Source organism: Pseudomonas sp. Pseusp11 (assembly GCF_047304405.1).
Lineage (GTDB): Bacteria > Pseudomonadota > Gammaproteobacteria > Pseudomonadales > Pseudomonadaceae > Aquipseudomonas.
On the sequence record NZ_JBGLZF010000014.1, the window covers coordinates 1 to 114,863 of the forward strand.

At 58.8% G+C, this 114,863-nt stretch carries 104 protein-coding genes, 1 tRNA gene and 3 pseudogenes (1 of these 108 running past the window's edge); 55 read left to right on the forward strand and 53 right to left on the reverse strand.

Annotated features, from left to right (window positions below):
- Positions 1-137 precede the first annotated feature (137 nt).
- From ACCC96_RS13400 to ACCC96_RS13415, 4 genes are all read right to left on the reverse strand, one after another.
- On the reverse strand, positions 138-350 hold the full coding sequence (locus ACCC96_RS13400; RefSeq protein ID WP_018929289.1) for a hypothetical protein: 213 nt from the start codon (positions 348-350) through the stop codon (positions 138-140).
- A 246-nt stretch (positions 351-596) separates the two neighbouring features.
- Complete coding sequence (aguA, locus tag ACCC96_RS13405; protein WP_258671993.1) at positions 597-1,703, reverse strand: agmatine deiminase; 1,107 nt, start codon at positions 1,701-1,703, stop codon at positions 597-599.
- A gap of 4 nt (positions 1,704-1,707) precedes the next feature.
- Positions 1,708-2,586: an N-carbamoylputrescine amidase gene (gene aguB / locus ACCC96_RS13410; RefSeq protein ID WP_019581765.1), complete on the reverse strand. Its 879-nt coding sequence runs from the start codon at positions 2,584-2,586 to the stop codon at positions 1,708-1,710.
- A gap of 208 nt (positions 2,587-2,794) precedes the next feature.
- Positions 2,795-5,707, reverse strand: coding sequence for an aminotransferase (locus tag ACCC96_RS13415; protein WP_413696062.1), 2,913 nt, complete (start codon positions 5,705-5,707; stop codon positions 2,795-2,797).
- A 181-nt stretch (positions 5,708-5,888) separates the two neighbouring features.
- Between ACCC96_RS13415 and rfbC the strand changes: the two genes are divergently transcribed.
- The 4 genes from rfbC (at position 5,889) to ACCC96_RS13435 (ending at position 10,236) form a co-directional block, all read left to right on the forward strand.
- Complete coding sequence (gene rfbC, locus ACCC96_RS13420) at positions 5,889-6,434, forward strand: dTDP-4-dehydrorhamnose 3,5-epimerase (protein ID WP_413696063.1); 546 nt, start codon at positions 5,889-5,891, stop codon at positions 6,432-6,434.
- Between the two features lie 106 nt (positions 6,435-6,540).
- On the forward strand, positions 6,541-8,349 hold the full coding sequence (locus ACCC96_RS13425) for a sensor histidine kinase (RefSeq protein WP_258671988.1): 1,809 nt from the start codon (positions 6,541-6,543) through the stop codon (positions 8,347-8,349).
- Positions 8,346-9,740, forward strand: a complete 1,395-nt coding sequence (locus ACCC96_RS13430; protein WP_018929295.1) for a sigma-54-dependent transcriptional regulator — start codon at positions 8,346-8,348, stop codon at positions 9,738-9,740. The genes ACCC96_RS13425 and ACCC96_RS13430 overlap by 4 nt, the downstream gene beginning before the upstream one ends.
- A 40-nt stretch (positions 9,741-9,780) precedes the next feature.
- Positions 9,781-10,236: a thioesterase domain-containing protein gene (locus tag ACCC96_RS13435; RefSeq protein WP_413696064.1), complete on the forward strand. Its 456-nt coding sequence runs from the start codon at positions 9,781-9,783 to the stop codon at positions 10,234-10,236.
- Positions 10,237-10,345: 109 nt separating this feature from the next.
- Here the strand turns inward: ACCC96_RS13435 and cysQ are convergent, their stop codons facing one another.
- Both cysQ and nudE read right to left on the reverse strand, forming a co-directional pair.
- Positions 10,346-11,179: a 3'(2'),5'-bisphosphate nucleotidase CysQ gene (cysQ, locus tag ACCC96_RS13440; protein WP_019651490.1), complete on the reverse strand. Its 834-nt coding sequence runs from the start codon at positions 11,177-11,179 to the stop codon at positions 10,346-10,348.
- The gene (nudE, locus tag ACCC96_RS13445) at positions 11,176-11,742 is read right to left on the reverse strand and encodes an ADP compounds hydrolase NudE (RefSeq protein ID WP_018929298.1); all 567 of its coding nucleotides are present in this window, start codon (positions 11,740-11,742) and stop codon (positions 11,176-11,178) included. Before nudE ends, cysQ begins: the two co-directional genes overlap by 4 nt.
- A gap of 90 nt (positions 11,743-11,832) precedes the next feature.
- Between nudE and yrfG the strand changes: the two genes are divergently transcribed.
- Complete coding sequence (gene yrfG / locus ACCC96_RS13450) at positions 11,833-12,495, forward strand: GMP/IMP nucleotidase (protein WP_007939517.1); 663 nt, start codon at positions 11,833-11,835, stop codon at positions 12,493-12,495.
- A gap of 167 nt (positions 12,496-12,662) precedes the next feature.
- On the opposite strand, the gene lysM is transcribed toward yrfG, so the two are convergent.
- Positions 12,663-13,103: a peptidoglycan-binding protein LysM gene (gene lysM, locus ACCC96_RS13455; RefSeq protein ID WP_413696065.1), complete on the reverse strand. Its 441-nt coding sequence runs from the start codon at positions 13,101-13,103 to the stop codon at positions 12,663-12,665.
- A 137-nt stretch (positions 13,104-13,240) separates the two neighbouring features.
- Here lysM and ACCC96_RS13460 point away from each other — a divergent pair, with 137 nt between their 5' ends.
- The 4 genes from ACCC96_RS13460 to ACCC96_RS13475 all read left to right on the forward strand — a co-directional run bounded on the left by ACCC96_RS13460 (position 13,241) and on the right by ACCC96_RS13475 (position 18,211).
- Positions 13,241-14,128, forward strand: a complete 888-nt coding sequence (locus tag ACCC96_RS13460) for a LysR family transcriptional regulator (protein ID WP_019581758.1) — start codon at positions 13,241-13,243, stop codon at positions 14,126-14,128.
- Positions 14,129-14,222: 94 nt separating this feature from the next.
- The gene (fdhD, locus tag ACCC96_RS13465; RefSeq protein ID WP_413696066.1) at positions 14,223-15,062 is read left to right on the forward strand and encodes a formate dehydrogenase accessory sulfurtransferase FdhD; all 840 of its coding nucleotides are present in this window, start codon (positions 14,223-14,225) and stop codon (positions 15,060-15,062) included.
- Positions 15,059-17,407, forward strand: a complete 2,349-nt coding sequence (locus ACCC96_RS13470; protein ID WP_019651494.1) for an FdhF/YdeP family oxidoreductase — start codon at positions 15,059-15,061, stop codon at positions 17,405-17,407. Before fdhD ends, ACCC96_RS13470 begins: the two co-directional genes overlap by 4 nt.
- A gap of 312 nt (positions 17,408-17,719) precedes the next feature.
- Positions 17,720-18,211 (forward strand): glycine zipper domain-containing protein, encoded by a 492-nt coding sequence (locus ACCC96_RS13475; protein WP_413696067.1) that lies wholly within the window; start codon positions 17,720-17,722, stop codon positions 18,209-18,211.
- Positions 18,212-18,279: 68 nt separating this feature from the next.
- Here ACCC96_RS13475 and ACCC96_RS13480 read toward each other — a convergent pair whose 3' ends face one another.
- From ACCC96_RS13480 to ACCC96_RS13495, 4 genes are all read right to left on the reverse strand, one after another.
- A complete protein-coding gene (locus ACCC96_RS13480) occupies positions 18,280-18,711 on the reverse strand; it encodes an acyl-CoA thioesterase (RefSeq protein WP_413696068.1) in 432 nt (143 codons plus the stop codon).
- A gap of 78 nt (positions 18,712-18,789) precedes the next feature.
- Positions 18,790-20,016: a 3-hydroxyacyl-CoA dehydrogenase NAD-binding domain-containing protein gene (locus ACCC96_RS13485; RefSeq protein WP_413696069.1), complete on the reverse strand. Its 1,227-nt coding sequence runs from the start codon at positions 20,014-20,016 to the stop codon at positions 18,790-18,792.
- A gap of 123 nt (positions 20,017-20,139) precedes the next feature.
- The gene (locus ACCC96_RS13490; protein ID WP_413696070.1) at positions 20,140-22,068 is read right to left on the reverse strand and encodes an ATP-dependent DNA helicase RecQ; all 1,929 of its coding nucleotides are present in this window, start codon (positions 22,066-22,068) and stop codon (positions 20,140-20,142) included.
- 420 nt (positions 22,069-22,488) lie between these two features.
- Positions 22,489-22,992 carry a polysaccharide deacetylase gene (locus ACCC96_RS13495; RefSeq protein WP_413696071.1) on the reverse strand — a complete coding sequence of 168 codons (504 nt, stop codon included), beginning with the start codon at positions 22,990-22,992 and terminating at the stop codon, positions 22,489-22,491.
- A gap of 305 nt (positions 22,993-23,297) precedes the next feature.
- Here ACCC96_RS13495 and ACCC96_RS13500 point away from each other — a divergent pair, with 305 nt between their 5' ends.
- The 5 genes and pseudogenes from ACCC96_RS13500 to ACCC96_RS13520 all read left to right on the forward strand — a co-directional run bounded on the left by ACCC96_RS13500 (position 23,298) and on the right by ACCC96_RS13520 (position 26,165).
- Complete coding sequence (locus ACCC96_RS13500) at positions 23,298-23,585, forward strand: hypothetical protein (protein ID WP_413696072.1); 288 nt, start codon at positions 23,298-23,300, stop codon at positions 23,583-23,585.
- A gap of 96 nt (positions 23,586-23,681) precedes the next feature.
- Positions 23,682-24,824 (forward strand): hypothetical protein, encoded by a 1,143-nt coding sequence (locus ACCC96_RS13505; protein ID WP_019651502.1) that lies wholly within the window; start codon positions 23,682-23,684, stop codon positions 24,822-24,824.
- A 350-nt stretch (positions 24,825-25,174) separates the two neighbouring features.
- The gene (locus ACCC96_RS13510) at positions 25,175-25,468 is read left to right on the forward strand and encodes a hypothetical protein (protein ID WP_019651503.1); all 294 of its coding nucleotides are present in this window, start codon (positions 25,175-25,177) and stop codon (positions 25,466-25,468) included.
- Between the two features lie 120 nt (positions 25,469-25,588).
- Positions 25,589-25,723 (forward strand): annotated as a pseudogene (locus ACCC96_RS13515) (YhfG family protein); the annotation flags it as partial.
- A gap of 88 nt (positions 25,724-25,811) precedes the next feature.
- Positions 25,812-26,165, forward strand: a complete 354-nt coding sequence (locus ACCC96_RS13520; RefSeq protein ID WP_019651504.1) for a DUF1493 family protein — start codon at positions 25,812-25,814, stop codon at positions 26,163-26,165.
- 152 nt (positions 26,166-26,317) lie between these two features.
- Here ACCC96_RS13520 and ACCC96_RS13525 read toward each other — a convergent pair whose 3' ends face one another.
- The 3 genes from ACCC96_RS13525 to ACCC96_RS13535 form a co-directional block, all read right to left on the reverse strand.
- Positions 26,318-27,859, reverse strand: a complete 1,542-nt coding sequence (locus tag ACCC96_RS13525; RefSeq protein WP_413696073.1) for a phosphoenolpyruvate carboxykinase — start codon at positions 27,857-27,859, stop codon at positions 26,318-26,320.
- A gap of 179 nt (positions 27,860-28,038) precedes the next feature.
- Positions 28,039-28,941, reverse strand: coding sequence for an Hsp33 family molecular chaperone HslO (gene hslO / locus ACCC96_RS13530; RefSeq protein ID WP_019651505.1), 903 nt, complete (start codon positions 28,939-28,941; stop codon positions 28,039-28,041).
- A 241-nt stretch (positions 28,942-29,182) separates the two neighbouring features.
- Positions 29,183-29,590, reverse strand: coding sequence for an RNA-binding S4 domain-containing protein (locus ACCC96_RS13535; RefSeq protein ID WP_018929316.1), 408 nt, complete (start codon positions 29,588-29,590; stop codon positions 29,183-29,185).
- Positions 29,591-29,821: 231 nt separating this feature from the next.
- Between ACCC96_RS13535 and ACCC96_RS13540 the strand changes: the two genes are divergently transcribed.
- Together ACCC96_RS13540 and rimK are read left to right on the forward strand one after the other, a co-directional pair.
- On the forward strand, positions 29,822-30,283 hold the full coding sequence (locus ACCC96_RS13540) for an ATP-dependent zinc protease (protein WP_172901254.1): 462 nt from the start codon (positions 29,822-29,824) through the stop codon (positions 30,281-30,283).
- Entirely contained in the window at positions 30,280-31,185 is a 906-nt protein-coding gene (rimK, locus tag ACCC96_RS13545; protein ID WP_007903081.1) for a 30S ribosomal protein S6--L-glutamate ligase, read from the forward strand. Before ACCC96_RS13540 ends, rimK begins: the two co-directional genes overlap by 4 nt.
- Before the next feature lie 178 nt (positions 31,186-31,363).
- Here the strand turns inward: rimK and ACCC96_RS13550 are convergent.
- Both ACCC96_RS13550 and ompR read right to left on the reverse strand, forming a co-directional pair.
- Positions 31,364-32,636: pseudogene (locus ACCC96_RS13550) on the reverse strand (ATP-binding protein).
- Between the two features lie 115 nt (positions 32,637-32,751).
- A complete protein-coding gene (ompR, locus tag ACCC96_RS13555; RefSeq protein WP_007939544.1) occupies positions 32,752-33,492 on the reverse strand; it encodes a two-component system response regulator OmpR in 741 nt (246 codons plus the stop codon).
- A 361-nt stretch (positions 33,493-33,853) separates the two neighbouring features.
- On the opposite strand from ompR, the gene ACCC96_RS13560 reads away from it, so the two are divergent.
- The 7 genes from ACCC96_RS13560 to tauD all read left to right on the forward strand — a co-directional run bounded on the left by ACCC96_RS13560 (position 33,854) and on the right by tauD (position 42,415).
- Entirely contained in the window at positions 33,854-36,178 is a 2,325-nt protein-coding gene (locus tag ACCC96_RS13560) for a Tex family protein (protein ID WP_019651506.1), read from the forward strand.
- Complete coding sequence (locus tag ACCC96_RS13565) at positions 36,178-36,561, forward strand: PaaI family thioesterase (RefSeq protein ID WP_018929320.1); 384 nt, start codon at positions 36,178-36,180, stop codon at positions 36,559-36,561. The genes ACCC96_RS13560 and ACCC96_RS13565 overlap by 1 nt, the downstream gene beginning before the upstream one ends.
- A gap of 327 nt (positions 36,562-36,888) precedes the next feature.
- Positions 36,889-38,472: a glutamate--cysteine ligase gene (gshA, locus tag ACCC96_RS13570; protein WP_413696074.1), complete on the forward strand. Its 1,584-nt coding sequence runs from the start codon at positions 36,889-36,891 to the stop codon at positions 38,470-38,472.
- Between the two features lie 296 nt (positions 38,473-38,768).
- Positions 38,769-39,746 (forward strand): taurine ABC transporter substrate-binding protein, encoded by a 978-nt coding sequence (gene tauA / locus ACCC96_RS13575; protein ID WP_019651508.1) that lies wholly within the window; start codon positions 38,769-38,771, stop codon positions 39,744-39,746.
- Between the two features lie 16 nt (positions 39,747-39,762).
- Entirely contained in the window at positions 39,763-40,557 is a 795-nt protein-coding gene (gene tauB / locus ACCC96_RS13580; protein WP_258671955.1) for a taurine ABC transporter ATP-binding subunit, read from the forward strand.
- Positions 40,554-41,402, forward strand: a complete 849-nt coding sequence (tauC, locus tag ACCC96_RS13585) for a taurine ABC transporter permease TauC (protein ID WP_413696075.1) — start codon at positions 40,554-40,556, stop codon at positions 41,400-41,402. Before tauB ends, tauC begins: the two co-directional genes overlap by 4 nt.
- A 176-nt stretch (positions 41,403-41,578) precedes the next feature.
- The gene (gene tauD, locus ACCC96_RS13590; RefSeq protein ID WP_413696076.1) at positions 41,579-42,415 is read left to right on the forward strand and encodes a taurine dioxygenase; all 837 of its coding nucleotides are present in this window, start codon (positions 41,579-41,581) and stop codon (positions 42,413-42,415) included.
- Positions 42,416-42,532: 117 nt separating this feature from the next.
- On the opposite strand, the gene mgrA is transcribed toward tauD, so the two are convergent.
- The 3 genes from mgrA to ACCC96_RS13605 all read right to left on the reverse strand — a co-directional run bounded on the left by mgrA (position 42,533) and on the right by ACCC96_RS13605 (position 45,116).
- On the reverse strand, positions 42,533-43,570 hold the full coding sequence (mgrA, locus tag ACCC96_RS13595) for an L-glyceraldehyde 3-phosphate reductase (protein WP_413696077.1): 1,038 nt from the start codon (positions 43,568-43,570) through the stop codon (positions 42,533-42,535).
- A gap of 166 nt (positions 43,571-43,736) precedes the next feature.
- The gene (locus ACCC96_RS13600) at positions 43,737-44,138 is read right to left on the reverse strand and encodes a type II toxin-antitoxin system HicB family antitoxin (RefSeq protein WP_007903104.1); all 402 of its coding nucleotides are present in this window, start codon (positions 44,136-44,138) and stop codon (positions 43,737-43,739) included.
- Between the two features lie 87 nt (positions 44,139-44,225).
- On the reverse strand, positions 44,226-45,116 hold the full coding sequence (locus tag ACCC96_RS13605; protein ID WP_413696078.1) for a LysR family transcriptional regulator: 891 nt from the start codon (positions 45,114-45,116) through the stop codon (positions 44,226-44,228).
- Between the two features lie 125 nt (positions 45,117-45,241).
- Here ACCC96_RS13605 and ACCC96_RS13610 point away from each other — a divergent pair, with 125 nt between their 5' ends.
- Together ACCC96_RS13610 and ACCC96_RS13615 are read left to right on the forward strand one after the other, a co-directional pair.
- Entirely contained in the window at positions 45,242-45,982 is a 741-nt protein-coding gene (locus ACCC96_RS13610) for an SDR family oxidoreductase (protein WP_413696079.1), read from the forward strand.
- 62 nt (positions 45,983-46,044) lie between these two features.
- Positions 46,045-46,305, forward strand: a complete 261-nt coding sequence (locus tag ACCC96_RS13615) for a hypothetical protein (RefSeq protein ID WP_018929330.1) — start codon at positions 46,045-46,047, stop codon at positions 46,303-46,305.
- Between the two features lie 14 nt (positions 46,306-46,319).
- Here ACCC96_RS13615 and betT read toward each other — a convergent pair whose 3' ends face one another.
- Positions 46,320-48,275 carry a choline transporter BetT gene (betT, locus tag ACCC96_RS13620; protein ID WP_019651516.1) on the reverse strand — a complete coding sequence of 652 codons (1,956 nt, stop codon included), beginning with the start codon at positions 48,273-48,275 and terminating at the stop codon, positions 46,320-46,322.
- Positions 48,276-48,660: 385 nt separating this feature from the next.
- Entirely contained in the window at positions 48,661-49,587 is a 927-nt protein-coding gene (gene epsC / locus ACCC96_RS13625) for a serine O-acetyltransferase EpsC (protein ID WP_007939563.1), read from the reverse strand.
- Between the two features lie 190 nt (positions 49,588-49,777).
- Here epsC and ACCC96_RS13630 point away from each other — a divergent pair, with 190 nt between their 5' ends.
- From ACCC96_RS13630 to ACCC96_RS13690, 13 genes are all read left to right on the forward strand, one after another.
- Complete coding sequence (locus ACCC96_RS13630) at positions 49,778-50,770, forward strand: D-cysteine desulfhydrase (RefSeq protein ID WP_258671943.1); 993 nt, start codon at positions 49,778-49,780, stop codon at positions 50,768-50,770.
- A gap of 339 nt (positions 50,771-51,109) precedes the next feature.
- On the forward strand, positions 51,110-51,904 hold the full coding sequence (gene tcyJ, locus ACCC96_RS13635) for a cystine ABC transporter substrate-binding protein (RefSeq protein WP_019581730.1): 795 nt from the start codon (positions 51,110-51,112) through the stop codon (positions 51,902-51,904).
- A complete protein-coding gene (gene tcyL / locus ACCC96_RS13640; RefSeq protein ID WP_007939566.1) occupies positions 51,904-52,569 on the forward strand; it encodes a cystine ABC transporter permease in 666 nt (221 codons plus the stop codon). The genes tcyJ and tcyL overlap by 1 nt, the downstream gene beginning before the upstream one ends.
- A gap of 4 nt (positions 52,570-52,573) precedes the next feature.
- The gene (gene tcyN, locus ACCC96_RS13645; RefSeq protein WP_007939567.1) at positions 52,574-53,323 is read left to right on the forward strand and encodes an L-cystine ABC transporter ATP-binding protein TcyN; all 750 of its coding nucleotides are present in this window, start codon (positions 52,574-52,576) and stop codon (positions 53,321-53,323) included.
- 505 nt (positions 53,324-53,828) lie between these two features.
- Complete coding sequence (locus tag ACCC96_RS13650; protein ID WP_413696080.1) at positions 53,829-54,593, forward strand: hypothetical protein; 765 nt, start codon at positions 53,829-53,831, stop codon at positions 54,591-54,593.
- A gap of 290 nt (positions 54,594-54,883) precedes the next feature.
- Positions 54,884-56,125: an SfnB family sulfur acquisition oxidoreductase gene (locus ACCC96_RS13655; protein WP_413696081.1), complete on the forward strand. Its 1,242-nt coding sequence runs from the start codon at positions 54,884-54,886 to the stop codon at positions 56,123-56,125.
- A gap of 23 nt (positions 56,126-56,148) precedes the next feature.
- A complete protein-coding gene (locus ACCC96_RS13660) occupies positions 56,149-57,342 on the forward strand; it encodes an SfnB family sulfur acquisition oxidoreductase (RefSeq protein WP_413696082.1) in 1,194 nt (397 codons plus the stop codon).
- Positions 57,342-58,700: an LLM class flavin-dependent oxidoreductase gene (locus tag ACCC96_RS13665; RefSeq protein ID WP_413696083.1), complete on the forward strand. Its 1,359-nt coding sequence runs from the start codon at positions 57,342-57,344 to the stop codon at positions 58,698-58,700. Before ACCC96_RS13660 ends, ACCC96_RS13665 begins: the two co-directional genes overlap by 1 nt.
- A 189-nt stretch (positions 58,701-58,889) precedes the next feature.
- Positions 58,890-59,699 carry a MetQ/NlpA family ABC transporter substrate-binding protein gene (locus ACCC96_RS13670; RefSeq protein ID WP_413696084.1) on the forward strand — a complete coding sequence of 270 codons (810 nt, stop codon included), beginning with the start codon at positions 58,890-58,892 and terminating at the stop codon, positions 59,697-59,699.
- 2 nt (positions 59,700-59,701) lie between these two features.
- Positions 59,702-60,823 carry a methionine ABC transporter ATP-binding protein gene (locus ACCC96_RS13675; RefSeq protein ID WP_413696085.1) on the forward strand — a complete coding sequence of 374 codons (1,122 nt, stop codon included), beginning with the start codon at positions 59,702-59,704 and terminating at the stop codon, positions 60,821-60,823.
- Positions 60,813-61,457, forward strand: a complete 645-nt coding sequence (locus ACCC96_RS13680; RefSeq protein WP_413696086.1) for a methionine ABC transporter permease — start codon at positions 60,813-60,815, stop codon at positions 61,455-61,457. The genes ACCC96_RS13675 and ACCC96_RS13680 overlap by 11 nt, the downstream gene beginning before the upstream one ends.
- A gap of 543 nt (positions 61,458-62,000) precedes the next feature.
- A complete protein-coding gene (locus tag ACCC96_RS13685; RefSeq protein WP_413696087.1) occupies positions 62,001-62,357 on the forward strand; it encodes a DUF6124 family protein in 357 nt (118 codons plus the stop codon).
- Between the two features lie 145 nt (positions 62,358-62,502).
- Positions 62,503-63,132, forward strand: a complete 630-nt coding sequence (locus tag ACCC96_RS13690; protein ID WP_413696088.1) for a class I SAM-dependent methyltransferase — start codon at positions 62,503-62,505, stop codon at positions 63,130-63,132.
- Between the two features lie 37 nt (positions 63,133-63,169).
- On the opposite strand, the gene ACCC96_RS13695 is transcribed toward ACCC96_RS13690, so the two are convergent.
- The 11 genes from ACCC96_RS13695 to ACCC96_RS13745 form a co-directional block, all read right to left on the reverse strand.
- Positions 63,170-66,223, reverse strand: a complete 3,054-nt coding sequence (locus tag ACCC96_RS13695) for an efflux RND transporter permease subunit (protein WP_413696089.1) — start codon at positions 66,221-66,223, stop codon at positions 63,170-63,172.
- Positions 66,220-67,287 carry an efflux RND transporter periplasmic adaptor subunit gene (locus ACCC96_RS13700; RefSeq protein WP_019651526.1) on the reverse strand — a complete coding sequence of 356 codons (1,068 nt, stop codon included), beginning with the start codon at positions 67,285-67,287 and terminating at the stop codon, positions 66,220-66,222. Before ACCC96_RS13700 ends, ACCC96_RS13695 begins: the two co-directional genes overlap by 4 nt.
- Positions 67,284-68,387: an efflux RND transporter periplasmic adaptor subunit gene (locus tag ACCC96_RS13705; RefSeq protein ID WP_413696090.1), complete on the reverse strand. Its 1,104-nt coding sequence runs from the start codon at positions 68,385-68,387 to the stop codon at positions 67,284-67,286. The genes ACCC96_RS13700 and ACCC96_RS13705 overlap by 4 nt, the downstream gene beginning before the upstream one ends.
- Positions 68,388-68,824: 437 nt before the next feature.
- On the reverse strand, positions 68,825-69,706 hold the full coding sequence (locus ACCC96_RS13710; protein ID WP_413696091.1) for a transporter substrate-binding domain-containing protein: 882 nt from the start codon (positions 69,704-69,706) through the stop codon (positions 68,825-68,827).
- Positions 69,703-70,485 (reverse strand): amino acid ABC transporter ATP-binding protein, encoded by a 783-nt coding sequence (locus tag ACCC96_RS13715; protein ID WP_413696092.1) that lies wholly within the window; start codon positions 70,483-70,485, stop codon positions 69,703-69,705. The genes ACCC96_RS13710 and ACCC96_RS13715 overlap by 4 nt, the downstream gene beginning before the upstream one ends.
- Positions 70,482-71,141 (reverse strand): amino acid ABC transporter permease, encoded by a 660-nt coding sequence (locus ACCC96_RS13720; protein WP_413696093.1) that lies wholly within the window; start codon positions 71,139-71,141, stop codon positions 70,482-70,484. Before ACCC96_RS13720 ends, ACCC96_RS13715 begins: the two co-directional genes overlap by 4 nt.
- Positions 71,122-71,787 carry an amino acid ABC transporter permease gene (locus tag ACCC96_RS13725; RefSeq protein ID WP_018929351.1) on the reverse strand — a complete coding sequence of 222 codons (666 nt, stop codon included), beginning with the start codon at positions 71,785-71,787 and terminating at the stop codon, positions 71,122-71,124. Before ACCC96_RS13725 ends, ACCC96_RS13720 begins: the two co-directional genes overlap by 20 nt.
- Positions 71,788-72,398: 611 nt before the next feature.
- Complete coding sequence (locus ACCC96_RS13730; protein ID WP_007941045.1) at positions 72,399-73,181, reverse strand: MetQ/NlpA family ABC transporter substrate-binding protein; 783 nt, start codon at positions 73,179-73,181, stop codon at positions 72,399-72,401.
- 262 nt (positions 73,182-73,443) lie between these two features.
- Positions 73,444-74,376, reverse strand: coding sequence for a sigma 54-interacting transcriptional regulator (locus tag ACCC96_RS13735; RefSeq protein ID WP_413696094.1), 933 nt, complete (start codon positions 74,374-74,376; stop codon positions 73,444-73,446).
- Positions 74,377-74,438: 62 nt separating this feature from the next.
- A complete protein-coding gene (locus tag ACCC96_RS13740; protein ID WP_064615794.1) occupies positions 74,439-75,020 on the reverse strand; it encodes an alpha/beta hydrolase in 582 nt (193 codons plus the stop codon).
- Between the two features lie 378 nt (positions 75,021-75,398).
- Positions 75,399-76,472 (reverse strand): fatty acid desaturase, encoded by a 1,074-nt coding sequence (locus ACCC96_RS13745; RefSeq protein WP_413696095.1) that lies wholly within the window; start codon positions 76,470-76,472, stop codon positions 75,399-75,401.
- A gap of 100 nt (positions 76,473-76,572) precedes the next feature.
- Between ACCC96_RS13745 and ACCC96_RS13750 the strand changes: the two genes are divergently transcribed.
- Positions 76,573-77,577 carry an AraC family transcriptional regulator gene (locus tag ACCC96_RS13750; RefSeq protein ID WP_413696096.1) on the forward strand — a complete coding sequence of 335 codons (1,005 nt, stop codon included), beginning with the start codon at positions 76,573-76,575 and terminating at the stop codon, positions 77,575-77,577.
- A gap of 67 nt (positions 77,578-77,644) precedes the next feature.
- Here the strand turns inward: ACCC96_RS13750 and ACCC96_RS13755 are convergent, their stop codons facing one another.
- The 3 genes from ACCC96_RS13755 to ACCC96_RS13765 all read right to left on the reverse strand — a co-directional run bounded on the left by ACCC96_RS13755 (position 77,645) and on the right by ACCC96_RS13765 (position 79,291).
- A complete protein-coding gene (locus tag ACCC96_RS13755) occupies positions 77,645-78,010 on the reverse strand; it encodes a response regulator (protein WP_019581708.1) in 366 nt (121 codons plus the stop codon).
- A 175-nt stretch (positions 78,011-78,185) separates the two neighbouring features.
- Positions 78,186-78,533: a hypothetical protein gene (locus tag ACCC96_RS13760; RefSeq protein WP_258671915.1), complete on the reverse strand. Its 348-nt coding sequence runs from the start codon at positions 78,531-78,533 to the stop codon at positions 78,186-78,188.
- A gap of 71 nt (positions 78,534-78,604) precedes the next feature.
- Positions 78,605-79,291: a Crp/Fnr family transcriptional regulator gene (locus ACCC96_RS13765; RefSeq protein ID WP_413696097.1), complete on the reverse strand. Its 687-nt coding sequence runs from the start codon at positions 79,289-79,291 to the stop codon at positions 78,605-78,607.
- 84 nt (positions 79,292-79,375) lie between these two features.
- Between ACCC96_RS13765 and ACCC96_RS13770 the strand changes: the two genes are divergently transcribed.
- Positions 79,376-79,894, forward strand: coding sequence for a DUF962 domain-containing protein (locus tag ACCC96_RS13770; protein ID WP_258671911.1), 519 nt, complete (start codon positions 79,376-79,378; stop codon positions 79,892-79,894).
- A 43-nt stretch (positions 79,895-79,937) separates the two neighbouring features.
- Here ACCC96_RS13770 and ACCC96_RS13775 read toward each other — a convergent pair whose 3' ends face one another.
- From ACCC96_RS13775 to dibA, 9 genes are all read right to left on the reverse strand, one after another.
- Positions 79,938-82,148, reverse strand: a complete 2,211-nt coding sequence (locus tag ACCC96_RS13775) for a GMC family oxidoreductase (RefSeq protein WP_413696098.1) — start codon at positions 82,146-82,148, stop codon at positions 79,938-79,940.
- Positions 82,145-82,657, reverse strand: a complete 513-nt coding sequence (locus ACCC96_RS13780; RefSeq protein ID WP_413696099.1) for a sorbitol dehydrogenase — start codon at positions 82,655-82,657, stop codon at positions 82,145-82,147. Before ACCC96_RS13780 ends, ACCC96_RS13775 begins: the two co-directional genes overlap by 4 nt.
- Positions 82,647-84,017 (reverse strand): cytochrome C, encoded by a 1,371-nt coding sequence (locus ACCC96_RS13785; protein WP_413696100.1) that lies wholly within the window; start codon positions 84,015-84,017, stop codon positions 82,647-82,649. The genes ACCC96_RS13780 and ACCC96_RS13785 overlap by 11 nt, the downstream gene beginning before the upstream one ends.
- Positions 84,018-84,286: 269 nt before the next feature.
- Positions 84,287-85,276: a sulfate/molybdate ABC transporter ATP-binding protein gene (locus tag ACCC96_RS13790; protein WP_007899637.1), complete on the reverse strand. Its 990-nt coding sequence runs from the start codon at positions 85,274-85,276 to the stop codon at positions 84,287-84,289.
- Positions 85,277-85,279: 3 nt separating this feature from the next.
- A complete protein-coding gene (cysW, locus tag ACCC96_RS13795; protein WP_007941037.1) occupies positions 85,280-86,149 on the reverse strand; it encodes a sulfate ABC transporter permease subunit CysW in 870 nt (289 codons plus the stop codon).
- Positions 86,150-86,162: 13 nt separating this feature from the next.
- A complete protein-coding gene (gene cysT, locus ACCC96_RS13800) occupies positions 86,163-86,981 on the reverse strand; it encodes a sulfate ABC transporter permease subunit CysT (RefSeq protein WP_018929362.1) in 819 nt (272 codons plus the stop codon).
- A 71-nt stretch (positions 86,982-87,052) separates the two neighbouring features.
- On the reverse strand, positions 87,053-88,066 hold the full coding sequence (locus ACCC96_RS13805) for a sulfate ABC transporter substrate-binding protein (protein WP_413696101.1): 1,014 nt from the start codon (positions 88,064-88,066) through the stop codon (positions 87,053-87,055).
- Positions 88,067-88,197: 131 nt separating this feature from the next.
- Positions 88,198-88,380: a sulfur starvation response protein OscA gene (oscA, locus tag ACCC96_RS13810; protein WP_413696102.1), complete on the reverse strand. Its 183-nt coding sequence runs from the start codon at positions 88,378-88,380 to the stop codon at positions 88,198-88,200.
- 211 nt (positions 88,381-88,591) lie between these two features.
- Entirely contained in the window at positions 88,592-90,511 is a 1,920-nt protein-coding gene (gene dibA / locus ACCC96_RS13815; RefSeq protein WP_413696103.1) for a phosphodiesterase DibA, read from the reverse strand.
- A gap of 148 nt (positions 90,512-90,659) precedes the next feature.
- On the opposite strand from dibA, the gene desA reads away from it, so the two are divergent.
- Complete coding sequence (gene desA / locus ACCC96_RS13820) at positions 90,660-91,844, forward strand: delta-9 fatty acid desaturase DesA (RefSeq protein WP_019651546.1); 1,185 nt, start codon at positions 90,660-90,662, stop codon at positions 91,842-91,844.
- A 249-nt stretch (positions 91,845-92,093) separates the two neighbouring features.
- Positions 92,094-93,083 carry a GGDEF domain-containing protein gene (locus ACCC96_RS13825; protein WP_019651547.1) on the forward strand — a complete coding sequence of 330 codons (990 nt, stop codon included), beginning with the start codon at positions 92,094-92,096 and terminating at the stop codon, positions 93,081-93,083.
- 55 nt (positions 93,084-93,138) lie between these two features.
- Here the strand turns inward: ACCC96_RS13825 and ACCC96_RS13830 are convergent, their stop codons facing one another.
- The 3 genes from ACCC96_RS13830 to gabD all read right to left on the reverse strand — a co-directional run bounded on the left by ACCC96_RS13830 (position 93,139) and on the right by gabD (position 97,385).
- Positions 93,139-94,353, reverse strand: coding sequence for an HDOD domain-containing protein (locus ACCC96_RS13830; protein WP_413696104.1), 1,215 nt, complete (start codon positions 94,351-94,353; stop codon positions 93,139-93,141).
- Between the two features lie 136 nt (positions 94,354-94,489).
- Positions 94,490-95,767, reverse strand: a complete 1,278-nt coding sequence (gabT, locus tag ACCC96_RS13835; RefSeq protein WP_019651549.1) for a 4-aminobutyrate--2-oxoglutarate transaminase — start codon at positions 95,765-95,767, stop codon at positions 94,490-94,492.
- Between the two features lie 175 nt (positions 95,768-95,942).
- Positions 95,943-97,385 carry an NADP-dependent succinate-semialdehyde dehydrogenase gene (gene gabD, locus ACCC96_RS13840; protein ID WP_019581696.1) on the reverse strand — a complete coding sequence of 481 codons (1,443 nt, stop codon included), beginning with the start codon at positions 97,383-97,385 and terminating at the stop codon, positions 95,943-95,945.
- Between the two features lie 349 nt (positions 97,386-97,734).
- Here gabD and ACCC96_RS13845 point away from each other — a divergent pair.
- From ACCC96_RS13845 to ACCC96_RS13900, 12 genes are all read left to right on the forward strand, one after another.
- Positions 97,735-97,811 (forward strand) — tRNA-Arg (locus ACCC96_RS13845).
- Positions 97,812-97,978: 167 nt separating this feature from the next.
- Positions 97,979-99,214, forward strand: a complete 1,236-nt coding sequence (locus tag ACCC96_RS13850) for a tyrosine-type recombinase/integrase (protein ID WP_413696105.1) — start codon at positions 97,979-97,981, stop codon at positions 99,212-99,214.
- A gap of 282 nt (positions 99,215-99,496) precedes the next feature.
- Entirely contained in the window at positions 99,497-100,336 is an 840-nt protein-coding gene (locus tag ACCC96_RS13855) for a hypothetical protein (protein WP_413696106.1), read from the forward strand.
- A 92-nt stretch (positions 100,337-100,428) separates the two neighbouring features.
- A complete protein-coding gene (locus ACCC96_RS13860; RefSeq protein ID WP_413696107.1) occupies positions 100,429-100,749 on the forward strand; it encodes a helix-turn-helix transcriptional regulator in 321 nt (106 codons plus the stop codon).
- Positions 100,746-101,351 (forward strand): hypothetical protein, encoded by a 606-nt coding sequence (locus ACCC96_RS13865; RefSeq protein WP_413696108.1) that lies wholly within the window; start codon positions 100,746-100,748, stop codon positions 101,349-101,351. Before ACCC96_RS13860 ends, ACCC96_RS13865 begins: the two co-directional genes overlap by 4 nt.
- The gene (locus ACCC96_RS13870; protein WP_413696109.1) at positions 101,348-101,653 is read left to right on the forward strand and encodes a hypothetical protein; all 306 of its coding nucleotides are present in this window, start codon (positions 101,348-101,350) and stop codon (positions 101,651-101,653) included. Before ACCC96_RS13865 ends, ACCC96_RS13870 begins: the two co-directional genes overlap by 4 nt.
- Positions 101,654-102,026: 373 nt before the next feature.
- A complete protein-coding gene (locus ACCC96_RS13875) occupies positions 102,027-102,185 on the forward strand; it encodes a hypothetical protein (RefSeq protein ID WP_413696110.1) in 159 nt (52 codons plus the stop codon).
- Positions 102,182-102,466, forward strand: coding sequence for a hypothetical protein (locus ACCC96_RS13880; RefSeq protein WP_413696111.1), 285 nt, complete (start codon positions 102,182-102,184; stop codon positions 102,464-102,466). The genes ACCC96_RS13875 and ACCC96_RS13880 overlap by 4 nt, the downstream gene beginning before the upstream one ends.
- Entirely contained in the window at positions 102,463-102,735 is a 273-nt protein-coding gene (locus ACCC96_RS13885; RefSeq protein ID WP_413696112.1) for a DUF3077 domain-containing protein, read from the forward strand. The genes ACCC96_RS13880 and ACCC96_RS13885 overlap by 4 nt, the downstream gene beginning before the upstream one ends.
- Positions 102,732-105,638, forward strand: a complete 2,907-nt coding sequence (locus ACCC96_RS13890; RefSeq protein WP_413696113.1) for a DUF927 domain-containing protein — start codon at positions 102,732-102,734, stop codon at positions 105,636-105,638. Before ACCC96_RS13885 ends, ACCC96_RS13890 begins: the two co-directional genes overlap by 4 nt.
- Positions 105,639-105,731: 93 nt before the next feature.
- Entirely contained in the window at positions 105,732-106,676 is a 945-nt protein-coding gene (locus ACCC96_RS13895; protein WP_413696114.1) for a chromosome segregation protein SMC, read from the forward strand.
- Positions 106,639-106,851: a hypothetical protein gene (locus ACCC96_RS13900; RefSeq protein ID WP_413696115.1), complete on the forward strand. Its 213-nt coding sequence runs from the start codon at positions 106,639-106,641 to the stop codon at positions 106,849-106,851. Before ACCC96_RS13895 ends, ACCC96_RS13900 begins: the two co-directional genes overlap by 38 nt.
- 197 nt (positions 106,852-107,048) lie before the next feature.
- Here ACCC96_RS13900 and ACCC96_RS13905 read toward each other — a convergent pair whose 3' ends face one another.
- The 5 genes and pseudogenes from ACCC96_RS13905 to ACCC96_RS13925 all read right to left on the reverse strand — a co-directional run.
- A complete protein-coding gene (locus ACCC96_RS13905) occupies positions 107,049-108,176 on the reverse strand; it encodes a PIN domain-containing protein (protein WP_413696116.1) in 1,128 nt (375 codons plus the stop codon).
- 69 nt (positions 108,177-108,245) lie between these two features.
- Positions 108,246-109,349 (reverse strand): HEPN domain-containing protein, encoded by a 1,104-nt coding sequence (locus ACCC96_RS13910; protein WP_413696117.1) that lies wholly within the window; start codon positions 109,347-109,349, stop codon positions 108,246-108,248.
- An 18-nt stretch (positions 109,350-109,367) separates the two neighbouring features.
- Positions 109,368-110,684, reverse strand: a complete 1,317-nt coding sequence (locus ACCC96_RS13915) for a DUF262 domain-containing protein (protein WP_413696118.1) — start codon at positions 110,682-110,684, stop codon at positions 109,368-109,370.
- Positions 110,685-110,747: 63 nt separating this feature from the next.
- Positions 110,748-111,305 (reverse strand): hypothetical protein, encoded by a 558-nt coding sequence (locus tag ACCC96_RS13920; RefSeq protein ID WP_413696148.1) that lies wholly within the window; start codon positions 111,303-111,305, stop codon positions 110,748-110,750.
- Between the two features lie 351 nt (positions 111,306-111,656).
- Positions 111,657-111,791, reverse strand: a pseudogene (locus ACCC96_RS13925) (DNA methyltransferase); the annotation flags it as partial.
- 1,310 nt (positions 111,792-113,101) lie between these two features.
- Here ACCC96_RS13925 and ACCC96_RS13930 point away from each other — a divergent pair.
- A complete protein-coding gene (locus tag ACCC96_RS13930; protein ID WP_413696119.1) occupies positions 113,102-114,055 on the forward strand; it encodes an HNH endonuclease in 954 nt (317 codons plus the stop codon).
- Between the two features lie 262 nt (positions 114,056-114,317).
- On the opposite strand, the gene ACCC96_RS13935 is transcribed toward ACCC96_RS13930, so the two are convergent.
- Positions 114,318-114,863, reverse strand: the 3' portion of a protein-coding gene (locus ACCC96_RS13935) for a LysR substrate-binding domain-containing protein (RefSeq protein ID WP_413696120.1). It continues 339 nt past the right edge of the window; 546 of the gene's 885 nt are visible here — the last part of the coding sequence; the start codon falls outside the window, past its right edge — the gene reads right to left on this strand; it ends in the stop codon at positions 114,318-114,320.

The following is a 114,863-nucleotide window of genomic DNA, read 5'->3' on the forward strand; positions in this document are numbered from 1 at the left end:
ACTGCGTTTTGTGCCCGTATCCATTGCACCTTCCTGATAAGAAGCCAGAAGGTGTAAACCTTATTCAGGACGAAGCAACGGGCATAAAAAAGCGCCGCCTTCCCGGCAGCGCCTTTATCAATCCGTTGTTTTTCTTCTTATCCTTCCATCACATCCCACAATGCTTCCAGTTCCGCCTCGCTGAATAAACCAGCGGGATAGCGCTCGATCATCATCCGGCGCGGATCAGGTTCTCTGATCTGACGCGTTCCATTGGACTTCAACCACTGTGCCAGGACTTGAAGCGATTCGCTGTTAACTGCCAGGGGATGCAGTGCCCGCTCGCCCACTACGTTCATTTCGGCGTTCATCTCAGCGCTCTCTCCTGGTTTGTGAGCGGCTAACTTATCCAAGGTTTATGACAGAACATCGAAGTTCTCTCCCTCCCCGTGTTGCGCCTTCGAAGATACAAGAGCTATGCCAATGTTTTCGAAGTGTCGATAAGTGGATACAAAAAAAGCCCGCAGTCCTGATGGGCTGCGGGCTTTGTGCAAAACGAAGAGGCTAAACCGTTGCTCAATCGATTTTTCAATCAACTCAAGCTGTTACGACCTCACTCACTCTTTGTGCGGAGCGGGCTGTTGTTGGGTAAGGCAATGAATGTTACCGCCCCCAAGTAACAGTTCGCGCCCCGGCACCATGACGACTTCGTGCTGCGGGAACAGGTTCTGCAAAATCTCTTTGGCCGGCCCGTCCAGTGGGTCATCGAAGCTTGGCGCGATGATCCCGCCGTTGACGATCAGGAAGTTCACATAAGAGCCGGCCAGACGCACGGTCGGATTGCGCTCCTGAGTGCCGTCCACCGGGTCCACACCTGCGCACTCTTCTTCGGTCGCATACAGCGGCCCCGGAATCGGCATTTTGTGCACCGTGAACGAGCGCCCCTTGGCATCGGTGCTGTTTTGCAGCACGTTCATGGCCGCCTGGCAGCGCGGGAAGTTCGGGTCCTGCGGGTCGTCGGTCCAGGCCAGCAACACTTCACCTGGACGCACGTAGCAGCAGAAGTTATCCACATGGCCGTCGGTTTCGTCGTTGAACAAACCGTCCGGCAGCCAGATGATCTTATCCACAGCCAGATTTGCGCTGAGCACCGCTTCGATTTGCTCACGGCTCATGTGCGGATTGCGATTGCGGTTGAGCAGGCACTCTTCGGTGGTGATCAGGGTGCCTTCGCCATCGACATGAATCGAGCCGCCTTCGAGCACAAAACCCTCGGTGCGGTAGCGTGGGCTGCGCTCGATTTCGAGGATCTTGCCCGCCACCTGCGAGTCACGGTTCCACGGCGAATACAAACCACCGTCGAAACCGCCCCACGCATTGAAGTCCCAATCCACGCCACGGACTTCGCCGCTGTTATTGATGACGAACGTCGGGCCGGTATCCCGAACCCAGGCGTCGTCGCTGGACATCTCCACCACACGAATATTCGGCACGTCGAGACGGGCGCGGGCATTTTCGTACTGGCCAGCGGAGACCGCTACGGTCACCGGTTCGAAACGCGCGATGGCCTTGGCCACTGCGACATGCGCGGCTTGCGCCGGTTTGCCACCCAGGCGCCAGTTGTCCGGACGCTCGGGCCAGACCATCCAGGTCTGGGTTTGGGGCGCCCACTCGGCAGGCATGTAAAAGCCGTCGGCGCGAGGGGTGCTGTTCAAAGTGGTCATGGCTTCAGGACTCCAGGGAACCGTCGAGGGTTTTGATCGCGCCGTACAGGTTCGGACGACGGTCGCGGAACGAACCCCAGGCGCTGCGAATGTGCTCCAGCTCATCGAGGTCGAAGCTGTGAACCAGAATGCCTTCTTCGGTTTTGTTCAGCTCTTGGACCTTCTCGCCAAACTGGTTGGCGATGAACGACGAGCCGTAGAAGGTAATGTCGTAGCCGTCCTGCTCTTCATTGCCGATGCGGTTGCTGGCGATCAGCGGCATCAGGTTGGCACCGGCATGGCCCTGTTGCACGCGCTGCCAGTGGTCACGGGACGAAATGGTCTTGTCGTGCGGCTCACTGCCAATGGCAGTCGGGTAGAACAGAATTTCCGCGCCTTGCAGCGCCATGCTGCGGGCGCACTCAGGGAACCACTGATCCCAGCAGATGCCCACGCCGATTTTCGCGTAACGGGTGTTCCACACTTTGAAACCGGTATCGCCCGGGTTGAAGTAGTACTTTTCGTGGTAGCCAGGGCCATCCGGGATGTGGCTTTTACGATAAATCCCGAGGTTGCTGCCGTCGGCATCGATGATCGCGATGCTGTTGAAGCGCGCGCGACCGGCCAATTCGTAGAAGCTGATCGGCAGCACCACTTGCAGTTCCTTGGCGACTTTCTGGAAGTGCTTGATGGCAACGTTGTCTTCTACCGTCGTGGCCAGTTGCAGGTAGTCCGGGTTCGGCTTCTGGCAGAAGTACGGAGCCTCGAACAGTTCCTGGATCAGGATGATTTGCGCACCTTTGGCCGCTGCCTCACGGACCAGCTTTTCAGCGGTCTCGATGTTGGCTTCAAGGTCCCAGGAACAAGCCATCTGGGTGGCGGCGACGGTAACGATACGACTCATGAATCATCTCCTGGGCAAGTGCTTGAGGGTCAGTGTGGCATCGACCGATGACAGAACGGGAATCACCGGGCGTGGTTCGTCCACACCGTGGGCAGTGGTGACTTTATAGTCGATAAAAATCGGCTTTAAAAGCAATAAATATCCACCACCTCTAAATAACCTCAAAAATTCCCGATAACAATCGACATTTACAACCTCTACGAGCTGCCTACAAACCTTCGCCCAGCACCTTCGACAGCATGTCCACAAAGAAGTCCACACTCTGCCGCGACGTGACCATCGGCGGCTTGATCTTGAGGATGTTCAGGTAATCACCCGTCGGCTGCATGAAAATTCCCAACTCACGAAGGCGATCGCACAACGCCGTGGTCTCTTCGGGCGCCGGTTCAAGGGTTTCGCGATTGCGGACCAACTCCACGCCCAGATAGAAGCCGGAACCATGCACTGCCCCCACCAACGGATGCCGGTCGATCAAGGCTTCAAGACGTTCCTTGAAGTACCCGCCCACGACCTGGGCGTTTTCCCAAAGTTTTTCTTCTTCCATCACATCCAGCACCGCCATGCCGATCCGGCAACTGACCGGGCTGCCACCCGCCGACGAGAAGAAGTAGCCCTCGGCCTCCAGCGCTTCGGCAATCTCCCGACGGGTAATGACGGCGCCCAACGGCTGGCCGTTACCCATGCCTTTGGCCATGGTGATGATGTCGGGCACCACGCCCTGCTCTTCAAAACCCCAGAAAAATTTACCCATGCGGCCGTAACCGACCTGCACCTCATCGGCGATGCACACCCCGCCCTGAGCACGGACCAGCGCATAGACCTGCTTCAAATAGCCCGGCGGTAGCGAGATGCCACCGGCATTGCCGTACACGGGCTCGCAGATGAAACCGGCGAGTTGGCGTTTCTGCCCGGCGATTTTCGCCAGGTTGTGTTCGACGCTGCGCACGTAGTCCGGCGCGCTGTCCGGGCCACGGAATTCGCCGCGATAGGTGTTCGGCGCGGTCACCGGGTGCACCCAATCGGGACGACTGCTCAAGGCCTTGGGGTTGTCGGCAATCGAGGTCGAGACCGCATCCGCCGCCACCGACCAGCCGTGATACGCCTCCAGCACACTGAGCATGTCGCGGCCGCCGCTGTAGGCCCAGGCCAGGCGAATCGCCAGGTCATTGGCCTCGGTGCCGCTGTTGACCAGGAATACCCGGTCCATGTTGTCCGGTGCCAGCTTCAGCAAGCGCTCGGAAAACTCGGCAATCGCTGCGTAGTGAAAACGCGAGTTGGTGTTGAGCAACGACCATTGACGGCCGGCGACGGCGGCCATGCGCGGATGACCGTGACCCAACACCGCAACGTTATTGAGCATGTCGAGGTAGGAGCGGCCCTGCATGTCGATCAGGTGATTGCGCCAGCCACGCTCGATGCGCGGCGGGTCGACGTAATAATGCTTCTGGGATCGGGCGAAACTGGCATCGCGGCGGGCCAGCAAGGTTTGCGGGTCGAGCTCCTCTTCGGCATCGCAAGCCAGGCCCAGCAACGCAGCCGGCGAGGGGCACAACGCCTGCCAGGCGGCAGCGCGCGAAGGTGTGCAAAACAACGGTGCGTCGAGCTGAGCACTGCGGCACAACTGTACGATCAACGCTCCGCTGACAGAGCCCAGCACCTGGCCTTTGACCAATGCCGCGCCACTACGCACCGATGGGGTCACACCCCACAACCGGACGCTGAGCTCTGGGCCGTCCAGTTGCAGCAGGCTCTCCCCTTCGATATGGATGACCCCGGCAAAGGGTGCTTCGACCGCCGTGCCGTCAGGCACTTGCAACGCCACATGCAATGGGAAAGTGTCTGGTTCGCTGGCACTGTCCGGTCGGGTTTGGGACAGACGATATTGGCCATATCGACTGGCCGCCAGTCCATGAGTTACGGCGGCTTCCGTCAACAGACGCAGATCGATCCCCTGCTGCTCCCAGTTACCCGCTTCGAAATGCGGGCTGAGGACACCCAGATCGATCAAGGCAAACTCACGCCCCACCAGACTCGGCAACAAGGGCGCAAAGCCTTCGCTGCCAATGCTCGGCAGGCCTTGACCAACCGCGGCAAGAATCGCCGCCTCCATCAACGCCAGCGGCACCGATGTGGCCACGCGGAAAATCTCCCGTTCATGGGTCAGGTTGTCGCGACTGTACTCGTTGCCCGGATCAATGCTGACCTGCTGTTCGCCACTCAGCACCAACACCGCCGAGCGCGCAACGATCAGCGGCCAGAGCGCCAGCAGTTCTTCATGTTGCAGCGGATTGATCGCGTGATAGGCCCGAACCGCCGGCAAAATGTAGAACGGATCGCCATCGGCATGGTGCAGCAGCGCGGCACAGGTCACCGACAGATCGGTGATCCGCCAGGTTCGGACCAGGTCGCCGAAATCGATGACACCCTGCAACTGCCATTGGCGCTGCGCATCTCGCTGCCAGACCACGTTGTCGTCGGTGATGTCCATGTGAATCGCCTGCACCGGCAGCTTATCCACCAAGGGCTGCAAATGGCGCTCGGCCTGCTCGGCCGCTTCAGCAATCAGCTTGCGTTGCTGATCATCCTTGATCACCGGCAGCAAATGCGCGATCAACGCGTTGGCGTGGCGGGCGTCCCATTGAAGGGTGCGCTCAAGGCCAGGATGGTCGAAGCCGGCCAGCGCCAGGTCCATCTCGCCGCAGAGCCGACCGAAACCGGCGACCACTGCCTGGCTCAGATGGTCGAGGTGCGTCAGGGACTGGCCGTCGATGTAATCGAGCAGACGTAAATGCACCGCTTGACCACCGACCTCCAGGGAGAGCAGGTCTGTACCATTTTTGGCCGGGATCACTCGCGGCACCTGCACGCCGGGATGTTCGGCCAAGTGCTTGAGCCCTGCGTGCTGGGCTTGCAGCTCCAGCACCGAGTAATCGCCACGGCAGATTTTCAGGACGAAACGCCCCTGCTCGCTGTCGACGCGGTAGTTGAGATCCTGCTGGCTTCCAAGAGCCTGCAACCGTCCGCTCAGCCCGTAATGTTCTTCCAGTAACTCAAGCGCTTGCGCCGCGGACACTTGCGGGCTGGGCAGACTGGCGCGGTGAATCAACGTGGCGAGCGGCATACAACAACCCCTGAAATTTTATTAGGCGCTTATATCGCCACTGCCAGGGGCGATACGCAACCCCCCTTCCCTGGTTGGCCTGAATCAAATGCGTGAGCAACTCTCTTCACCGCCCCACTCGCGCCTGCCGGCACTTTGCGTAAGAATGTCGGCCATCAACGCCTATTGCTGGAGAAACACCATGAATGTGGTCACCACCAACCTGCCCGGTGTTCTGATCATCGAGCCCAAGGTATTTGGTGATGAGCGCGGCTTCTTCTATGAAAGCTTCAACGCCAAGGCTTTCGAAGAAGCAACCGGCCTGAACACCCGATTCGTGCAGGACAACCATTCCCGCTCGCAAAAAGGCGTACTGCGCGGCTTGCACTACCAGCTGCAAAACACTCAGGGCAAACTGGTCCGCGTCACCGTCGGTGAAGTGCTGGACGTGGCCGTGGACATTCGCCGCAGCTCACCGCATTTCGGCAAATGGGTCGCGGTGCGCCTGTCCGCCAACAACCATCGCCAGCTCTGGGTACCGGAAGGTTTTGCCCATGGTTTCGTGGTGCTGAGCGATTTCGCCGAGTTCCTGTACAAAACCACCGACTACTACACACCGTCGGCCGAGCGCAGCATTCGCTGGGACGACCCGGATCTGGGCATCGACTGGCAGTTGGACGAAGCACCGCAGCTGTCGGCCAAGGATCAGTCCGCCGCGTTCTTCAAGGACGCTGAAGTCTTTTCCTGAATTGCTGTCTGAATTTTCAGCGCCAGTGCGCACTTGATCCAGGGTGCGCAGACTGCGCCCGCAAGCCTAGGCATAATGCGTCTGTACCCACAGGCGCTTGATGCTCATGACACCGACCCTCCCCCGCAGACCCCGCTGGCGCAGCCTGGCACTGCTTGCGTTGTGCCTGGCACCCTTGCTGTGGCCGCTGGAGCATCTGGCCGAGCGTTATTACCGCAGCGAGCTGGCAGGGCAGAACCGTCAGACCCTCGACCTCTACGTCGCCAACCTGCTGGGTACCCTGCACCGCTATGAAGTGCTGCCGCAGATTCTCGGCGACCTGCCCGCCCTGCGTGCGACGTTGGGCGCCCCCGACGAGGGCGTGATTCAAGGCAATGCCAATCGTCTGTTGAAACACATCAGTGCCCAGACCGGCGCCGAAGTCATGTACCTGATGGACACCACCGGCAAGACACTGGCGGCCTCCAACTGGGACAAGCACGACAGCTTCGTCGGCCGCAATTTTTCTTTCCGTCCTTATTTCAGTGAAGCCATGGCCGGGCGCCTGGGGCGCTTCTTTGGCCTGGGCACCACCTCGGCCAAGCGCGGTTACTTCTTCGCCGCGGCGATACACGATCGTGAAAAAATCATCGGCGTGTTGGTGGTCAAGGTTGACCTCGATCACACCGAAAGCCTCTGGGGCAAAACCCCGGAACAACTGCTGGTCACCGATCACAACGGTGTGGTCATCCTCACGTCGCGGCCAGAATGGCGTTTCCGCTCGACCCGTCCATTGAGTGATGAGGAGAACAAGGCTGTCGCCGCGATTCAACCCTATCCGACCCGCGATCCAAAGCCGTTGAGTCTCGACCCCAATGCCTGGCTGACCCAAACCCGGCAGATCGAAGAAACCGGCTGGAGTGTCAGTATCCTTGCTCCACGCACCCTGATCGACCGCCCCGTGCGCACAGTCGTGGCCATCGGCGGCGCAACGCTGCTGGTATTGATGCTGCTGCTTGGCCTGATGATGCAACGCCGACGCCATTACCTGGAGCGGATCGCCTTCGAAGCCAAGGCCCGCCAGGAACTGGAAGGCCGGGTCGCCGAACGGACCAGCGACCTCGAGGGCCTCAACCGTCGACTGAAACAGGAAGTGCTGGAGCGCGAACACGCCCAGCAAGAACTGGTACGCGCTCAGGATGATCTGGTACAGGCCGGCAAGCTCTCGGCGTTGGGGACAATGTCGGCGAGTATCAGCCATGAACTCAACCAACCGCTGGCGGCAATCCGCAGCTACGCGGAAAACGCCGAAGTGCTGCTCGATCATCAGCGCACCGAGGATGCTCGCGGCAACCTCAAGCTGATCAGCGAACTGACCGGGCGCATGGCGTCGATCATCGCCCACCTGCGCGCCTTCGCCCGGCGCGACCGCCACGCCCCGGAAAGCGTGGCCCTGCAACCGGCGCTGGACGATGCCCTGGCGTTACTGGCCAAGCGCCGGCGCAGCATGGAAGTCGAGCTGATCCGTGACCTGCCGGCCGCCACCCTGTGGGTCGAGGCCGGGGAGACCCGTCTGCGCCAGGTACTCGGCAATCTGCTGGCCAATGCGCTCGATGCGCTGACGGAAAAAGGCCCGCCGCGTAAACTCTGGTTGAGCGCCCAATCCACCACCGACGGCGTCACTCTGTACATTCGCGACAACGGCCCCGGGTTCTGCCTGGAAGCGCTGGGTCGTGCCGGCGAGCCCTTCTACACCACCAAGACCCGCACTCAGGGACTTGGTCTGGGGCTGGCGATCTGCGACACCCTGATGCGTGCCTTCGGTGGTGAACTGTCGTTCTCCAACCACAAGGAAGGCGGCGCCCTGATTACCCTGAAGCTGCGCGCAGGCGCGCCGGGTGTGAGCCTGCAACCGTCCGAGGACCGAAGTGCATGACCATCGACAACCGCATCCAGGTCGTGTTGATCGACGACGATCCCCACCTGCGCCAGGCCCTGAGCCAGACCCTGGACCTGGCCGGCCTGAAGATCCTGCCGCTCGCTGAAGCCAAGGGCCTGGCCGGGCAACTGGAACGCGACTGGCCGGGCGTGGTGGTCAGTGACATCCGCATGCCGGGCATGGACGGCCTCGAACTGCTGACCGAACTCCACGCCCAGGACCCGGAACTGCCCGTGCTGTTGATCACCGGCCACGGCGATGTCCCCCTGGCGGTGCAAGCCATGCGCGCCGGGGCTTATGACTTTCTGGAAAAACCTTTCGCCAGCGACGCCCTGCTCGACAGCGTACGTCGCGCCCTGGCCCTGCGCCGTCTGGTGCTGGACAACCGCAGCCTGCGTCTGGCCCTCAGTGATCGCAACGAACTGAGCGCTCGACTGGTCGGGCAATCGGCGCCGATGCTGCGCCTGCGCGAGCAGATCGGGGCACTGGCGGCGACCAAGGCCGACGTGCTGATCCTCGGTGAAACCGGTGCGGGCAAAGAAGTGGTGGCCCGCGCGCTGCACGACTTGTCGAGTCGGCGTAACGGCCCGTTCGTGGCAATCAACGCCGGGGCCCTGGCCGAGTCGGTGGTAGAAAGCGAGCTGTTCGGTCATGAACCGGGCGCGTTTACCGGCGCGCAGAAGCGCCGCATCGGCAAGTTCGAATTCGCCAACGGCGGCACGTTGTTCCTCGATGAAATCGAAAGCATGAGCCTGGACGTGCAGGTGAAATTACTGCGTTTGCTGCAAGAGCGGGTCGTCGAACGCCTGGGCGGCAATCAGTTGATCCCGCTGGACATCCGCATCATCGCCGCGACCAAGGAAGACCTGCGGCAATCCGCCGATCAGGGGCGCTTCCGTGCCGACCTGTATTACCGCCTGAACGTTGCGCCGTTGCGCATTCCGCCACTGCGCGAACGGGGCGAAGATGCGCTGGTGCTGTTCCAGCATTTCGCTGACGAAGCCAGCGCCCGCCACGGCTTGCCGCCCCACGAACTGCAACCGGGGCAACGGGCGCTGCTGCTGCGTCACAGCTGGCCAGGTAACGTGCGAGAACTGCAGAACGCCGCCGAGCGCTTTGCCCTGGGCCTGGAGCTGGCACTGGACAACAGTGCGCCGGATGGCGGTGTCGGCACCACGGTTGAAGTGGTCAGCGGCGGCTTGAGCGAGCAAGTCGAGAACTTCGAGAAAAGCCTGATTGCCGCCGAACTGGCGCGCTCGCACAGCTCCGTGCGCAGCCTCGCCGAAGCCCTCGGCATTCCGCGCAAAACCCTGCACGACAAGCTGCGCAAGCATGGCCTGAACTTCGCCGATGGCGGCACCAGCAGCCATACCGACGACCTCGATTGAGCTACCGTAAAATCATCCTCATCAAACAAAAGGCCCGCGAATGAACCGCGACAGTCGTCACCTGGAATCGATCCTCTATCGCGACATCCCCCTCACGCGGGACATGGGCCTCAAAGTGCTCGACTGGCACGACCAACAACTGCGCCTGCATCTGCCGCTTGCGCCCAACGTCAATCACAAGAGCACCATGTTCGGTGGCAGCCTGTATTGCGGCGCGGTGCTGGCCGGCTGGGGCTGGCTGCATTTGCGTTTGCGTGAAGAAGGCATCGAAGACGGGCACATCGTGATTCAGGAAGGGCAGATCAACTACCCGCTGCCGGTCACCATGGACGCGACAGCGATTTGCCAGACACCGAGTGCGACGGTGTGGAGGAAGTTCCTGGCGATGTATCGACGCTATGGGCGAGCGCGGTTGACGCTGCATTCGCGGATCGTGAATACCGGGAGTGATGAGGATGCGGTGAGGTTTACCGGGCAATACGTCCTTCACCGGTAAAGCAAACGATCTTAAAAGATCGCAGCCTCGTTGCACTCGACAGCTCCTACAGAGAAGCGCGCCCCCTGTAGGATCTGTCGAGTGAAACGAGGCTGCGATCTCTTGATCTTTACGCCCGAGCGAGCGCCAATAGTTTCTCCCGCCATGCCGCTTTAGCCGGCAGCGCCAGGAAGAACTCATTCAGCAACGATTCCCGCGCCGGATAACAGAACGGCGCGCCGCTCAAATCCAGCACCTCACCGCCGGCGCCTTCCAGCACACCTTGAGCCGCGGCCGTGTCCCACTGCGAAGTCGGCGCCAATCGCGGATAACAATCCGCAGCCCCTTCCGCCAGCAGGCAAAACTTCAGCGAGCTGCCGATATTCGCCAGTTGCAGCTCGCCCAGACTGTCACTCAACCCCGCCAGTAAGCGCTCCTGCTCAGGGCTCGAATGACGACGACTGGCGACCACCGTGAAGGCTTCACCCGCAGCCGGCACCTCGCGAACCTGAATTGGCAACGGCTCGGCGCCTTTATCGCCGCGCCAGGCACCCAGCCCGGCACCGCCTACATAAAAACGCCCGCTGGTCGGCATCGACACCACGCCGAACACCACACGCCCCTGCTCGATCAGCGCAATGTTCACGGTGAACTCTTCGCTGCCGGAGATGAACTCCTTAGTGCCGTCCAGTGGGTCGACCAACCACCAACGCTGCCAGCCGGCACGCACGCTCTGGGGGATGTTGGCATCCTCTTCGGACAGCACCGGAATAGTCGGGTCCAGCGCCGTCAACCCGGCAAGAATCACATGGTGAGCGGCCATGTCGGCAGCTGTGACCGGGGAATCATCGGACTTTGCCGTCACGGCAACGTTGACGCGCCAGAACGGCAGGATCGCCTCGCCAGCCTTCAATGCCAGTTCTACCACCGGTGCCATCAACGGATGGGGAAAATTCAACTTCATGGCAGGAACACCCCACGCTGAGTCAACAGATCACGGGCCAGATACAGCGCCGCCAAGGCACGGCCCTCGGTGAATCGCGGGTTCTGCGCCAACGCCGACAATTCCCGCAGGTTGATCTTGTCCATCCCCATCGGCTCGGGCTCGTCACCCTCCAGGCGTTCTTCGTACAAATCGGTGGCCAGCACCACCTGGATTTTCTGGCTCATGTAGCCAGGTGACAACGACAACTCGGTCAGGTGCTCCAGTTGCCGCGCGCCATACCCGGCCTCTTCCTTGAGCTCCCGCTCGGCCGCCGCCAGCACGTCTTCGCCCGGCTCGATCAAGCCTTTGGGGAGGGACAATTCGTAGGCATCGGTGCCACCGCAGTATTCCTCCACCAACACGGCGTGGTCCGCGTCGAGCATCGCCACGATCATCACCGCACCATAACCAGCGCCTTTGCCGACCAATCGCTCGTAAGTGCGCTCCACGCCATTGGAAAAGCGCAATTTCAGCTCTTCGACACAGAATAATCGGCTGGTGGCGACGATTTCGCGGGCGAGTATGGTGGGTTTCTGGCGCATGGGAAGCTCCTTGGCGTGAACGCGTTACTATACCCGGCCTATCCTGATTGTTTACCTCGGATATCTTTTTTACCGCTGGAGAAGTTTTTTATGTCCCTGCTGCCCTGGCGCGACATCGATACCGTTCTGCTGGACATGGACGGCACGCTGCTGGACCTGCACTACGACAACCATTTCTGGCTGGAACACCTGCCAAAGCGTTATGCCGAGTTGCACGGGGTGAGCCTGGCCATGGCGGAGCTGGAATTGCAGCCACTGTTCGAGCGCCATGCCGGTCAGTTGCAGTGGTATTGCCTGGACTTCTGGAGCGCCGAACTGAAGTTGTCGGTACGCGAACTGAAACTGGAAACCGCGCACCTGATCGCCTTGCGTCCGGATGCGGACACTTTTCTGGCAGCGATAAAACAGGCCGGCAAGCGCGTGGTACTGATCACCAACGCCCACCGCGATTCGTTGTCATTGAAACTGGAAAGAATTGAACTGGCGCCTTATTTCGAGCGCTTGATCAGCTCTCACGATTACGGTTTCGCCAAAGAAGACCCGCAGTTCTGGGATGCCTTGCAGGCCGATATCGGCTTCGACCCGGCACGCTGTCTGTTCATCGACGACACCTTGCCGATCCTGCGCAGCGCACGCAACTTTGGTGTGGCGCATCTGCTGGCCGTGAGCGAGCCGGACAGCCGCAAAGGGCCGAAGGACACGGCAGAGTTTGCGGCGGTGGGGGATTATCGGGAGCTCATCGCAGGGCTTTAGAGTCTGACGCGGTCGTTGTGGCGAGGGAGTTTGCTCCCGCTGGAGTGCGAAGCGCTCCCAATCTGGCTGAGTTCCCTCAGAAAGGTGCATTGGCCAGATTGCGACTGCTGCGCAGCCGAGCGGGACGGTGCGGCGATCCGACAAGCTCCCTCGCCACAGGTTCTGTGTTATTCAGGAATCCGCAACACCTGCCCCGGATAGATCTTGTCCGGGTGCGAAAGCATTGGTTTGTTGGCTTCAAAGATTTTGTTGTACTTGTTCGCGTCGCCGTATGCCGCCTTGGAAATCGCGCTGAGGGTGTCGCCCTTTTTAACGGTGACGAACTGCGCTGCCTTGGCAACCGGCCCCGTTACGGTGATCTGGTCATCGACACTACCGACACCGGCAATATTGCCCACGGCCAACAGAATCTTTTCCTTCTCTTCCTGACTTGCCACTTCACCGGTGACGGTGACTTTGTCGCCATCGATGGTCGCCTGAACATTCGGGTTACCCAAGCCGACCTTGCTGATGTGTGCCTTCAGCTGCTCGCTGGCGTTGGCATTGCCAGGTGTCAGCAGATCAATAAGTTTTTCACCTGCTTCTTTCACAAAGCTCAAAATACTCATGGTGCACGCTCCTTGGGATTTGGGTTCCAGACGCCCAAGACTAGACCAGTCGTTTGAAGACCGGTTCCCAGCCGACCAATGACCCAACCCCGCGCAGGCGGTAGAATCGCAAACCTTGCCGGCGCCCTGGAGCGAAGATGGACATCAAGCAGCTGAAATTCCTCATCGCTCTCGACGAAACCCGACACTTCGGCCAGGCCGCCGCGCGCTGTCACATCACCCAGCCGACCTTGTCCATGCGCCTGCGCAGCCTTGAGGAAGAACTCGAGCTGCCGCTGGTCAATCGCGGCCAACGCTTCGAAGGTTTCACTGCACCGGGTGAGCGCGTGCTGGCATGGGCACGTACGGTGCTGGCGGCCTACGACGGTTTGCAGGCCGAAGCGGCGGCCTGTCGCGGCAACCTCGTGGGCACGTTGCGTCTGGGGGTGGTGCCGCTGTCGAGTTTCGACCCGGTGCCGCTGATGCAACGCCTGCACGCCGCACACCCGAACCTGCGGTTCGAACTCTCGGCCCTGAGTTCCGAACAGATCCTTGAACAACTGGCGAATAACCGTCTCGACCTCGGCGTATCGTACCTGGAGCATCTGGACGGCGAGCGCTTCGACTCCCTGGCGTTCAGCGAAACCCACATGGGCCTGCTCTACGATCAACGCTTCTTCAGTTTCGGCGAGACGCCACTGAGCTGGGAGTCGCTGATCGAACTGCCCATGGGCATGCTCACCAGCGGCATGCATTTTCGCCAGTCCATCGACCATAACTTCCACAGCCGTGGCCTGACCCCACAGCCGTTGCTGCAAACCGATGCAGTCCACCAATTGTTACAAGCGGTACACGGTGGCCTGTGCTGCGCGGTGATGCCGCTGAACAGCGGCCTCGAAAACCTCACTGATCACTTGCGCCTGCAACCCATCGAAAGCGCCCAGACCCTCGCCCGGCTGGGGCTGATCATGCGTCGCAGTGCTCCGCGTTCGGCCTTGGCAGAAGCCTGTTTTGCGATCTATCAGAAATCACTGACAGACTCTTGATCGACGCCATCTATCGGTAGATCAGTAATAGCGATTAGACGTGACATGTTGACACGCCTAGGCTTAAAGCTGACCAAACCGTCGGTGATGCCTAATGAACGCCAAGCGCCCCGGCTGCGCGGCGCCCGCTCTCGAAACGCCCGCGCCCGCCGCAAGCCAGACATACAGTTACTGCAACCTTGGATACTCCGAATCATCCAGCACCGCGCTGGCTGAAGAAGTCGCGTTGGCGATCGCCTACAACGGCATCAGCCAGGCCGTCATGTTGGTGACGCCGACGGACCTTGAAGACTTCATCGTCGGCTTCAGCCTCGGCAGCGGCATCATCGAAGACGCTTCAGACATCTATGACCTGCAACTCAGCGGCTCGGGTTCGGCGCAATACGCGCAAGTGACCATCGCCAACCGCGCCTTCTGGAACCTCAAGCAGCAGCGCCGGCAACTGGCCGGCACCAGCGGTTGCGGGCTCTGTGGCGTGGAAGCGGTGGAGCAAGCGCTGCCCGATCTCAAGGTGCTGCCCGGCGCCCCGCTGCCCCCGGCCGAATGGCTGGACGGCCTGCGCCATCGCATCGGCGAATTCCAGCCTTTGGGCCAGCATTGCGGCGCGGTGCATGCGGCGGTGTTCATGAATGGCAGAGGCGAATTGCTGCTGGGCCGTGAAGACATCGGTCGACACAACGCCCTCGATAAGCTGATCGGTGGGTTGATCCGCCAGAAGATTCCGACCACCGATGGTCTGGCGATTGTCACCAGCCGTTGCAGCCTCGAATTGATCCAGAAAGTTCTACGCGCCGGCATCCAGACCCTGGTCAGCCTGTCGTCGCCCACGGGCCTGGCCGTGCAATGGGCCCGTCGACACAACCTCAATCTCATCCACCTGCCGCAAAAAAGTGCGCCGCGGGTCTACAGCCCCGCGACGGAGAATCAAGCGTGAGCCAACACCAACAAGCCGACCAGAAACCCGTTCCACGTTACAAGCCTTATAAAGGACCGGCCGGTGGCTGGGGCGCGCTGGCCAGCGTCGCCCGGGCCTGGTTGACCAGCGACAACGCGTTGAAAAATCTGCGCATGATGCTCAAGACCAACAAGAACGGCGGGTTCGACTGCCCCGGTTGCGCCTGGGGCGATTCTAAGGAAGCCGGCATGGTGGCGTTCTGCGAGAACGGCGCCAAAGCAGTGAACTGGGAAGCGACCAAACGGCGTGTCGATGGCGCGTTTTTCGCCAAGCACAGCGTTAGCTCGTTGCTGGAACAAAGTGATTATTGGCTCGAGTACCAGGGCCGTCTGACCGAGCCGCTGAGCTACGACGCTGAAACCGATCGTTACAAACCAATCAGCTGGGAAGCCGCCTTCGCCCTGATCGGCAAACACCTGCAAGGGCTGTCGAGCCCGAATCAGGCCGAGTTCTACACCTCGGGCCGTGCCAGCAACGAAGCGGCGTTCCTCTATCAATTGTTCGTGCGCGCCTATGGCACCAACAATTTCCCCGACTGCTCGAACATGTGCCACGAAGCCAGCGGTGTGGCATTGGCCCAAAGCGTCGGAGTCGGCAAAGGCACCGTGACCTTCGACGATTTCGAACATGCAGATGCAATTTTTGTCTGGGGCCAAAACCCTGGCACCAACCACCCGCGGATGCTCGAGCCACTGCGCGAAGCGGTGAAACGCGGTGCGCAGGTGGTGTGCATCAACCCGCTGAAAGAGCGTGGCCTGGAACGCTTCCAGCACCCGCAACACCCGATCGAAATGCTCACCAACGGCGACAAGCCGACCAACACCGCGTACTTCCGTCCGGCATTGGGCGGCGACATGGCGATCATGCGCGGCATGGCCAAGTTCCTGCTGCAATGGGAGCGCGATGCGCAGAAGGCGGGTGAGCCTGCGGTGTTCGACCACGACTTCCTCAATGAACACAGCGCCAACGTCTTGGAATACCTCGGCATCGTCGACGACACCTCGTGGGAGCAGATCGTTGAGCAGTCCGGCCTGTCCCTGGTGGAAGTCGAGCAAGCGGCGCGCATGTACGCCAAAGGCAAGAACGTGATCATGTGCTGGGCGATGGGCATCACTCAGCATCGCCATTCGGTGGCGACCATCCAGGAAATCGCCAACCTGATGCTGCTGCGCGGCAACATCGGCCGGCCGGGTGCAGGTCTATGCCCGGTGCGTGGCCACAGTAACGTGCAGGGCGACCGGACAATGGGCATCAACGAACGTCCGCCGGCGGCGTTCCTCGACTCCCTGGAGCGGCGCTTCCAGTTCAAGGTGCCGCGCGAAAACGGCCACAACGTGATCGAGGCGATTCACGCCATGGCCGAAGGCCGTTCGAAAGTCTTCATCGGCCTGGGCGGCAACTTCGCCCAAGCCACCCCGGACAGCTCGCGGACTTTCCAGGCCCTGAGCAACTGCGACCTGACCGTGCAGATCAGCACCAAGCTCAACCGCAGCCATTTGATCCACGGTAAAGACGCGCTGATCCTGCCGTGCCTGGGCCGCACCGATATCGATATCCAGACCGAAGGCGCCCAAGCGGTGACCGTGGAAGACTCCTTCAGTATGGTCCACGCCTCCAACGGTCAGTTGCAGCCGTTGTCAAACCTGATGCGCTCGGAGCCTGCAATCATCGCCGGTATCGCCGCCGCGACCCTGGGCAGCAAACCGGTGGACTGGAACTGGCTGGTAGCGGATTACAGCCGTATCCGCGACCTGATTGCCGACACCATCCCGGGCTTTCGGGACTTCAACGAGAAAGTCCAGAACCCAGGCGGTTTCTATCTGGGCAGCAGTGCCGGCGCACGTCGCTGGAATACCCCATCGGGTCGGGCCAATTTCCGTCCGAACATCCTGCCCAAAGACCTGGTGCACGAACGCACCCGCGCCACCGGCGTACTGCCGGACCTGATCATGCAGTCGATGCGCTCCCATGATCAGTACAACACCACCATTTATGGTCTTGATGATCGTTATCGCGGGGTGAAAGGTCAGCGGGATGTGTTGTTCGTCAATGAAGCCGACATCATTCGCCTGGGCTTCAAACCGGGGCAGAAGGCTGACATCGTGTCGATCTGGGATGATGGCCGAGAGCGGCGGGTGAAAGGCTTTACTCTTCTGGCGTTTGATATTCCTGCCGGGCAAGCGGCCGCTTACTATCCGGAAGTGAACCCGCTGGTGCCGCTGGAAAGCACCGGGGATGGCAGCCATACGCCGACGTCGAAGTTTGTGGCGATCAGGCTGGAAGCGGCGAGTGAGACGGGGCTGATCATGGCCAAGTCAGCTTAACGCAAAATCAAAAGATCGCAGCCTTCGGCAGCTCCTACAGAGGAAACGCATATCCCGCGTAGGAGCTGCCGAAGGCTGCGATCTTTTAACAAAATCATTGACACAACAACTATCAAACGCCCACAAAAAAGGCCGCTTTTATATAAAAACGGCCTTTGATAAGTAGCTAAAGACCGGCGAAAAACACTTAAGTTCCGCCCAAAAAACAGCAACTTATAGAAATGTGCTCAAGTCGTGTTACTCGTCGGATTTCTATTGTCACAATCACGACGCAGCCTCAGGATCGCGCCGTCATCCCCTTGAGGTTCCTCTATGAAGTTCTCCTCGATTCTCTTGTTGTCCCTTGGCCTGGTCAGTGGCTTCGCGTCTGCTGGCGGCACCACCGAAGCAGGTGTGGGCGGCGCATTGGGCGGGGTTCTGGGCTCGGTCGTCGGCCAATCGCTAGGCGGCAGTACAGGTTCAACCATTGGCGCGGCCCTGGGCGGCGCGGGTGGTAGCGCAGTTGGCGCAGACAGACACAGCCGTGGCCAAGCCGCCATTGGTGGTGCGTTGGGCGCAGCTGGCGGTAACGTGGTCGGCCGCAGCATGGGCGGCACCACCGGTAGCCTCATCGGCTCCGCAGCAGGCGGCGGCCTCGGTGGCGCGCTGGGTAACCATATGGGCAACAATAGCTATGACGATGATCGTCGTTCCTCTCGTCGTGGTTATGACGATGATGATCGTCGCTACTACCGTGGTCACCCGGGTCGCGGCCATGCCTACGGGCATCGCAAGCATCACCATCGCTATCACGATGACGACTGAGGCTTGAATCGCCTCGTCGACCGGTAGATCCAAAAATCGCAGCCCTCGGGCTGCGATTTTTTTTGCCCTCAGATCGCCAGTCGCTCTAACGCCCCGCGCACCTCGGCAGGAATCACCACCGGCTGATTCGACAGCCGATCCACGAATACATGCACGAAGCGCCCTGCCGCGCAGGCCTCATCTTCTCCAGCCTTGAACACCGCCAGCTCGTACTGCACCGAACTGTTGCCCAACTTGCCGACCCGCAGGCCAATCTCGATCCGATCCGGGAAAGCGATAGACGCAAAGTAATCACAGGCCGAACTCACCACAAAACCCACCACCTCACCGTCATGGATATTCAGACCGCCGACTTCAATCAGGTAGGTGTTCACCGCCGTGTCGAAAAAACTGTAGTAGGTGACGTTGTTGACGTGACCGTAGGTGTCATTGTCATGCCAGCGGGTGGTGATGGGCTGGAAATGGGGGTAGTCGGTGCGTTGGGGCATCGGGTTGGACATCAGCGTCGGTTCCTGGAGTTGGATGGCTAGTTTAAGGTGAAACCGCGTCGTACCCCTCGCGAGCAGGCGCCAAATAAATCACATGTCGGCAAACCCTCTGCCTTGCGCCGCCAACTCCCCAATCAACCGCGCCGGCGCCCAGTGATCGCCCTGTTTGGTCTCAAGCTGCAACAACCGCAGATGAATATCGTCCAGCCCTTGCTGATCCGCCCAGGCCATCGGCCCGCCCTTGTCCGCCGGGAAACCATAACCGTTGAGGTACACCAGATCGATGTCGTGCGCCGACGCCGCAATGCCTTCCTGAAGGATCTTCGCCCCTTCATTGACCAGTGCCAGCAAGCTGCGCTCAAGAATCTCCTCCGGCCCTATCTTACGCCGCTGAAACCCCAGCCCTTCGCTGACTTCCAGTACCAGCGCATCGACTTCCACATCGTGTTCAGCCTGACGACTGCCCGGTTCGTAATGGTAATACCCATCACCGCTCTTTTGACCGAAACGCCCCAACTCGCACAAGCGGTTGTCCACCTGAACCTCCGGCGCATCCTGGCCCTTGCCAGCCAGCTCCCGCGCGCGCCACTCCAGGTCAATGCCGACCACGTCATACATGCGAAACGGCCCCATGGCGAAACCAAAACCTTGCAGCGCCGCATCCACCTGATAAGGCAACGCCCCCTCCAGCAGCATCTTGCGCGCTTCGAGCACGTACGGATGCAGCATGCGGTTGCCGATGAAACCGTGGCAGTTGCCCGAGACCACGCTGATCTTGCCCATGCGCCGGCCCAGCGTCAGGGCTGCATCAAGCACCGCCGGCGCGGTCTGGGCGCCGCGTACGATCTCCAGCAACTTCATGATGTGCGCCGGACTGAAGAAGTGCAGGCCCAGGACCTGCTGCGGGCGGCGAGTGGCAGCGGCGATGGCGTCGATATCCAGCGCCGAGGTATTACTGGCCAGAATCGCTTCAGGTTTGAGCAAACCGTCGAGTTCGCGGAAGATTTTCTGCTTCAGCTCGAGGTTTTCGTAGACCGCTTCGATAACCAGATCAACATCGCGGATCGCCGCGTAATCGGCAGCCGCCGTTACCCGTGCAATGCGCGCATCCGCCTCGGTCTGATCGATCCGCCCCTGACGCACGTTGTGGGCGTAAGTGTCAGCCACGCTGGTCAGCGCCTGCTCAAGCATCTGCGGATTGTTATCGACCCACTGCACCGGCACCCCGGTGTTGGCCAGGCACATGACGATGCCACGGCCCATGGTGCCCGCGCCAATCACGGCGGCGCGCTGAATATCGAACGATGTCTGGCTCATGGTTGTTGTTCTCTTATTGGCGATCCAAAGACAGTCCTCACCATAGTCAGCCGATGCGTGTTTTTGAAGTTTATTCCTGTGATGGGCGACATTCAGCGGATGGATGCGTCCCGATCCCGCAGGTTAGAGGTTCGCCTCAGCCCACGTCCGGACCTCGGCATACGGATAATCTTCCAGCAGCGCAAACCCAGGAATCGACCGTGCCTTGAGCTTGGTAAACAATGGAACGCTGATCCCGCACAAAAACCGCGTCACGCGCTCCGCCGATGGAGCACTTCCCGTGTGCTGCTGGTGCCTATGGATAAAATCACCGCACAGCGCCTCGAAATTTTTATCCACAAGCGCCGGCAATACCGGTGGTTCGGGTAACCGCGCTACGTGGCCGTGACACACCGAACAATGCCCGCATCGCCGTGGCGCGTTTTCGTCGCCGAAGTACTCGGCCAGGCGATAGCCCAGGCAGTGGTCGGTGGCGAACAGATCCAGCATGGCGTGAATCCGCGAAATCTCGGTGCGTTCGTGCTGGGTGAAGTAGGTGTGCAATTCGGCGCTCAAGGCCTGGGAATCGAAGTCGGCTTGCAGCAGGCTATAGACCTCCGTCATCTGCTTGCTTTCAAGCTCCACCCAGCCCTTTTCCTGGAAGTAATCCAGCGCCTTGACCACTCGACTGCGCTCGGCGGAATGCTGCTGATACAGTGCGTCGAAATTCACCGTGGCCCAGGTCCGTGCGCGACTGGAAGTCTGGATGATCGCCGAGACGAAGTCCCTGCGCTCACCCTCGAAACGGGCCAGCAACGCTTCCGGCTCCTGCAAATACTTGAAGCGGTATTCCGCGTAATAGGCATAGCGCGGAGCGATCAGCCCACGCAACTCCAGCTGTACCAGCAAGGTCTTGAGCGGTAACTGACGGATGTTGCTCTGATCGGCCAAAGGCCCCAGCAGAAACTCCCACTGCCCCTCGGGCGCTGCGGCTTGCAACTCGTCGAGCACACAACGAATGCCGTCCCGCTCCGGTGTGTCGCCGTAGACGAAATTCTCCAGCACGTTGAGGCTGTCGCGGTTGGCCAGCACCAGGCAATCGGACGGCTGCCCGTCACGCCCGGCACGGCCGATTTCCTGGCTGTAGTTTTCGATGGATTTGGGCAGGTCGAAATGCACCACGTTGCGGATATCGCTTTTGTCGATGCCCATGCCGAAGGCAATGGTGGCGACGATGCAATTGGACTGCCCACCCATGAACCGGCGCTGAATCGTTTCCCGTTGCTCGTGGGGTAAACCGGCGTGATAGGCCTCGGCCTGTATGCCGTTGCGCGCCAGATGTTCGGCGATGTGCTCAGCGGTTTTTTGCAGGGTGACGTAGACGATGCTTGGCTGGCCGGGACGCTGGCTCATCCACTCGACCAGGCGGCGGCGCTTGTCCTGCCCACGCACCGGTTCCACCAATAGATTGAGGTTGGGCCGGTAGAAACCGGTGGTCACCACATCCTCAGGCGCAATGGCGAACCGGGCCTGCATGTCGGCGATCACCTTGGGTGTCGCGGTGGCCGTCAGCAGCAGCGCCTGAGGGATGTTGAACTGGCGTTGATAGTCCGGCAGCTTGAGGTAGTCGGGGCGGAAGTTGTGACCCCACTCGGAGATGCAGTGGGCCTCGTCCACCACCAACAGCGAGATCGGCACCTGCTGCAGAAAATGGCGGAAACGCTCGTTCTTCAGGCGCTCCACGGAAATCATCAGAATCTTCAATTCGCCGGACTTTGCCCGGGCCATCACATCGCTGGCGTCATCGCGACTCTGGGCCGAATCGATACTGCCCGCCGCAATGCCGTGGCGCTGCAAGAACGCCAACTGATCCTGCATCAACGCCAGCAGAGGCGAGACCACCAGCGTCAGGTGCGGCAGCAGGATGGCCGGTAACTGATAGCACAGGGATTTGCCCGATCCGGTAGGGAAAATCGCCGCCGCCGAGCGCCCGGCCAACACCGCGCTGACCGCCGCCTCCTGGCCGGGCCGAAACTGTGGATAACCGAAAACCTGTTCCAGGGTGTTGTGCATAAGCTGTCACTCCGTTGACCGCTGCGAAGCCCAAAGCCTAGCCGGCGAACGCAGCGAGTCGAGAAAAGGTCGGGGGCAAAAACGATACGGGATGATACAGCGTCAACCCATCGATTCCTTCGCCACAGATTGAAACAAACGAGGCACTTTGCCCCCTGACATCAGCCCCCTGTCAGCCGGTAAGGTTCGCCCCGAGAAAAACCATTATCCGCGAAGTTTTCATCAAGGCAGGACGCCTGCACGCGGATCCTCACAAAGGAACAATCATGTCTAACACTCTGCTTTTTCCAATCGCCCTTGTCTTTGCATCCCTGCTGCTGAGCGGATGCATGAAACTCCCTGACGACCCCCTCTACGCTGCGCCCACAACTCTGGACAGCGCCTCACAAACTTAGTCATCGATCGACTGACGTCGGGTGGCTATGGCACCAACACCGCCACCCGCAACTGCTCATCCAGCGCCTGCTCATGAAACACCCGGCTCTTGTTCGCCCACGCCGCATAAGCCGGGCTTATTTCGCCCGTAAACGCCGCCGCCAGCTGACGCAAATCGGCGACCCTGTGCACACGAGGACAGAAGAGTTGGTCCTCGCAGTTCTGACTGGCACTGCGATAGGTGATCAGCAACCGATCCCACAACCCGTCACGCACTTGCCTGATCGACTTGAGCTTCACAGCCCGCACGCCCAGTCGCTGTTTCAGCCCCCGCTCATCCAGCGCTTCGCTGGCCAACAACACCTTGCCCACCATCAACACCTCGGCGCGAGATGCGGTGTCGATGTCCGCTTGGGTGGCCAGCGCATCCGGCCAACCAGTTCGCTCCATGTTGGCGAGGACCAGTGAATGACCGACGTCAGCAGCGCCCGCCATCCGACAAACACCGGCCCACAACAATAAAATCGAGGCCACACGTAGCCACTGCATACCTAATTCCCTTTAAGAGTCGACTCAGACGCTTCGAAACGTCCTACACATTCTGGCGCGCACCCTCCAGAGGCTGGATGCGTTAAGCCTGACAATCCCGTAGGAATATCGACCTCCAAGGGAAAAGCTTAAAAAATAGTCGAGGGATGCGTAGGCAAAGGGCGATAACACCGGTAAACCCCCTACAAAACCTGTCCACTTGCACCACCTTGCGACGCTTCGCTGCGGCCATCTATAGTTTTCGACGCGGCTGAAAACACTGTGTCGGCCCGCCGGAGCGACTTCGTACAGGACACGCCTCAACCATGAACACGTTCAACCCGTTGACCAACCGCTATCGCCCACTCAAGACCAGCTACAGCGACACCCCGGTGTTGGTCATCGACACCGATGCCAGTCATGGCGACCTGCTCGATGCTGCCCAACAACGCCTGCGTGCGGCCAGCGATCTGCTCGAAACACTTTACTGTTTATGTTTCAAACAGGCAGACGTGAAAGACATCCCGAACATCGTCAATGCACTTTACTTATTGACGCAAGACGGCTGCGAATTACTAGAAGTTGCAAAACAACAACTAAAAAACCCATCATAAACTTTTAAAGCTACAAACCTAGAAACAACCAATCACTTTATTATTAAAACAATCAACACTAGCCTGCTTGCTCTTACACAAACCAAGGGCAACACCATGACAGTACTAACTATTTTCTTCTGCGGCACCGGTTCCACCAAATTCGACGACACCCATGAAAACTTCTGGGACGGTGAACTGGTCTCCACACTTTCCTCTAACCATACCGGCCGCGAGTTTGCCGAATGGATCGTGGTCGACGGCCCCGGCAGCGGTAACCTGCAAGCCGACGATCTGTTTACCAAGTCCGCGGACTATGGCCTCAGCGGTACGCTGTTCGGCAAAGGCTGGGAGCAAAACGTCCAGCATGCGATCAACATCATCAAAGGCCAGTGCGACTGGCAGCGCGAGCAACTGACCGAAGCGGAATACAACCGCCTCAAAGCTGCCGGCATTCCCATCGAAGATGTGAAAGTCGAAGGCTCGTGGTTCTGGCGTAAATACAACTACGGCGATCGCAGCGTGACGCAACAAAAGTTACAGGAGCAAATTATCAAGACCTTCCGCAAGGATGGTGTTATTCCAACCAAAGTAAACCTGGTGGGCTGGAGCCGTGGCGGCATTAGTTGCCACATGCTGGCCAACGCCATGTTCAAGGACAGCGAACTTAAAAACATCCCGGTTAATATCTTTGCGATTGATCCGGTGCCCGGCATTGGCAATTTCCAGGATGACAAAGTCAAACTTGGCGCCAACGTCAAAGAGTATGTAGGTTTCTTCGCCCGTGATGAACGCTCGAAAGGCTTCAGCTGCGTCATCCCGCAAACCGCCACCGGCACCCAAACCCACATCTACCCCATGGCCGGCCGCCACGCCACCATGGCCGGTAACGCCACCTCCGCCGGCGGCGTCCCCAGCGGTGCCAGCGACCTGAAAATCCTGGTCGAACCCGGCCGCATCGTCCGCCACCTCGCCGAAACCTGCCTCAAGCGTTGGGGCGTACAGCTGAACAAGCCGCTGAACCTGACCCAGGCCGACTTGGAGAACCTCAGCAACGCCATGGTCAGCGACGAAGCGAAGTACCGGCTGATGCACAACTACTCCTACACCTACTTCACCGAGCTGGACCAAGGCGAACGCTACGTTTCCCTGGGCAGCAAAGGGGTCAGCTTCTCCGCGGTGAAAGGCACGATCTACGCGCCGGCGACCGGGTTGAGCACCAGTCTGCTGGATGTTGCGGCGTATCGGTCTATTTGTTGAAAACGATGGCGGATCGGTAGGAACGGCCTATGAAATCTTCATACCGTTCCTACAACAAAAGGAACCTTGTCGGCTATCGCCATCCTGTAGCTCAAATCTATAGTCGTGACTGCCGCTGCCAAATCAGCGGCTCGGGCTTGGTCACCCGAATTAGATCTACGCACGCACCCGTTGTATGCTGCCGGCGCTTTTTTGTGTCAGTACAGTTTATGGCGGCTGTGTTTGGGACGTCTTCGGGCGTGCCGGGTAAGCGTGCGATCTCACCGGTTGACCAACCCGAATACAGTCCGCCTCCCATCGCTTGGTCACGATGGCAGCGGTTCTTTCTGATGCATTCGAGATTACACATTATGAATAATCCGTTCACACCTGATCGCTACCGCCCACTCCAATCCAACCTTACCGACACCCCACCCCTGATCATCGACACAGAGGCCAACCCGCAAGACATCCTCGAAGCCGCCCTCCAGCGCATCCGAGCCTCCAGCGACCTCCTCAAAACCTTGCACTGCATTTGCTTCAAACACGGCGACGTCGAAGACATCCCCCACATCACCCACGCGCTCTACTTGCTGACCCAGGACGGCTGCGACCTGCTGAAAGTCGCCCAGCAACGCATGATGGGCTGGAAAGCGCCGGCCTGACGCCGAGTGAAGATCGTTCCCACGCGCAGCAAAGGAATGCCTCTACGGACGCTCCGCGTTCGGCCCTTGGGACGCAGAGCGTCCCGGGCTGCATTCCCACGCGGAGCGCAGGAACGATCAAAAAAACTTGCGTACTACGAAAAAGTGCGCCGCTCAAACTACCTGGCTAGCCTGCGTCTGGCAGGATTCGACACATCACCGGCAGACCTCGACAAATCACTCCCTACACGAAAAGAAGTGCTGGCCAAGTACCGACAAGACAAACCGCTGCCATCTGCTTCCGCTCTTCCCCACGAACCCGACGCCCAATAAGATCCTCCTGAGCCCAACCGGACGCCCCACAATGAACCTCGCCCCCAACTTCCCCGACGATCACGCCATGCACCTGCTCATGCAGCTGCTGCACGAAGAACTCGGCCTACCCGAACGCAAAACCATCAGCCTCACCACCGCGATCAACTTTGACCTGGGCTGCGACGGCGCGGATGCGCGGCAGCTGATGGAAGCGCTGGAGGAACAGTTCGCCATCGACTTCATCGACTACGACGCGTATCGGTATTTTCAGCCCGAAGGCTTTGACCCGTTCCTCAAGCGCCGGGCCAAGGGTCGTGGCGACAAAATCCCGCTGACCATTGGCATGCTCTACAAAGCAATCAAGAAGCAACGCTGGAACACGCAGGAAGTGGAAGCTGTATAGCGGATCAGGAGATAGTAAGTGGCATTATTCTGGCTGTTTAGCGTGTTTACTGCGGGAGTATTGCCAGTTCCGCCTCAAGGGAGCTAAATCGCGCTCACAAAAAAGCCGCCCTCAAAGGGCGGCTTTCTCTTACCTCAAACCACTACCGATACTTACAACTTCGGCCCAGCAGCCTTGATCGCGTCGCTCACGTCGAACTTCTTGAAGTTCTCAACGAACAACCCAGCCAGCGCCTTAGCGGCTTCATCGTAAGCAGCCTTATCAGCCCAGGTGTTACGTGGGTTCAACAGGCCAGTCTCAACGCCCGGTACAGCCAATGGCACGTCAAGGTTGATAGTGTCCAGGTGCTCAGTCTCGGCACCGATCAACGCGCCGCTCTGGATCGCTGCGATCACGCCGCGAGTGGTCGGGATGTTGAAGCGTTTGCCGACGCCGTAGCCGCCGCCGGTCCAGCCGGTGTTGACCAGGTAGACCTTGGAGCCGAAGCCGCGGATGCGCTTGATCAGCAGTTCTGCGTATTCGCCAGCCGGACGCGGGAAGAACGGTGCGCCGAAGCAGGTGGAGAAGGTCGACTTGATGCCGCTGCCGGAACCCATTTCGGTCGAGCCCACCAGTGCGGTGTAGCCGGACAGGAAGTGGTAGGCCGCTTGTTCTTCATTGAGGATCGACACTGGCGGCAGCACGCCGGTCAGGTCGCAGGTCAGGAAGATCACTGCGTTTGGCTCGCCGCCCAGGTTCTTCTCGGAACGCTTGGCTACGTGCTCCAGCGGGTAGGCGGCGCGGCTGTTCTGGGTCAGGCTGACATCGGTGTAGTCGGCGTGCTTGGCGTCGTCGATAACAACGTTTTCCAGGACTGCGCCGTGTTTGATGGCTTTCCAGATGACCGGCTCGTTCTTCTCGGACAGGTCGATGCACTTGGCATAGCAACCGCCTTCGATGTTGAACACCACGCCCTCGCCCCAGCCGTGTTCGTCGTCACCGATCAGGTAACGGCTTTCGTCGGCGGACAGGGTGGTCTTGCCGGTGCCGGACAGGCCGAAGAACAGGGTCACGTCGCCCGCTTCGCCGATGTTGGCGGCGCAGTGCATTGGCAGCACGTCGGCGGCCGGCAGCAGGAAGTTCTGCACCGAGAACATGGCTTTCTTCATTTCACCGGCGTAGCGCATGCCGGCGAGCAGCACTTTTTTCTGCGCGAAGTTGATGATCACGCAACCGTCGGAGTTGGTGCCGTCACGCTCTGGCACGCACTCGAAGTTGGCGACGTTCAGAACTTGCCACTCTTCACGACCGGCCGGGTTGTACTGGGCCGGGTTGATGAACAGGCAACGACCGAACAGGTTCTGCCAGGCAGTCTGGGTAGTCATTTTCACGGCCAGGTAGTGCTCTTCAGCCGAACCTACGTGCACGTGGGAAACGAAATGCTCTTGCGCGTTGTTGAACGCCTCGACGCGAGCCCACAGGGCATCGAACTTGTCGGCCGGGAACTTGCGGTTGATCGGGCCCCAGGCAATGGCGGCCTGGGTGGTCGGCTCTTCAACGATGAAACGATCGACTGGCGAACGGCCGGTACGGTGACCGGTGCGAACAACCAGCGCGCCGGTATCGGCAAGCTCGCCTTCACCGCGATTCAGGGCTTGTTTAACCAGATCATCAACACTCAGATCGGTGTACACGGCGTTATTGGCTTGCGTCATGAGGTTCCCCGTCGGCCAGTGGCCGAGTGCTCCAAACGTTTTGTAGTAGAAAGTCGTGCACTACTACCGCGAAAAAAGTGGGCCGGATTATGCCAGAAAAGCCCAAAAAGTGTAGGGCCCTCCCGTCAGAACGGCGTTATTCCGGCGTTAAGCAGTGAATTTACCTGCGCTGAAGCGTTTTAGTGACGGGTATCTGACGGCGTATCAACCCCTGCTCCGGCGAATAACTGAGTGATATCGGCCGCGTCGAACAGGTAGCGCTCGTTGCAAAACTGACAATCGACCTCGATGCTGCCGCCATGTTCGACAACCAGCTGCTGCGCATCTTCCAGACCCAGACTGACCAGCGCATTGCCCGAGCGTTCCCGGGAGCAACTGCAATGGAAGCGCAGTTTCTGCACATCGAACAAACGAACTTGTTCTTCGTGGTACAGGCGATGGAGCACGGTTTCGTTGTCCAGGCTCAGCAATTCGTCGGCGGTCAGGGTGCTGGCCAGGGCGGTGATGTGCTGCCAACTGGCGGCGCGATCTTCTTCATCTTTCAGACGGTCGGCAGGCAATTGCTGCAACAGCAGGCCACGGGCACGACGGCCGTCGGCGTACAGCTTGAAGCGGGTGCCAACCTGCTGCGACATGACGAAATAGTTGGTGAAGCAATCGGACAGGGTTTCACCGTCGAGATCGACAATGCCCTGATAACGCTGGCCTTGAGTCGGGTCGACAGTCAGCGCCAACACGCCATTGGGCATCAGGTCGGCGAGCGTCGCATCGGGCGCGATCTGCTCGGCGTGATAGCGGGCCAGGCCGCGAATTTCGCGCTCGCTGGAGCACTCGATCATCAGCATCGGCACCGGGCCTTCGGAACGGGCCTGAAGAATCAGCAAGCCATCGAACTTCAAGGTGCCTACCAGCAACGCTGCAGCCGCCATCAGCTCGCCCAGCAGTTGCGCGACCGGCTCCGGATAGGTGTGTTTGGCGAGGACTTCGGCATAGCTACGCTCCAATGCCACCAGTTCGCCGCGGGTGTCGCTGTCATCGAAGATGAAGCGTTGGGTGTAGTCGGTATCCGGTAGATCGGTCATAGGTCTGGGTATCTGAATTGGTGACAAAAAAGGTTACAAAAAATGAAACACGCCGTAGCAGCACTTTTGGGGGTGAGCTTAGCCATAGCGGCATTTTATGAACAATTCGGGGTTGTTCCAAGCAAGGTCAAACCTCGGTTTTCGACGAGCGGTGCTTTCACCTGCGAAATGCGCCGTTGGCGAATATCCCCCATATGGCTGCACAGGCAGGCGATTACAAGTCTGCGCCCGACGGCCGTCACTACTCGTCGTTGCTGCTGCCGCGAAACTTGAACAAATCCCGGCGCTGTTTCTTGCTCGGTTTGCCGTCGGTGCTCACGCCCAACGCCCCGGCCTTGCGCATGGCCGCCGCCGCTTCACGCTTGGCAATGCTGGCTTCGGTTTCGGCATACAGGGCCTGGGCTTCCGGCGCGCCACGACGCACGATCGACAACGCCTGGACCACCACCGTGCGCTCCTCGAAGCCGGTGCGAATCTGAAACTCGTCGCCGATCCTCGGCTCCTTGCCTGGCTTGCAGCGCTCACCCCGGCAATGCACCTTGCCGCTTTCAATCGCGGCCTTGGCCAAGGCACGTGTTTTATAAAAACGCGCAGCCCACAACCATTTATCGAGACGGACCTTGTCGTCCTCTTCGCTTTTTTGTGCCATTGGATGACCTCATTCTGAAATATCGATGAACTGTACTACCGTTTCTGTCGTGCCATGAATCACAACGCCGTGGATTAGAATGCAGGCATTCCCCCCTGTTTGAGGGATGAAAATCCGGGCCGTAGATATCTGTCGCCTTTTACCCATTATTCTGCGTGAATACCGCGAATTCGGCCGCACACGGCCTGAGCGGTTTTTACCGGTTGAGCACTTTTGAAGACATTTGACCATTTGACCGTTGTCGGTCTGCGCGAGTGGGTGGCGCTCCCGGATTTGGGAGTCGCGGGCCTTCGGGCAAAAATCGACACCGGCGCCAGTACCTCCAGCCTGCATGCCACCGACATCGAGCCGTTCGAGCGCGACGGCGAACAGTGGGTGCGCTTCACCGCGCACCTGGGCACGGTGGTGCAATTGCGGCACCGGCGCTGCGAAGCCCCGCTGGTGACGATGAAAACCATTAAAAGCTCCAACGGCCACGCGCAGATGCGCTATGTGGTCAGCACCACCCTGGCCCTCGGTGATCGGGTCTGGCGGGTCGAGTTCACCCTCGCCTGCCGCAAGTCCATGCGTTATCGCCTGTTACTCGGTTCCAAAGCCCTGATCGACGGCCAGTTGGTGGTCAATCCGGGCATCAAATATGTACAAGACAAGCCGGTGTTCCCGGTATCTACCCTCTCCACAGGTGTTGCATGAAGATCGCTGTGCTGTCGCGCAATCCGCGTCTGTATTCCACCCGTCGCCTGGTCGAAGCCGGTATAGAGCGTGGCCATGAAATGGTGGTGATCGACACCCTGCGCGCCTACATGAACATTGCCAGCCACAAGCCGCAAATCCACTACCGCGGCAAGCCGCTGGAGGGTTTCGATGCGGTGATCCCGCGGATCGGCGCATCGGTCACGTTTTATGGCTGCGCGGTGCTGCGCCAGTTCGAAATGATGGGGGTGTTTCCGCTCAACGAATCGGTGGCCATTGCCCGTTCGCGAGACAAACTGCGTTCCCTGCAATTGCTGTCGCGCCGAGGGATCGGTTTGCCGGTCACCGGTTTTGCGCACTCCCCGGATGACATTCCCGACTTGATCGAGATGGTCAACGGCGCGCCGCTGGTGATCAAGGTGCTGGAAGGCACCCAGGGCATCGGCGTGGTGCTGTGTGAAACGGCGACGGCGGCGGAGTCGGTGATCGAGGCCTTCATGGGCCTGAAGCAGAACATCATGGTTCAGGAGTACATCAAGGAAGCCGGCGGCGCGGACATTCGCTGTTTCGTGGTCGGTGACAAGGTGATCGCGGCGATGAAGCGCCAGGCCAAGCCGGGGGAGTTTCGCTCCAACCTGCATCGCGGTGGCAGTGCGAGCCTGATCAAGATCACCCCGGAAGAACGCATGACCGCATTGCGTGCAGCGAAGGTCATGGGTTTGGCGGTGGCGGGTGTGGATATCCTGCGTTCCAATCATGGGCCGCTGGTGATGGAAGTGAACTCGTCGCCGGGACTGGAAGGGATTGAAACCACCACCGGGAAGAACGTGGCGGGGATCATCATTGAGCATCTGGAGAAGAATGGCGGACCGAATATGACGCGGACCAAAGGTAAAGGGTAAAGCTTACTCAGTCCCTGTGAGGGAGCTTGCTCCCGCTGGACCGGGCTGGCGCTCCAGGCCGAAGGACTCCCAAATCCGGCAACCGTGTTTTTTCATTGAAATACGGTTGCCTGACTTCACGGTCGCTGCGCAACAGAGCGGGAGCAAGCTCCCTCGCCACAGAGGTTGTGTACGACGCTTAAACCGCATCCCGCGGCAACATCAACCCAAGCGGCAACCGCACCCGTGCTTCCAGCCCACCACCGGAGCGGTTGCGCAGCTCGACATTGCCGCCATGCATCGAGGCGATCCGTTTCACGATCGCCACGGGTGAACGGGTTGAAAATCGCTTCCAGCTCCGACGGATCAATCCCCGCACCACGGTCCATGACACTCAGCACCACATACGGCGCGCTGGTATCCCCGGACACATAAGCCGCCACTTCCACTCCACTGCCAGCGTGATGCAGCGCATTGCCGATCAGGTTGTTCAGCAGCCGCTTCATCGACACCCGACGCAACGGGAACGGCTGGATCGGTTCCAGGCGCAAGTGCACTTTTTCTTCGTTCTGGTTGTACGGTGCGGCGACTTCGCGAACCAGATCGCTCAGGTCCACTTCTTCCACCAACTCGTCACGACCATCGCGAATGAAGGCCAGGAACTGGTCAAGAATCGCGTCCATGTCTTCGATGTCGCGGATCATGTCGTCCGTCAGGTCGCTGTGATCGCCCATCAGTTCCAGGGACAGCCGCAAACGTGTCAGCGGCGTGCGCAGGTCGTGGGACACCCCGGCCAGCATCAGCTCACGCTCGCGCCCTGCCTGTTCGACGTCTTCGGCCATCTGGTTGAAGGCGCGATAGACCTCGGTCATCTCGCTTGGCGTGTCGCTGATCGGCAGACGCACACTGCGGCCCTGACCGAGTTGCCGCGCGGCATAGACCAGACGTTTCAACGGTTGATTGAGCTGGCTGACGAAAATCCACGCCGAGGCGGTGGATAGCAGACCGATGGCGAGGAACCAGCCGAGCACGTTCCAGATTTTCTGGCCGCGCAACGGATGCGGATACAGCGGCACTTTCAGCCAGCCATCGCCCAGGCTGGGTGCCCGAACCCACAGCGCCGGTGGCGAGTGCATGCGTAATCGTACTTCGGTGTCGGCACCCAGTTCGGCCTGCATCTGTCGCTGGTAGATCTCGCTGTACGGCCAGTGCTGCTCGCCTTCCGGCACACCGGCGCCCACCACCCGGATCAGGGTCGCGGCATCGGCAATCTTCGCTCGGTTCTCTTCATCGGCGGCCCAATAGGCGCGCAGCGTCAGGGCGACGCCGTGGCTGTATTGGCGATCCACCAGCACGTCTTCGTTCATCAACAGATAAACCAGGGTCAGCGCCTTGGAGAACAGGACGACGATCAGCACCAGCCACAGGGTGCGGGAGAAGAAGCTCTGGGGGAACCAAACAGGGGTTTTCATGGGTAACCGCTACACACTTGCAGGAGCGAGCGATGCTCGCATATTGCGGATCGCGAGTCTGCGGGAAAGGTCATCCGACCCGTTACCCGCAGGACCCGCTCCTACAAATCACCGATCACTTCGTGGCGGCGCCATCCGGAACGAACACGTAGCCCACGCCCCAGACGGTCTGGATGTAGCGCGGTTTGGACGGATCGGGCTCGATCATCCGACGCAGACGGGAGATCTGCACGTCGATGGAACGCTCCAGGGCATCCCACTCGCGGCCACGGGCCAGGTTCATCAGCTTGTCGCGGGTCAGCGGTTGACGGGCGTTCATGACCAGGGCCTTGAGCACCGCGAACTCACCGGTGGTGAGCATGTGCACTTTGTCGCCACGCTTGAGTTCGCGGGTGGCCAGGGACAGCTCGTAGTCACCGAAGGTCACGCTTTCGTCTTCGCTGCCCGGCGCACCCGGCACCGGTGCTGCCTGGCGCCGCAGCACCGCTTTGACCCGGGCCATCAGCTCGTCCGGGTTGAACGGCTTGGCCAGGTAATCGTCGGCGCCCAGTTCCAGGCCCTTGATACGGCTCAGCTCGTCGCCCTTGGCGGTGAGCATGATGATTGGAATCTGATTGTTCGCCGTGCGCAGGCGGCGGCAGGCGGTCAAGCCGTCTTCGCCGGGCAGCATCAGGTCGAGGACGACCAGGTTGAACACTTCACGCGCCAGCAGGCGGTCCATTTGTTCGGTGTTCGGGACGGCGCGGGCACGGTAGCCCTTGCTGACGAAAAAACGTTCCAGCAGGCTGCTCAGCCCTGGATCGTCGTCAACAATAAGAATTTTTTCGCCTTCAGCAGTTTGTGCAGTGCTGCTCATTGGATGCTCCTTTGATCTCGGCGCGCATTATGGCGTAGCTGCCGTTATACGCACCGTGTGCATTGTTAGCAGATTTTTCCTTCACCGCCAGGAAACCAGTCTTTTCGCCTACAGCCTGCAATGCCCCCGAATGACAGAACGCTGGTTATAATGCGCGGCCTTTTGTGTCAGGCAACGTCTGATCGTTATTGCCGGTAACCACTTTTTATTTTCATGGCGCTGGCAGTAATTGTTCGATTTCACGGGTCAACGGCAAGCCTGTTGATCCAGGTAGCGGCGCTCGCCAGGCCGCTCAACCAGACTCGCGAAGGCCCTATTTCCGCGCCTGCGAGCCTGCTTTCACAATTTGTCAGGTGGTTTTATGGACAGCATCAACAGCCGCATCGCCGAGGAACTCGGCGTCCGCCCACAACAGGTCGAAGCGGCCGTCGCGCTACTCGATGAAGGCTCCACGGTGCCCTTCATCGCCCGCTACCGGAAAGAAGTGACCGGCAGCCTCGATGACACGCAACTGCGTCATCTGGAAGAGCGTCTGCGCTACCTGCGAGAACTCGACGAACGGCGTATCAGCATCCTCGCCAGCATTGAGGAGCAAGGCAAGCTGACCCCTGCACTTGAGCGCGACATCAAGCTCGCCGACACCAAGACCCGCCTCGAAGACTTGTACCTGCCGTACAAGCAGAAGCGCCGCACCAAGGGCCAGATCGCCCTGGAAGCCGGCCTCGGCGAACTGGCCGACGGCCTGTTCAACGATCCAACCCTGAACCCGGAAACCGAAGCGGCGCGCTTCATCGACGCCGAAAAAGGCGTGGCCGATGCGAAGGCCGCCCTCGAAGGCGCCAAGTACATCCTCATGGAGCGCTTCGCCGAAGACGCCGGTCTGCTGGACAAGCTGCGCAATTACCTCAAGCAGGAAGCCACCCTCAGTGCCCGCGTGATCGCCGGCAAGGAAGAGGAAGGTGCCAAGTTCCGCGACTACTTCGAACACGACGAACCACTGAAAAGCATGCCGTCGCACCGCGCACTGGCGATTTTCCGTGGCCGCAACGAAGGCATTCTCAGCTCCGCGCTGAAAGTCGGTGACGAGCTGCCGGGCACCATGCACCCGTGCGAAGGCATGATCGGCCAGCAATTCGGCATCCAGAATCAGAACCGCGCCGCCGACAAATGGCTGGGCGAAGTGGTGCGCTGGACTTGGAAGGTCAAGCTCTACACCCACCTGGAAACCGACCTGTTGGGCGAGCTGCGCGATGGCGCGGAAACCGAAGCGATCAACGTGTTCGCCCACAACCTGCACGACCTGCTGCTGGCCGCGCCAGCCGGCCCGCGTGCCACCCTGGGCCTCGACCCGGGCCTGCGCACCGGCTGCAAGGTGGCCGTGGTCGACGCCACCGGCAAGCTGCTGGACCACGCCACGGTTTACCCGCACGTACCGCACAACAAGTGGGACCAGACCCTCGCCGTACTCGCCGCCCTGTGCGCCAAGCATTCGGTGGACCTGATCGCTATCGGCAACGGCACCGCCAGCCGCGAAACCGACAAACTGGCCGCTGAACTGATCAAAAAATACCCAGCCATGAAGATGACCAAAGTCATGGTCTCCGAGGCTGGTGCATCGGTTTACTCGGCCTCGGAACTGGCTTCCAAGGAATTCCCGGACCTGGACGTGTCGATCCGTGGCGCGGTGTCCATCGCTCGTCGCTTGCAAGACCCGCTGGCGGAGCTGGTGAAGATCGATCCGAAATCGATCGGCGTTGGCCAATACCAGCACGACGTGTCGCAGCTGAAACTGGCGCGCGGCCTGGACGCGGTGGTCGAAGACTGCGTAAACGCCGTGGGCGTGGACGTCAACACCGCGTCCGTGGCGCTGCTGGCGCGCATCTCCGGCCTCAACGCGACCCTGGCGCAGAACATCGTTGCTCACCGCGACGAGCACGGTGCGTTCAAAACCCGTGCGGCGCTGAAGAAAGTCGCCCGCCTGGGTGAAAAAACCTTCGAACAGGCCGCCGGCTTCCTGCGCGTGATGAACGGCGACAACCCTCTGGATTCGTCTGCGGTTCACCCGGAAGCCTATCCGCTGGTGCAGCGCATTGCCGCTGAAACCGACCGCGACATTCGCTCGCTGATCGGCGACGCCGCGTTCCTCAAGCGTCTGGATCCGAAGAAGTACACCGACGAAACGTTCGGCCTGCCGACGGTCACCGACATTCTGCAAGAGCTGGAAAAACCTGGCCGCGACCCGCGTCCCGAGTTCAAGACCGCCGAGTTCCAGGACGGCGTCGAAGACCTCAAGGACCTGCAACTGGGCATGATCCTCGAAGGCGTGGTCACCAACGTGACCAACTTCGGTGCCTTCGTCGACATCGGCGTGCATCAGGACGGTCTGGTGCACATTTCCGCGCTGTCGGAGAAGTTCATCAAGGATCCACGCGAAGCGGTGAAGGCCGGTGATGTGGTCAAGGTGAAGGTCATGGAAGTCGATATCCCGCGCAAACGCGTCGGCCTGTCGATGCGCATGAGCGACACCCCGGGCGAGAAGATCGACGGTGCCCGTGGTGCACGTCCGGGGTCGGCTCCGCGCCAGTCCCAGAACACCGCGCCGCGCAAGGAAACCCCGGCAGCGGCCCCGACCAACAACGCCATGGCGTCGCTGTTCGCCAACGCCAAGCAGTTGAAGAAACGTTGATGGAGATCCCGGCCGGCTTGACCGAAAGCGCGTTTTTCAAGCTGCTGGGGTGTCGCTTGCACAGCCTGGACACCGGGGTGGCGCAAGTCGCCCTGGCGCTGGAGCCACAGTTGCGCAATCGCGGCGGCAAGCTGCACGGCGGGGCCTTGTTCAGTCTGGTGGACATTGCCATGGGGCTGGCCTGCTCCAGCACCCACGGCTTTGACCAGCAAAGCGCGACTATCGAGTGCAAGATCAACTACATCCGCGCAGTCGCCGACGGTGAAGTGATGTGCACGGCCAGGGTGATCCACCCGGGCCGTCGCACGCTTGTCGTCGAGGCCGATGTGATGCAAGGCGACAAACTGGTCGCAAAAGCACAAGGCACGTTCGCTGTCCTGTAGCCCCCAATCATCAATTTGAGTTAATTTCGGCGCTGTGACTACAGCGTCGGAGTTTCTCTGGGAGCGCCTGTGGCGAGGGGGCTTGCCCCCGTTTGAGTGCGTAGCACTCACAAGATCTTGAAACATCAGAGGTTTTGGGGCTGCTTCGCAGCCCAACGGGGGCAAGCCCCCTCGCCACGGGCCCGTTCCCAGCGGGGATTGCGGCGCTGGCTGATAGCAGGCCAGTGCGGCCCGAAAACCAGGCGAAAACGCCAGTTTCAACTTCACCCTTGTAGACCGTCTTGCCCACCCCCATATTGGGGCGACTGACGCGTGAAGGAATCCAACTTGAGCGAACTTCTCAACCGCCGCCTGGCTCTGCTCGGCGAGCGCGCTAACCTCTCTCTGCTCGAACAGTGCCTTCACGGCATCGAACGTGAATGCCTGCGCGTGACCGGCGAAGGTCGCCTGGCGCAAACACCGCACCCCGAAGCACTGGGTTCCGCGCTGACCAACGAACAAATCACCACCGACTATTCCGAGTCGCTGCTGGAGTTCATCACGCCAGCCCTGCCAGACCCGGCGCAGATGCTGGCGAGCCTGGACAGTATTCACCGTTTTGCCTACAGCAAGCTCGGCAACGAGTACCTGTGGAGTCCATCGATGCCGTGCCCGTTGCCGGCCGAGGAAGACATCCCGATCGCCTATTACGGCACCTCCAACATCGGTCAGCTCAAGTACGTCTATCGCAAGGGCCTGGCCCTGCGGTATGGCAAGACCATGCAGTGCATCGCCGGGATCCACTACAACTTTTCCCTGCCGGAAAAGCTCTGGCCGCTGCTCAAAGAGGCTGAAGGCTTTGACGGCACCGACCGCGATTTCCAGTCGTCGGCCTACATTGCGCTGATTCGCAACTTCCGTCGCTACAGCTGGCTGTTGATGTACCTGTTCGGCGCCTCGCCTGCACTGGACGCCGGTTTCCTGCGCGGTCGCTCGCATCAACTGGAACAACTGGATCCGGACACTTTGTACCTGCCGTACGCCACCAGCCTGCGCATGAGCGATCTGGGTTACCAGAGCAACGCCCAGGCCGGTCTGACGCCGTGCTACAACGATCTGACCAGCTACACCGACAGCCTGCGCAAAGCGGTGGCTACGCCGTATCCACCGTACGTCGAGGTGGGTACGCACAAGGACGGTGAGTGGGTTCAGCTCAACACCAACATCCTGCAGATCGAAAACGAGTACTACTCCAACATCCGCCCCAAGCGCGTGACCTACACCGGCGAACGGCCGATTCAGGCGCTGGTGGCCCGTGGCATCCAGTACGTCGAAGTGCGCTGCCTGGACATCAACCCGTTCCTGCCAATGGGCATTGACCTCACCGAGTCACGGTTCCTCGACGCTTTCCTGCTGTACTGCGCACTGAACGACAGCCCGCTGCTGACCAGTACCAGCTGCGGTAACGCAACCTCGAACTTCCTCAGCGTGGTCAAGGAAGGTCGTCGTCCGGGCCTGCAATTGCAACGCGACGGGCAAGCGGTGGACATGAAGGAATGGGCCGGCGAATTGCTGGAGAAGATTGCACCATTGGCGGCGCTGCTGGATCAGAGCCATGGCGGCGATGCCCACAGCAAGGCGCTGGACGCCCAAATGGCCAAGGTCCAGGACTCGTCCCTGACGCCATCGGCCCAGGTGTTGGCGGTAATGGCCGAACACAAGGAAAGCTTCGCCCAGTTCTCCCTGCGCCAAAGCCAGGTGCATGCAGAGTTTTTCCGCAGCGAGCCGCTTTCAGGCGAAGAACAGGCCAGGTTTGAAGAGTTGGCGCGTTCGTCGTTGGCTCAACAGGCTGAGCTTGAACAGAACGAAGTCGGCGATTTCGATGTGTTTGTCGGGTCGTATCAGGCGAGCATTCTGGCGATCAGCAATTAGACGCAAACCTCTGTGGCGAGGGAGCTTGCTCCCGCTCGGCTGCGCAGCAGCCGTAAAATCTGCGACGGTGTTTAATCTGACACAACACCTTCGCTGTTTTTGGGAGTCCTTCGGCCTGGAGCTCCAGCCCGGTCCAGCGGGAGCAAGCTCCCTCGCCACAAGAGCAATACACGACTATTCTCCCTTAGAATTTTCCGCTCATAAGCTCATTCTAAAAAGTTATTTATTTTAGGTTTCTTATATCATTTAGTCTCCTTTGACGCCGACTTCTCGGTCGCCTGACAAGGAGCTTCCTGATGAAACTGACTTCCCCTCTTCGCCTCCTGGTGGCCGCGTCGCTGGCTGCGGCAAGTTTCCTGGCTCAAGCGGCAGATGTGACCGTCGCCTACCAGACCACTGTAGACCCGGCCAAAGTCGCCCAGGCCGACGGCGCCTACGAAAAAGCCACCAAAGCCGCTATCAACTGGCGCAAGTTTGATAACGGTGCCGACATCATCGCCGCCATCGCTTCCGGCGATGTACAGATCGGCTACCTCGGTTCCAGCCCCCTGACGGCGGCAATCACCCGCAAAGTCCCAGTGGAAACCTTCCTCATCGCCACCCAGATCGGCGCTGCCGAGGCCTTGGTCGCGCGCGACGGTTCCGGGATCAAGACCCCGCAAGACCTGATCGGCAAGAAAGTCGCCGTACCGTTCGTCTCCACCGGCCACTACAGCCTGCTGGCCGCTCTGAAGCACTGGAACATCGACCCGTCGAAAGTCACCGTGCTCAACCTCGCGCCGCCAGCCATCATCGCGGCATGGAAACGCGGTGACATCGACGCCACCTACGTGTGGGATCCGGCGCTCGGTGTGGCCAAGGAAAACGGCAAAGTGCTGATCACTTCCGGCGAGTTGGCCAAGTTCGGCGCGCCGACCTTCGATGCCTGGATCGTGCGCAAGGACTTCGCCGAGAAGCATCCGGAGATCGTCACCGCATTCGCCAAAGTGACCCTCGATGCCTACGCCGACTACCGCAAGGATCCGCAAGCCTGGCTGGCCAATCAAAGCAACGTCGACAAACTGGTGAAACTCTCCGGCGCCAAGGCCAGCGATATTCCGCTGCTGCTGCAAGGCAACGTGTATCCGCTGGCGGCTGATCAGGTGATCACCCTCGGCGCGCCGACCACCAAAGCCATTACCGACACCGCGGCGTTCCTCAAGGAGCAGGGCAAGGTCGAGGCCGTGCTGCCGGACTACGCGCCGTACGTCAGCGCCAAGTACATCACCAACTGATCGGGAGTTAACCGCGATGGCTTTGCTACAGCTGGAGCGCATCAGCGCACAGTACCCAGGCAGCACGGAACCTGTGCTGGCGGATATTTCCCTGAGCCTTGGGCCCCAGCAGTTGCTGGTCGCCCTCGGCCCTTCCGGCAGTGGCAAGACTTCGCTGTTGAACCTGATTGCCGGTTTCGTCGAGCCCAGCGCCGGGCGCATCACCCTTGACGGCGTGCCGGTCAAAGGCCCGAGCGCCGAGCGCGGCGTGGTGTTTCAGGACGACGCCCTGCTGCCTTGGCAGGACGTGCTGGCCAACGTCGGTTTCGGTCTGGAACTGGCCGGCATTCCCCGGGACAAACGTGAAATCCGCGCCCGGGAAATGCTCGCGCTGGTGGACCTTTCCGGCTTCGAAAACCGCCGCATCTGGCAACTCTCGGGCGGGCAGAAACAACGTGTCGGCCTCGCCCGCGCCCTCGCCGCCGACCCTCGGGTGTTGCTGATGGACGAACCCTTCGGCGCCCTGGATGCCTTCACCCGCGAACAGATGCAGGAGCTGCTGTTGCAAGTCTGGCAACGCACCGCCAAACCGGTGTTCCTGATTACCCACGATATTGAAGAAGCGGTGTTCCTCGCCACGGATCTGATTCTGCTGGCGCCGAATCCCGGGCAAATCGTCGAGCGCCTGAGCCTGGATTTCGGTCAACGTTACGCCGCCGGCGAGTCGGCGCGCTCGATTAAATCCGACCCGCGCTTTATCGAAACCCGCGAACACGTGCTCGCCAAAGTGTTCTCCCAACGCAGTGCCGTCCAGCGGCAGGAGCGCGCATGAGCAGTTATGGAATTCCCGCCGCAACGGTGAAACCCGGTTCAAAGGTGAAGGGCTCGGCGGTGATCGCGCTACGCCGCCGTATCAGCACCCGCTGGATCAGCGTGCTGACACTGATCGCGCTGTTGGCGATCTGGTGGGCCGTCACCGCCACCGGTTTGATCGAACCGCTGTTCCTGCCGCCCCCCTCCGCCGTGCTGCAAAAAGGCTGGTTGCTGGTGACCAGCGGCTACATGGATTCGACCTTGTGGCAGCACTTGGGCGCGAGCCTCAGCCGCATCGGTTTGGGCCTGGGCTTCGCGGTGCTGACCGCCGTGCCGGTCGGCATTGCCATCGGCCACAACCGAATTGCTCGCGGCATTCTCGATCCGCTGATCGAGTTTTACCGCCCGATTCCGCCCCTGGCCTATTTGCCGCTGATTGTGATCTGGTGCGGCATCGGTGAGCTGTCGAAAGTGTTGCTGATCTACCTGGCGATCTTCGCCCCGATAGCCATCGCCACCGCCACCGGCGTGCGCACCGTCGACCCGGCGAAATTGCGCGCCGCGCAGTCGTTGGGCGCGAGTCGGGCGCAGTTGATTCGCCATGTGATTCTGCCTAGCGCCCTGCCGGATATTTTGACCGGCGTGCGCATTGGCTTGGGGGTAGGCTGGTCGACACTGGTCGCCGCCGAGTTGATCGCCGCCACCAGCGGCTTGGGCTTCATGGTGCAGTCGGCGGCGCAGTTCCTGGTCACCGATGTGGTGGTGCTGGGGATTCTGGTGATCGCGCTGATCGCCTTCGCTATGGAAATGGGCCTGCGCGCCCTGCAACGCAAACTGGTGCCGTGGCATGGCCAGGCTCACTGAATATTCAACCAGTGGGGGCCTGTGTGGCGAGGGGGCTTGCCCCCGTTTGAGTGCGTAGCACTCACAAGATCTTTGGTACATCAGAATTTTAAGGGCTGCTTCGCAACCCAACGGGGGCAAGCCCCCTCGCCACAGGTCGCTCCCACAGTCAGCGCCCTGGATTGAAGAGAACCGCCATGAGTAACTTGACCATCGTCCCCCTCAGCTGCGCCCTCGGCGCGCAAATCAGCGGCGTCGACATCAGCCAGCCGCTGAACGTGGAACAACGCGACGCCATCGAGCAGGCGCTGCTCAAGTATCAGGTGCTGTTCTTCCGTAACCAGCCGATCGAGCCACAGCAACAGGCGCGATTCGCCGCCTATTTCGGCGACCTGCATATTCATCCGATCTACCCGAACGTGCCGGAACAACCGGAAGTGCTGATCCTCGACACCGCCGTCACCGACGTGCGGGACAACGCGATCTGGCACACCGACGTGACGTTCCTGCCGACCCCGGCGATGGGCGCGGTGCTCAGCGCCAAGTTGCTGCCGGAGTTTGGTGGCGACACTCTGTGGGCCAGCGGCATTGCGGCGTATGACGCGTTGTCGGCGCCGATGAAAACCTTGCTCGAAGGACTCACTGCCACTCACGATTTCACCCGCTCGTTTCCACTGGAGCGCTATGGCAACACGCCGGAAGCCTTGGCCCAGTGGGAAGAAGCCCGGCGCAAAAATCCACCGCTGTCACACCCGGTGATTCGCACGCACCCGGTGAGCGGGCGTCGTTCGTTATTCGTCAATGAAGGGTTCACGTCGAAGATCAACGAGTTGTCGGAAACCGAGAGCGAAGTAGTTCTGAAGTTCTTGTTCGCCCACACCACACGGCCGGACTTCACCATTCGCTGGCGCTGGCAGAAAGACGACATCGCGTTCTGGGACAACCGCGTGACCCAGCATTACGCAGTGGATGATTACCGCCCGGCACGGCGGGTGATGCAGCGGGCGACGGTGTTGGGGGATGTGCCGTTTTAAGAGCAAAAGATCGCAGCCTTCGGCAGCTCCTACATTGACCGCGTTCGCCGCAAATATTGCGGTCAACCATCGATTCTGTAGGAGCTGCCGAAGGCTGCGATCTTTTGCTTTTTCAGGTTACTCAGCCGTCGAAGGCTTCTCCCACAAATTGATCCCGCCCTCCTGGGCAAATCGATCAATCTCTGCCAGTTCTTCCGCGCTAAAGCTCAGGTTCTTCAACGCCCCGACGTTCTCGATGATCTGCTCCGGCCGGCTCGCACCGATCAGCGCCGAGGTCACCCGTGGATCGCGCAAGGTCCAGGCCAACGCCAACTGCGCGAGGCTCTGACCGCGGCGTTTGGCGATTTCATTGAGCGCCCGCACTTGGGCGATGTTGGCTTCGGACAGGTGAGACGACTGCAATGAATCACCGCCCGGGCGGTTGACCCGCGCATCCTTCGGAATGCCGTTGAGGTATTTGTCGGTCAACAGGCCCTGCGCCAGCGGCGTGAAGGCAATCACACCAGTACCGAGTTCGTCGGTGACATCCAGCAGGTCTTTTTCCACCCAGCGATTGAGCAGGTTGTAGGCCGGCTGGTGGATCAGTAGCGGGACTTTCCACTCCTTGAGCAACGCGGCCATTTCCCGGGTTTTCACCCCGGAGTAAGACGAGATGCCAATGTACAACGCCTTGCCCTGTTGCACGGCGGTGGCCAGTGCGCTGGCAGTTTCTTCCAGCGGGGTGTCCGGGTCAAAACGGTGGGAATAGAAGATGTCCACGTAATCGAGGCCCAGGCGTTGCAGGCTCTGGTCGAGGCTGGCCAGCACATATTTGCGCGACCCGCCGCCCTGGCCGTAAGGGCCGGGCCACATGTCCCAACCGGCCTTGCTGGAGATGATCAGCTCATCGCGGTACTGCTTGAAGTCTTCGCGCAGCAAACGACCAAAGTTGATCTCGGCGCTGCCGTACGGCGGGCCATAGTTGTTGGCCAGGTCGAAGTGGTTGATGCCCAGATCGAACGCCGTGCGCAGCAACGAGCGCTGTATGTCGATCGGCGTGCTGTCGCCGAAGTTGTGCCACAGGCCCAGCGACAGTGCCGGCAGTACCAGTCCACTGCGACCTACGCGGCGGTAAGGGATAGAGTCGTAGCGGTTTTCGGCAGCGGTGTAGGTCATCGAATCCTCTCTTGTGGGTCTTGAATGGGGTATCGACTGCTTTGCAAGCTGCCCAGCATACGCCCAGACAAACGCCAGGAAACCCCGGATTCGACTAATTGCTGAAACGTTTCATAGATTATTAAAAACTGAGTTCCCCCATAGAGTCGATATCCACGCCCAACACTTACGCCGACAACTCACGTAGCGCGGCAGCCGCCAAAAAGCCAGACCTTGAGCTATATCGCTGATCTCGTCTGACCGTCTGGTCGATACGCTCAAGCAACTGCTCAGGAAGCGTGGCATTGAAGCGCACCGACTTGCCGAAATAAGGCGTGATATCGAATTCGACCACACCCCACACGCCGCCAGCGTAATCAGGGTTATCAAGATGAGCGTCAATCTCACGCACCTGCGGAAGTGGATCACCATCGGCGACCAGACCTTCGTAGTGCAAAGCCAACGCTTCTTTCACGTTTTCAAATGCCTGCGCCACAGTAGCGCCTGCGGAGAAGCATCCCGGCACGTCCGGGATAATCACTCCGTATTCTGAGTCGGCATCCTTGTGCAGAACGACCGGGAATTTCATTTCGATGACTTCTCTGTTGACAGAGATTGGACTGTAAAACAGAAACCAACACGCATACACACCATACACATCTTGCAAAGATCGCCATCAAACGGCACCCGCAAACACCTCCCCCAACCAATCCACAAACACCCGAACCCGTGGCGACATGTGTCGGTTATGCGGATACAACACCGAAACCGGCATTGATGGCGGCGGTGTGTCGGTGAGGATTTCCTGCACCAACCCTTGGCCAATCTGCGTTTCCATTCGGTAATGCGGGCACTGAATCAGCCCCAATCCGGCAATTGCCGAGGCCGCATAAATCTCCGCGCCGAACACCGACAACGCTCCCTCGATGGCCACTTCTTTCAGCTCGCCATCCACCATGAACTCGAATGGAAACAGCTTGGCCGTGGTGCGCGAAACGTAGTTCACCGCGCGGTGGTTTTTCAGGTCTTCGAGGTTTTTCGGTTCGCCGTATTTGCGCAGGTAAGCCGGGCTGGCGCAGGTGATCTGGCGCAGGTTGGCGACACGTTTACCGATTAGCGCCGAATCGCCCAAGGTGCCGGCGCGCAACACGCAATCAACGCCTTCGGCGATCAGGTCGACGAAGCGGTCGGCTTCGCTGATGGACAACTCGATGTCCGGGTAGCGCGCCATGAATTGCGGCAACGCCGGGATTACAAAATGCTTGGCCAACGTGCCATGCAGATCCACCCGTAATCGGCCTTTCGGCGCAACGCCGCGAAATGCCAGTTCGGCTTCTTCCAGTTCTGCCAACAACTGCACGCAACGCAAGTAGTACGCCTCGCCATCCAGCGTAGGACGGACCTTGCGCGTGCTGCGCTCCAGTAAACGGGTACCGAGCCAGGCTTCGAACTGATTCAGCGTATGGGTCAGGGTGGCACGCGGCAGGTTCAGGTCATCGGCCGCCAGCGTGAAGCTACTGCGCTCGTAGATCCGAACGAAAACCTTCATCGCCTTGACTTGATCCATACGGCGCTCCTGACGATCGATTGTTGGCGATTATTGAACAGTAAAGGCAACTCTCGTGCATCTATCACCCTGAGTAAACATGTGAATCTGGCTCCACACCCCAGCCACTCCAAGGAATCAACGCCATGACTACTCAAACTTCGAAAGTTGCCATCGTGACCGGCGCCTCCCGCGGCATCGGTGCCGTGATCGCCCAGCAACTGGCCAGCCAGGGTTTCGCCGTCGCCATCAACTACGCCACCAGTGCCACCGAGGCGTCGGCACTGGTGGTAAAACTGCGTCAGGCAGGTCACCGGGCCATAGCGATCAAGGCTGATGTGGCCAACGCCGACGATGTACGCCGGCTGTTCGACGAAACCGAAACCCAACTGGGCAAGGTCGACGTGCTGGTCAATAACGCCGGCATCCTCAAAGTGCTGCCGCTGGCGCAACACAGCGACGAACTGTTCGACCAGAACTTCAACATCCACGCTCGCGGCACTTTCAACACTCTGCGTGAAGCGGCAACGCGCCTGAACAGTGGTGGCCGAATCATCAACTTCTCCAGCAGCACCGTCGGCATGAACCTGCCGGGCTATGCGGTGTACATCGCCAGCAAGGCGGCAGTGGAATCCCTGACCCAAGTGTTCGCCAAGGAAATGCGCGGTCGCAACATCACCGTCAACGCCGTGGCCCCGGGCCCGGTCGCCACCGACCTGTTCCTGCACGGCAAGAGCGAAGAACAGATCCAGACCTTCGCCAAGATGCCACCGCTGGAACGCCCGGCTCAGCCAGAAGACATCTCCCGCGTCGTGTCCTTCCTGGTCGGCCCGGATTCGGCCTGGGTCAACGGGCAAATCCTGCGCGTTAACGGCGGGTTGGTTTAACTATGCTCGATGTATTGGGCTGAATCCGTAAGGCAGCACACATCTGAAGGGCGGAACGCATCATGCACACCACGATCATCATCTTCTTCGGCCTGATCCTGCTGGCACTGATGCTGTTCATCGGCGAGAAAATCGGTTTCTCCCGTCAGACCCTGGCCTACAGCTTTGTCGTGCTGTGGCTGGCGTTGACCTTGATCAACGGCGCAGTCGGAATGGTCAACGCTGGCCAACCGTTGAGCGCGGAACTGGTGGTGGGCAGCGCGGTGTTCGGCGTACCGGTGGCGGCACTGGTGCTGTTCATGGTGTTGAGCAGCGAGACCTGAGCGCCACCGGTCGATCAACGCACCAAATGCAAAAACTGCATGTGCCGTTCGTACTGGTCGAGGATGTCGTTGATCACCTGATCCTTGGTGTAACCCACCAGATCGTAGTCCTGACTGCCCTCGCGCAAATGCACTTCGGCACGGTGGTAACGACGGTTGTTGAGTTGCTTGGAACCCATGCCGCCACGGGCGAAGGACGGGGTGAAGTAGCCACGCATTTGCACCTGATAGATGAACGGATGCAGTTCGCCGTGACCGATTTCCAGGCTAACGTTGTCGTTGGCCGGATCGGGCTGAGTGACCACATGCAATCCCTTCTCGACAAACACGGCCGTCACTTCCTCAATGGCCGGGCGCACCGTTGTATCAAGGAAGCGATAAACCTCATCCCGAGACGGGAAATGCACTGCCTGACTCAAGCGCTGACGCCAACCGCCGCGCCGTGATCCAGATGCCGGTGCGAGGGAATGCAATTGCGCGATCTGCTTCTGCGACTCTAGATAAAACGCCTTGTGCAGGCCCCACATCATCAGCAGCAAAATCATCGAGAACGGTAACGACGTCAGCACCACCGCCGACTTCAATGCGTCGATGCTGCCGGAGAACAACAGCGCACTGGTCACCAGTGCCGTCATCGCGCCCCAGAACACTCGCAACCATTTCGGCCCGTCTTCATCGGGATTGCCACCCTTGGCGGACAAGGTCGACAACACCACGGTGCCGGAGTCGGCGGAGGTGACGAAGAACACGAAGCTGATGAACACCGTGACCGCGATCACGGTTTTGCTCCACGGGTAGGTCTCCAGCAGCAGGTAAAGCGTCATCGACGGGTTGTCGATGGCCGACATGCCGAGCGCGCTCATGCCGTGGTTGAGCACCTGATCGATGGCGCTGTTGCCGAAGATCGACATCCACGCCAGGGTGAAACCGAGCGGGATCAACAGCACGCCGAAGACGAATTCGCGGATGGTCCGGCCACGGGAAATCCGCGCAATGAACAGGCCCACGAACGGCGACCATGCAATCCACCAGGCCCAGTAGAACACCGTCCAGCCGCCCAGCCAGTCGCTGGGTTTGTCATAGGCGTAGAGGTCGAAACTCTTCATCGGCAAGGCACCGAGGTAATCGCCGAGGTTCTGGATAAGGGTATTGAGCAAGTGCTGGGTGGGGCCGGCGAACAACACGAACAGCAGCAGCGCACAGGCCAGCAGCATGTTGATGTCGGACATCACCCGCACGCCTTTGTCGACGCCGGACACGGCGACGATGATCGCCGCGCCCATCATCAGCGTGATAAGGCCGACCTGAATCCACTGGGTGTGGGCGATGCCAAACAGATAGTCCAGGCCCGAGTTGAGGTGCAATACGCCAAAGCCCATGTCGGCACCGAGGCCGAACACCGTGGCGATGATGCCGAAGCCGTCCACCGCGTAACCGATGGGCCCGTTGATACGCTTGCCGATCAGCGGGTACAGCGCCGAACGCAGGGCCAGCGGCAGGTTATGTCGATAGGCGAAATAGGCCAGCGCCATGCCGACGAAGGCGAACACGCCCCAGCCGTGCAGGCCCCAGTGCAGAAACAGAATCTGCATCGCCTGACGCGCCGCCTCCGCCGTACCGGCCTCGCCTTGCGGTGGTTGCACCAAATGCGTAAGTGGTTCGGACACGCAAAAGAAAAACAGCGTGATGCTGATCCCGGCGGCGAACAGCATGCCGGCCCAGGACAAGTAACTGAATTCGGGCTCGTCGTGGTCGGCACCGAGCTTGATCTTGCCGTAGCCGGACAAGGCGGTGACCACCACGAAGACCAGATACAGCGTCATCGCGAGCATGTAGTACCAGCCGACCGTATTGGCCGCCCAGTTTTGCGCTTGCAACAGCCAGGCACCGGCCTGTTCGGGGATCGCCATGACCACGACGGCGAACAACAAAATGAAGGTCGCCGCGAAATAAAACACCGGCGGATTCATGCGGACCTGGCCGCTTGCGGGGATGGACGATGCACTCACGAAAGGTGCACCTCGAGGGGGGAAAACGTGGCTGTAAAAATCGGACTCAGCAAAGGCAAGCCTCCTGTTGTGAGCGGGCGGCGAACCACCGGTTTAACTTGAATGAACGTTCAAGTTAAACATGAATAGGGTGCTAAGGACTAATCGCTGGGCTCGGCGGTAGCTCGTCTCACCCTGGCTGAAGGAAGGATTGTGGCGAGGGGGCTTGCCCCCGTTGGGCCGCGAAGCGGCCCCAAAAATCGCGACCGCCTCTATGTGGATTTAACTGGTTATCTATATTGCGGTTGCTGCGCAACCGAGCGGGAGCAAGCTCCCTCGCCACAAAAAGCGCAAAGTGTCACCTGGCTTACTTCTGCGTCCCGTCATCATGCTGCAGATTCGCCTGGGTCAGGTTGCACCCCGCTGGCACGCTGCGGGTCAGCCAGACGTTGCCACCAATCGTCGAGCCCTTGCCGATGGTGATCCGTCCCAGAATCGTCGCGCCGGCATAGATCACCACGTCGTCCTCGACGATCGGATGCCGCGGATGGCCCTTCTGCAACTGGCCGTCTTCGTCCGCCGGGAAGCGCTTGGCGCCCAACGTCACGGCCTGATATATCCGCACCCGCTCACCAATGATCGCGGTCTCGCCGATCACCACACCCGTGCCGTGGTCGATGAAGAAACTGCGACCGATCTGCGCGCCAGGGTGGATGTCGATACCGGTGGCCGAGTGGGCGATTTCCGCGCTGATCCGCGCCAGCAACGGCAACCCGGCGCGGTACAAATGGTGGGCCAGGCGATGGTGAATCACCGCCAGGATTCCCGGGTAGCACAGCAACACTTCATCGACACTGCGAGCCGCCGGATCGCCGTGATAGGCCGCCAGCACGTCGGTGTCCAACAGGCTGCGCAATTCCGGCAGAGCGAGGGCGAAGTCCTGAATGATCCGGATGGCCTTGGCTTCGACTTCAGAGTCGCCCCCGGCACTGTGACGAGCGACGTAGCGCAATTCGAGCCGCGCCTGAGCCAGCAATGCATTCAACGCCACGTCGAGTGTGTGGCCGACGTAGAAGTCCTCACTCTCCTCACGCAAATCCACCGGCCCCAGACGCATCGGAAACAACGCACCGCACAAGGCTTCGAGAATGTCCGCCATGGCCGCTCGGGACGGCAACTCGCGACCGCCCTGCTCGGTGCTGGCGCGGCCGTTTTGTGCGCGCCACTGGTCGCGCGCCGTACGCAGTTGGCTGACGATGGTCTGCAATTGCCAATGGCTGGAACGCTCGCTCACGGTAAAAACTCCTCACGGGCGGCCGGACTGTCTGGCCGCGCTGACGGCGATTACTTTACGGCAACGACTTGCAGCCGAATTAAGAACCAATAGTGCTGGGAACAATACTTTTGGCTATAAGCGATTGGCAGTTGCCCCGCTAAATACCCGTGCCTATAGTCCAGACATCTTTCTCCGCCAGTACGGACCCATGATCAAACAACAGCTTGCCCGTTTTAACCGCCTCGACCTGCTCGGTCACCCTACCCCATTGGAAAAACTCGAACGCCTGTCGACCTGGCTGGGCCGCGATGTGTACGTCAAACGCGATGACCTGACGCCATTGGCACTGGGCGGCAACAAGCTGCGCAAACTCGAATACCTCGCCGCCGATGCCCTGGCCCAGGGCGCCGATACACTGATCACCGCTGGCGCGATCCAGTCCAACCACGTGCGCCAAACCGCCGCCATTGCGGCCAAGCTTGGCCTGGGCTGCGTGGCGCTGCTGGAGAACCCGCTCGGCACTGACGATAGCAACTACCTCGGCAATGGCAATCGGCTGTTGCTGGACCTGTTCGATGCCAAAGTCGAGTTGGTGGAAAACCTCGACAACGCTGACGAGCAATTGCAAGCGCTGGCCGCACGTCTGCGCAGCAACGGCAAGAAACCCTATCTGGTGCCGATTGGTGGCTCCAATGCGGTGGGCGCTTTGGGTTATGTCCGTGCGGGTCTGGAACTGGCCGAGCAGATCAAGGACACCGGGCTGCAATTCGCCGCCGTAGTCCTGGCTTCCGGCAGTGCCGGCACCCATAGCGGCCTGGCGCTGGCATTGAGCGAAGTACTGCCGGATTTGCCAGTGATCGGCGTGACCGTTTCCCGTAGCGATGAAGCTCAACGACCGAAAGTCCAGGGCCTCGCCGAACGCACTGCCGAGCTGTTGGGCGTGGACCTGCCGGCGAGTTTCAAAGTCGAACTGTGGGACGAATATTTCGGCCCGCGTTATGGCGAGCCGAATGCCGGGACGCTGGCGGCGGTGAAGCTGTTGGCGAGCCAGGAAGGGTTGTTGCTGGACCCGGTGTATACCGGCAAGGCCATGGCCGGTTTGCTCGACGGCATCGGGCGCCAGCGCTTCGATGACGGCCCGATCATCTTCCTGCACACCGGCGGGGCGCCGGCGTTGTTTGCCTACAAAGATTTTCTGTAACCGATAGTCCTGTGGCGAGGGGGCTTGCCCCCGTTGGGTCGCGCAGCGGCCCCTTGTGTCCGGCAGTCATATCGAGTCAGCAGACATTACGACTGCTTCGCAGCCGAACGGGGGCAAGCCCCCTCGCCACAGGAATGCACCCCTCAAATATTCATTTAAAGAATAACAAACTTAATATTTATTATTTTCCAATCTAAAAATCCCATCATATAGTCGCGCCGCAGGCGAATTTGCAGCGAGACGCATAAGCTGCTTTAGGGCAGGATATCGCAGTCGTTCAAATCCCGAATTTGCCAACTTTCCTTAAGCGTCTTCCATAAGAAAACACAGGGGCTTGTCATGAATTTTTCCGCACTACGTAGAAATCTGCTGGTGGGCTCGTTGGGCCTGGCGCTGAGCGCCGGCCTGCTCGGGCAAGCGGTTGCCGGAGAGCAACTGCAAAAGATCAAGGACGCGGGCGTGATCAACGTCGGCCTGGAAGGCACTTATCCACCGTTCAGCTTCGTCGACGAGGCCGGCAAACTGAGCGGCTTCGAAGTCGAGTTCTCCGAAGCCTTGGCCAAAGAGCTGGGCGTGAAGGTCAAACTGCAGCCGACCAAATGGGAAGGCATCCTCGCGGCCCTGGAATCCAAGCGTCTGGACGCGGTGATCAACCAGGTGACCATCACCGAAGAGCGCAAGAAGAAGTACGACTTCTCCGAGCCGTACACCGTTTCCGGGATTCAGGCGCTGACCCTGACCAAAAACAAAGACACCATCAAGACCGCCGCCGATCTGGCCGGCAAGAAAGTCGGCGTAGGCCTGGGCACCAACTACGAGCAGTGGGTGAAAGAGAATGTGCCGAAGGCTGACGTCCGCACCTACGAAGATGACCCGAGCAAGTTCCAGGATCTGCGCGTCGGCCGCATCGACGCCATTCTGATCGACCGCCTGGCCGCGCTGGAATACGCCAGGAAGGCCAAGGACACTGCCGCCGCCGGCGAAGCGTTCTCCCGCCAAGAGGCCGGTATTGCCCTGCGCAAAGGCGAGCCTGAACTGCTGGCCGCGGTGAACAAAGCCATCGACAAGCTGCGTGCCGACGGTACGCTGAAAAAGCTTTCGGAAAAATACTTCAGCGCTGACGTCACTCAATAATGGGAGAAGCTTTCCAACTCGCGCTGGACTCCGCGCCCTTCCTGCTCAAGGGCGCGTATTACACGGTCATCCTGAGCCTGGGCGGAATGTTCTTCGGCCTGCTGATGGGCTTCGGCCTGGCGTTGATGCGCCTGTCGCGCTTCAAACTGGTGAGCTGGATTTCCCGCATCTACGTGTCGTTCTTTCGCGGCACGCCGTTGCTGGTGCAACTGTTCGTGATCTATTACGGCTTGCCGCAATTGGGCATCGAACTTGATCCGCTGCCGGCGGCCCTGATCGGTTTCTCGCTGAACATGGCGGCCTACGCCTGCGAAATCCTGCGTGCCGCGATCAGCTCCATCGAGCGCGGCCAATGGGAAGCTGCGGCCAGTATCGGCATGACCCGCGCGCAAACCCTGCGCCGGGCCATTCTGCCGCAAGCGATGCGCACGGCCCTGCCACCGTTGGGCAACAGCTTCATCTCGCTGGTCAAGGATACCGCGCTGGCGGCCACCATTCAGGTGCCGGAGCTGTTCCGCCAGGCACAGCTGATCACCGCCCGTACCTTCGAAATTTTCACCATGTATCTTGCCGCCGCGCTGATCTACTGGGTTCTGGCCACGGTGCTTTCGCACCTGCAGAACAAGTTGGAAGAGCGGGTCAATCGGCACGACCAGGAGTCCTGACCCAATGATTGTCGTGGAAAAACTGACAAAGCAGTTCAAGGGTCAGGTGGTGCTCAACGGCATCGATCTGCAGGTGAAGGAAGGCGAGGTAGTGGCAATCATCGGCCCCAGCGGCTCGGGCAAGACCACGTTCCTGCGTTGCCTGAATTTTCTGGAAGAACCCACCAGCGGCCGGATCAAGGTCGGCGACATCGAGATCGATGGCAGCCGCCCCCTGAACCAGCAGCAGAGCCTGGTACGACGCCTTCGCCAGCACGTGGGTTTTGTGTTCCAGAACTTCAATCTGTTCCCCCATCGCACAGCCTTGGAAAACGTCATCGAAGGGCCGATCGTGGTGAAAAAGATTCCACGAGCCGACGCCGTTGCCTTGGGTAAAAAGCTGTTGGCCAAGGTCGGCCTGGCGGGCAAGGAAGACGCTTACCCGCGACGCCTCTCCGGCGGTCAGCAACAGCGTGTGGCGATTGCCCGGGCGCTGGCGATGGAACCGGAAGTGATCCTGTTCGATGAACCGACCTCGGCGCTGGACCCGGAATTGGTGGGCGAAGTATTGGCGACCATCCGTGGCCTGGCTGAAGAGAAACGCACCATGGTGATCGTCACCCACGAGATGGGGTTTGCTCGGGACGTGGCCAACCGTGTGGTGTTTTTCGACAAGGGTGTGATTGTCGAACAGGGCGAAGCCAAGGCGCTCTTTGCCAACCCGAAAGAAGAACGGACGAAGCAGTTTCTAAGCAAGTTCCTGAACAACGCCTAGTTCAATTCCCACTAAAAACCGTCAACTTCCATGGATGGAAGTGGCACTTTCTCCGACTTATAAAATCCTGCATTCGCCTTCTACAACCGCCTTGATCAACTCCAATCGTAGATAACTTCCCACCCTCCCATGCGGTACATATATATGTCCTGCAATAGATTCACCTCGCTTAAAATCCATAAAAATCCTCGCCACCTACAGTCAATGGGTTGCTGCCTCCAAGGCATACACACCCCCAAATACCGGACTGAATTCGACAGGACAATGGGGTTTATTAACTACACCGTGTAGGAGATTTCTGAATAACCCAAGAACCAACCTTTAATCGACAAACACTATTGACACCTATTCGAACCCACTCTTATCTAGTCTCCAACAAGCGACTTTCATCAAACTCGATCACTCTTCAAATACACAAAAAGTGAATCGTTTTGTTGCCTGGTAATTCACGCCTTTCGATCTTTCAGAAACGGACTTCGCGGTAAGGCTTCAAGGAGAGAACCCCATGACAAGCACTTCGAACAAACCCGAACTTGCAGCCCCGACCCTGGCGCAAACTCACAAGGCCGGCATCAGCATCACCTCGGCCGCTCATCTTATGATCGACGTGCCGACTTATCCCGGCATGGACGAAGGCGACCTGATCGAGCTGTTCTGGAACAACTGCTACGTGGCCTCCAGCGTGTTGGGGACTGACCATGGCGGCAAAGCGGTGAGCCTGCGGGTGCCGGAAAGCTTCATTGCCAACGGTTCTGCTCGCGTCCATTACAAGGTCATGCAGATCGGGCAAGGGCCAGCGATATCACCGGCGGCGCACGTCCAGATCAAACTCGATTGCCCGGGCGGCCTGCCCTCGCCCCTTTGCGATGAGGAAAACCAGAGCCTGGCGCCGGTGTTCATCCCCGAGACCATTCGCCGTCAGGGGGTCAATCCGAACCAGGTCAAGCGCGGTGTGCCATTGACCATCGAACCGTATCTGAATATGGCCACCGACGACGAAATCACCCTGCGCTGGGGCGATGTGCGCATGGACCTGCCCAAACTCAAGGCCGACGATGTGGGTCAGCCGATTCACGTCTGGGTGCCGCCGGCAATCATTCTCGAAGCCGGCGAAGACCTTCGACTGGAAGTGACCTACTGCATCCTCGACCGGGTGGGTAACAACTCGCGCTGGGCACCGGCCCGCACGCTGAAGATCGGCTGTGCCAATCCTTACCTGAAAGTGCCGCCCAAAGAAGTGCTCAAAGCTGCTGAGCCTCGAAAGAAGTGAAGCGCCTGTAGTGCACGATATGAGGGCTTTTTGTGGCGAGGGAGCTTGCTCCCTCGCCACAGGGCTCGACCGTCCTGGCGATGCCACCCTTCTATGCATATTCCTAAAAGTTAGTTCATTAATTATTTATACGCGTTTAGGGTATATACACCGGACCACCGGACATTCGTGTTTTTCGTTCGCCGCAACACCTGCGGCGTTTTCATGAGATGTGAGGTAGGTATGGTCCGGAACACAATCACCCCAGTGCAAATCGCCAGGGCATTGCGTGCAGCCAAGGAGCGGCACTGATGTCCAGTCTGGCAGATGCAATCATCCAGAGTGATCTGGACATCGCCCCGTTGTTGTTGCCCGCGCAGGTCTTGCGCAACGACGCACAAGCCATCAAGGCTGCCCAAGAGCTGGCGCAAGTCGCCCGCCTGCACGCCGCCAAACGTGACCAGCAGCGCAAGTTGCCCTGGTCGGAAATCGAACAGTTCACCCGCAGCGGCCTGGGCAGCATTGCCATCCCGCGTGAGTACGGCGGCCCACAGGTTTCATTCGTCACCGTTGCCGAAGTCTTCGCGATCATTTCCGCAGCCGACCCGGCCTTGGGGCAGATCCCGCAGAACCAGTTCGGGATTCTCAACCTGATACTGGGCAGTGCCACCGAGTCGCAGAAAAAGCAGCTGTTCAAAAGCGTGCTCGAAGGCTGGCGGATCGGTAACGCAGGCCCTGAGCGCGGTACCAAAAATACCCTGGAGCTCAAGGCGCGAATCACCGCCGACGGCGATGGCTTCGTCATCAACGGGCAGAAGTTCTACTCCACCGGCGCATTGTTCGCCCATTGGGTGGCCGTCAAGGCGCTGAACGACGACGGCAAGCAAGTGCTGGCCTTCGTTCGGCGCGGCACGCCGGGCTTGCGCATCGTTGATGACTGGTCAGGTTTCGGCCAGCGCACCACCGCCAGCGGCACCATTTTGCTCAACAACGTGCGGGTCGACGCCGAGCTGGTGGTGGACAACTGGAGGATCAACGACAGCCCGAACACTCAGGGCGCCGTGTCGCAACTGATTCAAGCAGCCATCGACGCCGGCATCGCCCGGGGCGCAATCGATGACGCCATCGAATTCGTGAAAACCCGTGCCCGGCCCTGGATCGACGCCAAGGTCGAACGGGCCAGCGACGACCTCTACGTGATCGCCGATATCGGCAAGCTGAAAATCGAACTGCACGCCGCCGAAGCGCTGCTGCGCAAGGCCGGGCAAGTGCTCGATCAGGTCAACGCCGCGCCGCTCACCACCGAGTCCGCGGCCCGCGCCTCGATTGCCGTGGCCGAGGCCAAAGTGCTGACCACCGAGATCTCGCTGCCGGCCAGCGAAAAACTCTTCGAACTGGCCGGCAGCCGCGCCACCCTCGCCGAATTCAACCTCGACCGCCACTGGCGCAATGCCCGGGTGCACACGCTGCACGACCCGGTGCGCTGGAAGTATCACGCGGTTGGCGCTTATCACTTGAACGGCACGTTGCCGGCTCGCCACTCCTGGATTTAACGACCAGATCGCTGGAGAAACACATGTCTCTTTCTCGAAACGTCGCGGTCATTACCAGCGATGAGCAAGCCCTGATCGTCGCCGGTGACCTGGCCGACGACTTCAAACGCGACAGCGCCCTGCGCGACCGCGAACGTCGTTTGCCGCACCCGGAACTGGAAGTGTTTTCCCGTTCGGGCCTTTGGGGCATCAGCGTGCCAAAGGAATACGGCGGCGCCGGGGTTTCCAACGTCACCCTGGCCAAAGTGATCGCGTTGATCGCCCAGGCTGACGGCTCCCTGGGGCAGATCCCGCAGAACCATTTCTACGCCCTCGAAGTGCTCCGTGTGAACGGCAGCCATGAGCAGAAAAAGCGCCTGTACGCCGAAGTGCTGGCCGGCCAGCGTTTCGGCAATGCACTGGCGGAACTGGGCACCAAAACCGCCCATGACCGCGTCACCCGCCTGACCCGCGACGGTGACGGCTATCGCATCAACGGCCGCAAGTTCTACGCCACCGGCGCCATTTACGCCCAGCGCATCCCCACCTCAGTAGTGGATGAAAACGGCGTGCAGCAGCTGGCCTTCGTCCCGCACAACAGCAAAGGCCTGACGGTCATCGACGACTGGAGCGGCTTCGGCCAGCGCACCACCGGCAGCGGTTCGGTGGTGTTCGAAGATGTCTACGTTGCCGCCGAGGACGTGATTCCATTTCAAAGCGCGTTCGAACGCCCGACCACTGTCGGTCCATTGGCGCAGATTCTCCACGCCGCGATCGATACCGGCATTGCCCGCGCAGCCTACGAAGATGCACTGCATTTCGTGCGGACCAAAACCCGGCCATGGATCGACGCCACGCATGAAACAGCCACCGAAGACCCGCTGACCATCATGAGTTTCGGCCACTTGAGTATTCGTCTGCACGCCACCGAAGCCTTGCTGGAGCGCTCCGGCGAATTCCTCGACCGGGCCCAGGCCGACACCAATGCCGAGACTGTCGCCGCAGCGTCGATTGCGGTTGCCGAAGCCCGGGCCATCAGCACCGAAATCTCGCTCGCCGCCGGCAGCACGCTGTTCGAACTCGCCGGCAGCCAGGCAACCCTGATCGAACACGGCCTGGATCGCCACTGGCGCAACGCCCGGGTTCATACGCTGCATGACCCGGTGCGCTGGAAGTATCACGCGGTGGGCAATTACTACCTAAACGATGAAAACCCTCCGTTGCGGGGGACGATCTGATGGCCGACGCCAAAAAGAAGATCCTGCTCAACGCGTTCAACATGAACTGCATCGGGCACATCAACCATGGCCTGTGGACCCATCCACGGGACACGTCCACCCAGTACAAGACTATCGAGTACTGGACCGAACTGGCACAGCTGCTGGAGCGCGGACTGTTCGACGGTCTGTTCATCGCCGACATCGTCGGCGTGTACGACGTCTACCAGAACTCGGTCGACGTGCCGCTCAAAGAGTCGATCCAGTTGCCGGTCAACGACCCGCTGCTGCTGGTCTCGGCCATGGCCGCGGTCACCAGGAACCTCGGCTTCGGCCTGACCGCCAACCTGACCTACGAGCCGCCGTATCTGTTCGCCCGACGCCTGTCGACCCTCGATCATCTGAGTCGTGGGCGGGTCGGCTGGAACATCGTCACCGGCTATCTGGACAGTGCTGCCAAGGCCATGGGCCTCAGTGAACAGGTGGAACACGATCGACGCTACGACCAGGCCGACGAATACCTGCAAGTGCTCTACAAACTCTGGGAAGGCAGCTGGGAAAACGGCGCGGTGCTCAACGACCGCGAGCAACGGATCTACGCCCAGCCAGACAAAGTGCACAAGGTCGAGCACAAGGGCGAGTTCTATCAGGTCGAGGGATATCACCTCTGCGAGCCGTCGCCGCAACGCACGCCAGTGCTGTTCCAGGCCGGCAGCTCGGATCGCGGCCTGCTGTTCGCCGGTCGGCATGCCGAGTGCGTGTTCATCAGCGGCCAGAACAAACCGGCGACCCGGGTTCAAGTGGACAAGGTTCGCGCCAGTGCCGTCGAGGCCGGGCGCAATCCTTGGGACATCAAGGTGTTCATGGGCTTGAACGTGATCGTCGGCGCCACCGAAGAACTGGCGTGGGCCAAGCATGCCGAGTACCTGAGCTACGCCAGCGCCGAGGCCGGCGTGGCGCACTTTTCGGCGTCCACCGGGATCGATTTTTCCGAGTGCGAACTCGACGAACCGATCCAGTACGTGAAGAGCAACGCCATCCAGTCCGCCACCAAGAGCCTGCAAAACAACGACTGGACCCGCCGCAAATTGCTGGAACAACACGCCCTCGGAGGCCGCTACATCACCGTGGTCGGCTCACCTGAGCAAGTGGCCGATGAGCTGGAATCGTGGATCGCCGAAACCGGCCTGGACGGTTTCAACCTGACACGGATCGTCACCCCGGAAAGCTATGTGGATTTCATTGAGCTGGTGATTCCGGAATTGCAGCGCAGGGGCTCGTACAAGACTGCTTACGACGACGGCAGCCTGCGGGAAAAACTGTTTCAGCGTGACGCGTATTTGCCTGAGCAACACACGGGCTCCCACTACCGACACTAAAACCTGTGGCGAGGGAGCTTGTCGGAACGCCGCATCGCCCCGCTCGACTGCGCAGCAGTCGCAAAACCTGCTGGCGAGTTTCAACTGACTGAACTCATTGAATGGCTTTGGGGCCGCTTCGCAGCCCAGCGGGAGCAAGCTCCCTCGCCACAAAAGCATGCACATTAAACAATTGACTGGAAAATCATCATGACCAAAAAACTCTTATCCCACCCAGTCAAAGCACTGGCCCTGGCCCTCGGCCTCTTCAGCTCCGTCACCTTCGCCGCCGACGCGCCGTTGAAGGTCGGCACCACCGCCGCCTTCGCCATTCCCCTGGAGGCCGCCGTAGAAGAAGCCAACAAACAAGGCCTGAAAGTCGAACTCGTGGAGTTCAGCGACTGGATCGCTCCCAACGTCAGCCTCGCCTCGGGCGACATCGACGTGAACTACTTCCAGCACATCCCGTTCCTGGAAAATGCAAAGGCCGCCGCCGGTTTTGACCTGGTGCCGTTCGCCCCGGGCATCATCAACAACGTCGGCCTCTATTCGAAGAAATACAAAAGCTTCGACGAGTTGCCAGAAGGCGCCAGCGTCGCCATCGCCAACGACCCGATCAATAGCGGTCGCGGCCTGCAACTGCTGGCCAAGGCCGGCCTGATCACGCTCAAACAGGGCGTCGGCTACAAGGCCACCGAAGAAGACATCATCGCCAACCCGAAGAAAATCAAAATCCTCCAGGTCGAAGCCGTGCAACTGGTACGCGCCTATGACGACGCCGATCTGGTCCAGGGTTACCCGGCCTACATTCGCCTGTCGAAAACCTTCGATGCCAGCTCCGCGCTGCTGTTCGATGGTCTCGATCACAAGGAATACGTGATCCAGTTCGTGATCCAGCCGAAAAGTAAAACCGACCCGCGCCTGATCAAATTCGTCGACATCTATCAGCACTCACCAGCGGTTCGCGCAGCGCTGGACAAGACCCACGGCAAGCTCTATCAAGCCGGTTGGGAAAGCTGAGCATGACGGCCGCCATCCAACGGCGACTGGAGATTCCAGAGCCATCAAGTGCTGAACGTACCGAGTTGCCCCCCGAGCTGAACCGCGCCCACGTGCGCTTCATCGGCCTGGGCAAAACCTACAACGGCCAGCAAGGTCCGGTGGCGGCCCTGCACGGTATCGACCTGGCGATCCAGCGCGGTGAAGTGTTCGGCATCATCGGGCGCAGCGGTGCCGGCAAGTCGTCGCTGATCCGCACCATCAATCGTCTCGAACAACCGAGCAGCGGGCGAGTGCTGATCGATCAAGTGGACATCGGCGAGTTCGATGAAGACCGCCTGGTGGCGCTGCGCAGACGGATCGGCATGATCTTCCAGCACTTCAATCTGATGTCGGCCAAGACGGTTTGGCAGAACGTCGAGTTGCCGCTGAAAGTCGCCGGTGTGCCCAAGGAAAAACGCGAGCAGAAGGTCCGTGAATTGCTGGAACTGGTCGGCCTGCAAGGCAAACACAAGGCGTATCCGGCGCAGCTTTCCGGCGGGCAGAAACAACGTGTCGGCATCGCCCGTGCGTTGGTGCATGACCCGGAAATTCTGCTGTGCGACGAGGCGACTTCGGCCCTTGATCCGGAGACCACCCAATCGATCCTCGGCCTGTTGCGCGAGATCAATCAGCGCCTGGGCCTGACCATCGTGCTGATCACCCATGAGATGGCGGTGATCCGCGATATCTGCGATCGGGTCGTGGTGTTGGAGCACGGGCGAATCGTCGAACAAGGGCCGGTCTGGGAAGTCTTCGGCAACCCGCAACATGAGGTCAGCAAGACCTTGCTCGCGCCGCTGCAACACGGTCTGCCGGAAGAACTGCAAAGCCGCTTGCGGGCACAGCCGCAGTCTTCGGACGCCGCCCTGGTGCTGCGTTTGCAATTCACCGGCAATACCCGCGACGAGCCAGACCTGGCGGCGCTGTTCAGCGCCCTCGGTGGCCGCGTGCGTTTGCTGCAAGGGGGCGTGGAGCGGATTCAGGGCCACGCGCTGGGGCAATTGCTGCTGGCGGTGACCGGTTCGTCCCTCGGCGCCGAGGAATTGCGTCAGCGCGCCAGTCATTGGGCGCAACAGGTGGAGGTGCTGGGTTATGTGGTTTGATCGATTTCTGCAAGGTTTCATCGATACCTTCCTGATGGTCGGCGTGTCGTCACTGATCGCGCTGTTGGTGGGCATTCCGCTGGCGGTGATCCTGGTCACCAGCACCAAGGGCGGGATCTACGAAGCACCGGCGCTGAACCGCGCACTGGGCGCGTTCGTGAACCTGTTCCGCTCGATTCCGTTTCTGATTTTGATGGTGGCGCTGATTCCGTTCACCCGGTTGATCGTCGGCACCACCTATGGCGTTTGGGCGGCGGTGGTGCCGCTGACCATCGCCGCCACACCGTTCTTCGCGCGCATCGCCGAAGTCAGCCTGCGGGAAGTCGACCACGGGTTGATCGAAGCGGCGCAAGCGATGGGGTGCCGGCGTTGGCATATCGTCTGGCATGTGCTGTTGCCCGAGGCGCTGCCGGGGATCGTCGGTGGCTTCACCATTACCTTGGTGACCATGATCAACTCCTCGGCCATGGCCGGGGCGATTGGCGCTGGTGGGTTGGGCGACATTGCTTATCGATATGGGTATCAGCGCTTTGACAGCCAGATCATGTTGACGGTGATTGTGTTGCTGGTGGTGTTGGTGGCGGTGATTCAGTTGGGTGGGGATCGGTTGGCGCGGGGCCTCAACAAGCGCTAAGCATGGTGGAGGTCGCAGGCTTTTGTGGCGAGGGAGCTTGCTCCCGCTCGATTGCGCAGCAATCGCAAAACCTGCCACCCCGGTTTATCTGACCCACCTCATGGAATGGCTTTGGGGCTGCTTCGCAGCCCAGCGGGAGCAAGCTCCCTCGCCACAAAAGCACCGCTGCCACAGTTAATGACCCACTCCAGAAGGGAAATTTTCTCACAGGAAAATCAAGGTGCCAGCAGGCCAGATCCCTTTCATTTGCAGGACATTTCCTAGATCATTCCGCTCGCTTGCGCCTTCCAAATCGAGTGGCTAGTCTCGGTTCGTCACTGCTCATCAGTGATCGGGTTTAGTAGCCCGGATCAATAGGCGCATAGCGGTTCATGCTCATGTCTGGCACTTTTTGTCGGATGCTGAATATGGTGGCTGTGCGTAGGGCACCTTCGGGTGCACCGGTTTTCCTATTGACCGGCCTACTAACCTGCGTACAGCCGCCACCCCATCGTTTAGTAGGCGAAAAGTGACGGCTCCCATGCAGCAATAGGAGCAACACTCATGGAAAGATCCATCCCCGATCCACCTCCCGACACATCCTCCAACAAAGCCTTTACCGACGACCTGCTCAAGGACCGTTCCGCGCTTTACCGTGCGATCGATTTCCACCTCACCGGCAAGCAACCTTCGGCCCCGGATGAACTGCGCTTCTACAACGTCAGCAAAGACGTGAGCTTCGAAGACGCCCAGCTCTATGTGGCGGATCTGTTGCGCTGTGCGTCGGCCACGGCTTATCAGTGTGGTGACCACCTCAAAGGCTCCGACAGGGCATTGGTATTTTCCATTTGGCATTTGCTGGAGATCGCCAAGGCGATGGTTGATCGGTCCATCGAATGTCTGGGGATGAAGCAGAGCTGAGTCAAGATCAAAAGATCGCAGCCTTCGGCAGCTCCTACAGAACCGCGCCATGTGCCGCTCCCGTAGGAGCTGCCGCAGGCTGCGATCTTTTAAAGCGCGAAAGCGCTTATAGTCAGTGCTTCTCTCTTTTTCTGTGCAGCCGACCATGAAACAGACTCCCGCCGACCTGGAGCAGATCACCTCCACCACCCTGGGCCATTACAACGCGGTGGCCGAAGACTTCCGTGAAGGCACTCGCGATCACGATGTCAGCCAGAACATCGATGCCCTGCTACGGCACATCCAGAGTAAGGCGCCGTTCAGCATTCTCGACTTTGGCTGTGGCCCTGGCCGTGACCTGAAAACCTTCACCCGCCTGGGCCACATCGCCATCGGGCTCGACGGTTCGGAAAAGCTTGCGCAGATGGCCCGGGACGACAGTGGTTGCGAGGTCTGGCAGCAGGACTTTCTGAAACTCGATCTGCCGGCCGAGCGGTTTGACGGGATATTTGCCAATGCGGTGCTGTTTCATGTGCCGAGCCAGGAATTGCCGCGGGTGTTGAAGCAGTTGCGCGAGGCGTTGAAACCGGGCGGCGTGTTGTTCAGTTCCAATCCGCGTGGCGAGAATCAGGAAGGCTGGAACGGGCCGCGGTATGGCGCGTATTACGATCTTCAGGTGTGGCAGGAAATGCTGACCGAAGCGGGGTTTGTGGAGCTGGAGCATTACTACCGGCCAGCGGGGCTGCCGCGGGAGCAGCAGCCTTGGTTGGCCAGCGTTTGGCGTCGAGCCGACTGATCGTTGATCGTTCCCACGCTCTGCGTGGGAACGATCATTACGTAGCTTGTTTCTTCGGCTCCTGAACTTTGTACCAGGCCACATACAGCGCCGGCAAAAACAGCAGCGTCAGCAACGTCGCGATGATTATCCCGCCAATCATCGCGTAGGCCATCGGCCCCCAGAACACTTCGCGGGCAATCGGGATCATCCCCATGCTCGCCGCCGCTGCCGTCAACAAAATCGGCCGACGCCGATGTTCCGTGGCCTGCACCACCGCGTCCCACGGCGTATAACCGCTCTTCTCGAAAGAATCGATTTGGGTCACCAGAATCACCGAGTTGCGGATGATGATGCCGATCAGCGCCAGAATCCCGAGGATCGCCACGAATCCCATGGGCGTGCCGGTCGGAATCAGCGCCAGCACCACGCCGATCAAGCCGAGCGGCGCGACGCTGGCCACCAGGAACAGCTTCTGCACGCTGTGCAACTGGATCATCAGGAAGGTCGCCATCAAAAACAGCATCAACGGCACGACCTTGGCAATCGGCCCCTGGGCCTTGCCGCTTTCCTCCACCGTGCCGCCAGTGGCGACTTTGTAGCCCACCGGCAAACCGGCGGCGAACTTGTCGATGTCCGGTTGCAACTGCTTCACCAGGTCGGTCGGCTGAATCTCGTCGCGCACCGCAGCCTTGATGGTAATGGTCGGTTTGCGGTCACGACGCCATACCAGCGGTTGCTCCAGCTCGTAGCGCACCGTGGCAAACGCCAGCAGCGGAATCGAAGTGCCGCCGGGGGTGACGATCTGCAAGTTCTGCAAGGTTTCCGGGCTGCCGCGCTCGGCATCTTCAGCGCGGCCGACCACGTTGATCAGGTAGATATCATCATCGACCTGCGTCACCGGCGAGCCGACGACGATGCTGTTCATCAGGTTCGCCACGTCTTCCGACGACAGCCCCAGTTGCCGCGCCTTGTCTTGCGCGATGTCGATGCGCAGCACTTTGCCCGGCTCGTTCCAGTCGTAAATGATCTCGCCGATATGCGGGTTTTTATCCAGTTCAGTGGCCAGGGCGATCGCGTGCTTGCGCACTTGATCGATGTCTTTACCGCTGACCCGATATTGAATCGGACGCCCCACCGGCGGGCCCATTTCCAGGGCCTGGACGTAACTGCCGATGCCGACGAACTCTTCACGCAAGCGCTTTTGCAAACGAGCAGTCAGCGCCGTGCGTGACTCCAGGCCCTTGCTGACGATCACCAGTTGCGCGTAGTACGGGTTCTGCAATTGCTGGTCGAGGGGCAGGTAGAAACGGATCGCGCCTTCGCCGATGTAGGTGCTCCAGCGCACGATGTCCGGGTCGCCCTTGAGCGTCGCTTCGAGCTTGTCCACGGCTTTGCGGGTTTCGGCGATCGAGGCGTTTTGCGGCAGGTTCAGGTCGACGAGAATTTCCGGGCGGTCCGAGGACGGGAAGAACTGGTTCTGCACGAACTGCATGGAAAACACCGAGAGCACAAACAGCGCCACGGTGATGCCGATGGCCCACCAGCGATTGCGCATGGCCCAGAGCAGGCCGCCATTAAATGCCCGACCGATGCGCCCTGGCTCTGCGTCATGCGGTTTCACATTGGTGCTCAGAATATGCACACCGAGTACCGGGGCGAACAGCACGGCGACGATCCATGACACCAACATGGCCACCGCGATCACCGCGAACAGCGTGAAGGTGTACTCACCGGCGGAGCTCGCGTTCAAGCCGATCGGCACGAAACCGGCGACGGTAACCAGCGTGCCGGTGAGCATCGGAAATGCGGTCGAGGTGTAGGCGAAGGTCGCCGCTTGCTCTTTGGTTTCGCCCATTTCCAGGCGCGTGACCATCATCTCGACCGTGATCATCGCGTCGTCCACCAGCAGGCCGAGGGCGATGATCAGCGCTCCGAGGGAAATCCGCTGCATGGTGATGCCACTGTATTCCATGAAGAGGAAGACCATCGCCAGCACCAACGGAATCGAACATGCCACCACCAGCCCGGCGCGCACGCCAAGGCTGACGAAGCTGACGATCAGCACGATCACCACGGCCTCGAACAACGCACTGGTGAAACCGCCGACCGCTTCTTCCACCACTTCGGCCTGATCGGAAACGTTGTGCACGCCAACGCCCACCGGCAGGTCGGCCGTCAGCTCGTTCATGCGCAGATGCAGCGCCTTGCCAAATGCCTGGATGTTGCCGCCCTTCTTCATGGCGATTGCCAGGCCGATGGCCGGCTGGCCGTTGAAACGAAACTCCGGGGTGGCCGGATCGACATAGCCACGGCTGATGTCGGCGATGTCGGCCAGTCGGTAGAAGCGGTCGTTGAGCTTCAGGTTGACGTTGGCCAGGTCTTTCTCAGAGGCAAACTGCCCCGAGGTCCGCACCGAAATCCGCTCAGGGCCGGCCTCGATCACTCCCGCCGGGGTCACGGCATTCTGTGATTGCAGGCTCTGCACCACCTGGCGCTGATCGATGCCGAGGGCGGCGAGTTTGCGGGTGGAGAAGTTCAGGTACAGCACTTCATCCTGCTCGCCGATCATTTCGACCTTGCCCAACCCTGGCACTTCACGAATTTCGGCACGCACCTGTTCCACGTAATCGCGTAGCTGGCGCATCGACAGGCCGTCAGAGGTAAAGGCATACACCGAACCGAACACGTCGCCGAACTCATCGTTGAAGCCCGGCCCTTGCAGGCCTTGCGGGAAGTCGCCGCGGATGTCGTTGATCTTCTTGCGCACCTGGTACCAGATTTGCGGAATGTCCTTGGCGTTGGTGGTGTCGAGCAGGTTAACGAAGACCGTCGATTCGCCGGGACGGGTGTAGCTTTTCACGTAATCGAGCGAGTCGAGTTCTTCGAGTTTTTTCTCGATCCGGTCAGTGACCTGTTTGAGGGTTTCTTCCTGAGTCGCACCGGGCCAACGGGTCTGGATCACCATGGTTTTAATGGTGAACGACGGGTCTTCTTCGCGCCCCAGGTTCAGGTACGAGAACACGCCCATCAGCAGCGCGACGAACATCAAATACCAGACAAACGACTGATGCTTGAGGGCCCACTCGGATAAGTTGAAACTCCCTTTCATTGCGGGCTGCCCTCGTCGATTTTCACTTTCTGCCCCGGTTTGAGGCTGTTCACACCGGCACTGACCACCCGCTCGCCAGAGTTCACGCCGTTGGCCAGGACCACCGTGGCATCGGTCCGGCTGATCACGCTGACGTCCCGTGGCGCAACGGTTAGCGTCTGCGGGTCGATGACCCAGATCCGCGTTTTCCCATCGACCTCTTGCAGCGCACTCACCGGCAGTTCGAGGCGAGGCTTGATTGCGGAGCTGAGGGTCACGCTGATCGCCGTGCCGAGGTGAAAACCCGGCGGCGTATCGGTCAGGCTCAGGCGGGCGCGACGGGTACGGGTCGCACTTTGGGCCTGGGGTTCGATTTCACGCACGATGGCGGTGCTGGTGATGCTCGGGTCCAGCTGTGAGGCGACCTGGAACACCACGTCGGCCGGCAAATCATCGACCAGGGTGTCGGGCAAGTCGATCACCGCTTCCTTGATGTCCGGCTGCGCCAGGGTCACCACTTGCTGGCCGGCGGTCACCACTTGCCCGGCTTCGGCGCTCCACGCGGTGACAATGGCTTTGTGATCGGTGCGCAGTTCAACGTAGTTGAGTTGGTCCTGCGCCTGATTGACCGCGGCCCTGGCTTGATCGAGGGACGCCTGGGTGGTTTTCAGATCGGTCTGGGCGATGTCCAGTTGCGCCTGCGCGCCAACCCCGCGATTGAACAACTCCTGCTGACGCCGGGCGTTGGCCTGGGCGTTGATAAGCTGCGCCTGGACACGCGCCAGATCCCCTTGAGCCGAGCGCAACTGGTTCTGCTGATCGGTGGGGTCAAGGGTGGCGAGCAAGGCGCCCTTCTGTACTTCGGCGCCGACATCGACGTTACGGCTGGCGATACGCCCCGGCACACGGAACCCGACGTTGCTTTCGTAACGGGCCTGAATGCTGCCGGCGAACCGGCCGAGGTTCTCTTGATTGAGCGCTTTCACCTCTATGGACAGCACCGGCCGTACCGGTTCTGGCGGAGCTTCTTCCTTGGAACAGGCGCCCAGCAGCACAGCGGCGGACAACAGCAACAGGCGTTTCATGGTTGGGCTCCTGTCGCTGGGGTTTCGTAGGTATTTTCGACGACCTCCACCCGCACGCCCGGGTGCAGTAACTGACCACCCGCGGTGACGACTTTTTCGCCACCGGTGAGGCCAGCGCTAACAATGACTTTGCCGGTCAGGTAACGGCCGACGGTGACCGTGTGCAGCTGCGCCTTGCCCTCGGCGTCCACCAGCCACACGGCCGGGTCGCTGAGATTTTTGGTCAGGGCCGCCCAGGGCAGTTCTACCGCGGTTTTGCCCACTGGCTTGGCCGTGGCGCTCACCACCGACCCAAGCTGCATGCCTTCAGGGAGACTGTCGAGGCTGACTTTGACTTGCACCGTGCCGGTCTGCGCAGACACCGCTGGTGTGACTTCGCGAACGGTGCCCGTGGTCTTGATCTTCGGATTGTCGAGCAGGCTGACCACAATTGATCTGTCCGATGGCGGCTCGGCCAGCAGCGATTCGTAAACGTTGAACACCGCGTCACGCTCGCCATCTCGGGCCAGGCTGAAAATCGGCACCGTGGCTTGTACCACCTGGCCGACTTCGGCCTGGCGCGCGGTAATCACGCCTGGCGCATCGGCAATCAACGCGGTGTAGCTCAATTGATCGCGGGCGTTGGCCAATTGCGCTTGAGCCGCGCTCAATGCGCTCTGGCTGCTGCGCAAGGCCGCTTGGGCGGAGTCGTATTCGCTCTGGCTGGTGTAGCCCTTGGGCAGGAGTTTTTGCTGGCGAACGAAGGCGGCGGCAGTCTGTTTGACCCGCGCCTGTTCGGCAACCACCTGGGCCTGGGCCGAATCGACATTGGTTTGCAGGTCTTTGGGGTCAAGCCTGGCCAGCACTTGTTTGGCCGACACCCGGTCACCGACATCGACCATGCGCTGGATGATCTTGCCGCCCACGCGGAACGACAACTCGGTCTGGACTCGGGCCTGAACATCACCGGTGAGTGTCACTGCGGCGGCGTAATCGGTTGGCTTGACCTCTTGCACGAAAACTCGCGGGCGGTCCTTCTCGACGGGCTTTTTATCGCCACAGGCGGTCAGCAAGGCAAAGATGCTCAGGCCAACCATTAATTTCAATCCGGGACCCGCCATGCAGACTCCTTTGCGTTGTACGTACGTGCCAGTGACGATACGACTGTGAGCTTAGAACAGGGTTCCACCTTCGCCCACGCCGATAATCGAAGACCGCGATCTTTTGACTTTAGCGATCGTGATATCGCCGGAAGATCAAAAGATCGCAGCCTTCGGCAGCGCCTACAATGTTAATTCATCAACGCGGTGATCCTGATGCCGATTTGGTGGTCGGGCAGCGGATGCTGGATGAGCCGGCGTGGTACTGGCCTGACTGAGACACAGTGACCGTTCCCACACCTGTGGCGAGGGAGCTTGCTCCCGCTGGGGCGCGCAGCGGCCCTAAACCTGAGCATGCGGTTTGTCTGAGGTAACGCATTGATAGGTTTTGCGGCTGCTGCGCAACCGAACGGGAGCAAGCTCCCTCGCCACAGGTGGAAACGTTTATCTGAAGCAAATCACCCCTGCCACTTCCCACCCTCGACAATCACGCTCTCAGGCCTGGTGTCATCGCTCAGCTCTTTACGCACGTACTGGTCGTACAGCTTGAGCAAAAATTTATCCTCACCCAGCTTCGCCAACTCGGCATTCACCCAGTCACGCAGTTCGATGTTGCCCTTCTTCACCGCCGGGGCGATCGGTGCTTCGGCACCCAACTTCTGCTCCAGTACACGGTAGCCCGGGTTTTGTTTGGCCCAGCTGAACAACACCAGATTGTCCTGCGCATAGGCGTCGCCGCGACCATTGGCCAGGGCTTGCAGGGACTCGGAGTTTTTCTCGAACTTCAGCAGTTTCCAGTCCGGGTGATTTTTGGTCAGCCAGACATCGGCTGTGGTGCCCGTGGTCACGATAGTCGTGCGGGTCGCCAGGTCATCCAGATTTTTCACCGAACTGGCCTGCGGCACCAGCGCCTGCACCGCCACCTTGAGGTTCGGGTTGGTGAAGTCCACCGCTTCCTTGCGCTCCGGGGTGACGGTCATGTTGGCCAGGATCAGGTCAACCTTGTCGCTTTGCAGGAATGGAATCCGGCTCGCCGGCTCCACCGCCACGAACTCGACTTTGTTTTCATCGCCCAACAGATCCTTGGCGAATTGGCGGCCAATGTCGGTATCGAACCCCACGTAGTGCCCGGCTTCATCGACAAAACCAAACGGCGGTTTGTCGGTGAACACGCCGACAATCAGCTTGTCCCGGGCTTTGATCTTTTCCAGGTATCCGGCCGGTGCGCTGCTGACGCTGGCGACTTTCGGCTTGGCCGGTTCTTCGGTTTTGTTGCAACCGGCCAACAGCGCCAGGCCGAACAGCGGGAGTAGCAGCAGAGAAGACTTGGCAGTTTTCATGGCAGTTCCAATTCCTTTATTTGAGTCGTTTTGGGTAGTGCGGCGACGAAGGAGAACTTCTCCAGGAACTGCTGCGCTCGTGCGGTTTGCGGGTTCGTAAAGAAAATCTCGGGGGGGTGTTGCTCAAGGATGCGCCCGGCGTCCATGAACACGATGCGGTCGGCCACGGCGCGGGCGAAGGCCATTTCGTGGGTGACAATCAGCAGGGTCATGCCCTCGCGGGTCAGGCCCTGAATCACTTCGAGTACCTCCTTGACCATCTCCGGGTCGAGGGCTGCTGTGACTTCGTCAAAGAGCATGACCTGGGGATTCATGCACAGCGAACGGACGATGGCGATGCGTTGCTGCTGACCACCGGAGAGCTGACGCGGGAACGCATCGCGCTTGTCCAACAGGCCTACGCGTTCCAGCAAGGCTTCAGCCTGGGCACAGGCTTCGCGGCGGTCGCGCTTCTGCACTTTCACCGGGCCAAGCAGCACGTTATCGAGCACGCTCATGTGCGGGAACAAGTGATAACTCTGGAATACCATGCCGATCTGCTGACGCACTTCGCGCCAGTCGGTGCCCTTGTCCAGCAACTCACGCCCGGCAAAATTCAAGCTGCCGCTGTGAGCGACTTCCAGGCCGTTGAGGCAGCGCAGCAAGGTGCTTTTGCCACAGCCGCTGGGGCCGAGGATGACGATCACTTCGCCCGTTTTCACCTTCAGGTCGATGCCGTTGAGCACCTGCTGCTCGCCGAAAAACTTGTTGAAACCCTTGAACTCGATCAATGCGCTCATGCTTGCGTCCAGCGCCGCTCCAGCACGCGGGAAGCGGCTGACAGCGGGTAGCAGATGAAAAAGAAAAACAGAAACAGCGCGCCATAGATCAGTACCGATTCGTAGGTGCGCTCGATGATCTGCTGGCCGACCTTGATCACGTCCACCACGCCGATCAGCACCGCCAGGGAACTGGTCTTGATGATCCGCGTGTAGACGTTGATGGTCGGCGGCGTCATGCGTTTCAGCGCCTGGGGCAGCAGTACGTAGCCGTAGAGTTGCGGGCCGTTCAAGCCAATCGACAATCCCGCTTCTCGCTGGCCGCGCGGTAACGAATGCAAGGCGCCGCGCACCACTTCCCCGACTTCGCTGGCGCCCCACAGCGACAGCACCAGCACCGCGCACCAGAAGCTCGGAATGCTCAGGCCGAAAAAAATCGGCAGGCCGAAGAACAGCAAATACAACCAGACCAGCACCGGGATCGCCCGGAACAGTTCCAGATAGACCCGCAAAATTGCGTTGAGCCACGTCGAATTCAGCGTGCGCAACACGCCATAGAGCACGCCGCCGATAGTGCTGAAGGCGATGCTCAGGAAAGAAATCGACAAGGTTTGCGCGGCGCCCTTGCCCAGTTGCGGCAATGACACCATAAGCAACTCAAGACCCGAACTGGCCATGCTGGAGCCTCCTTTCCAGACGGCTGAGCAGCAGCGACAACGGCAAAAACAACAGCACGCAGATCAACGTCAGCACGGCGAGCATTTCGTAGGTTTTGTAATAGAGCGCGATGTAGCTCTTGGTGGTGTAGAGAATCTCCGGCACCGCCACCGCCGAGACCACCGTGGTTTCCTTGAGCAGGAAAATGAAATTGGCGAACAGTGACGGCAGGCTGAGGATGCCGGCCTGCGGCAAGATCACGTAGCGCAGCAATTGCCCGTGGGACAAGCCAATTGAACGACCGGACTCAAGTTGGGCCTGAGGCACGGCATCCACGCCGGCACGCAGGACTTCGGTGAGGTAGGCTCCACCGAGAAAGGTCATGGTGATGATCGCTGCGGCGAAGCCCGAGACTTTGATGCCCAGGGCCGGCAACGCGAAGTAGACGAAGAACAACTGGATCAGCAATGGCGTGTTACGCGCCAGCTCCACATACAGCCCGACCAGGCGCTGCAGGTAAGGCGTGCGAAACACCAGAATCGTCGCGTTGACCAGCGCCACCAGCAATGAAGTGCCAATGGCGATGAAGCCGACCTGCAGCGTCACGCCAACGGCTTTGAGAAACGCCGGCAGGGTGCTGAGGATAAATGCGTAATCGAAGGTCATTGAACATCCTGTACGCCGCTCGGTAAGCGACGATGGCGCAGTCCATGGGCAGTGGATAACCACCCGGCAAGCACCGACTTTAAAGGTATAAAAATAGGAATTTAAATACCGTTAAAGCATATTGATATCACGCAAAAAACTATTCTGCGGATTTGCGACGGCAGCGGGAGACGGCTATTTTCCTTTGCGCTGTAGGAAGGATCTTTTTTTCGAGATACCCCTCCAAGGACATGCAGCTTTTGGCCAGACTCCCCCGGCCGAACCATCACAAGGAAGAGAACATGGCTAACGTAAACGTGCCACAGCGGCTGGATCCGCAGGACATCGTGAAATTGCTGGTGGCGCTGCGCAGGGCGTTGAAGGCCAGAGAGGCCTAGACCGAGAGCAGGTTCCCTGTGGCGAGGGAGCTTGCTCCCGCTGGAGGCAGAAGGACACCCAACCCATCCAGCGCGGTGTATCAGTCATAATGTACTGGCAGGGTTTACGACTGCTTCGCAGCCGAGCGGGAGCAAGCTCCCTCGCCACAGGTGAAACACACCCCAATAAAAAACGCCGACGCTGTAGTAGCCGTCGGCGTTTGAAACCTTGAAGGGGTTCGAGACTGCGGTGAATCAGAACGCCGGCAGTACCGCGCCACTGTATTTTTTGTCGATGAACGCCTTCACTTCCGGGCTGGTCAGGGCCTTGGCCAGTTTCTGGATGGCAACGCTGTCCTTGTTGTCCGGACGTGCCACCAGGAAGTTCACGTAAGGCGAATCGGCACCTTCGATCACCAGCGCGTCTTTAGCCGGGTTCAGGCCGGCGTCCAGCGCGTAGTTGGTGTTGATCATGTCCAGGTCGACCTGGTCCAGAACACGCGGCAGCATGGCCGATTCCAGTTCCTTGAACTTGAAATTGTGCGGGTTCTTGGCGATGTCTTTCGGGGTGGCCAGAGCGTTTTTCGGGTCTTTCAACTCGATCAGGCCAGCCTTCTGCAGCAGGATCAGGGCACGGCCGCTGTTGCTGCCTTCGTTCGGGATGGCGATGGTTGCGCCGTCCTTCAGCTCAGCCAGGGTTTTGACTTTCTTTGAGTAGCCGCCGAACGGTTCGACGTGCACACCGATCACAGTCACCAGGTTCGTGCCTTTGCCTTCGTTGAAGCTTTTCAGGTACGGCAGGGTCTGGAAGTAGTTGGCGTCCAGACGCTTCTGGTCGACCTGCACGTTCGGCTGAACGTAGTCGGTGAAGACTTTGATCTCCAGGTCCACGCCTTCTTTGGCGAGGGTTGGCTTGATCAGTTCAAGAATCTCGGCATGTGGAATCGGCGTCGCCGCAACCACCAGTTTCTCGCCAGCCTGGGCCAGGCCCGCAGTCAGGGCAGCCGCCAATGCGGTGAACAACAGAACCTTTTTCATGCAGTGTCCTTATCGAAAATCACGGTCGTCATCGACGACGGCTAAATGTTTAGGTGCCAGTGAAGTGCTATCGCTGGCGTGACGCGGACAATACCGGGATTTTTTATTCCCGAACAATATCTTTTATTCACTTTCATATTCCATTTTGTTCATACAACTGCCGCACCCGATGTAGGAGCTGCCGAAGGCTGCGATCTTTTGATTTTGGCGATTTCAAAGCCATCGAAGATCAAGATCAAAAGATCGCAGGCTGCGCCAGCTCCTACGAAAGCCCAGTGTCTTTGAGCAGTTGTTTCAAGGCCTCTTTTTCGGTGGCGGAGCCGCTGCCGAGGATTTTTTTCAGTTGCTGCTCGATCTGTAGCAACGATGCAGACGCCTCGGGCAGATTCAAATGCTCCGGCAAAATTTCATCGCCAGTACTCACCAGCAGCGCAAAGTGAATGACGTTCTCCAGCTCTCGGGTGTTGCCCGGCCAACTGTGTTGCTCCAGCAGATGCTGCGCGGCTTCGCTGATCAGTGGCACCGGCAGGTCGAGGCGTTGGCTGTAGATGCCGAGGAAGTATTCGGCCAGCGACAAAATATCGCCTACCCGCTCACGCAAGGCCGGCAGTTCGAGCTGGCCCTCGCTGAGGTAGTGATAAAGCCGCTCATGGAATTTTCCGGCAGCCACTGCCTGGGCCAGATCGATGCTGGTGGCCGCCACCAGACGCACGTCCACCGGGCTCGGGTGGTGCGCCCCAACGCGGGTAACTTCGTGGTTTTCCAGGGCTGCGAGCAACTTGATCTGGATCGGCAGCGGCAGATCGCCGATCTCGTCCAGATACAAAGTGCCGCCGTTGGCCGAGCCGAACCAGCCGGCACGACTGCTGGCCGAACCGCTGTAACTGCCGGCGGCATAGCCGAACAATTCAGCGTCAGCATAAGTCGGGCTGATCGCGCCGCAATTGACGGACACGAACAACCCGCCACGATCACTGGCGCGATGGATGTGCCGCGCCAGCAGTTCTTTACCGCTGCCGGTTTCACCGCGAATCAACACCGAGATCGAACGTGGCGCCAGTTGTTCCAGCTCCTGGCGCAATTGCCGGGAACGCGGATCGACAAACACCAGCGCCTTGGCGCGGATGCTCAGCGGGCTTTTCTCCGCATCGGGAAAGGTCAGCAATGGCTGACCGAAAGTTTCATGCAAACTCATGGCAGACTCCCGCCCAAAACCGCCGGGAGGCGGGGGCGATTTTTAAAGAAAAAGAATGAGGTTCAAGCGCGGCGCAGGGCGTGCTGTTCCATGCGGTTTTGCAGCCGATAGAGGTACGCAAAACCCTGCTCCCAGCGCCGGTGACCGGACTTCACGTTGATGTGCCCGGCCCCCGATAAAATCCCCGCCTCGGCGCCCCACTGACGCGCCAGTTCAAGCGCACGTGGCGCGCTCACGGCGGCGTCGTTGTCAGAGCTGACGACCTGGCTCGGGAACGGCAATAAATGGGTCGGGATCGGCGCAAAGTTGCGCAGCGCCGGCGCGCAGGCCGGGCGCTCGACGTCCGCCGGCGCGACCAGCAAGGCGCCGCGCACCTGACGCAAAAATTGCAACGGCGCGGTGGCCGCCCAATGGGCGACGGTGATGCAACCCAGGCTATGGGCGATCAGGATCACCGGCGTGCTGTCGGCGGCAATCGCCTCGGCCAACGCTGCGACCCAGTCTTCACGACGAGGCGTCAGCCAATCGGCCTGCTCCACCCGCGCGCTGTTTGGCAGACTGTTCTGCCAGTGGGTTTGCCAATGATCTTCTGGCGATCCTTGCCAGCCCGGCACAATCAGGTAGCGAATTGATTCGTTGCGCATGGGGGAGCTCTCCTGCTGTGTGTCTGTTCCTGATCGAGTATAGGGAGGAGAGTTATATTCGCTAAGGAATAAGAAGCTATTTATTAAGACCAATATCGAATATGCGTTTGCCCGAAATAAAAAAGGGGCCGCACCCTGCCAAGGAGACGGCCCCGGAAACTCAAAATCTGTTTGCGCTGATCAACAATCCTGAAGCCGATGATTGGCGAAATCGGTTATCCAATAAAGGAATATTTAATTACTTTATTAGACCTAAATAGCATATACAAATCATCTTCGACAATCGTCGACCCCTCGCTGCTTGCGTCACAACGTAGCGTCCCTTTGGGTCAAATTGATGACGAGCGTTTTTCGCCTTTGAGTTTCCGGGTGCCTTGCTCAAACCTGGGCGGCATGCACCTGACGGGGTTCTGTGGTCGCCTTGTGCGCAAATCGGTTCGCCCGTGCAAACGTCCCGAAATCATTGAACCGAACCCCCATCTCCCGCATCACCTCATGCGCCACCGGAACGGTCATCTGGCGGATGTAAAACGGCTCTTTCACCACAAAATGATGGATCCCGTGGCTGCTGCCAAAGTTGAAGCAGAACGCCTGCAACGGCCACAGCCACCAAGGGTTCAAAACCTGAGTCTGCTCAATCACATTCCCCGGTTCCACATCACCGTAGTAGTGCATGTTCGAGCTGACAAAGTGCAGGCAGAACGTGCGCAACACGTTCGGACCGATGATCACCACGACAGCGATGTCGATCACTTGCATCACCGCCAATGTCGTCGCCGACCATTCGATGGGCACAGCCAACAGATGCGCAATGCCGTTGACGGCGTGAAAACCGAGGAACACATACCACGCCCCCCAATGCATCAGCGCCAGCGGTGCGTAAACTTTCAGGGAGCGCTTGAGGATGCTGAACTTGTGCGCCCAGGTCTTGGCCCGCAGCATGCGGATAAACGCCGACATCACGTTGTCGCCAACCATCAACAGCCGCGCAAAACCCCAGCGCTCACCGTTGGTGATCGCCCGCTCTTCCATGTCGGCTTCGGTGCCGGACACCTTGTGGTGGTTGAGGTGCAAATGGCGGCGGATCCACGGATTGATGGTGCTCGGCCGCGCCAGCCACACCAGGCCCATCATCAGGTTATGCGGCACCCGCTGTTTGCGAAAATACATGCTGTGAATCAGGTCATGCTCAAGTTCATGGGTCAACGAAGCGAAAAACGCGTTGAGCAACAGGCATGCCCACCAGGCCATGTATCCGTTGATATAGAGCACTGCCGAACCGATCATCCCGGCCAGGGCGAAGGCCAGGATGCCCGCACCCAAGGCGTCCTGATGGTTGAGAATCGGGTAGCGCCGACGCAACTCGACGCCCTTGGCCAATACCACCTGGCGAATATGCGCTGATCGTTGTGCTGCATTCAGTCGCTGGGGACTTGCAGAAGTACCGTCCATGCTTCCATCCTCTGGTTATTGATGTTCGCATCCTGCCCTGTGATGCTTCACACAGCGGTAGCCGTGAACGCCAACCTGTTGACCGGACGCGCCAATCGACATGACTGAACCGACCTCCCTCGCCAGCTGGACCCGCGCCCTGCGCAAGCAGCTCGATGCGCTGGGCCTCGACAGCACCGCCCTGTGCCGACAGGCGGGGCTCGACCCGCGGTTGATGGACGACCCGAACGCCCGCTACCCGTTGTCCGGCACCACGCGCCTGTGGGAAATCGCCGTGCAGGTCAGTGGCGACCCGGCGATTGGCTTGCGGGTGTCGCGGTTTGTCAGCCCGACCACGTTTCATGCGCTCGGGTATGCGTTGGTGGCCAGCGGCAGCCTGCGGGAAGTGTTCGAGCGCATCGTGCGTTATCACCACGTGGTCAGCGATGCGCTGGACCTGGAACTGACCCGCGCCGAGGATCGCTACCGTTTCCGCCTGAAAATCCCCCAGGGCAACCCCGCGCCCGCCTTCGAAGCCATTGACGCCTTCACGGCGATCTACGTGCGCACCTGCCGCAATCGCCTGGGCCGTGACTACGCGCCGCTGGCGGTTTATCTGCGCCGTCCGGAACCTGCCGACCCGCATCAATGGCACAAAGTGTTCCGCTCACCGGTGTATTTCGCCGCCGAGGAAGACCGACTGGAATTCGCCCTGGTGGATTTCGACAGTCACCTGGACGACGCCAACCCGGAACTGGCCGAACACAACGAAACCGTACTCAAACGCACCCTGGCGCAACTCAAGCCCCTGACCTGGGAGCGCAAGGTCCGCGACGCCATCGAAGAGCAACTACCCGAAGGCGAACCGTCGGCCGATCGCATCGCCGAGGCACTGCACTTGAGTTTGCGCAGCCTGCAACGGCACCTGGCGGATGAAGGTTGTCGGTTCGATACGCTGCTCAACGAAAGTCGGGAAAACCTGGCGCTGCTGCACCTGCGCGACCCGCAATGCTCGTTGAGCGAGGTCAGTTATCTATTGGGATTCGCCGACACCAGCAGCTTCAGCCGCGCGTTCAAGCGCTGGACCGGAATGACGCCGGGACAGTTTCGGGATGGGTTGCGGTAATAGATCCGCAAGGAGCGTTGAGATTTCCGGCCCGCGATAGCAATTTCTCAAACACCAAATGAAACCGCTACCGCCCCCGATCTCGCCGCAACAGCTTGCGCACCCGCTTCACCAGCTCGCTGACGGTAAACGGCTTGAGCAGGTAATCATCCTCATGCAGCTCCAACCCGCGCAGCCGGTCCTCGATGCCGTCCGTGGTGGTGAGCAACAACACCGGCGTATCGCCGAGCTTGCGGATTTGCTGCAGCAACTGCCAGCCGTTGAGCCCCGGCAGCATCACATCGAGGATGATCAATTCATATTCGCCAGATTCGATAAAGCGTCGGCCGTCCATGCCATTGAGCGCTACATCCACCGCATAACTCGCTTCGCTCAGGCCTTTGGCCAGGAGGCTGGCGGTCTCGGGCTCATCTTCCACTAACAGCACACGCATGGCACACCTCGATTATTCAGCCTTACAGGCTAAGCCCCTTCGAGTGAGTTGCCCATGACAAACTTATTTTTCCGGCTGAGGGGTTCTGTCGAGTGTGGTTCTATTGAAGGAGGTAAAAGCCGCGCCCATTCATTTTCGACAGGTCACGGCTTGATGGGACGAGTTAACAAGGGACTTACTGACCGTCGCTTACCTTGAAATCAAAAATATCCGTAAATGGCGACCTTTCTCGGCCCATCGTTTGAAATGCAACGGCTGAGTAATTGCCTATCTCAAGAGCAACGTCGTTGGACCATTTACCATCAACTCCGGCATCCACCGACGTGAGTTCGGTACCATCAATGGGGACCTTAACGACTACTACCTGCCATCCCGGAAGAGCGGTTCCGGAGAATTTTACCGGGTTTCTGACATTATCATTTTTTGTCGGAGTATCAACGACAGGTGGAGCAATGTTTTTGTTGGTCGGAAGCTCAGTGCGATCTACACCACCAGCTGCTTTGCCTTGGTTAATATTGCTCATAGTGCCCATCTCCTTTGGTTGTCGTCTTCGACAATCTTCTTTTTATACCTCTGACCTCCAGCTATCTACTGTCATATCTGATAGGTAGCCCGTAGCTTCTCCAAATCCAGAATCTCAATTTCACCATAACCCAGACCGAGTATTCCCTGCCCCTGCAAGTCCTTGAGGATCTGGTTGGTGGTCTGGCGCGACAACGACAGCATCGACGCCAGTTGCTCCTGCGGCAGTTGCAGAACGCGGCGCGGCAGGTCGATTTCACCATAGCCCTCGGCGATCATCAGCAAGCGATGGGCCAGGCGCGCCGCGGCCGGCATCAGGCTCAGCTGTTCGAGGTTGATGAAGGTCAGGCGCAGTTTGTGGCTCATCAACAACGCCAGTTGTCGCCAGTACACCGGGTGTTCATCTAGTAATGCCAGCAGCGCCGTTTGCGGGATGTGCAACAGAATGCACTGGCCCACGGCGTAGGCATCATGGGTTCGCGGCTGACTATCGAACAGGCAGATTTCGCCGAACCAGTGCGGCGGTTCCACCAGACTCAGCAGCGCCTCCTTGCCCTGCTCGCTCACTGCGCCAATGCGCACCGAACCTTCAAGCACCGCATACAACCCGCACGGCGGATCACCGCGTTTGAACAGCAGTTGCCCCGGCAATAGGCGCCGAACCCGGGCGATTGTCAGCAGACTATCCTGTAAGGAAACAGGTAAATGACTGAACCATTGCCCCGTATCCAGGCGCGAACGCCAAACCTGCATGTCCATGAAAACTCCTGGAGATTGTCGCCTGGCTGACAGAGCGAGAGATGAACCCGGGGCATCATCAATCACCCTACAGGAGGAATAACAATGAAAAGCCTCGTTGACCATCTCAGTCAATACGCCGCTTACCACCGTGATCCGCGCAATATCGCCAGCCACTTCGTGGGCATCCCCCTGATCGTCGTGGCGGTCGCGGTGTTGCTGTCGCGTCCGCAATGGGCCGGGGGCTGGCTGTCACCGGCAGTGCTGGTGTCACTGGTGTCGGCGTGGTTTTACCTGCGCCTGGAACTGCGGCTGGGAGTGCTGATGACGGTATTGCTGGGCCTGTCGGTCTGGCTGGGGCATGTGCTTGCGCAGCAAAGCACATTTGCCTGGCTTGGCGCCGGCATCGGGATGTTTGTGGTGGGCTGGGCGATTCAGTTTGTCGGTCATCATTACGAGGGGCGCAAACCGGCGTTTGTCGATGATGTGACGGGGTTGATTGTCGGGCCGTTGTTTGTAGTGGTGGAAGCAGGCTTCCTGCTGGGGCTTCGGGGCGAGCTGAAACGAGCCATCGAAGAACGCGCCGGGCCAGTGGCCTTGCGCAATCAACGCTCCGCCGCCTGAGAAAAAGAGCGGTAACGGATTGATGCCGTTACCGCTCCAGGTTTCACAGCGTGCCGAACTCGACCCGAACCGTCAGTGCACCGAGGTTGTCCTTCAAACCCGCACCGTAGAGGCCTAGCAGGTCATCATTGATACACAACTGCAGCTCGCCTTGCTGGCCGGCCGGAATCTGCGCCAGATCACCGATCAGGAAGGGAATGCCAAAGTCACCAACACGGCCGATCAAAGCACCTTCGGCGGCCCCCATCAGCGTATAGCCGAACTTGGCGATGTAGTCTGGATTGCCCTTTCCATCCACCCAGCCACCCGCCGGACTGGCGCACCATAAGCCAAGGACACAACGAGCCAGACGCGGCACCAGACCGTTGATCTGTACACCGGTGCCCTGCCAGGGCAGATTGGCCAGAACCTCCACCGTCGCAGCCTTCAGGTCGTTGGCCAGCGTATCCCCGGCCTGGAATGACAACGCGGCAATCGTCAGGCTCGGGTTCGAAGTGCCGGTGCTGGGGAAGACACCATCGCCCACCAGGAACAGGTTCTTGTGGTCCCAACTGCGCTGGTATTTGTCGACGACCGATTTGGTTGGATCATCGCCCATGCGATAGGTCCCCATCAGGTGCCCGGCGCCCTGGAAACTGTAAGGCTCATTGTCGTAGGTGAACGTCCCGGGCGTGAGAGGTGTCGTCAGCTCCACCGCGCCGAGCAGTTCGGTGATGATGTGAGTCGCCAACTTCTTCGCCTGCTTGAAGCCCTCCTTGGTGTATTTGGACAGGTCATAGTGAATTTCCGGCCGGGGAATGCCGAGCCGGTCCTTGTACTCGGTCGACGGCACGATGTAACACGTGGGGTGATCGGGATCGTCCTCGACCTGCTCCACCAGAAACGCGATCCGGAACTGACGGATGAACAAGTCGTTGAGCTTTTGAACCAACGCTGTCCCATAGAGCACTTGCTGTGGTTTCAAGGCCGGCGGTAGCGGGTTGGTTTGACTGTGATTCGCCCCGTCGATGAAGTCAGCCACGGTGGTGTAAGGATCGGTGGCCGGCCAGTTCCAACCCTCGTTACCGATTTCAATGCGCCACGCCGCTCGAGAGCTGCGAAAGTCACCGTCACGCAAACTCTCGATCCCCGCCGTGGACAGCGGACCACGGTACGGAAAAACCGCCTTGCCTTCAGGCATCAGCCCCCATGCCAGGTAGATCGGGTGATCGGCCAGGCTGCGTCCCACCTGCCCACTGCTGTTGGCCACACCTTTGGGCCAGGCCGGACTCGTGGAGTTCAGTAATAGCTTGGGTGTCTCGATGGCATGGGCGGCGATCACATAACGCTGCCCGATAGCGACGCCGGTTCCAGTGACCGGGCCGTCGCCAAGCTGATACTGAATGAATTCGATGCCGTTGATATTGCTGTCCGCCCCGACAGTCACTTTGCTGGCCACGGTTCGGTACAACACCTTGACCTTGCCGGTGGCCAGGGCTTTGTTCATTGTCACTGTCGCATCGTACTTGGCCTGGATCGGGCAGATCGGTGTGCAGTTGGTGTTGCCGGCACACACCCGGCGCCCCGCGTAAGGTTGGGAATTACGTCCGGCGGGCGTCGGGCTGACCACCAGCGGCAAGCCGTCGAACGTCTGCCCCGTCACGGCCGTGACAAAACTGCCATCGACCAGCGACAACGGAATGCTATGCATCGGGAATGAATAACCTTCGGGAAAGGTCATGCCCAGATAGGCCTGGTCGGCGACATTGGCCGCCACGCCGATTTCCGCCTCGGCCCGGCAGTAGGCACTTTGCAGATCGTCGTAGCCGATAGGCCAGTCCACCCCGACGCCGTATTTTGATTTCAGGCGAAAATCGTTCGGCACCATGCGCAGGCACGTCCCGACCCAATGCCAGGTGGTGCCGCCGCCGACCCGTTCATAGGTGCTGGTGAAGGGCATCGGGCCTTTCTGTACCAGATAGCTGATCGCCGGCTTGTCCCAGCCCAGGATCAAATCGGCGATGGTCGCACGCGGGGCGTTCTCGTTGGCCGGATCACGGGGCGTGTCCAGGCTCGTCACCGGTGGGTAAGGGGCTTCGGGGGTTTTCAGCGTGGCCGTATAGAAGCGCTCCAGGTATTGAGCACGGTTGGCCGGGATTTCCGGGCCTGATTCGAGCACCAGCACATCCACCCCGGCCATGCCCAGTTGATAAGCGATGATACTGCCGGCCAGCCCCGCGCCAACGATCACTACGTCCGCTTGTTCGGTACTCATGACAAGGCTCCTTGCTGTCCGCTGGCGGGTACCCCGGTGTAATCCTCAAGGCTCGGCGGCGTGGTGTTCCAATAGCCGAAAAACATCTCGCTGTATCCCATGGGATGGGCCTGGGCAATTTTCCAGGCCCAGCTGTTGATGTAGGCCTGATCGGACACCACCATCGAGTCGGTCGATTTGTAGCTCCCGGTGGCATAGGGCTGATACCAGACACCCAACAACCACAGCTTCATGATCGAACGCGCTGCTCGGGCGGTTTGCGTGGTCGCCGGTAGCGTCCCATCCATCAGTACCGCCTGGGCGATCCGGTCCGGAGGCTCAAGGTCCGCCGCCAGCGTGGCGTACTGAGTCAGCAAGGCGTTGAGAACATCAGGCGTGATGCGCGGCGTGATGAACTCGAGAAAGATCGGCGGCAAGCCCACCTGGTCGATGGCCGGCGCCAGTCGATCAGCGGGAATGCCGGTGAGGGCCGATGAAAGGCCAACAAAGTTCTGCAGATCACTGCTCATGGCTGACTCCTTGTCCACCCGTGGACTGTGCGCGTTCAAGCAGGTAGGTGAAATCCGCGAAGCTGGTGCGCGGGGATTCGGTGACATGGGTGGCCGCATTACCGTGGCACGCCATGCAACTGGAAGACGCCTGGGGTACGGTGCCCTGGATATAGGTTTCCAGCGTGGCGTTGGCCAGGAACAAGGGCGCGGGACTGCCCAGTGGGTTGGTCGCCGATATTTGGCAATTGGGCTGTGGAGGGGCAGACGGCCACTGGGTGCTGATCAATTGATAGTTCGCCCAGACGCTCTGCGGATTGACCGTTCGCAGCAGGGCCTGGTACGTGGTGTTCAGCTTTTTGGTGGCGTCGGTCAGCGGCGCGTCACGCTCGATCTGCGAGGGCGTCGCCTTGACTGCCGGGTTCCACGGCCTTGGCGGAGGCTGGTTGACGTCGCTCTTGCTGTTGACGTTGTAGAACAGGTACGGGCCCACCCGCTGCTCAGGAGGCGTGGATTTCTCCGGTACGTTTTTCACATGTTCAAAGGTTGACCAGACCCACTGCGCCGCATTGGCGGTCTTATGAACGATGTGCAACCCCACCAGCCCGACCGGCTCGGATACACACGACTCCTCGACAATCGGCCCGTGACTCGGATCGTTGTTGCCCGGCGTATAGACCAGCGCATCGACGGTGTGGAAATCCTGCCTGCGATCATTGGGGCCAAGCACTTTCCACGACGCCTTCACCATCACCGCACCCACCTGTTTGGTGTCGGCGGAGCCACAGCTGAAAGCCACGGCGTTGCTCGGGTTCGCGGCGAAAAACTTCTGCTGGCCTTCGATGCTGTACAGCCCGTTGTTGACGATCCCGTCGAACATCGATTGGTTGACCACGATTTCGTTGCGCGTATAGACGCCGTTCTGATCCACCAGCGGGCCACTCTCGAAAGGCTGGATAAACTCATCCAGCACATCGGGCACCTTGCCCATCTGTTGTAACAAGCGGCCAGGCTTGAGTGACTTGCACACTTCGGGGAGGGTGGCCGGCGCATCCCAGGGCAGCGGTGTCTGTCCCTTGGCCCGGAAGATCTGGTAGCTCTCTTTCCAGCTTTCCCACACCGTGGCCCCATCCTGCTTACCGATGGGGGTGCCGGTATTTGGATCGCCATTGTCCAGCGCCGGCCAGCTCAGAGCGATGAAGGTCTGCCACGACAAGTCATCGAAATCGGCCTGCAGGCTAGGCAGAGAAACCGGTTGGGTAACCGTGACATCAAAGGGTATCTGCGGCGACAGCGAGGGGGCGGCAATGGCGGACGAGCCCAACAAAGCGCTCAACAAGGCACAGCCAAACGGGCCATGCCGACTGACTTCCATTCTCATGTTTTATCTCCTTGGCATCAGGGCGCCAGGAGATAACACCGGTCCGTCATGGACTCTCACTGCCTCCTGGCAAGTCAGAGTCTAGGTAGGGTTTGAGGCAAAAAAGTCACGGGGGTAGAACCGATCGAAGCAAGGTCGGTTGGTGTTATTACAGATTGGGCGGGGCTTTCTTGCAGACGCCATCGCGAGCAAGGACTTTGGGTTGGCCACAAATGTGTGTTCAACCCAAATCCACTGCAGGAGCTGGCGCAGCCTGCGATCTTTTGATCTTAAATGTTGGCGACTTTCTGCCAGACCTTGGGTTTGAAGAACAGCGTCTCACCCTTCGCTAATCCAACCAGGCTGTCGTGATCCTTCACCACTTCCGCTTCAATCAACTCGCTCTGGCCTTCGACCTTCAGCGTCACCCGCGTGGTGGCGCCCAGCGGACGAATATCCCGCACTTCAGCGGCGTGGTGATCTTCCAGTTCATGCCGCGACAGCGACACTTCGTGTGGACGGAACAGCACGTGTCGGTCTTCGCCCAAATGCAGACGGTTCGAATCGCCGAGGAAGTGATAGACGAAATCGCTGGCCGGGTTTTCGTAGACGTCGCCCGGTGAGCCGATCTGCTCGATCACGCCTTTGTTCATCACCACGATACGGTCGGCAACTTCCATCGCCTCTTCCTGATCGTGGGTCACGAATACCGAGGTCAGGTTGATGTCTTCGTGCAGCCGCGCGAGCCAGCGACGCAGTTCTTTACGGACCTTGGCATCGAGTGCACCAAAAGGCTCGTCGAGCAGCAGCACTTTCGGCTCCACCGCCAAGGCGCGGGCCAACGCGATGCGCTGACGCTGGCCGCCGGAGAGTTGTTCCGGGTAGCGATCGGCCAACCAGTCCAGTTGCACCATGTTCAGCAGTTCGTGGACTTTCACCGCGATCTGGCTTTCGTTCGGGCGCTGGTTTTTCGGCTTCATGCGCAGGCCGAATGCAACGTTGTCGAACACCGTCATGTGGCGGAACAGGGCGTAGTGCTGGAACACGAAACCGACGTTGCGATCACGCACGTCGTGGCCGGAAACGTCTTCGCCGTGGAACACGATGTTGCCCTGATCCGGGGTTTCCAGGCCGGCGATGATTCGCAGCAATGTGGTCTTGCCGCAGCCGGACGGCCCCAGCAGCGCCACCAGCTCGCCGCTTTGAATGTCCAAGCTGATGTTGTCCAGCGCCTTGAACGCGTGGAAGTTCTTGCTGACGTTACGCACTTCGATCGACATGACTTATTCCTCCGCGGCGCTGGCGCGCAGGCGGTTAATACGGTTTTCGCTCCACTGCTTGAGCAGCAGGATGAAGAGCGCCAGGATCAGCAACAGGCTCGCCACGGCGAACGCGGCCACGTGGTTGTATTCGTTGTAGAGGATCTCGACGTGCAGCGGCAAGGTGTTGGTCACCCCGCGAATGTGCCCGGAAACCACCGACACCGCACCGAACTCACCCATGGCCCGCGCCGTGCAGAGCACCACGCCGTAGATCAGGCCCCATTTGATATTGGGCACGGTGACGTGCCAGAACATCTGCCAGCCATTGGCGCCGAGCAGGCGCGCGGCCTCTTCTTCCTGGGTACCTTGTTCCTGCATCAGCGGGATCAGCTCACGGGCCACGAACGGCACGGTGACGAAAATCGTCGCCAGCACAATGCCCGGCAAGGCGAAGACGATCTGGATGTCGTGATCCTGCAACCACGGGCCGAACAAGCCCTGGGCGCCGAACATCAGCACGTAGACCAGACCTGCAATCACCGGCGACACCGAGAACGGCAAGTCGATCAGGGTCACCAGCATGCTCTTGCCGCGGAACGAGTATTTGCTCACGCACCATGCGGCGCTGACACCGAACACCAGGTTCAGCGGCACCGAAATCAGCACCGCAATCACCGTGAGTTTAAGGGCCGACAACGCGTCCGGCTCAAAGATCGCGGTGAAGAACGCCCCCAGGCCCAGCTTCAGGCCCTGGGACACCACGATGAACAACGGCAACAACAGAAACAGCGCAAAGATCAGCCAGCCGAGGCCGATGAGGATTCGCCGCGAAGCTGCACTGCCACGGCGGGCGGCGTTCGAGGAGGCCGCTGCAATAGACGATTGGGACATTTTTCGCGCCTCCTTATGGGGTTTCGATGCGCCGCTGCAACAAGTTGATCAGCAGCAACAGGACAAAGGAAACCACCAGCATCAGTACACCAATGGAGGTGGCGCCGGTGTAATCGTACTGGTCGAGTTTGACCATGATCAGCAGCGGCAGAATTTCGGTTTTCATCGGCATGTTGCCAGCGATAAAGATCACCGAACCGTACTCGCCGACCCCGCGGGCAAAGGCCAAGGCGAAACCGGTCAGCCAGGCCGGGAGCAGCGCCGGCATCAGAATATGGCGGAAAACCTGCAACGGATTTGCCCCCAGGCACGCCGCCGCCTCCTCCACTTCACGGGGGATATCGGCCAGTACAGGCTGTACCGTACGTACTACGAATGGAAGTGTTACAAAAGTCAGCGCCAGGGTGATGCCGAGGGGGGTATACGCGATCTTGAAACCCAGGTCCGCCGCGAACTGACCCACCAAGCCGGTGGGGGTGTACAGCGCGGTCAACGCGATACCGGCCACGGCAGTGGGCAATGCGAAGGGCAGATCGATCATCGCATCGATGACTTTGCGCCCCGGGAAGGTGTAGCGCACCAGCACCCAGGCCAGCAGCGTGCCGATCACGCCGTTGATGATCGCGGCGTACAACGCGGTGCCGAAGCTCAGCTTCAACGCGGCCAGCACCCGAGGTGCCGAGATGATTGCCCAGAACTGGTCCCAGGTCAGTTGAGCGGCATGCACGAACATCGCCGCCAGTGGAATGAGCACAATCAGGCTGAGGTACACCAAGGTGTAGCCCAGCGTCAGCCCGAAGCCGGGTATGACGGGGGAGATACGACGCGACATAAAAGTCCTTGGTTGAGAACGCGCTAAGCCCCGACGGTGAAATCGGGGCCTGTTGGCTGATCTATTTCAGGTTACTGCGCCTGGTAGATCTGGTCGAACACGCCACCGTCATTGAAGAATTTCGGTTGCGCGGTTTTCCAGCCGCCGAAGTCCTTGTCGATGGAAACCAGCTCCAGGGTCGGGAACTGTTTGGCGTACTTGGCGGCTACGTCCTTGTCACGTGGACGATAGAAGTTTTTCGCCGCAATTTCCTGACCGGCCGGGCTGTACAGGTGCTTGAGGTACGCTTCGGCGATCTCGGTGTTGCCCTTTTTCTCGGCGTTCTTGTCGACCACAGCCACCGGTGGTTCGGCAAGGATCGACAGCGAAGGCACAACGATGTCGAACTTGTCGGCGCCGCCGTCTTCTTTCAAGGCCAGGAAAGCTTCGTTTTCCCAGGCCAGCAGCACGTCGCCCTGACCGTTGTTGACGAAGGTGATGGTCGAACCGCGAGCACCGGTATCCAGCACAGGCACGTGCTTGAACAGGGTCTGCACATACTCTTTGGCCTTGGCTTCGTTACCGCCATTGGCTTTCAGGCCATAGGCCCAGGCCGCGAGGAAGTTCCAGCGTGCACCGCCGGAGGTTTTCGGGTTCGGGGTGATGACTTCCACGCCGTTTTTGGTCAAGTCGCCCCAGTCCTTGATGCCTTTCGGGTTGCCCTTGCGCACCAGGAACACGATGGTCGAGGTGTAAGGCGTGCTCGCTTCCGGCAGACGCTTCTGCCAGTCAGCCGGCAGGCTCTTGCCGAGCTTGGCGATTTCGTCGATGTCACCGGCCAGGGCCAGGGTCACCACGTCGGCCCGCAGACCGTCGATCACCGCCCGGCCCTGCTTGCCTGAGCCACCGTGGGACTGCTGGATCTTCACGTTGTCGCCAGCGTGGTCTTTCTTCCAGAAGTTAATGAATTCGGCGTTGTAGTCCTGATACAGCTCGCGGGTCGGGTCATACGACACGTTGAGCAACTCATAATCCTTGGCAACCGCGGAACCAGCAAAAAGGGCACTGGCCAGGGCGGCCAAAGCAAAATGGCGAATCGACGACATGGTGAAAGCTCCTGGAATTCTTGGTGTGGTGGCTTTTTCTTATGGTCTGGAACGGGTTGCCTGACTCAAGGATCGAAGCCTTCGACGCTCCCGTAGGAGCCGCCGAAGGCTGCGATCTTTTGATCTTTGCTTCAGCTCGACTTGTTGCTCGGGTTCTGCAGGCGGAATTTCTCTTTGCGTTCGATCTGTACCACCTGGGCGTTGTGCACGGTGATTTCCACCGCGCCAAAGCGCAGATCGCGCAAGGCGCTCTGGATTTCACGCAAAATGGTGGCTTCGTCCTGCCCGTCAACACTGCGTAGGGATGCGCTCATGGTGCTGCTCCTTTAATGAGATATGCCTGGCAGTGGCGGGCACTGCGTACGGCGTGAGAGCAATAGTAGATAGGCGCAGATATTCTTAAAAATACTATTTAAGAATGTTTATATAACCAAAAGGAATTATTTGATGGGACAAGGGATTGCGGGGGATCTACTATTTTCAGGGCCACACAAGCCCCCTCGCCACAAGAAGCAGTTCAGGCACTCATCCAATCACCGGCGCCCGAGCCCAATCCAAGGACGCCGCCGGTACAGGTCGCCCAAACCAGTACCCCTGCCCCAGATCGCAATCGTGCTCGAGCAGGAAAGCCGCCTGCTCGACCTGCTCGATCCCCTCGGCATGCACCTGCATTCCCATGCTTTGCGCCAACGCAACGATCACCCGAGCGATTGCCGCGTCATCCTCATCACCCGGCAAGCCTGCGACGAATCCCTGATCGATCTTGAGTTTTTGCACCGGTAAACGCTTGAGCCGCAGCAACGACGAATACCCCGTGCCGAAGTCATCGATAGCCAGCCGCACGCCTAACTCACGCAAGCGGTGCATCTGCTCCAGCGCCACTTCCGGGTCCTCCATTACCGCGCTTTCGGTGACTTCCAGCTCCAGATACGCCGGATCCAGCCCGGTGTCGTGGAGCACCTGAGCCACCTGCTGATACAACTCACGGCGAGCGAACAGGCGCGAAGAAACGTTCACCGCGACAAACGACAACACCACGCCCGCAGCTTGCCACTGGCACATCTGCTGACAGGCCTGGCGCATGACCCAGGCGTCGATCTCGGCAATCAGCCCGGTGCGTTCGGCAATGGGGATGAATTCAGCCGGTGACACCAACCCGCGTTGCGGATGCTCCCAGCGCACCAGTGCCTCGACGCCAATCAGGCGACTGCTTTTGAGGTCATGCACGGGCTGGTAGTAAACCCGCAACTCTTGCTGCTCCAGCGCTCGGCGCAATTCGAATGCAATCTCGACGCGTTGCTGGGCATGCGCAGTCAGCTCTTCGGTGTAGAGGGCATAACCGTCGCGACCGGCGCTCTTGGCTTTGAACAATGCCGAATCGGCGTTGCGCAACAGCTGCTCGGCGCTCAACGCATCGCTGGGGAACAGGCTGATGCCGACACTGGCGTTGATGAATAACGAATGCCGGTCAATCTGAAACCGCTCCTTGAGACCATCGATGACCCGCTGGGCCAGCGCCGCGGCATGCCCCGGTTGCGGGCAATTTTCAGCCAGCACCGCAAATTCATCGCCACTGAGCCGCGCCAGGGTGATTCCCGGTCCGAACAAGGCTTTCAAGCGCTCAGCCACGGTCTTGAGCAACTGGTCACCGACACTGTGACCGAGGCTGTCGTTGATCAATTTGAAGTGATCCAGGTCGATCATCAGCAACGCACAACCGCGCTTATGTGCCTGCGCCGAGGCCACTGCCTGCCCGGCACGGTCGGTAAACAGCAGGCGATTGGGCAGATCGGTCAACGGGTCGTGGTGGGCCAGGTGCGTCAGTTCATGCTCGGAGTTCTTGATCGCGCTGATGTCGGAAAACACCGCAACGTACTGGCTGAGCCGCCCCTGATCGTCGTAAACCAGGCGGATCGTCTGCCATTGCGGGTAAATCTCGCCGCTCTTGCGACGGTTCCAGATTTCCCCGCTCCACTCGCCGAAGCTGTCGAGCGTCGCGAACATCGCCTGGTAGAAGCCTGGCGGGTGATGGCCCGACTTGAACATGCTCGGTCGCTGACCCAGCACTTCCTCACACTGGTAGCCGGTGATTTCCATGAACGCCCGGTTCACATGGACGATCAGCCCTTTGCTATTGGTGACCAGTACCCCTTCGCGAGTGCAATCGAACACCGCGGCCGCCTGTCGCAAACGCTCCCGGTCGGCATTACGTTCCCGCAATTTGGCGCCGACGCCCAGGCAGCGAAACAAACGTGCGCGCGCGATGAAAATCAGCCCGGCACTGAAGGCCACCCAGGCATAACCGTTGATCAGTTGCCAGCGCAGCAGGTCGGTGGAGTTATCGAAGAAACTGTTCAATAAATAGCCACTAAACTGCAGCCAGACTACAGAAAGCACCAGATAGAGCAGCGCTGCACGCAAGGCATCGCGATATGTGGCTGACATTCGAGCGTCCATGTCCCTACAAAACAGGATGGAATTATAGATTAAAGAAACATCCGGCCACTCTTATCTGAAAGGGCGACTGGTTTTATCTGTGGGCTAAGTGATAATGCGACGGCTGTTTTTTTCTTTATCGAGGGTCCTATAGGCTATGTGGTACGAAGGTTTTCTTGGCTTATCGCCCTGGTCACTGGTGGCAGTCACCCTGCTGATGACCCACGTCACGATCGTCGGCGTCACGGTCTATCTGCATCGCTATTCAGCCCATCGCTCGCTTGAGCTCAATGCCGGCCTGAAACATTTCTTCCGCTTCTGGCTGTGGTTGACCACGGCGCAGAACACCCGCGAGTGGACCGCTATCCACCGCAAGCATCACGCCAAATGCGAAACCGTCGATGACCCGCACAGCCCGGTCATCAAGGGCTTGTCCACCGTTCTGCGCAAAGGCGCCGAGCTGTACCGCGCCGAAGCGGAAAACCCCGAGACCCTGCGCATCTACGGCAAGAACTGCCCCGAAGACTGGATCGAGCGCAACCTCTACAGCCGCTTCCCGCTGCTGGGCGTGGCGATCATGGGCGTCATCGACCTGCTGCTGTTCGGCACCATCGGCATCACCATCTGGGCCATCCAGATGATGTGGATCCCGGTCTGGGCTGCCGGCGTGGTCAATGGCCTGGGCCATGCCATCGGCTACCGCAACTTCGAATGCCGTGATGCGGCGACCAATCTGGTGCCCTGGGGCATCCTGATCGGCGGCGAAGAACTGCATAACAACCATCACACCTACCCTAACTCGGCCAAACTGTCGGTGAAGAAGTGGGAATTCGACCTCGGCTGGGCCTGGATCCAGGTCTTCAGCTTCCTGCGCCTGGCCAAGGTCCAGCGGGTTGCGCCGATCGCCCACCGTGTCGAAGGCAAAGGCAACCTGGACATGGACACCGCCATGGCGATCCTCAACAACCGCTTCCAGATCATGGCCCAGTACCGCAAGCTGGTGATCGCGCCGCTGGTCAAGCAAGAGCTGGAAAAGGTCGATCACTCGGTCCGCCACCAGTTCCACCGGGCCAAACGCCTGCTCTCGCGGGAAACCAGCCTGCTGGACGACAAGCACCACATGCGCATCCAGACCATGCTCGAGCACAGCCAGGCGCTGAAGGTAATTTACGAGAAACGCCTGGCCCTGCAGCAGATCTGGGTCAAGACCAGCTCAAATGGTCACGACATGCTGGCCGCCATCAAGGATTGGGTACACGAGGCCGAGGCCAGCGGGATTCAATCCCTGCGCGACTTCGCCGACCAACTGAAAACCTACTCCCTGCGCCCCGCCACTGCCTGACCCTGAATCAGGGGCGCACCTGTGGCGAGGGAGCTTGCTCCCGCTCGGCTGCGCAGCAGCCGCAATACCTGACGACGCGTTTTAACTGAAAAAACGCGTCGCCAATACCGCCCGGCGGGAGCAAGCTCCCTCGCCACGAAAGGCGGGAACTTCGCCCCAAATCTCCTATCTCAAAGACACTTCGCCACCCCGGCGGGCTTTGTGTTGGCCGCTGTCGAAATAGCGGCACGCCCTTTGAGACTTGTGCCGATGGTCAATAAAAACCTACAAGACACATCCCTTCCACAGTGGCCCGAGGCCGCGCAAACGCTGATGGCGCTGATGCATGCGCAGGGCGAAGTGGCGCGCCTGAGCGAACGCGAACAGCTGTTCAGCTCGCTGCTGGTCAGCGTCAACGCCGTGCTTTGGGCATTCAACTGGGAAACCCGTCAGGTGCTCTACGTCAGCCCGGCCTATGACCGGATCTTCGGCCGCCCCGCCGGCCTGTTGCTGTCCGACTACAACCACTGGCGCGACAGTGTTTATCCCGACGATCTGGACTACGCCGAGCGCAGCCTGGCGCAAGTGCTGGTCAACGGCGCCGTTGAAGACCGCGAGTACCGCATCATCGCCGCCGACGGCCAAGTGCGCTGGCTCAGCGACAAGTGCTTCATCAACCGCCAGGCCGAACCGGGCCAGCCAGTGATCATCGTCGGCATTGCCGAAGACATCACCGAAAAGAAGCAGATGGAAACCGAGCTCCACCGCCTGGCCACCACCGACGTACTGACCCAAAGCAGCAACCGCCGACACTTCTTCGAATGTGCCAATCACGAATTCGAGCAGGCACGCCAGCAAGGCAAGCCGCTGGCCTTCCTGCTGCTGGACATCGATGACTTTAAAGTGATCAACGACACCTACGGCCATCCGGAAGGCGACAAAGTGCTGCAACGCATCGCTGAGAGCGGTCGCGCGGCCCTGCGGCGTGGTGATCTGTTCGGGCGGATCGGCGGTGAGGAATTCGCCGCGGTGTTCCCCGGATGTGCACCAGACATGGCCATGCAAGTGGCCGAGCGCCTGCAACGGGAGATTCAACGGTTGAGTTTCAGCCATGACGACCAGACGTTCGGCATCACCGTCAGCCAGGGCCTGACCAGCCTCACGCCCGAGGATGAAAACCTCGACAGCCTGTTCGCCCGCGCCGATGCGGCGATGTACCAGGCCAAGCGCCAGGGCAAGAACCGGATAATCTCCAGCTGAGAACTGTCTGGCACTGAAGCCACAGAGCCTCGCTCCTACAAGATTGGCGTCTGGCTTATTTTTTGCGCAAGCGCATCAGCTCCGGCAATCCGATCTTGAGCAACCGCGCCGTGCGGCTCTTGGACAACGCCTCGATCCCCTCATGCTCGGTCAGGCGCGCCAGTTGCGCGGCCATGTTCATCACCAGCGCTTCGCGGGAGTAAACCCCGCCACCGAGCTGATAAACCGCCGCAATCAGCTCACGCAGCTCCAGTGGCAGGCGCCAGCGGGTACGCAGCGCCGAACCGTAGGCCGCGCCGAATTCGGCCAGGGCATCGCCGACTTCCTCCCATTCATCCAGCTCACCACCGGCTTGCTTCCACTCCTGCAAACAGCGCAGCAACGCCAGGTCGCCGAGGCGGTGCAGCATGCCCGCGCAATAACAGCGCTCCTGATCCAGATCCAGCAAGCGCGCCAGCGTCCGCGCGTATTCGGCGGTGTGCAGGGACAATTCCCAATAGCGCTCGGCATAGTCCGCCAGTTGCGGATCGCTGAGCCGGGCACTGCGCTTGAGGGCGAGGCCCAGAATCAGGTTCATGCTTTGCCCGGTGCCCAAGCGATGCAGCGCCTGGGCCAGGGTTTGCACAGCCGCGCCATGATGCTGGGCCGCGCTGTTGGCGGCGGCAATCAGCACGGCGGTGACTTGCGGATCCGTGCGAATCTCGTCTTCAAGCCGCACCAGATCGAGGCCATCGGGATTGAGGCTACGTTTGATCGCCACCTGCACATCGGTCATCAGCGGCGCACCGTCCGCCAGTTCACGCCGCCGTTCCAGATACACCGACAAGGTCATGCCCGGCGCCAATGACGGCACCTCGCAAGACACCTCTTCACCGGCGTTCAACAGCAAATCCTGCAGACGCTGGTTCAGGTTTTCCATGTCCAGAGGTTTGGTCAGGTACGCCGTGGGCGCCAGAGGCAAGGCTTCACGCACACTGGCGCTGTCGTTTCGGCTGCTCATCAGAATGAACGGCAACGGCGGATTACGTTTGCGCTGACGAACGCTGCGCAAGACATTCAGGCCATCGACGCCGGGCAACTCCCAGTCGACGATCACCAGGTCATAAGGATTTTCCGCCAACAGCTGCAAGGTTTCCTGGCCATCGGCACACAGGTCCAGCTGCGCGTCGCAGCGCACACTCAACAACACTTGCTTGAGCAGGTCGCGGGACCAAGGGTCCGCCTCGGCAATCAGCACTCGCGGTACAGCGGGTAACACCACAGCAGTCATCTGCACACTCCAACGGCAATGCTTGCACCTTAGTCAATGCTGGCCATTCGATACAGCCCAATTGCCCCTGATGTGTTTCAAGGGGCATAAAAAAACCCGCCGAAGCGGGTTTTTTGTCGATCAGTTCACAAACGGATCAGAGCTCGGCGAAGCACTCTTCGATAATCGCCAGGCCTTTGTCCAGTTGCTCGTCCGGCGCGGTCAGCGGTACCAGCACGCGCAGAACGTTGCCGTAGGTGCCGCACGACAGCAGAATCAGACCCTTGTCGCGAGCCTTGGCCACAACGGCTGCTACAGCAGTCGGATTCGGCTTGTGGCTGTCGCCGTTTTCGAACAGCTCGACGGCGATCATTGCGCCCAAGGCGCGGACTTCGCCGATCACCGGGTACTTGGCCTGGATAGCTTTCAGGCCAGTCACCAGACGCTCGCCAACCGCTTTGCAACGGTCCAGCAGGTGCTCTTCTTCAAACACTTCCATTACGGCCAGGGCCGCGGCGCAAGCGATCGGGCTACCGGCGTAAGTGCCGCCCAGGCCGCCCGGAGCGATGGCGTCCATGTATTCAGCCTTGCCGCACACACCGGCCAGCGGGAAGCCGCCAGCGATGGATTTGGCGAAGGTGGTCAGGTCGGCGGCAACGCCCATCTGTTCCATGGCGAAGAAAGTGCCGGTACGGCCAGCGCCCGTTTGTACTTCGTCGGCGATCAACAGAATGCCGTGCTGGTCGCACAGGGCGCGCAGACGCTTCATGAACTCTTTAGGCGCGACGTAGAAACCGCCTTCGCCCTGCACCGGCTCGATGATGATGGCTGCGATGTCACGCGGCTCGGCGTCGTTCTTGAAGATGCGTTCGATGCTGGCGATCGAATCGTCGATGCTCACACCGTGCAGCTCGTTCGGGTACAGCGCGCGGAAGATGCCGCCTGGCATCAGACCCATGCCGGCCGAGTAAGGCACGACTTTACCGGTCAGGCCCAGGGTCATCATGGTGCGACCGTGGTAAGCGCCGGTGAACGCGATCACGCCGGCACGGCCAGTGGCGGCGCGGGCGATCTTGATGGAGTTTTCCACGGCTTCGGAGCCGGTGGTCACCAGCAGGGTTTTCTTGGCGAAATCACCCGGCACCTTGGCGTTGATTTTTTCGCACACTTCCACGTACGGCTCGTAGGCCAGAACCTGGAAGCAGGTGTGGGTCAGCTTGTTCAGCTGTTCGGTGACGGCGGCGATGATTTTCGGGTGCACGTGACCGGTGTTCAGCACGGCGATACCGCCGGCGAAGTCGATGAACTCACGACCTTCAACGTCGGTCACGGTAGCGTTCTTCGCGGAATCGGCGAAGATCGGGTGAATCTGGCCAACACCACGCGGTACAGCAGCGGTGCGGCGGGCCATCAAATCAGCGTTAGTCTTGCTCATACATTCCTCATTCGCCGCTCATCGGTCGGCGTGGTTCAAGGATTAAGCGGCGGGGAAGCAACTACGGCAGCATGCGATGATCGACTGCCACAGCGTTCCCGGCCACAGAGAAAATTCCGTTTGAAGCGCGCAAAGGGACAGCGCTCTCGTGCCCTTTGCGCTTGAAGCTATGGACTCAGATACCCAGGCAGAGGTATTTGATTTCCAGGTAATCTTCGATGCCGTACTTGGAGCCTTCACGGCCCAGGCCCGACGCCTTGATGCCGCCGAACGGCGCGACTTCGTTGGAGATCAACCCGGTGTTGACGCCGACCATGCCGTATTCCAGGGCTTCAGCCACACGGAACACACGGCCCAGGTCACGCGCATAGAAGTACGAGGCCAGACCGAACTCGGTGTCGTTGGACATCGCGATCACGTCGGCTTCGTCTTTGAAGCGGAACAGTGGCGCCAATGGACCGAAGGTTTCTTCCTTGGCCACGGCAGCGTTGTTCGGCACGTTGGTCAGAATGGTCGGCTCGAAGAAGTTGCCTTGCATGCTCTTGCCGCCCGCCAGCACGGTAGCGCCTTTGCCGACGGCGTCAGCAATGTGCTCTTGAACCTTGGCCACGGCTTTCTCGTCGATCAGCGGGCCAGTGGTGGTGCCGTCTTCCAGACCGTTGCCGATCTTCAGTTTGGCCACGGCCACTTTCAGCTTCTCGGCGAACGCGTCGTACACCGAATCCTGAATGTACAGACGGTTGGCGCAGACGCAGGTCTGACCGTTGTTGCGGTACTTGGAAATGATCGCGCCTTCGACGGCCTTATCCAGATCTGCGTCGTCGAACACGATGAACGGCGCGTTGCCGCCCAGTTCCAGCGAGACTTTCTTGATGTCCTTGGCGCACTCGGTCATCAACTGACGACCGATTTCGGTCGAGCCGGTGAACGACAGTTTGCGCACGATCGGGTTGCCGGTCAGCTCGCTGCCGATGTCGCCAGCGCTGCCGGTCACCACACTGAACACGCCGTTCGGAATACCGGCACGCTGAGCCAGTTCAGCCAGAGCGAACGCGGAAAACGGGGTTTGCGAAGCAGGCTTGAGCACCATGGTGCAACCGGCGGCCAGGGCCGGGCCGGCTTTACGGGTGATCATCGCGGCCGGGAAGTTCCACGGGGTGATCGCAGCGGTCACGCCGATCGGCTGCTTGATCACGATCAGGCGCTTGTCTGGCTGGTGACCCGGAATCACGTCACCGTAGACGCGCTTGGCTTCTTCGGCGAACCACTCGATAAAGGAAGCGGCGTAAACGATCTCGCCCTTGGCTTCAGCCAATGGCTTGCCCTGCTCCAGGGTCATCAGGCGAGCCAGATCGTCCTGGTTCTCGATGATCAGCTCGAACCAGCGACGCAGCTTGTTCGCGCGCTCCTTGGCGGTCAGTGCACGCCAGGCCGGCAGCGCTTTATCAGCGGCTTCGATTGCACGGCGGGTTTCGGCAGCGCCCATTTTCGGCACAGTGCCCAGAATTTCGCCCGTTGCCGGGTTATTGACCTTGATCGTCTGACCGTTGTCCGCATCGACCCAAGCGCCATCGATAAAGGCTTGCTGGCGGAACAACTGGGTGTCTTTAAGCTGCATGTCGGCTTTCCTTAACAGCACCGCGGCCAGCGCGGAGCGAATTATGATTGTAGAAAGGCGCCTTATAGGCTGCCGTCAGGGAAATCATTCACCGGGCTGAAGCACATAAATAGCGCACTGATCGAACTCGTGCGGTTCAGCACCCAGACAAGAGCGTTTGAAATCTCAAACGAATCCTAGGATCAAAGGGGGTAAAGGACAATAGCCTGTTCGAAAAAAAGAACGAAAACGCCGCATTTGCCTATTTTTTCTGATCAACGTAGCAAACGCAGGTTACGCTTTGGAAAAACGCAGACGATTCAGCAGCATGGACGCCCGCAACGCATATGAGTATCATGGCGCCCGCATCGCACCAGTAGCTCAGCTGGATAGAGTACTGCCCTCCGAAGGCAGGGGTCGTGGGTTCGAATCCCGCCTGGTGCACCATATAGCAATCTAGACCTGTCTCAGACAGTCTACGAAACACCCCAAGAAGCCCGCCCTGTGCGGGCTTCTTTGTTTCTGGCTATCTATCCCTGTCTACCCCTATAACTTCACGCCGTGTATGCCCCCGTGTATGCTTTGAGATTCATTGAACTGGAGGCATACACGCAGTGAAGCGTACTGAAATCAAACGCCGCCCACTGGCCGACACTACTCTTGCAGGCTTGGAGCCAGAGAGTGCGACGTACCGGGAGCAAGACGGCAACGGCTTGTATTTTCGGGTCAAGGCAAATGGGCAAAAGTCGTGGGAGTTGCGCTACAAAAAACCAGACGGGAAATGGTCCTGGCTGGGCCTAGGCGGTTACCCCGAAATCAGTGGCTCACTAGCAAGGCAGAAGGCAGCGCAACTGCGGGATGACGCATCGACTGGTAAAAATCCTTTAGTCAGCAAGCAGGCTCGCAAGATTGCTGACCGGGTGGCTGCCAACAACACTTTCGAAGCATTAGGGCGCGAATGGTTTGAGGCTAGGCGCTCAAGCTGGGAAGCCGGCACGTCTCGTCGAGTCCTTGGTGCCCTGGAGCTTCACGTATTCCCCGTTTTCGGCAAACGCATCTACACAGAAATACTACCCCTTGAATGGATGGAGTTTCTGCGTGGCATGGAACAGAAAGGGATCATTGAGCAAATGGGCAGAGTTCGGGCCTTTTGCAAAGAGATCTACGACTTGGCACGCGTGACGGGCCGAGCGATCCACAACCCCCTTGAAGGCCTCAATAAATTTCTACAGACACGCGGTGCTGAAAATTATGCACACGTATCAATAGAAGAGTTGCCTGCATTACTTCGTGCTATCAACTCTTACCCTCACGCAAAGGATGTCCGTCTAGGCCTCCGATTGCTGGCCTTATTAGCGGCACGCCCGAGTGAGATTCGAGAGGCACGTTGGTCAGAGATCGACCTCAACAAAAAATTATGGACGATTCCAGCAGAGCGAATGAAGCGTCGTCGCGAGCATGTAGTGCCCCTATCTCGGCAGGCCATTGAAGCGATAACGGAGCTGCGCACGCTGACAGGGGCATACCCCCTTCTATTCCCTGGAAGAAAAGATCGAACCATCCCCCGTAGCAATACCGTCTTTCTGATGGCGCTGCGCAGACTGGGATACGCGGGCCGGCAAACTGGCCATGGTTTCCGCCATATCGCGAGCACGATCCTTAATGAACAGGGCTTTGACGAGAACCACATTGAGGCCCAGCTTTCTCATGTAAAAGAGGGAATTGCAGGGGTGTACAACAAGGCGGTGTACCTGCCTCAGCGCAAAGTCATGATGCAGTGGTATGCAGATCATCTCGATGAGCTAGCCACTGGCAACGTGGTGCAAGGTCAATTTGGAAAGGTGATATGAGGGTTCTTATCCATCCCTCCTCCAAAAGCGGTGTAACGCGTGTTACTCGTGTAACACACCTTACCAACCTACTGAATTCGTTGGATTTTTTTCATGTCACACGTTCGTGCGACATTCAATACTCTCCGTGTAACGCCGCCCTACTGTGTAACGCCAGAACAAGCCCTCACCTGCTGCAGGCCGACGTTCGGCGCTCGCGGCTAAAGCGCGACTCTCGCTGGTTATGCCTGCAAAACGCAGGGCGTGGGATCGAGCGTTACACGATGCGGGAGATGCTGAACAATGACTCATGACCAGATCATTGCGCACTCAGCACTAACGTCTGGCCTGAGGGGGTATCTATCAGACCAAACGCTTTACGCACTCTGCCGCGAACAGCTCACTGATGTGTGTTACTTGATCGATCAGTGTTGTCTGCGCATCCAGAATGGCGGCATAGATAGCGATCTCAGCAGCATGTGCATCAAGACCACCGTGCATGAGGAGACCATTTACCAGTATGCGTCCACCGACCACAGAGCACGCCTCGCGCATTGGGTTCGCCAATACAGCGAGTGTTACTCCGCTTCGGAGCTAGAGGCACACGCGGCCTACATCATGGCATGCGCCGTGAAGGCACTCGGGATCTTAGGCGATTGGATGCGTGAAGCCGATCAGAAGGTCTGGTCATATGTGTCGAAGCATCCGACCGACTGGCCATGGGATTTCTACTGCAACTTTGTGGAGACGCAGATTGATCCTGAAGAGCGCATTGAGGCACTCGATCAATACGCACTTCATCTGGAGCCGATTATTTCGCTGCCCTGCTTGGTTCGTGATGAGTTGACCCCCATCGCTGATCGGGCGATCAAAAACGCCATTCGCAAGAAAGGCGGCATCATTAGCGGGATAGAGCGCGCTCAAAACATGAGTGCTCGCGACGCGGCAATCACTATGCAAGGTCGTTACTACTTGGCGAGCGGTATGTCAGGGAGACACATCGCATCGAAGGTGCATTCCTGGCTCAAGCAGGAGGTCGCAAAACCACCCAAACACCGCCCTGAGTGGATCGCGCTTGAAACCGAAAAGGCGCTGACGCGCAAAAGCGTAGAGGCAATTCTCAAACGCAACTTCGTGGTGTAAACCTGAAATTTCAAATGGAAGTGAACTGCTCACCTCAATTCATCGCATAGATCATTGCTCTCGTCAGTCCAAACCAATCGAGAGCAATACCAATGACAAAGAACTTCGCCCACCTGCCCGCTCCAACCTTCTCAAATCTTGCCAGCCCCTTCGACTCTACTTCCGCCGTACCCGACTTAGCCACTCCATTTGACCCCGCCACCACCCTCATCAGAATGCCGCGTCTTGAGATCGCTACGGGACTCAAGCGCTCGACGATCTACAAGCTTATGCAGTGCCCCGAAAGTGGTTTCCCACTGCCAGTCAAACTGAGCAACAGCACCGCACGTGGTGCACCGGTAGCCTGGGTTTTTTCTGAAGTGCAGAGCTGGGTCAAAAGTCGTATTGAAGCCCGCGACCAGGTGGCCGCATGAAGCGCAATTACTGCCCATTCAAAGGGCCATTTCTCGACTCTTACAGCATCGGATTCCGCCTCTATCAACCTGGTGCAATCAACTGGCGTCATCGCACCATCGCGGGCGTGAGTTGGAACGGCGAAGAGCAGGAAGCGTTCTTTTTCAGCCCTGACGGCTTCGTTCTCCCACTGAAAGCCAATCCTTGGGAATTGCCTGAACTGATCAGCAAAAACGCGGTGCGCAGAGAGTTTTCGTGCGTCTACGGCACCGGTTATTTCGCCATGAGTGAAAGCCGCCTCGCCTCGCTGAAATCGCGCGGCATGACCGACTGGGTTACCTACTGGCTACTGGATCAATCGGCGGGGTACGCGAACGATCCGGCGGTATGGCAACACATCACCGATGAGGATCTCGCCGTGGAGAAAACCGCCACCGAGCGCCTTCACCACGACATGCGCTTGACCTCAGATCTGACCCAGTATGTGGATGAATGTCTCGCACAGAGCCGTGATGCGCTGGCTGTCGAACACCGCCGACGCTGCGCCGAGGACAGCAAGATACTGGCTTGGCTCAAAGGCGAAACACCGCCGCCGCTTGCCTTCGCACAGGAGGCAGCATGAGTCGAAAGATCGCCGACTACGCCGTGATGCGGCCATTTTCAGTGCTGCGTCGTATTGGCTTTTCGCCCCGCCTCATGCAGCGCCTTGAGCGCTATCGCAGCCAGCAGGACAAACAGGGCCGTGTCGTTAGCGTACTCAACTGGGCCGACGGCACCTGGTGCGCCCTCTCCCTCCACTGCGAAAAGACCGGAACCGTGATCGTCGACGAAGGCCAGCAAACGCAAGCCTACGAAGATGCACGATCCATGCTCAGCGGAGGCTTCCTGCCCCTCCTGTCCCTGCGCTGGGAAGCCCATGCCTGAAACGAAAACGCCTCCGGGAGCGATCCGGAGGCGTTGAGGTAAATCTACATGCACGAACAATTTATGCCGCACCTGAAAAAACCGCAAGTCATCAACGCAGTTGCACTTTCAAAAAACGGACGTTACTCTCTGGCCGTCGCTGCAAATTCAGCGATCGGGCTTGGTAACCCGTTCAACAATAGGCGCAACAGCGCCCATATCTCTTTTGCAGGCGCTTTTTTTACGCCCGCAATTTCGTTTTATGGTGGCTGTGCGTGGGAGACCTTCGGGTCTGCCGGGTTCCTATTGTCCCGGTTTACCAACCTGCGCACAGCTGCCACCCATTCGCTTGGTAACGAACGTGGCAGCTCCTCAACAATAGGAGCTTCACCAGATGCACGCCCTCAATCCGTTCAAAAATCGCGCCGCTGCACATCGTGCAATGGCTCTCGCCGCTTTACACGCCAATTCCAGTCTCGCCACACGTCTTGCCCGCTTCAACAACCACATGGCCAAAGCCCGCGCACTCGAAACCGCAGGCGGTGCCCAATGAACAATGCCCTGAGCTGTGCCCTGCCTGAAGACCTGCTCTGCGTTAATCCGAAAGCGGAAGCCGGTGTCCCCATCGACGCCATCACCTGCGCCATTGATCGCGCCGACTCGGTACTGACGCTGCTTGAGGATCACTTCGAAAACGAATCCTCGCGCCTCGCCAATCACATCATTGCTGCCGTTCTTTGGGACGTACGCGGCACTCTCGGCCTGATCAAGACCCTCGCCTTGCACGGTGACACCACCTCGACCCCTGCGGCGCAGAAAGGCGGTGCGCTATGACAACTTCCACCACGCTGGGTCGCGCCACATTTACTCGCGTGAATGCCACCGACTTGAAATTGTTCCGGGTCAATGCCGGAGTACCGGTCGAAGACGCACTGGAGATGGTTTCCCTGCTGCAGCATCACGCCAACCAGCTCAACTTCGACGCCGCCATGAGCGACAGCGGCGAGCGTTTCAGTTGGCCTGCTCTGTACCTGGGCGAGATGGCCAAAGCCCTGATCGATGACATCAACGACGCGCTGTTTTTGGCGAGGGCTGACGCATGAGCCAACGCCCGAGCAACTCCTCGAAACGTCCCAGCTTCGCCGACGTGAAAACCGCCGCACTGAAAGATATTGATCGTGTCCTGTCGCACTGGCTGCCCAATGGCAGGCGCGTAGACGGTGGCAAGGAATACACCGCACCGAATCCGACCCGCAGCGACAAGCGCGCCGGTTCGCTCAAGATCAATTTGAGCAAGGGCACGTGGGCCGACTTCGCTACCGGTGACAAGGGCGGTGACCTGATTGATCTGGTGCGCTATCTGGACGGGGGCACCGACGTCGAGGCCTGTAACAAACTGGCAGATCTGCTCAACGTATCGCCCGGCGCCGCCCATGCCAAGCCAGCGTCTGCCAAGACAAAAGCACCTGAGTGGATTGCCATTCAGCCGATCCCGGCCGAGGCCATGAATAAGTGCCCGGCCAAGCATCGGCAACACGGCGCGCCGTCCAAGGTGTGGATCTACCGCGACGCGCAGGGCCAGCCGCTTATGGCGCTTTACCGCTTCGACCTCGCGCCGGATGAAAACGGCAAACCGAAGAAAGTCTTTGCTCCCCTGACATGGTGTCAGCGCGCCGATGGCCAGACCACGCAATGGCGCTGGCAGGGTCTGCCCGATCCGCGTCCACTGCTGCGCCTTGACGAACTGACCCAGCGCGCTGACGCACCGGTTATTATCTGCGAAGGCGAGAAAGCTGCCGACGCCGCCGCCGAACTGTTGCCCGGCTACGCGGCCACCTGCTGGCCGAACGGCTCCAACTCCTGGCACAAAGCCGACCTGACACCGCTCAAGGGTCGCGAAGTGCTGTTGTGGCCGGACAACGATGTCAGCGGCAAAGCCTGCATGGAAGCCGTTGCCGATAAGCTGCGTGAAATCGGCGCCGCCTCGGTTCGGGTCATCGCGCTGGAGGTGTTCAAACGCAAGCCCACGCTGAAGAACGACCGCGCCGCCTTCGCCAAAGGTGGTCAATGGGATGACGGCGACGATGCGGCCGATGCGCTCGCCAAAGGCTGGACAGCCGCTCATATTGCCGAGCTGAAAAGCAGCGGTGAACTGTTCGGGCTGGCTGTCGTAAAGCCGGTACCCGATCACACCGAGACCAAGCCGGAACCGAAGGCAAAAGCAGCAGCCAAGCGTCCCGTTAAATCGAAAAACGACTTGATGCCCGGCGGCTTTCGCCTCACCTCCGAAGGCGTGTTTTATGCCAGCGACGACGGCGAGGCGCGCCCCGTGTGTTCGCCTCTGGAAATACTGGCCCGCACTCGCGACGACAAAGGCCAGAACTGGGGCCTGCTGGTCGAGTTCGACGATCCCGACGGCGCCAAGAAACGGTGGAACATTCCGGCGCGCACCATGACCGGCGACTTCGGCAAGGACGTTCTCGGCCCTTTGGTGGATATGGGTCTGCGTCTCGCTGGAAGCCGTTCAGGACGCAATGCACGCAATGACCTGCAGAGTTATCTCGGCGGCTTTGACAGTGCGCAACGAGCGCGGCTGGTCACCCGCTTGGGCTGGCACGACAGCGCCTTTCTCCTGCCCGAGCAACAGGTCGGCGCGCACAGCGAACACCTACACTTCTACGAGGCCGGTTCTCAGCTTCCGCCGATCAGCGAAGCGGGCACGCTTGAGCAGTGGCAGGAGCAGATCGGCGCACTGTGCGTCGGCAATCATCGATTGGCGTTCGTCGTCGGCGTGGCCTTTGCTGGCCCGCTGCTGCACATGCTCGGCCATGAGTCAGGCGGCTTCCACTTGTACGGCGACAGTTCAGGCGGCAAGACCACGCACCTGCAAGTTGCCGCCTCGATCTATGGCGGGCCGCGTCTGGTGCGTTCGTGGCGCTCCACCGACAACGCGCTGGAATCCATCGCCGCCGCGCACTCCGATGGGCTCCTGGTACTGGATGAAATCGGCATGTGCGATCCACGCATCATCGGCGAGACGGTGTACATGCTCGGCAACGGCACTGGTAAGGCACGCGCCAATGACCGAGGGCAAGCAGGCCGACAGGTACAGGAGTGGCGTCTGCTGTTTCTCTCCACCGGAGAGAAGACGCTGGCTCAGCACATGGCCGAAGCCAACAAGGAACTGAAAGCGGGCATGGAAGTACGCATGCTCGCGGTCCCGGCCGATGCGAGCAAAGGCTTCGGCATGTTCGACGCACTCAACGGCTTTGAGGATGCGGCGGCACTGGCCGACGCACTCAAGGCGCGGGTAGCGAAGTATTACGGCACTCCACTCACTGCGTTCCTCACAGCGTTGTGCGAGCCGGGCAAACGTCACGGTTGGTCCACCATCCTGCGCCGCACGCTGGAAGGGTTTATCGCCCAATCGCTACCGGCCTCGGCCAGTGGACAAGCGCACCGTGCGGCTGCTCGTTTCGGCCTCGCGGCTGCAGCAGGTGAGCTGGCCACCGCGATGGGGATTACCGGCTGGCCTGATGGAACTGCAACCACCGCCGCTCGCGTGTGCCTCAACGCATGGATGAACGAGCGTGGCGGCGCCGGGAACTTCGAAGGCGATGCGATCTTGGCGCGCCTGCGCCAGGTCATCGAGCGCTTCGGCGAAAGCAGGTTCACCCGCTGGGAATCGGCGGCGGCAAAGATCGACGAACACGGCCCGCGCACCATCGACCGCCTTGGCTTTCGCAGGACGCTGGAGCACGGCCTGGGTGATGCGCTGCATACCACCAACACCTATTACGTGCTGCCCGAGGCATGGCGCTCGGAGATCTTCCGGGGCATGAACATCAACGCCGTGAATAAGGAGCTGCTGCAGCGCGGTGTATTGGAGCCGAGCAGCGATGGTAAGGCGTCGAGTCTGGTCCGGCTGCCCGGCCTCGGTCAGCAACGCTGCTACATCGTGAAGACGATTCCTGGAATGGATGAGAGCGAGGCTCGGGCTGCCTGAGGGCATCTCTGCTGATTGAGGTAGCGCCGGCTTATTCCCGGCCTCGCCAGCCACTCAACCAACCCACAATCGAATTGAACAGAGACTAAACAGATGAACGATATTCAAGACCTGAAAGACCGCCGCGACCAACTGCGCATCGAGGCAGAACGACTACACGCCGAAATGCTGCCACTTGAAACAGTGCTGGAAAGTGAAGACCCCATCGATCCGGATCGGAAACGCGAACTGCGGGACAAGTACAACGAGCTGAAAAGGAATTTCGATTCGCGCAACAACAATGCCGACCTTCTGGATCGGAAGATCAGTCGCCGTGAGAACCTCGCCAATTGCGATTCCCTGATGGAGGGTTACATCGAGGCGATGGATAACTGGACTGCCGATGAGCAGGAGTTAAACGAAAAGCGCCAAAGCCTCAGTACCCGCCTGCAACAGATCCAACAACAGGCAGTTGAGGACATGGCCAGCGCTCGCCAGGCTGAAACGGAAGCTGCCACTGCGTATGCGCAGGCGGTCGCGTGGGGCGACACCGAAGGCGAGAAGACCGCCAACGCCGATGCGCAAAAGGCCGCGAAGAACCTCACAGCGGCCGCCGAGCATAATCGTCGGCAGACTCTAATCATGGCCGCTCTGGAGCAGGAGCTGGCCACCGTAGATAAATACATCGCCGAAGCACAGGAAAAGCATAAGGGGATAGAACGCACCGCCCTCTGGCTCTCGCAAACGGTACTGGAGGAGCAATGGAACGAGGCCGCAAAAGCGTTATTCGAGGTGGGTGGAAAGCTGTGGGCAAATTACAGGCTGCTGGGGCTTGATCAGGTGGGACTGATGAAGCTGGCCGTTCCAGAGGAAGGCGAAAACTTCGGGAATTGGACGTGGCATGAACTTTCCGACCGCTCGCGCCAATACACAGCGCGGGACCTACTCCAGCTCAACGAGCTGCCGATACCGCAACAGCCTGAACAAATGAGCGATCTGGAACAACACGAGGTTGTACGTCATGAACAAGCCACTACAGAACAGCGCGACCTGGTCTGACACGCTCAAAACTCGGAAAGCCCATCTGAATGCTCTGCTTAAGACCATCGATGCGCGTCCGGGAAAAACCAGTCAGATACAAACACTGACCATCAACGCGATTAAAGCGGAAATGGCGCATATTGAAAGCCAACTGAATCGCCGAAACCAACTTCGAAAGTTCACTACAAAATAAATAGCCGCATCTGAAAAAGGGCTCATTGGGTCCTTTTTTAGCAGTGGACCCTCACACAAACTCCATTTGTTAACTATAAAAAATAAAATTATTCAGCCGCACTGTACATGCGAATTGCATTACCCAGTAAGAATAGCGGCAACACCGGCACAATAGGCTCTCCTACACCTATTCTCTAAAAGATTTCGATTAGCAAATTAGTTCTGTATATAGTCTTCATGCGGTGAAATCACTCCGAGATCAAGAGAGATTTGCTTATTCATCATCGTCTCTACCTTTATAGTATCCTCGGAAATTTTTATTATAGACATGCATGGAATGATTAATTGTTTCTCATACCTACTACCACCTAGGACGCCCGCGTCCTCAGAGGAGAAAGTTACGCTAATATCTACACAACATTCTACATCCAACTCTAACACCCAAGCAGTCAAACTCAAATCGTCTCTTATTTTTCCAAAGCTCTTGCCCTCTTCATGATTGACGGAGACGACCTCCACCGCGGTGCATGTAGCGGTGAACAAAAAATTGGTCCTGCCAGTAAAGACTAGACTCTCGGGAAGATCATTAACAATATTTTGTTTAATACTCATTAATAGAGCGCCGTTCTCATTAAACTTATCAAACTTTAAAATTCGGCTAGCCGTAATATCTTTAATATCGCTCTCGACAGAATTAATCAATGTGAGGGCCACATTCAGATCCGGTACACAATGAAGTTTTTTTGACTCCGACTCGCAACAGAAAGTGATCCAATCTTTATCATCAGACACGACCAACACACCATGAAGTTCGGAGTACTCCTCCAAACATAATAGTGCGATCGCATCAGGAAATTCGTTCTTTTTATGATTTTGCTTATGAAAGGGCGGCTCGCTTTTGAAATAACGGGAAAATAGCTTTCTAGTCGTTACCTCTTCATAAAAAAGCAACTCAGCGTTCGTCGCAATAAAAAAATCATTAATCTCCCTAAACACTATACCTTCAGGGGAAATCTGCGACCTCAATTCATCTTTCACCTCAACTAAAAGATCTTCACTCAGATATTTGCTGAGATTCGTTAAAGCCTCCTCCGCTCGCAATGCCTTAGCCTGATGCATGGCAAGCATGTGTTTTTCTGCTTCATCACGCACAAGCTCAGTAACAACTAGTTGAATGGGAGAATGCTTCAGCTGACCCAACTGCTCCATAAGACCGCCCCGGAAGGTCTTTCCATTGCGGTCAAAGATCTGTGTATCGAAGGTCACAGCTGTGATTTCGCCACAGATTAGCTTTTTGCGCAAAGCCTCAAAATATTGCGGATCAATACTTGAATTATCTTTCATTCGAGGCCTTCAAAGTACATATCAGCTAGCCACCTCATGCGGCTAATGAATTTATTAATACTTTATTAACTAATGCGTCACTACCGCAGCACCCCAAACCGCACAATCCAAGGTATGTTTCACCCACACCTCTGATTTTTGAGTACAGCGAAAGTCAACCTCAACTCCTACCGTGCCATTTATTGATCCTGGCTCAATAGTTGCTATTGGCACTTCATCAACCATTAAGTTAACAATTCTTCCCCATTTCACATCACCATTTGCAAGAATGATGAAGAGTGCCTGGCCTTGAGAAAGGGTGAAACCTGGTGGATCAATCACAATCACACTTCCGAGCTTATATGGCCCCTCAACAATAGCGACATTCGACGCATACGTGGGGTCTTGAGTTCTTAGCTTTAGATAAGACGCGCTAGAAAGATTGAACATGGCCTCAGTCAATGTTTCCACAAAATCAATTCGGCTGAGCATTTCGGCCTGCCCCAAGAGCTGCTCAGCACCGCCCCCCCTATGTGCCACCTCATTGCGGCGCTCGACAAGGTCGTTAAGGCGCGTTTCAAACATGGTTCTAATTGTACTATCTATCTCGGGAGTTCGATCTGGAACTTCGTGTTCCTCCGCATCTCCAACCTCCTCCCTGACAAACCACTTATAAACTATCTCTACACTGGGAAATCTCGTCCAGAAATCAACAACTCCAACCTCTCCCAAAAGCTTACTCACATCGTTATATCGAAGGTTTGTATCATGAGCAATAACCGCCTCACTAGTGAGCGTGTAGTTATCATCACCAGACAAGCATTTAAACAAGCTCTCGGCTACATTTACGGGCAGCAAATTAGCGTAACGCCCCTCACCAAGTCTCTTACGAGAAAGCATTTCCGCAGATTGCACTAGATGTTTTTTAACCAATGACGGCGGCAAGTCTTTATATTGAATGAAAGAAGAAATTAAGCGAGCGTACTCAGCGATCAGGGCTTCTGTATACCGTTCAAAGGAGGCATACAACGCAACGACAAATGCTGCATAGTCATACTGCCGTCGCAAGGTTAAATACTGCCTTACAGACGCATCTGGATGCTTAGATAACGCACTATTTACGGGAGCAATCGACTGTACAAACGCCTTTAGCTCCGCTAATTCCGTGCGAACCTGCTCTAATATAGATTGCAAATCATTTGCTCCGAGCCGTCAGATACGAGAAATCGCTTTAAAAAATGCACCTCTGATTACCTGGTTGCGAGCTTGGGTATCTGCATAATTTGTCTTTCTACCTGAAAAAAGTTGGGCATGCTCAGCATACGCAGCAACTAATTCCTCCCTCAAAATCTCTTTTGAACCAATTAACTCCGAATACTTGCTTTTTACAGTTGAATCATTTGCAATATACATAATCGGATCATAGACAATTTTGGTAGGACGCTGAGACTGCCCAATAGCAGTAAATGCATCCGAACCCAGGGAATCAAATAGAAACTCTATGGATGTTTCGAACATTTCGCGATAACTAAGTAATACGTCTTCCTCAAAAAAATTACCCTTAAACAAAAACCTATCCAAAAATTCGGATATTTTATTGAGACCTGCACGGAAATAGCTTATTTGACGGTAAGCGAAAAAACGCAAAATTAACTCAACATCTTCCATCTTTTCAAACATTCGTCTACCTATAAGAGTCGACACGTCTCCGGATTCTAGAAGTTCGTCATCGGAACCTGCATTAGGAGTTATACCTGAAGGAATCCCCCACAACCTACGAAAAGTTGAGTTCTCCGACAATGACATGCACAGCTTATTTAGGGGGCCATTATAAATAGCGTTTCTGGTTTCTTGGCTACTTAATTCAACACCGCCAGAATTCAGACGTTCAAAAACTATTTTTTTTAGAAGGGCTGCCTGTTCATCTGAAGTCGCCGTCTCCTTCAGCAGAATAATTGATGAAATATATCGCCGATCAATACCATCACGCACCTTTTTAGGAAGGGTTGAATAAGTTCTCCCTTCTAGGTCCGCCCAATACTCAAGACCACACAATGCAAATTTATCATCATAAAAATCACTAAGCGCGGTTAATCTTTGACGTCCATCCATCACTTCAAAACGAGCTAAGTCTCGTTCATAGAGAAACACAGGAGGAACCGGAACGTTCATCAAAAAAGATTCAATCAAACGCGATTTCCGCTCGTCACTCCAGCGGTGACGACGTTGATATTCCGGGTCTAGCTTGTATCTGGGTTCAGTTGTGCCAGGAGCTACTTCCTCGCCCTCAACTTCTACCTCTTCTTGAAGCATCGATAATATGCCAGCTAATGAGTATCTAGCGGATTCAGTGACGATCCGAATCTCACCCTTAGCATATCGGGCATTCAGTTCCTCGTCCGTGGCTGAATGCTTTTCACGCACGTCAAAAAATGCAACTTTCTCATTGGGCAAAAGCTGCACTTCGATTACTCCTAGTTGACTTGCATTATCAGTAGTCAAAGCCGGCTTATCATCGTTTTTTTTCATATTTAAGTCTGACGTCCCTGAGCATTCCACTTAAAATTAAAACACTGCTAGCAATCATCCCCCCTAATCACGAGCAGCCCAGACATCTATTTCCACTACAGGATTCGATTTCACACGTAAAAAAGAGTCTGCTTGCCGCTTTCCCTCCAGTGCCGTCCCAGCCTTTTTTATCTTCGTAATTTTCCAACCGCTTTCATTGAGTGATGACTTAATCAACATTACAGGATCGGCTCGACGGTCTGATATGCCCCCAAATCGAATTACAAGACGGGCATTTTCTGCTGACACTGCGGCGGAATTTCTCCATACCTTGTTTAGATCGCCTGCAAAAATCTCTGGCCCACCGTGAAGGAGTTGCAGAGGACTTTCATACTGAACTGAGGAGGTGCCACCAACAAACCAATTTCGGAGCCACTGATCAGGGATATAAGTCTTCATTCCATAATAAGGTGGAGATGTGATAATCCAAGAATATCTTTCACCAATCACATGCGGCTTCAAGCTCTCTGGATTGCGGCTATCCGCCAACCTCGAGACACCAGTGGTTTTGATGTGTTGAGAATAATACCGTATCGCACGTCGAGTTATAATTTCGAGAACATCGACTTTAGCAGGATACATTTCCCGATCCTTCCAGAAGTTAGTCGCGTACCTTGGTTTTGGCGCATACGTCCGGGGACATTGATTGGAAAAGTAGCTTTGGATTGTCTTCTGTTGCGGGCCGTGGAGGGCTCCCAACAAAATACCTCGCAGCGCGTACCGGCTACTCGTAGAGCAATCATCCAAAAGAGCATGCCGCAACCGACAAATGGACTGGAGAACATCAGGGTGATACGCCCAATGCCAAAATTCATCTTGGGGAGTTTCAACAGGGGGATGATTATCAAGAATGAAGCGAGCTTCGTTAATGACCTCTTCAGCTGAGACGCACACCAACTTCGAGGCCGTTATCGCCGATGCAACAGGACTTGCGTCAACTCCCATAGAACTTAACCCAGCCATTCGAGCAGCGAAACCTGTCGTGCCCCGACCGCAAAACGGGTCCAAGACTAGATCTCCCTTACGAGCCTTTTTCAGGATCCTCTGGGGAAAATCGAGTGGGAACATAGTGAAGTATGGGCAGATGCCATTCAGAAGGGTTTGTGCTGCTGGCACTGGGTTCTCCTACGAGCATTGAGTGCAAGCGTTAGCGCATACAAGTCGATGAAAGGTAAAGGCAATAGGACTCTCCATGCAGAGAGAAACCGCTTATCAATGATAGCTTCCCCGTCTACATCAGCCACGTCGGTGGGCGACGTAGCTAGCGACACAATATCAGAAGCACGCTAGCCGTGCATCAGACCCTAGCACGCATCTGAGACCAAGAGCCTTGTGGTAGATTTTTAATAGCCCGCGAGCACTGAAAACCGCCTTCACCGTAAGGTACCTGTCATCAACGGTGGCAGCTTGGCAACATTCCGGCCGGGGGGCAGTCAGCCACAATGGCCTCGCTCATGCACATACCTTACGCCGCCATTCGGGGACATGCTGTCGGACTGGCCGAGGAGGTAATGGGTTGGGTTGCCAGTTGACCAGAATCTGAGAGATCGCTGCGTCCATTCGTCAAAGACGGCACCTTTAGGACGTGAGTTCCCTTCACTATTTATTAAAGGGCGTTACACAGTTCGTCACTGTTACACGGTTTACATTGAATGCTTACGGCTCGTGTAACTAAACTTTTCCCTTTTAAATTCAATAACTTAAATAGGCTCGTTACACCCGTAACACCAGTTACACCACATTTCAGAGGTATCTGCCCCACACCCCTAAGATATGAGTTCCACCAGCGAGGAGACTCCCGCAGAAGCCGGGGGCCCCTGAGAACCTCAGCTCCACACGGGGTCGGAAACCCGCGTGATCGTGTTAGCGGAAAAATGCCCAGCTTAGTGAACAGGTGAACTGGGTGAACTGCTGTTCACCAGTGCATTTGCACTATGGCTTGGGAGGTCGCTGGGGACCCTGGGCATTCCTGAAAGACACGGGGCAAAGAACCCGCCGAATCGTGTTAGCGGCTGGATTTTCTACGTTGGTTGACAGGTTGACAGCATCCCCAAGGTTGAGGGGGCTCAATCGTTCACTATCAACAACACGCTAGCCCACCTTTACCGTTGCGGTAACGATGCCCTTTTCTCTTCAATATCCTTTCAATTTCAACGTTGAAATTTCAGTAAGCTGATGAAACTGCCGCTACCAAGATCTCGCGGGTTTCCGACCCCGTGTGGATAAGAAACTCTCAGGGGCCCCAGCAATATTTGGGCGCTCCAGCGTCCCCTGGAGCATTTATCTCAGGCTGATCTATCGTCAAATCGCTATCTACAAGAAGCACTAGACACTATCTTGTGCTTCCACCATCACCGCCTGTTGCACGGTATTCACCTATGGAAAGTTCTCCTCAGAAACGCGCCTTCCGCACGGTCGAAAGTATTGAGGCTGAGAAAGTCACTCGTGGAATGCTCAAGCCTTTTTTGGAAGGTATCGGCTTCAGTAGTGTGAGTGATGTACGTAAAGGTCATTCTCAACTTCTTTCCGCCACCACACCTGAAGGTAAGACATTCACGGCCCGCGTCCGCTTGTGTTGGCGGTGGGAAAACCAACCGGAGAAATACTCTGCGGCGCAATTACGAGCACGTCTAAGCGATGGTGATTGGGACAAAACAATTGCCGAAATCGTTGATCGTGAAGCTCCTCAAGGCGTCACTCACTCACTTTTGATCCAGCGCTATGAATCGGCTATCAAATTCGCGGCTCTAATCCCTGTAAACGCCATAACTGGAATTATCAACGGGCAAAGAGATGTAAGTGCGAAGCTTATCGCCGAAGGAAAGCTAGGACGTCTCAAAAAGAACCATGCGGTAAATGGAGATAGTCCAACCATGTGGCTGATGGATGATCGCTATGACGAGGCATACAAGGTTGCCGATGTTCTATGGAAATGGCCTGGGGTGGAGGACCTTGCTCAACAGCAGGTATCCGATGGTTACGAAATAGCGACCAATGACACCTTTAGCGATCTACCGGGTATCGATCTATCGCTCTTGGGCCGGGATGAAACCTTACGTTTTCAAGTCACCATTTCTAGAGTGGCTCGGGATCCGAAGGTCCGAAAAGCGGTCATAGATCGATGCGGTGCGCGTTGTGAACGGCCGGGTTGCGGAGCAAGCCGCTCGTATACTGGCTTTCTGGACGTCCACCACATACTGGGTGTGGAGGTCAGTGATCGAGTATCAAACTGCGTTGCGCTTTGTCCAAATTGCCATAGGGATGCACATTTTTCGGTGGACAGAGACAGCTTGAACGACTCATTGCTCCTGGTCGCGCAGCATCGGCACTAGGAGCCGTTGCATGCCTCAGTTAATTGCCAGCATTCATCAGCGTGTATGCCCACGTGTATGCCTAACCGAAACACCACCAGTAAAACCCTTATAAACCGGGGGCCGCAGAGCTCAGTTCAAACGACGCCTGGGCACCATACGTAGTAATGAAAAAGCCCCGGATTTTAAGGTCTGGGGCTTTTTTGCATTCTGGATCCGGCAATTGCTATCGGCGCCTGGACCTGTGTTTTTTCCTCAATATGCACGGAAGTGCAAAAGCCATTCAGTAAAAAATTTCACTGCGAATTGCCTGTATCACAATACTCGACAATCGCTCAGTCAGTGGATCCGGACTAGCCTCTCGCCTATGTAGCGTCAGAGCTATAGAGGGTAACGGTGGCAACCCTCGTTCGTCGGCGACCAATAGCTCGGTACCAGACTGCAAACCCAAGGCCGTCCTGATTGTGTAACCCAGGCCTGCCTCGGTCGCTGCAGACAAGCCATTGAGACTGGAGCTGGTGAACGACAGTAACCAGGGAATCCCTTCACGGGTCAGCGCCTCAGTGGCCATTGAATGAAACGGACAGGGCGCGTCGAACGCGATGATGGGCAGCGGCGTTCCTGATTCGATGCGCCAGTCGAGGTACTGGTGAGAAGACCCGATCCACTGCATGGGCAGTTCCGCCACCCGCTCCTGATACCCGGCTCCATTTATATCCCCCCACACTACCGCGAGGTCGAGCGAACCGTTTTCGATCCGGCTCAGCAGATCCGCATTGCGTGCAATCCGGGCTTCGACTCGAACATCGGGATGAGCCCTGGCGAATCG

Bases quoted from the DNA above. Each gene is read 5' to 3' on its own strand.
- ACCC96_RS13400 (WP_018929289.1), bottom strand. From the start codon at position 350: ATGAACGCCGAAATGAACGTAGTGGGCGAGCGGGCACTGCATCCCCTG.
- aguA (WP_258671993.1), bottom strand. From the start codon at position 1,703: ATGACCACTTTGAACAGCACCCCTCGCGCCGACGGCTTTTACATGCCT.
- aguB (WP_019581765.1), bottom strand. From the start codon at position 2,586: ATGAGTCGTATCGTTACCGTCGCCGCCACCCAGATGGCTTGTTCCTGG.
- ACCC96_RS13415 (WP_413696062.1), bottom strand. From the start codon at position 5,707: ATGCCGCTCGCCACGTTGATTCACCGCGCCAGTCTGCCCAGCCCGCAA.
- rfbC (WP_413696063.1), top strand. From the start codon at position 5,889: ATGAATGTGGTCACCACCAACCTGCCCGGTGTTCTGATCATCGAGCCC.
- ACCC96_RS13425 (WP_258671988.1), top strand. From the start codon at position 6,541: ATGACACCGACCCTCCCCCGCAGACCCCGCTGGCGCAGCCTGGCACTG.
- ACCC96_RS13430 (WP_018929295.1), top strand. From the start codon at position 8,346: ATGACCATCGACAACCGCATCCAGGTCGTGTTGATCGACGACGATCCC.
- ACCC96_RS13435 (WP_413696064.1), top strand. From the start codon at position 9,781: ATGAACCGCGACAGTCGTCACCTGGAATCGATCCTCTATCGCGACATC.
- cysQ (WP_019651490.1), bottom strand. From the start codon at position 11,179: ATGAAGTTGAATTTTCCCCATCCGTTGATGGCACCGGTGGTAGAACTG.
- nudE (WP_018929298.1), bottom strand. From the start codon at position 11,742: ATGCGCCAGAAACCCACCATACTCGCCCGCGAAATCGTCGCCACCAGC.
- yrfG (WP_007939517.1), top strand. From the start codon at position 11,833: ATGTCCCTGCTGCCCTGGCGCGACATCGATACCGTTCTGCTGGACATG.
- lysM (WP_413696065.1), bottom strand. From the start codon at position 13,103: ATGAGTATTTTGAGCTTTGTGAAAGAAGCAGGTGAAAAACTTATTGAT.
- ACCC96_RS13460 (WP_019581758.1), top strand. From the start codon at position 13,241: ATGGACATCAAGCAGCTGAAATTCCTCATCGCTCTCGACGAAACCCGA.
- fdhD (WP_413696066.1), top strand. From the start codon at position 14,223: ATGAACGCCAAGCGCCCCGGCTGCGCGGCGCCCGCTCTCGAAACGCCC.
- ACCC96_RS13475 (WP_413696067.1), top strand. From the start codon at position 17,720: ATGAAGTTCTCCTCGATTCTCTTGTTGTCCCTTGGCCTGGTCAGTGGC.
- ACCC96_RS13480 (WP_413696068.1), bottom strand. From the start codon at position 18,711: ATGTCCAACCCGATGCCCCAACGCACCGACTACCCCCATTTCCAGCCC.
- ACCC96_RS13485 (WP_413696069.1), bottom strand. From the start codon at position 20,016: ATGAGCCAGACATCGTTCGATATTCAGCGCGCCGCCGTGATTGGCGCG.
- ACCC96_RS13490 (WP_413696070.1), bottom strand. From the start codon at position 22,068: ATGCACAACACCCTGGAACAGGTTTTCGGTTATCCACAGTTTCGGCCC.
- ACCC96_RS13495 (WP_413696071.1), bottom strand. From the start codon at position 22,992: ATGCAGTGGCTACGTGTGGCCTCGATTTTATTGTTGTGGGCCGGTGTT.
- ACCC96_RS13500 (WP_413696072.1), top strand. From the start codon at position 23,298: ATGAACACGTTCAACCCGTTGACCAACCGCTATCGCCCACTCAAGACC.
- ACCC96_RS13505 (WP_019651502.1), top strand. From the start codon at position 23,682: ATGACAGTACTAACTATTTTCTTCTGCGGCACCGGTTCCACCAAATTC.
- ACCC96_RS13510 (WP_019651503.1), top strand. From the start codon at position 25,175: ATGAATAATCCGTTCACACCTGATCGCTACCGCCCACTCCAATCCAAC.
- ACCC96_RS13520 (WP_019651504.1), top strand. From the start codon at position 25,812: ATGAACCTCGCCCCCAACTTCCCCGACGATCACGCCATGCACCTGCTC.
- ACCC96_RS13525 (WP_413696073.1), bottom strand. From the start codon at position 27,859: ATGACGCAAGCCAATAACGCCGTGTACACCGATCTGAGTGTTGATGAT.
- hslO (WP_019651505.1), bottom strand. From the start codon at position 28,941: ATGACCGATCTACCGGATACCGACTACACCCAACGCTTCATCTTCGAT.
- ACCC96_RS13535 (WP_018929316.1), bottom strand. From the start codon at position 29,590: ATGGCACAAAAAAGCGAAGAGGACGACAAGGTCCGTCTCGATAAATGG.
- rimK (WP_007903081.1), top strand. From the start codon at position 30,280: ATGAAGATCGCTGTGCTGTCGCGCAATCCGCGTCTGTATTCCACCCGT.
- ompR (WP_007939544.1), bottom strand. From the start codon at position 33,492: ATGAGCAGCACTGCACAAACTGCTGAAGGCGAAAAAATTCTTATTGTT.
- ACCC96_RS13560 (WP_019651506.1), top strand. From the start codon at position 33,854: ATGGACAGCATCAACAGCCGCATCGCCGAGGAACTCGGCGTCCGCCCA.
- ACCC96_RS13565 (WP_018929320.1), top strand. From the start codon at position 36,178: ATGGAGATCCCGGCCGGCTTGACCGAAAGCGCGTTTTTCAAGCTGCTG.
- tauA (WP_019651508.1), top strand. From the start codon at position 38,769: ATGAAACTGACTTCCCCTCTTCGCCTCCTGGTGGCCGCGTCGCTGGCT.
- tauB (WP_258671955.1), top strand. From the start codon at position 39,763: ATGGCTTTGCTACAGCTGGAGCGCATCAGCGCACAGTACCCAGGCAGC.
- tauC (WP_413696075.1), top strand. From the start codon at position 40,554: ATGAGCAGTTATGGAATTCCCGCCGCAACGGTGAAACCCGGTTCAAAG.
- tauD (WP_413696076.1), top strand. From the start codon at position 41,579: ATGAGTAACTTGACCATCGTCCCCCTCAGCTGCGCCCTCGGCGCGCAA.
- mgrA (WP_413696077.1), bottom strand. From the start codon at position 43,570: ATGACCTACACCGCTGCCGAAAACCGCTACGACTCTATCCCTTACCGC.
- ACCC96_RS13600 (WP_007903104.1), bottom strand. From the start codon at position 44,138: ATGAAATTCCCGGTCGTTCTGCACAAGGATGCCGACTCAGAATACGGA.
- ACCC96_RS13605 (WP_413696078.1), bottom strand. From the start codon at position 45,116: ATGGATCAAGTCAAGGCGATGAAGGTTTTCGTTCGGATCTACGAGCGC.
- ACCC96_RS13610 (WP_413696079.1), top strand. From the start codon at position 45,242: ATGACTACTCAAACTTCGAAAGTTGCCATCGTGACCGGCGCCTCCCGC.
- ACCC96_RS13615 (WP_018929330.1), top strand. From the start codon at position 46,045: ATGCACACCACGATCATCATCTTCTTCGGCCTGATCCTGCTGGCACTG.
- betT (WP_019651516.1), bottom strand. From the start codon at position 48,275: ATGAATCCGCCGGTGTTTTATTTCGCGGCGACCTTCATTTTGTTGTTC.
- ACCC96_RS13630 (WP_258671943.1), top strand. From the start codon at position 49,778: ATGATCAAACAACAGCTTGCCCGTTTTAACCGCCTCGACCTGCTCGGT.
- tcyJ (WP_019581730.1), top strand. From the start codon at position 51,110: ATGAATTTTTCCGCACTACGTAGAAATCTGCTGGTGGGCTCGTTGGGC.
- tcyL (WP_007939566.1), top strand. From the start codon at position 51,904: ATGGGAGAAGCTTTCCAACTCGCGCTGGACTCCGCGCCCTTCCTGCTC.
- tcyN (WP_007939567.1), top strand. From the start codon at position 52,574: ATGATTGTCGTGGAAAAACTGACAAAGCAGTTCAAGGGTCAGGTGGTG.
- ACCC96_RS13650 (WP_413696080.1), top strand. From the start codon at position 53,829: ATGACAAGCACTTCGAACAAACCCGAACTTGCAGCCCCGACCCTGGCG.
- ACCC96_RS13655 (WP_413696081.1), top strand. From the start codon at position 54,884: ATGTCCAGTCTGGCAGATGCAATCATCCAGAGTGATCTGGACATCGCC.
- ACCC96_RS13660 (WP_413696082.1), top strand. From the start codon at position 56,149: ATGTCTCTTTCTCGAAACGTCGCGGTCATTACCAGCGATGAGCAAGCC.
- ACCC96_RS13665 (WP_413696083.1), top strand. From the start codon at position 57,342: ATGGCCGACGCCAAAAAGAAGATCCTGCTCAACGCGTTCAACATGAAC.
- ACCC96_RS13670 (WP_413696084.1), top strand. From the start codon at position 58,890: ATGACCAAAAAACTCTTATCCCACCCAGTCAAAGCACTGGCCCTGGCC.
- ACCC96_RS13675 (WP_413696085.1), top strand. From the start codon at position 59,702: ATGACGGCCGCCATCCAACGGCGACTGGAGATTCCAGAGCCATCAAGT.
- ACCC96_RS13680 (WP_413696086.1), top strand. From the start codon at position 60,813: ATGTGGTTTGATCGATTTCTGCAAGGTTTCATCGATACCTTCCTGATG.
- ACCC96_RS13685 (WP_413696087.1), top strand. From the start codon at position 62,001: ATGGAAAGATCCATCCCCGATCCACCTCCCGACACATCCTCCAACAAA.
- ACCC96_RS13690 (WP_413696088.1), top strand. From the start codon at position 62,503: ATGAAACAGACTCCCGCCGACCTGGAGCAGATCACCTCCACCACCCTG.
- ACCC96_RS13695 (WP_413696089.1), bottom strand. From the start codon at position 66,223: ATGAAAGGGAGTTTCAACTTATCCGAGTGGGCCCTCAAGCATCAGTCG.
- ACCC96_RS13700 (WP_019651526.1), bottom strand. From the start codon at position 67,287: ATGAAACGCCTGTTGCTGTTGTCCGCCGCTGTGCTGCTGGGCGCCTGT.
- ACCC96_RS13705 (WP_413696090.1), bottom strand. From the start codon at position 68,387: ATGGCGGGTCCCGGATTGAAATTAATGGTTGGCCTGAGCATCTTTGCC.
- ACCC96_RS13710 (WP_413696091.1), bottom strand. From the start codon at position 69,706: ATGAAAACTGCCAAGTCTTCTCTGCTGCTACTCCCGCTGTTCGGCCTG.
- ACCC96_RS13715 (WP_413696092.1), bottom strand. From the start codon at position 70,485: ATGAGCGCATTGATCGAGTTCAAGGGTTTCAACAAGTTTTTCGGCGAG.
- ACCC96_RS13720 (WP_413696093.1), bottom strand. From the start codon at position 71,141: ATGGCCAGTTCGGGTCTTGAGTTGCTTATGGTGTCATTGCCGCAACTG.
- ACCC96_RS13725 (WP_018929351.1), bottom strand. From the start codon at position 71,787: ATGACCTTCGATTACGCATTTATCCTCAGCACCCTGCCGGCGTTTCTC.
- ACCC96_RS13730 (WP_007941045.1), bottom strand. From the start codon at position 73,181: ATGAAAAAGGTTCTGTTGTTCACCGCATTGGCGGCTGCCCTGACTGCG.
- ACCC96_RS13735 (WP_413696094.1), bottom strand. From the start codon at position 74,376: ATGAGTTTGCATGAAACTTTCGGTCAGCCATTGCTGACCTTTCCCGAT.
- ACCC96_RS13740 (WP_064615794.1), bottom strand. From the start codon at position 75,020: ATGCGCAACGAATCAATTCGCTACCTGATTGTGCCGGGCTGGCAAGGA.
- ACCC96_RS13745 (WP_413696095.1), bottom strand. From the start codon at position 76,472: ATGGACGGTACTTCTGCAAGTCCCCAGCGACTGAATGCAGCACAACGA.
- ACCC96_RS13750 (WP_413696096.1), top strand. From the start codon at position 76,573: ATGACTGAACCGACCTCCCTCGCCAGCTGGACCCGCGCCCTGCGCAAG.
- ACCC96_RS13755 (WP_019581708.1), bottom strand. From the start codon at position 78,010: ATGCGTGTGCTGTTAGTGGAAGATGAGCCCGAGACCGCCAGCCTCCTG.
- ACCC96_RS13760 (WP_258671915.1), bottom strand. From the start codon at position 78,533: ATGAGCAATATTAACCAAGGCAAAGCAGCTGGTGGTGTAGATCGCACT.
- ACCC96_RS13765 (WP_413696097.1), bottom strand. From the start codon at position 79,291: ATGGACATGCAGGTTTGGCGTTCGCGCCTGGATACGGGGCAATGGTTC.
- ACCC96_RS13770 (WP_258671911.1), top strand. From the start codon at position 79,376: ATGAAAAGCCTCGTTGACCATCTCAGTCAATACGCCGCTTACCACCGT.
- ACCC96_RS13775 (WP_413696098.1), bottom strand. From the start codon at position 82,148: ATGAGTACCGAACAAGCGGACGTAGTGATCGTTGGCGCGGGGCTGGCC.
- ACCC96_RS13780 (WP_413696099.1), bottom strand. From the start codon at position 82,657: ATGAGCAGTGATCTGCAGAACTTTGTTGGCCTTTCATCGGCCCTCACC.
- ACCC96_RS13785 (WP_413696100.1), bottom strand. From the start codon at position 84,017: ATGAGAATGGAAGTCAGTCGGCATGGCCCGTTTGGCTGTGCCTTGTTG.
- ACCC96_RS13790 (WP_007899637.1), bottom strand. From the start codon at position 85,276: ATGTCGATCGAAGTGCGTAACGTCAGCAAGAACTTCCACGCGTTCAAG.
- cysW (WP_007941037.1), bottom strand. From the start codon at position 86,149: ATGTCCCAATCGTCTATTGCAGCGGCCTCCTCGAACGCCGCCCGCCGT.
- cysT (WP_018929362.1), bottom strand. From the start codon at position 86,981: ATGTCGCGTCGTATCTCCCCCGTCATACCCGGCTTCGGGCTGACGCTG.
- ACCC96_RS13805 (WP_413696101.1), bottom strand. From the start codon at position 88,066: ATGTCGTCGATTCGCCATTTTGCTTTGGCCGCCCTGGCCAGTGCCCTT.
- oscA (WP_413696102.1), bottom strand. From the start codon at position 88,380: ATGAGCGCATCCCTACGCAGTGTTGACGGGCAGGACGAAGCCACCATT.
- dibA (WP_413696103.1), bottom strand. From the start codon at position 90,511: ATGTCAGCCACATATCGCGATGCCTTGCGTGCAGCGCTGCTCTATCTG.
- desA (WP_019651546.1), top strand. From the start codon at position 90,660: ATGTGGTACGAAGGTTTTCTTGGCTTATCGCCCTGGTCACTGGTGGCA.
- ACCC96_RS13825 (WP_019651547.1), top strand. From the start codon at position 92,094: ATGGTCAATAAAAACCTACAAGACACATCCCTTCCACAGTGGCCCGAG.
- ACCC96_RS13830 (WP_413696104.1), bottom strand. From the start codon at position 94,353: ATGACTGCTGTGGTGTTACCCGCTGTACCGCGAGTGCTGATTGCCGAG.
- gabT (WP_019651549.1), bottom strand. From the start codon at position 95,767: ATGAGCAAGACTAACGCTGATTTGATGGCCCGCCGCACCGCTGCTGTA.
- gabD (WP_019581696.1), bottom strand. From the start codon at position 97,385: ATGCAGCTTAAAGACACCCAGTTGTTCCGCCAGCAAGCCTTTATCGAT.
- ACCC96_RS13855 (WP_413696106.1), top strand. From the start codon at position 99,497: ATGACTCATGACCAGATCATTGCGCACTCAGCACTAACGTCTGGCCTG.
- ACCC96_RS13860 (WP_413696107.1), top strand. From the start codon at position 100,429: ATGACAAAGAACTTCGCCCACCTGCCCGCTCCAACCTTCTCAAATCTT.
- ACCC96_RS13865 (WP_413696108.1), top strand. From the start codon at position 100,746: ATGAAGCGCAATTACTGCCCATTCAAAGGGCCATTTCTCGACTCTTAC.
- ACCC96_RS13870 (WP_413696109.1), top strand. From the start codon at position 101,348: ATGAGTCGAAAGATCGCCGACTACGCCGTGATGCGGCCATTTTCAGTG.
- ACCC96_RS13875 (WP_413696110.1), top strand. From the start codon at position 102,027: ATGCACGCCCTCAATCCGTTCAAAAATCGCGCCGCTGCACATCGTGCA.
- ACCC96_RS13880 (WP_413696111.1), top strand. From the start codon at position 102,182: ATGAACAATGCCCTGAGCTGTGCCCTGCCTGAAGACCTGCTCTGCGTT.
- ACCC96_RS13885 (WP_413696112.1), top strand. From the start codon at position 102,463: ATGACAACTTCCACCACGCTGGGTCGCGCCACATTTACTCGCGTGAAT.
- ACCC96_RS13890 (WP_413696113.1), top strand. From the start codon at position 102,732: ATGAGCCAACGCCCGAGCAACTCCTCGAAACGTCCCAGCTTCGCCGAC.
- ACCC96_RS13895 (WP_413696114.1), top strand. From the start codon at position 105,732: ATGAACGATATTCAAGACCTGAAAGACCGCCGCGACCAACTGCGCATC.
- ACCC96_RS13900 (WP_413696115.1), top strand. From the start codon at position 106,639: ATGAACAAGCCACTACAGAACAGCGCGACCTGGTCTGACACGCTCAAA.
- ACCC96_RS13905 (WP_413696116.1), bottom strand. From the start codon at position 108,176: ATGAAAGATAATTCAAGTATTGATCCGCAATATTTTGAGGCTTTGCGC.
- ACCC96_RS13915 (WP_413696118.1), bottom strand. From the start codon at position 110,684: ATGAAAAAAAACGATGATAAGCCGGCTTTGACTACTGATAATGCAAGT.
- ACCC96_RS13920 (WP_413696148.1), bottom strand. From the start codon at position 111,305: ATGTATCCTGCTAAAGTCGATGTTCTCGAAATTATAACTCGACGTGCG.
- ACCC96_RS13930 (WP_413696119.1), top strand. From the start codon at position 113,102: ATGGAAAGTTCTCCTCAGAAACGCGCCTTCCGCACGGTCGAAAGTATT.